Genomic DNA, 115343 nt, shown 5'->3' with positions numbered 1-115343 from the left:
AATGACAGGAGATGGCATCAATGATGCACCTGCATTGACTAAAGCAGATGTTGGAATCGCTGTGGGCGCAGGTACTGATATTGCAATAGATAGTGCAGACATCGTTCTAGTTGACAGTAACCCGAAAGATATTCTTGCAATATTCAGCCTATCTAAAAGAACATATAATAAACTAGTACAGAATCTGATTTGGGCAACCGGATATAACGTCATTGCTCTCCCATTGGCAGCAGGAGTACTGGCGCCTTGGGGAATAATACTCAGTCCGGCTGTAGGTGCGATTTTGATGAGTCTCAGTACAATTATCGTAGCAATCAATGCGCAGTTACTTCATAGATTTGAAGTAGAATAACATAAATGCCGACAAATCCTTACTTAAGGATAGTCGGTATTTTAATTCTTTACTGTATGAAATATGAAAGACATCTTAAAAATACTTGAAAAAATTAGAGGTGAAAATTTGACCAAAGCAATTGATTCAAATATCACAAATTCCGAATGGGAAGTGATGCGGGTCGTTTGGGCACAAAACAAAACTACGAGTAAAGATATTAGAGATATTATGGCGTTGAATCAGTTAAAGTTCAAATTCCTGAAGGTAAAGTAGATGTAACATTTAATGACAGTACAATTAATTTGGCAGACATCAAAGGTGCTATTCAAAATACCGGCTACGAGATTAAAGAAGATATTGATAAAGAAGATGGTTCTGCGTGTTCATGCTGCAGCTAGTTAATGACAAAAGATTTTAAGAATTTAGAGTACCATCTTTTTATGTCATATTGATTCTATATAATAATTGTAGAAAGAGACCAAGATAAAAAATCCATGTTTTTATCCTATATTACTATTCGCTAATTTATTCCACAGGTGCCAGTTCACTTTCTGTAACCCACTTATGATTCTGAACTTCTTCTTCAGTATCTGTTGTAACGAAATCCACCATATAGACAGTGGTCTCTTCAGCAGAATCAATCCGCAGAATGAAGATGAGTTAACAATCCATATTATAACTGGAAATACTTCTGTATCCAAAGATGGATCAGAATAAGAGTGGAAGAAAATTTCAGTTGTGGGCAAAGTGAATTAAGCAGAATTGTTCATAATAAAGATCTTACTTTTTATGCGATATGACTAAACTGGGTGCAGATGACTATATCACAAAACCTTTTAATGAAGAAGAATTGGTTGCAAGAATGGATGCATTACTAAGAAGAACAAGACCTGTCAACCGGATTGAAGTCGAAGGACTGTTATGGGACGAAGATCAATATGAACTATCCTATAAAAAACAATTTGTAAAATTAACACCAAAAGAATTTGCAATCATTGGATTACTCATGAAAAATCCAGGAAGGGTTTTTTCTAGAAATCAATTGATTATTTAGTGTGGAGTATGGATTCTGAAACGGAAGGACGTACTGTGGATTCTCACGTTAGAAATATGCGGAAAAAAATTCGGGAAGTCGGCTTTCCGATAGATGATTACTTTCACACTGTGTGGGGCGTTGGTTACAAATGGATTAAAAATTAAAACACATTTCAATATTAAAACGTGAGACTGATTGCTTTTGTTCGATTAATAAGAAAAGCCATGCCTGGATTATTAGATGGCATGGCATTTTGTCTATAAAGTTTTATTCTAAGCAATTTCCTTACAAGCTTCTGCACATTTGAAGCACGCTTCTGCACATTTCTGGCAGTGTTCGTGGTCGTGTTTCTGACATTCATTTCCGCAAGCTTCGCAAATCTTGGCGCATACCGCTGCTAAATCGGAAGCAAATGGTGTACCTCTCATTAGTGCTTGTTCCAGAAATGCACAGATATCTGCACATTCACGGTCCAGACGGATGCATTCCGCCATCATATTTACGTCCTCTTCTCTCAAACACGCATCGTAGCAGTGGTTACAGGCCTCCATACATTCATGTAACGTCTGAATCAGTTGTTGGTGTTGTTCATGAGCCATTGTAAATCCCTCCTATAGAATAAAATCACTTACATTGATTTAATTCCCTACTACTCCGTATTATAAACCGATATTGGTAAACTCCATAGAAAATGCACATAATTTTAATGATGATTGTCCTTCTCCACTTATTCAATAATGTAATTTGCCTAGAAAAATCAAAAAATAATTCCTTTTTTATTATTAGATTGAAGATTTGGATCTTATTCTACTTTAACCTGTCCCATCATCCCATTGTCCTCATGTTCAAGTATGTGACAGTGGAACATATATATGCCTTTATTTTTAAACTGAATGGCAATTTTCACAGTCTCATCCGGGGAAACGGAAAAACTATCTTTCCAACCTCTTTCGTTCTCAGGTGGTGCTTCTCCATTCCTGGAAAGGATTTTAAACTGAGCACCATGGATGTGGAACGGGTGAATCATGCCGCCCATCATGTCTGGTTTATTATAGATTTCCCATACTTCGGTGACACCTTGTTCCTGCGTAAAATCAATTCTTTCAGGGTCAAATTTTTTACCATTTATCGTTACCATATCCATCATGCCAAAAAGTTCAATTTCTTTTGTTACTGGTAAATTCTTTTCTTCTTCCGTAACTGAAAATTCATTCATTTCATCAGGTATATCTATGGTCTTACCTGTTTGATCTGTGATTTCAAAAGGTAAGAGCGTGGTACCTTCTTCGTTTACTAGAGCAATCTCTTCATTAGTTTTAACTTGTGAGAAGTCAATAACTATTTCGGCCCGTTCTGAAGGCGTGAGTGTTATTTCTTGCATTGAAACCTGTTCATTTAAAAATCCGCCGTCTGTTGCGACTTGTACAAAAGCATCTCCTGTATTTAGTTTAACGGTGTAGTTTCTTGCATTTGAGCCATTTAAAAGTCGAAGCCGTACTTTTTCTTTATCTACAGTTAATTTTGGATTTAATGTTCCATTAATTAATGATGTATCTCCGACAGTGCCATCTTCATTTGCTATTGCTTTATAATTCAACTGTTTTTCGTCATCAAAGACTCTGTCCTGGAAAATGAGAGGAATGTCATTTTCTCCATATTCACTTGGTAATTCTAGATTTTTTGAATTTTGGTCCTCGATATAAATTAACCCAGCAAGTCCGTTGTACACTTGTTCAGAGGTTTTTCCTTCCGGGTGGGGATGGAACCACAATGTGGCAGCTTCCTGTGTCACGTCAAATTCAATAGTACTCTCTTCGCCTGGCTCCAATACATTGTGTGGACCACCATCGTCATTCCCCGGCACTTCCAATCCATGCCAGTGAAAAGTGGTATTTTCATCGAGTTCATTGATTAAGTTTATCTTCACAGTATCTCCTTTTTCAAATTGAAGCACGGGACCTAGAAACGAGCCATTATAACCATATGTTTTTGTTTGAAAGCCATCAAATATTTCTGATTCTCCTTTTTGCGCGCGTATTGTATATTCAATACCTTTGTTGCTGTCGCTTTTGAGTAGAGGGGGGATATTCAGTTCATTCTCTCCTGTCGAATCAATTAGACTTACCACATCATCATGATCCATATGACCATTACCCATGGAACCATTATTCATTTCTCCTTCACTGGAGGAGTTATTCATATTTTCTTCCATAGAATTTTCATTGTCCTCATTCATATTCACCTCTTCATTTGAATCCTTCCCATTGTTAGTATCTTCTACAGATGCTTCTCCGTCATTGCTTGTACAAGCTGATAAAACAATGACCATCATCAGAGAAAACAAGCTTACCAATAAGTTTTTTTCATACTTTACAATCCCTTCTTTCTCCTTTTAATAAAGAACTTGTCATTCCTTTATGTATTAGACTAGATTATAATTTTCGAGAATTCGTGCATAAAATGAGTATTTAATATGACAAAAATACATGCAAGATTAAGTTCAAAAAACGACTGTTTTATGTACTATTTAGACTTAATCATAAATTCATAAGTTAGTAATAAACACTTGTTACAACCACCGAAAACTAAAGCTTCATATAGATTGCTTGACGTAGACAAAAATACAATTAGCATTCTTAAAAAATGGAAAATTGAACAAAAGAACTTAAACAAAAGAACTTATATGAAGAATTCGGTTTTAAAATCAGTAGTGATGATCAACAACCAATATTTACTACTTATCATCAAAAGCTCCATAAAATGAATTACATGAGAGTGTCTACACCAAATGATAAATTAGAGGCTTTTTTTGGCAGGCACAAAGAACTTCACAAAATTAAAATTCATGGATTTAGACACACTCATGCATCCTTACTTTTTGAAGCAGGCGCAACAATTAAAGAAGTACAATCGAGATTAGGTCATAGTGACATAAAAACGACTATGGATATATACACTCATATTACAACTACATCAAGAAAAAGATTGGCTGAGAAGTTCCAAAATCATATCAATTTTTAGAGCTTATTTCAAAAAAGGGTATTAAAGGGGTATTAATTTCTACCAACACACAAAAAAGCACCTCTCGAAATTTCTTCGAGAAGTGCTTGTAGCCCTTGATATATAAGGGGTATTAACGTTTAGAAAATTGTGGTGATTTACGTGCTTTCTTAAGACCTGGTTTTTTACGTTAAAAAGACTCTAGCAAATGTAAACAATAAACCATGTATTACAACCACCTAAAACACGTGAGTCTCAAAGATGGATAGATATTGATAATCAAACCATCAGTAAACTTTTACAGTGGAAAGAAGAACAAAAACTTCAATATGAGGAATACGGCTTTTCAGTCGCTAGCGATAAAGAGCAACCTATTTTTTCAACTTACCATACTAGACTAAATGAAATGAAGTACATGCGTGTATCGTCACCTAATGACAAATTAGAGGCATTCTTTAAACATCATTCAGATCTTCATAAGATACACGTTCATTGCTTCAGACATACCCATGCTTCGCTATTATTCGAATCAGGTGCTACACTTAAAGATGTACAAACTAGATTAGGTGATAGTGATATAAAGACGGCAATGGACATTTATATGCACATCGCAAAATAATCCAGAGAAAAATTAGCAGATAAATTTAATAGATATGTCAATTTTTAAGGGGATTATATGGACAACATACTATTTGATCAATTTATCAATATTTGTCTTGCATTAAATAATATTGATATAAAACCTACATTAATGGGGTCTTTAGGTTTAGAGTTAGTTAGTAATAGAGAATGGTCGCCAAGTGACATTGATATACACGTTCCAGGTGACCCCCGTGGATGGGAAGCTCCTGATGAAGATAGAATATATAACTTTGAGCAGATTAATGCTGTAATGAATCAATTGGGCTTCTCTCTCATTGATCGCCATGAGCATGAGTACTCAAATGGTGATATATCTATAGAATTTGGTTGCATCGATACATTACCCGAATTCGCTGATATACAACTTTCTGAACTACAAGAACTGCATATTGATGGTACAGAGTTCTTTGTTCCTACACTCAAACAGTATCTAAAAATATATAAAGCATCATCAAAGGATAGCTATAGAAATGATAATAACAACTTTAAGGATTTTGAAAAGATTGCGTACTTAGAAGAAAGAATTAGCTTGTAATTTATGATGAGGAGTATTTAAAGGGTATTATCCATGCTAAAACCATATAAAAAAGCACCTCTCGAATAAATTCGAGAAGTGCTGTAAACATTGATATAACAAGCATATTAACGTTTTGAGAATTGTGGTGATTTACGTGCTTTCTTAAGACCTGGTTTTTTACGCTCAAAAATTTTCGATTTTTCATAGTGAATGATATACTTCATTAACATTGATATATCAACGTTTCCTCCAATTATTAACATCATACTATTTCATGCAGTTTCTATAAAAGGTATTAATTAGGTATTAAAATTTATGCTGGTCGGTAGTAAAAAATAGTTGATTTTTGTCTATAAATTCATATGATAAAAAAGTTAAAAAAGTACTCTCCCACTTGAACTATAATTTAATTATAGTTCATGGATTAAATGATCAAGTAATTCCGGTTTCACAAAGCTATGATCAATTAAAATCTATTATGACAGATAAAATATTCATATATGGTAATAAAGATGATACTCATTACTATCTTACAAAAAATACTATATTCAATGCGATGAAGCATATTCTTTAATATAAGTTTGAATTATCTCCTTAATAATTGGATGATCCTTTATGTCTTTAATTTCATGATAGAGCTTATCATAAGCTCTACTCGCTTTATTTTCTTCTCCTAGCATCCAGTAAGAAAGCGGAAGAAATAACATTTTTCTAAAATAACTTGCTCTATCTACTACACAAAACATCAATTGCTTTGGTATTAAGTTATCTTCTGCATTATCGATTACAAGTCTATATTCTTGCTGAGAATAATAATATTTTAATGATAATATCTGTTTATAATTACTAGGAATATTAGAAGTCTCTATAAGATTTAATGCTTTTTTATACCTGTATACTCCATTTAAATTCAAATTAATTTCTTTATCCACATAATAGTCTAGTAGTAATTCTAATTCATATTCTATTTTTGGTATCCATTTATTAATTTCTTTTAACTCTTTAAAATAATAATAGTATGCTTTTTCATCTTTTTTCAATTTAAAATAAGACATCAACATTACTGTTGCACGCGTATAATTTTTAAAGTTTTCAGTCTGTATTGAATGAAAATATATTTTCTTATATGTACTAAAGAACTTATCTTCATAAGAAAGATTTATAAGTGCAACAAGTTTTTGTAATAAAAAAATATCTTTACATGAATCATATAATTGTATCTCTTCTGAATAATTTCGTTCTATAGATTTTAAAAATTTATAAGCTTCTAAATATTTCTTTGAAGAAAAATATATATTAGAACTTAAGATTATACTTTCTAGATTTATTTCATCATCATTTATAAAAGATAAAATCTCTTTTATTTTATCTTTTACTTTTTCTAATTTTTCATCTTCATTTAGAATCGTAAAATGGTTTGATAAAATATATAGTAATCTTATTGATGACTTTATATAGCTAAGTTTATTTATATTTTGAAATACTTCATCAAATAAATCTTCTGGTATATATAGTTTTTCTAAATTTCTATCTATTTTTTGTATTATTTCTCTAGTCCACTCATTATCAATTTCATCAAAAAACATTGATAAATTAACATTAAGTTGTTGAGATATATATATCAAAGTCTCATAAGAAGGTGTTGTTTTTCCGTTTTCAATTTTACTTAAATGAGATTTATTATATTTATCACCGCCAAGTTGTTCAAGAGTCATTTTCTTTTTAATTCTTTCTCTTTTAATAATTTTGCCTATATTCATACTCTCACCCAGTTTCTTTATAGTAAACTTATATTAATATTAATGTTGATTTAACCATTAAGTTGATTTAAAATAAACTTAATAGTTTAAGGAGGACAATTTATGAAATATGATATGACTTTAACTGAAAAACAAAATCTTACTGCTTATCTTATTAGTATTGCGACTATTACTATTGGAGGAAGCGTCTATAATTTTGCTATTTCTTATTTTTTACTTAATGAAACAGGATCAGCATTATATTTTTCAATAAATTTAGCAATTTCATCTATAACATTTCTAATTATTACTCCATTTTCTGGTGTATTAACTGATTTTTTAAATCGTAGAAATATTATTATTTACGGAGAATTCATTCTTATGCTAAGTATCCTTTTACTTTTCATAGTTACATATTTTTATGGCTTATCTTTATTTTCTATCTACATTGTAACATTCATCAGAAGTCTTTTTAATGCTATAGTGAATAACGCTTTTTCAGCTTCTGTATCAAATATGTTTCATATTGATAATTTACAAAAAGTTTTAGGTCTAAGTTCAAGTATCCAATCATCCGCAACATTTTTAGGTCCGATATTAGGCGGATTATTATTTGGAATTTCATCCTTTGAATTAGTACTTTTTATATTCTTACTACTTTCTTTAATTTCGTTTTTATTTGATTACAGTATTAATTTTGAGTTGTTTAAAAAAGAAAACATTTCAAACAACTTCATAACTGACTCTAAGATCAATTACTTTAAAAAATTTTTAGACGAAATTAAATCTGGTTTTAAGTATCTAGTGTCCGTTCCAATATTAAGCACTGTCATTTTTGTTGGTGTATTTATTAACTTCTTCAATGCTGGTGATATGGTGTTACCTGAAAAAATGATGATTAACGTTTTAGATTTTTCTCCGATACAAGTTGGGATTGTAAATGGTATTATGGCGTGCGGAACAGTTGTTGCTGGGATTTATCTTGCAAATACTAAAAAAATTGAAAATCATTTAAATGTAATGAGATGGGGATTTATTATTTGTGCGTTTATTACGATATTAATTCCAATTCCAATTTATTTAGAGAAACACTTTCAATTTAATTTCTTATATTTATCGACAATATTATTTGTAAAATTTTTTGTTTTAGCATTAATCAATGTTCCCTTTATACGAATTATTCATGAAGAAACAGAAGATTATATGAAAGGTAGAGTTTTCTCAGGATTAGGAGTAATAAGTAGTGCGATTATTCCAATTGCATTCATATTATACGGATTTATATATGATTTGGGATTCTACTTTTTACCAAATATAATTAGCGCAGTCATTATAATACTTCTCTCTATAATTTATTTTAATCCAAAAAAATTCATCTAAATTAATAACTATCTTACTTTTAAATGGTCAAGTCCATATACAAGTCATAGCCAACACGCTCTACTCTAGCTTTTACCATTTCCACATTTTGATTAACTCTTGATTTTAGTTGCATTTGAATTCCTTCTTTCTCTTTTTTTCTACTACACTCACCGTAATGAAGCAGTAGGTATTTTGTTTTGTGACACGTATTTAATCTATTTATAGTGTGATGCAAGGGCTAGTTATCCTTATGAGTGTACGAGTTAGGGTCAACTGCATGTTTACCCTTGCATTGCTAACGCAGAATAGATTAGTGTCAGAATCAAAAAAATATCTACTTAACGAAATGGAGTGTGAGAAAAGAAAACGCTTGGCGTTTAACACGACTGAATCTGATCATACTCAAGGATTCTTTGTAGCATTGAGTACAGGTGAAGACGCATATTAAAAGCACTCCGTCACAGTTTGCATAATTGGTGTTAAGGTTAGTATAGTATATTAAAATAAATATACTTTTTATTTTAAGCGTGATTGGCACAATTATAAAATAAACCGCTTTCTTTTTTATGAAATATCTGTTATTATGAAAGCGATAACAATTATTTCATATCTATTTTATATTAGGGGTGATTAAATGAGAAAGATTGCAGATAGCAACCATTTTCAATTTATCAATAATAATCATTCATATTATTATAAAAATAAAGAACATGTAGATGAAAAAAATGAATTTGATGTCTTGCTTGAGTTAAATGACACTCACAAAAAAGCTGTTAAATACAAAGGTGAATTTTGGAATTATGTCACTCTTGTCGATGATAAACATACACAAGGATGGAAAATACATATATCTTCTACTATTGAGAATTATTTACGTATATTCTATTTAGTAAGTAAATATTGTATAAGCCAAAACATTAATTTTAAGTACATCAAAAATATGAAGATGTATCGTCTAAGTCATGATAAATCATATTCTAGAGAGTCTGCCGGAAAGTTTATTGTAATATACCCTTGTGAGAAATCTTTTCAAACAGTGATTGAGAGTTTATACAAAATTTTACACAACTTTAAAGGACAGTATATCTTATCAGATAAAAGATATAAAGATTCTCAATGCATTTATTATAGATACGGAGAATTTTACCCTATTTATGTATTAAACGAATTAGGGGTAAAAGAAAGTTTTATACTAGATGATAATAACAATTATTATAAAGATGAAAGACTCCCCTACTATAAGAAACCCCATTGGGTGGATAATATCATTGATGAGTTATATTTAGAAGAAAAAGAGTCATTACTCTTAAAAGAATATAACATCACTTCTGTTATTAATTTCTCTTCTACCGGTGGTACCTATATAGGTAGTAAAAATAATAAAGAATTTATAATAAAGGAAGCTAGAGCATTTACTGGCTTAGATAGAACAAACAACTATTCTAAAGATAGATTACTTCATGAAAAAAAATATTAGAAATATTAAAAGATAATAAAAAAATTCCTAATGTAGAAGGATATATAACAGATTGGGAGAATAGCTATTTAATATTAGAAAAGATTATAGGAAACACTTTTAATGATTTTGTATTTCGTAATAATCCTTTTATTATAGGGAATACTTCTATTAAAAATAGCGAAAAATATTATAAAAATTTATTAACAATATATAAAAAAATATTAAATCTAATAGAAGAAATCCATAAAAAAGAAATATACATAAAAGATATTTCTCCTCATAACATTATTGTTAGTAACGAATCTCTTGACATTAAAATGATTGATTTTGAATGCTCAATATTAAAAAACTCGAATTTTGATAATGGAATAGAAACACCCGGATTTAGAAATTATACTAATAAGAAAAATCTATTAAAAGAAGATATTGTTAAAGTTGGTTGTTTATTATTATATGGTCTTCTTCCTATGAATACAATACTAGAATTAGACTATAAAAAATATAAAGATATACTACGGTTTCTAAATAATTTTTCATATATTCCTAAGGATTTATTGAGACTAATAGAAGGAATATTTAACTATGATTTCTTCTCAATCGAATCTGTTCTAATCTCATTTGATAAAATAAACTTTAATAATTCTAATAAAGAGTTCTCTGAAAATGTGTTTAATTTAGATAAGAATGATATACGAAATAAAATTTCTGAATCAATTAATAATATTATAGATTCCATATTAATTGAGAATAAAACAATTTTTTTACCTTCGGATCCTCATATTTATGACACAAATAAACTATCTGTAGCTCATGGATTTTCTGGTATTTTATATAATTTATATATATTAGAAAAATATACAGATAAAAGTACAGATCTTAACAATTTATATTATGAAATGATTAGTTTATTAGAAAAACCCAACGAATACTCATCCTCTTTATTTATGGGAAATAGTGGTATTGCTTGGGTACTTGAAACTCTTGGATATCATGAAATTTCTCATATATATATAGATTATGCAAATAAAAATTTACCTAAACTAAATGATTTATTCTACGGAAAAGCTGGCGTAGGATTATCTAATTTATATTTCTACAAGAAAACTAAAGAAAAAAAATATTTAAATGAAGCGAAAAAGATTGCTTCTTCAATATTAAAATCTGCTCATCAAAAGAATGGGAAATATTATTGGAAAGACTGTCATGATGACGTTTATAATGGGTACGGCAGAGGTAGTAGTGGAATTTCTCTTTTATATTTGTATCTGTTTTTAGAAACAGAAGACAAAAAGTATTTAGAAATTGGAGAAAAAGCATTAGGCTTTGATATTGATAATTTGACAACCGATGATACAGGAAAAATCGGTTTGAACAGAGAGCCTATCTCTAGCAATAAAATTGTTCTTTCACCATATTTATATGATGGTATAGCCGGTGTAGGAAGTGTTTTAATTAGATATTTTAAAGTTACTAAAAATAATAAATACCTCCATCTTGTGAATAAAATAACTAATAGTCTTAATATTCATTTTACTATGTTTCCAGGTTATATGAGAGGTTTATCTGGTATTGTAAACTTTCATTTAGATGTTTATTCATTTACTAGAAATAAATTAAACCTGGATATTGCTAGAAGATTAGCAAGTAATTTTTATCTATATGAAGATAGAGTTAAAAAAGGCCTTTATGCTGGAGAACAACTCATTAGGTTATCTAATGATTACTTTACAGGTAGTATTGGAGTAACATCTACCTTGGCAAGACTGTATGAAATAAATACTCATAATGATTGTAATCAAAACTTTTTCTTAGATCAGTACTATATGAATTTAGGTAGTGAAGTTTATGAAAAATAACATTAGAATCTTTGTCACAAATAACTTTATTACAACATTAGGTAATAGTATTTTTACTATCATTTTAATGTGGCACGTTTACGAATTAACTAGTTCTGCTGTTTATACTGCGATTATTGGAAGTATGGGACATGTGATAGGATTTTTTCTCGGTCCTTTGGCCGGTGTTATTGCAGACAGAAGTAATAAGCCTTTAAATTTACTAATAAAAACTTTATATTTTAATGCAATAATTGTAATTTTATTGGTACTAAGCATTACATTTGCTTCTGAAAATTTTGAGATAGTTTCGATTATTATCCTTGTATTAATCAGAGAAATTATTTTTAACTTTCAATACCCAAGCCAAACGAGAGTATTACCATTAATTGTATCATCAGATTTGATTACTAAATTAATTGGCTATAGAAGTGTAACGTCTAATATCGCCTCTATTATTGGTAACTCTGTTGCTGGTTTTATTATCTCTATTATTGGAGTAATCGGTGGTTTACTACTTAATTCTTTTACCTTTTTTATCAGCTCATTATTATTAAGTTTTATTAGTATAATAAATAGTAATATGATAACAAAAGAAAATACAATAATCAAACCTAGTTTAAAAGACGAATTTTTAGACGGGTTAAAATATTTATGGAATCAAAAAGACATAAGAATCATTGCAATAATTGCTAGCTTATTGAATATTACATCTATGGTTGGACCAATGTTTGTTGTTTACTTTAATGATTTCATTAATGCTGGACCAGAATTTTATGGAGTGTTCAATGCAATTATTGGGATTGGTAGTATTGTAGCAGGAATATCAATTCATAAAATAAATAAATCTTTTAAAAACTCCACAATAGTAATTGTTGGCTGGAGCATCCTATCTATTTCATTGTTACTAATGTTTTTTTCTATTAACATAACGGTTATAATTATTATCGCATTTTTATTAGGTTTCTCATTAACCTCTCCAAATATCGTTTTTAGTAGTATCCAAATCCTTGCGATACCCGATCATTATCGTGGTAGAGTTACCACAACGATAAGATCACTTAGTGTTTCACTAATACCGCTTTCTAATATATTAGGAGGTATTATTGCTGATTTAATTGGAGTCAATTTTGTATTCTTAATTGCTGGTATGTGGCAAATATTAATAGTCATTATAACAATAAAACACAAGAACATATTCAATACGAATTATAGTTAAGAAATGTTTGTTCTTTATATTAAGGAGGTGATTAAAATGAGTCAATTATTAGATTTACAAAAACTCGAAAGCAAAGTATCAGACCATGGAATTCGTTACTTTAGTGGTGGTTCTTGTGCTTTTAACTCATGTGACAAAAAACCTACAACTCCTTAGACACTGATGCTAAGACTGTCATTATATTATGGCAGTCTTTCTTTGTGTATTACATCAATCTTTAAATACGTTTTGTATTCTACACATTATTAAAACTATCCTTTCTTCTTTTTATTTAAAATATTATATATAGATTCCCTACCTACTTGTGTCATCTTACATATATCTTATAATGTATATTTTCTACTATAATATAAATTTTTTCTTTAATATTTTTTAATTTCTGGAAGTGTGAAAATCACACTTCCTTGTGAATCAAGAGTTCTGGAAGTATTTTATCTATATTATTATTCTCTATGTGATTTTTTGCATAAGTAATAAAATCTTTTGGTGTATTAATAAAAATATAATCAATTTTAACATCATTATCTTCTAAATTCTGATGTGCATTAGCTAGTTCTTGTAGCCATAATGCATCATCTACCTTCTCTACAAAAATAATATCGTATTCGTTCGCATAAATCATTTCAGTTCTAATTACTTTAAATTCTGTTTTCTTCTAGTACTTTTTTAGCTTCTGCATATGCTTTTTCTACTGAATACAAGTCATAGCCAACACGCTCCACTCTAGCTTTTACCATTTCCACATTTTGATTAACTCTTGATTTTAAGTACATTTGAATTCCTTCTTTCTCTTTTTTTCTACTATATTCACCGTAAAGAAGCAGTAGATATTTTGTTTTGTGACACGTATTTAATCTATTCATAGTGTGATGCAAGGGCTAGTTATCCTTATGAGTGTGCGAATTAAGATCAACTGCATGTTTACCCTTGCGTTGCTAACGCAAAATAGATTAGTGTCAGAATCAAAACAAATAACTACTTAGCGAAAGGGAGTGTGAGGAAACGAAACGCTTTGCGTTTCACTCGACTGAATCTGATCTTGTTCAATGCTGCTTTGTAGTCATTGATGTCAGATGAAGGAGCATAATAAAAAGTACTCCGTTAGGAGTGCTTTCGTTTAATTAATATAATAATCATCAATATATTTTTTGAAGATACTGATGATTATGGAAGTGTCATTAGGACACTTCCACTCATAATAGAAGGTTATAATGTATAAGTTATACCTTATACATTATAACCGATTAAAGAACAAATCTTAGATTTTGTTTCATAATTACAAATCCAATTACTGATTTCTTTTTCTTCAATTTCAGTAAGACTATACTCATCATCAAAAAGTAAATATTGAAAAGCTTCTTCTAGTGAATCATATTCTTCTACAAAAGCATCTGCTGTACTATTATCAATTGCTATCCACATATCATCTTCTTTACATATAAATCTATTTAAATCATTTTTATTGAACCTCGTTTCCAACTTACTAATAAGCTCTTTAACCTGTTCCTGATTTACTACAAATATATCTGTTTTTCCATAATTTTCATAAATTCTAATCATAATATCTCCCCCACTTTTTAATATAGAAGGTACATATTGTACCTTCTATATGGTTATTAATTCAGTTCATAGTCTATAAATTCTTTAACATCTTCTATCCATTCACTATATAACCCTTGAGATAATCTTTTTTTGATTGATTCTCTTTGTTCTTCTGATACTTCTGGAAATTCTGTTTCAAATACGAAATCTACATCTCCTGCTGTTATACTAAATAAAATTTCATCTACATGTTCCATTTGAATTCCTTCTTTCTTTTTTTCTACTACACTCACCGTAGTGAAGCAGTAGGTATTTTGTTTTGTGACACGTATTTAAGCTATTTTAAGTGTGATGCAAGGGCTAGTTATCCTTATGAGTGTGCGAGTTAGGATCAACTGCATGTTTAACCTTGCGTTGCTAACGCAAAATAGATTAGTGTCAGAATCAAAACAAATAACTACTTAGCGAAATGGAGTGTGAGAAAACGAAACGCTTTGCGTTTCACAAGACTGAATCTGATCTTATTCAATGCTGCTTTGTAGCCATTAATGTCAGATGAAGGAGCATAATAAAAAGCACTCCTAACGGAGTGCTACCATCGATGTATTAAGTTAAAGAACTATAATTTTTTGACATAGGTTATTTAACTTTTAAAATTATTAATAATTTCCTTATTTATCTTATTGAATCTTTTACAGGATTCTCTAAAAAATTAGAATTTTCTATATTCTTGGTATAGATACTGAGTTCTTTTTGCATTTTTATAATAAGTAATAATCGTAGAATGGTGAATTCCCAGTGAATCTTTGCATTCTCTCGTTTGAATAGTTACATACGTATTTTGCGACTTAGGAATTTTAATAAATGCACTCTGTATACTAGAAAACCCTATTGCTCTAGCTAGAGATGTTGTAATTTTATAAACACCACCAACAAATCCAGCATTTACTATCTGAGTTATAATTTTCTGCTCCCAGTTATTGTAAGTCACATTATCAGCATAAGAAGTTTTAATAATTTTACATAAATTTGTACCTCCAGGTACACTAAAAACGTTATTGTCAAAATTTTCTTCGCTTTGCACATTATAATTCGTATAATTAATTTGTGATGCGCTAGAAACCATAGGGTTAAAAACTGTCACTATTAATACAGTTGTTAAAAATACACTAATAATTTTCTTCATATTATTCATCTCCTTTTTTTATGTTTATGTTCTATTAAACCAACTATAATAACGATAATAATTGAAGTAATAATACCCCAAAATTTATTAAAATCCATTATTAGAGTGATTATAGACATTAATAAGAATAATACAGCATAAACTCTTATTTTTTTCATAATATTCCTCCTAGTAAAATACTTATACCGTTTAAATATACAGATATTTAAATATTATATTAATAATATTGTAATCGCTAACAATAAGAAAGTAAAGAAAATTTAATTTTTAATTATCTTATGAGTGGTGATTATTATGTAGTAATAAGTTTATTTTTTTATTTAAATAAAGAGTTTATTAAACGACTTTTCTTACCTAGAAAAAGATTATACAATTAGAGCTTTAGAATTACAGTTATCAAGATGAGTAAAATGAAAAAAAATAGAGATTAGAAATGTAGTATTAAAACAGATTTTAAATACTATATTATAAATTCTTAATATTTGAATTACAAAAATTTTCAATAGTTGTGACTATATAAAATAATGATTGTTAATCGATAAAGTTTTATGTACATAAAACGACCGTTTTACACACAAAATAGTACTTACGATAAAAAGGCGTGTCATTATTGACGGTAAATTGCATATATCTTAAGTGTTATTTTGCATAACTAACTTTAAAAGCCCAGCTGTCTTCGTGAAAAGATTAGCTGGGCTTCTTAACTAGAGTGCAAATTATCGCTTAAATCAGTGCAAAATAACATCGAAAGTGACACCAGTGAAATCAATATCCCTCTAATGTCTATTTAGGGTCTACCCAGAACATGCTGATAATGAACTTAAAAGTTATTGACTAAAATTATGAACTGGAACCCACAATCTAGACAATTTAAAAAGCGTTATGCTGCAAGTAGATGTCCTTGGTATTGTACCGGAGTCATTCTTTAATGTGATCAATGTAGATTAGACCATCAAACTGTTTTTGTGGCACCATTTTGGAGTCATAAAACCCTTCCCAAAAAATTGTATACCGTCTTTCTTCTACAAAATCACTCGTAGCAAAATCGATAAAGATGTCTTTTTGAACCCGATTACCGATATAGCCTTCTAATGTCTCATCTTTCTCTTTTCTTGGTGTTGCATAATCCTCAGGAAGGAGTTCATAATTGTCGGCTTCATTATGAAATAACCCTGTATTATACACACTGTAATCACTCTCTCGAAGCAATGCGCCAAGAGATTCGACACGCTCATTTCTCTTTTGCTCGACGAATACTTCATTAGTATATTCTACGGATGTCACATCATAATTAGAATGACCGTTCGCAACCCATACAATTGCTTTATCGTCTTTAGTCATTTGTTCTAACACCTTCTCTGCCATCCCAATCTCTCGATAGTCGTAGTATTCGCTAAGCCCCTCATTAAAATTTATTTTTGAATAGTACTTTTCAATATTCTCCTGTCTTGAAACGATATAATTTTGTGCTGCAGGTGTTAGCTCTTTAAAGAAAGGGCGATTTCTAATATTTTCATATACATTTTCCGGGCGTTCAAAATGCCCCACTTTTTGCCCTTGTAAAAGCCCTTTAGAAAACCAGTCACGCAAAGCGAATTCTGAACGCTTAAATGCTTCCGCAAGATCAGGATCGTATTCAGAAATTTCCTCCACAATGTTCTTCTCTAAAATTGAGACGGAACTCGCTCTATTACCCGAAAAAACTGGTGACCAATCCATCGGTAAAGTTTTAATCGGCTGTTTTGTCCCATTCAAGTATTTCTTGATGCTCTCTTGTCGATATTGAGTTGCTACACCATTTTGCATGGATAGTCCGCTCTCTTGATAGTAATTAAATTCTGAATCTCCTGTTTCTAGAAACAATAGGTTGAAGTCATGTTCCTCTGCCAAGTAATCTATGAGATCTGTTTTTTGTTTCGCGACCTCGGATGACCAATGCGTACTTTCACCCAGTATGACAATGTCGTGTTCCCCTAATATATCTCCGATAGCCTCAATGTCATTATCCAATTCATAGTAGTCAGCAGAATTTTCACTGGACTCTTTGGCATCAGTACCACATCCGACTAATATTGATGTAGTGATCAGCAAAGTACCCATTGCTTTTAAGAACCCCTTTTTCATTTAATAAAACCCCTTATGTAATTTAATATTATTAAGAAATTTATTATAAAAATCATCATTATACATAATAAAAATCCTCTCATGTAAATATTTGTATAATATAATAATATCAAATTTTAATTAAATATTCAGATATTAATGGAAAAATTGACACATTCTAGAGACGAATCATCATTCCAATAAACGACCATTATATGTACTGTTTTGGAGTTGATTATAATCCCTTTTTATTTACATAATAAGTACATTTACTCATTGCATTTATCTAAGTGCATATATTAAAAATAATATGAGTTTATTTACTTTTCAATGATGATTTAAAGGCCTTTTTAAATAAATGGATGGAGTTCCCTCTATTTATCATCTCGGAACTCTTTACAACTTAGTACATAAGCATACGGAAACAGCGATAAAATATTATAATATCGCAATTAATAAAGGCGTAAAACATCAATCACCATACCCAACTGCAAGAGCAATGATAGATTTAGGAAATATCAATTCTAATGAGGACTTAAAAACTAAAGGTAATACAATATTGTCTGTATTCCATCCTGAAATGCTAGATATGTTATAACATAAAAACAAGCACTCCTCGATTTCTCGAGAAGTGCTTGTAATTTTTATATGAACACAAATTGCTGACGCAATTTGCCTACTGGACTTGTAAGCAAACAAGTTTGCAACAATTCAAGCATATTAACGTTTAGAGAATTGTGGTGCTTTACGAGCTTTCTTAAGACCTGGTTTCATACGCTCAATAATTTTTGAGTTTCCGTATTAAATCATAGATTTCATTATCCTTGATATGACAATGTTTCTATCGATTATTAACATCATATAATTTCGTACTGTTTCAACAAAGGGTATTAATTAGGTATTAAAATTTATGCTGGTCGGCAGTTACTATTTATTACAAAACTATTTTAATAGCACTATTTAAAGCTCATTATAAGAAATAGAGTTTTAAAATCTCTACATTAGTAAAACGATTATGAATTATATTCAATACTATAATGATCTAATAAATCTAATGGATCGATAATATAGCTCAATTTATATTTTTCTGTAATGATGTTTTTTAGGTATTCTATTTCTTGTTGTGATAGTTCATTAACTTTCACAATAAGACGTTCATTACTTAATTCTTTCAGGTTAATCTTAGGATATTCTTTATGAATGTCCCTAACAATATCTTCATTTTGTCTTGAAGAAAATTTTAAATAATAATCTTCATTATTTATCTTGTTATAATCTCTTTCATAAACAAAATGTCCATTATTTAAGAAAAGAATGCGATCTGCATACTTCTCTAAATTCTCGAGTAAGTGAGAAGCAATTAAAATGACTTTGCCTTCTCTCTTTTTTTCTTCCAATAATTTCGAAATGAGTTCCACATTATCCGGATCCAAGCCATTCATCACTTCATCCATCAACATATATTTAGTGTTTGCGACCATTTGCATTGCGAAACATAGTCGCTGTTTCATTCCGAGTGAGTAAGTTCTCGTTTTATTATTAACATAATGTCCCATTTTCAGTCTTTCTACAACTTTGCTTGGATCTATAGAAGTCTCTTTCCACATATCTGCATAAATCTTTAAATGATCTATCCCACTTAAGTGTGGATACAAATCACTCTGATCTGCCATCATAGTAATATGCTTTCTTATTAAGGCTTCTCTACTTTTACTTGTATACTCTAAAGATTCCCCAATAATAACTTTTCCAGAAGTCGGAGGTAAATAATTCATCAAAACATTCAGTAACGTTGACTTTCCCGTCCCGTTTGGCGCAACTAAACCGATAATCTCTCCATCATTAAATGTAGCACTTATATTATTTAAAACTTTTCGGTCTCCAAATTGTACAATTATATCTTCTATTTGAATCATTTATATTCCTCCTTACGTCAACTTTTTCGTGAATTTAACCAATATAATATCTATTAAGATAATAACTAATAGTGTTAATCCTAGAATCAATACACCAAATTTAAACGATGGTGTATCTAAATAATAAAGATAATTTGATTTTCCTATAACGATATTGCCAATATCTGCATATGTTGTGAAAAAATAGCTAACATATTCATTAATCATCGTCCCACGCTGTAAATAAGCACTTCCTATAAATAGAACTGAGATGAATATTAAATTTACATATTCATTTTTAAATAGAATACTGGACAAGATAACTAGTCCAATAATAATTCCGACCCATATTAAAAATAATGAGAATACTTGAACTAGGTAGTGTCCCATCGAAATAGTATAAAAGTTTCCTAGATTTAGAAATTCAAAATCATATACAACTACTGGTAATTTTAAATTACCAAATCCATTCTTAATCCCAATTAAAATAAATGCCGGAACCATCAGAATAAGTAGAAATAATGTTCCTATGAATGCTACGAGGCTTTTGTACAACAACTTTTTAAATGACGATATTGGAAACCCCTCTACAATAGAAGGATAGAGTCTATCTTTTGTAACAATATCATTTGTTAATAAAAACGTTAGTACGAGTAAAATGCTAATTAGTCCTTGATTTAATAAGCGTTCTAGCGTTTGAAGTGCTGTTTGTTTATTGAATATATCAATTGAAAGTGGATAATCTGCTTTTGCATAAGCTTGATATTCTGTTGCAGACACATTATATCCGTAATGCCCATCATATTTTGCGAATCGATTTCCATATGAATAGTATTTTGGATTATATCTCAAACTATCAAATTCGTTAAAATAAATAATTTCATCCATGTAACGATACCAATTGGACGTCATTTTTGAATACTTTGTATAATCTTTATCCTTTAAAGCATCTAGTCTTCCCTTATCATATTGATTTAATTCTGGAAATACATGTGCAGCAAAGGCTGTCATAGGATGAGTTCCTTCTCCAACTTCTACATTATCTAGAAATTCTTTTTGATCTTCATAACGCGTCAAAATCTCAGACTCATTAACACGTTCGATGGGTTTGTAATCACTTGATTGAAAGAAAGCATAATAGAGACTGACTGAAAAAAATAATACGTAAATCAAAAGATTTTTCTTGTTTCTTAAAAAATCTTTTAACTCCCATTGGATGTACCCCATACTATCACACCTCTTTCTTTCTTATGTTCGTACTTGATAGATGGAAACGAATATAAATAAATACGACAAGGAATATGCATGTAATCATTAAAGACAGTCCGCCAAATAGAATATTTGCTTGTATAGGATTTGTTGTTTCAGCAACAATACCATTAAAAACGTTTGTATAATTTAGATAATGATATGGTAGCATCCACGTAAACCTCGAAAATATACTGGATAATCCCCCTAGAAAAAAGAATCCCATATGAATAAAAATAATAATGTAAATATTTTTGATGAAATAGTTTAAGAGAATTGAAACTAATACTGCTGTGATTGTTAATATAACTAAATATCCCCAACTGATTAATATAAATGTCATTACATCAACTGTTTGATACTTCGTTCCGAGTATAGCAATAGGATAACTAAAATCAGCATTATACTTGATTAGCCCTAAAATCATCGATAAGATAATGCCACCAGTTAGAAAGCTTACTAATAATAAAATATAGTTCACAGTTTTAGATAGTAATTTTTGTCCAATACTGTACGGATAATTATTAACAATAGAACTATGTCTATCGTCGTTAATTAAAATATCAGAACTTAATATCCCACAATATAAATACCAAAAATATCCAAATGTTGTAATGACGAGAAGAATATAAGAAGGTAAATTATTATTTTTTATGTAAACACTTCTATTTTCCTTCTCAAGTGTTTGATATTTCACCAGATCTAATTGGTTCTTGCGTGTTGAAGGGATATATTCTTCTATTTCTTTAAAACCCCTTAACTGATATATGTTTTGACGCTCTTTTGCGAGTGCAAGAGAGCCTTCTATTATAGTATCACTATCATTAAATTTCATTCCGAGGGTACGAGTTCCAAGATGACTTGTTTGTTGAATCAGATTGCGATAAATAGGAGATGATTGTTCCGTGTCCGTTGCATCGACTTTTCTAAATTGATCTAGTGCCGAATTCATTGCAATGACTTCGCCCGCAGCACTTTCTTCCAAATCATTAAATGAAGCTCTATCTAGATAGAAGATACATCCAACAATCGTAAATAGTAAAATAATAAAAGCCGCTTTAAACTTGATATTTTTAGCTTCAACTTTTAAAAAAGTTTTAAGCATATTTTTCATAGGCTGTTCCTCCTTACGATTATTATCAATAAAATACCCAATCTGCTTTGAATCTTTCCTTCTTTATATAACTTATTAATACAAGATATACTCCGAGATTGCCTACTAGTAATCCGTGTTTTACAATTGATTCCTCCCCTGGGATTTCAGAAGTATCTTTAAAACTGCAATATTCTATATCTTTAAGTAATTCTTCAAATAAAATTTTTGGTAACTGACCTGTTTCAAAATTAAACTCATTTATCAACAAACTGCTATAAAGTATTCCTGCTTTACCATGACAAAAAATGTCACTGTTCATATCTATCGTATTTCCAATTTCTTTAAGATTCCATGTAGCTAAGCTTTTCTTAACCCCCTCCCTTAGGGTTAAATTGTTAGAATAAATTAAACTTTTAAGAAGAGCTGGTAATATACCAGGTAACCCATAACACCACGAATTGTTAACTCCTAAATTATAATTACAATCATTATTATTCAGAATAACAAAAGCGTTATTTTTATTTAAGGTAAACGTATATTCTTTTTGTAAAAGAGTTAAGCTTTTTTTAAGCGTTTGCTCATTAATCAATTCCCTTTGGTATAGGGATATTAATACACTTATGAAACTGGCTATCCCATGCGCTGCACCTAAAATTATGCCCCCTTCTTTAAAGCTGTTTTTTAGATTCCCAATCATATTTTTGTTTGAAATAAAAAACTTTGGCTTTCCGTCTAAACATTCATCATTTATAAAATTTATAAATATATTTTTTCCTCTTTCTAAAAGTTTTATATCTTTTAATATGTTTTTTTGATTTGAATATAACAAATACTTTAAAATACCAGTTAAACCGCTAAACAAATCAAAATCTCCATAATTTATTTCTTGACAATCTTTAGATTCCAGATAATTAAAAAAATTTTCACACTCATTCTCTATTACTTGCTGCAAATCGGAAATGACATCTTCAAGATCATTAAAAGAGTTTAATAAAATCAATGATGTATTTATTCCGCATAACCCAGACCAAAGCCCTAAATCAAACGTCTCTCTTTTATTGAATTCTTTTATAATTTTCGTAATTAAAGTTTCTTCAAAATATTTAATTTCATTATTTGAGAGAAACGGTTTTATTTCGTTATATAAAATTACAGCACCTGGAATTCCTTCCGCTAAAGTTAAAACATTTTCCCTTGAAATATATTTAGAATAATTTTTCAAATAATCATCTAAAGCTTTAATTGCCTGCGATATAATAATATTTTTCATGTTAACCTCTTTACAAATTTTAAAAATATTTTTTAGATAAAATAAAGTTCGCCAATAAACAATATATCTTATTTTCCTCGTTTCTATTAATTCCCATTACTCTGTTTATGTGCATGTGAATAATTGATTTTATTAGATCCGAATCATACTTTTTAGCTATTTGAGATATAATTTTAGAAAAATCATAATCTAATAAATAAAATGGTTCATAAAATGTATAGTTTTCTTTTAAAGCTCTCTTTTTTTCTCTGTAAATCTCATAATCATATTTCCGAAATTCCTTATATAATTCTAGAATTTCGTTGTCGGAGAAATAAAAATGTTTATTTAGAATATAGTAAATTTCTAATGTCATGGCCTCTAGTGATGTATCATTGGAGCAAATTCGTTGAATAGCTAACTCTGAACTAATAGAAAAGTAATCTAAAATATTATTATAATTCTCTATGCCTCCATATCGGTTAATTTCTGGATTAAAAGCTTCAAATTGATATTTGTAAATGAAGTGTTCACCATATAGTTTTTTTATAAAGTAAATAATTTTAGACTTTATTTTTTCATTTGCTGGTAAAATCCTTATTCGTATGTGCTCACTAGGATCTCTGTAGTTTATGAAATGCCAATTTTGAATAGAGTTTTCATCAATAAAATCTTTAATTTTTTTATAAATTCTCTTTCTACTCGTTTCCTCATAGTAAATCTTAATATAAATCCATTTTTGACTATAGCATCTATCATCGTGATAATAATTTGTTAATTCCTTCACATTATCTTGACCTAGGGGAGCGTTATAATAACCTAGCACAAATTGCTCGAAAATATAATCTTCTTCATGTATTTGACTATCTACATTTATAAAAACAATTGTTGATATTCTATCAAGATTATTGCTTATTATCTTACTAATAGTACTTAAATGATATTCATTTTTTAAGTTATATACCATCGGAGATTCTCCTAAGGAAAGTCCTAAGTATTCATTTTCTATGTTCCATCTAATTAGCCAATCTTTAAAAGCTGTTTTCACATCAATTTTCTTTTGTCTAATTTGGTATTTAAAAGTACTGTCTAACTTCCATTGCTCCCTTAAAATTATATGACCTTTATATGTTAGTTCCGGAGTATGTTTTCTATTACTACTTGATGTTATAAAAGCATCTGTAACATTTCTATGCTTTTCTAAACCCATCTTTGCAAGGAAATTATATATAACAGGGAATCTATCATTTAAAGAAGCTGAATTCGACACATGAGGAATAACTTTTTTCTCATGTTTTTTTGACCATAAGTAGAGTTCACGATTTGAACATCCTACGTATAAATCATCTATATTTAGATTTTCCTCTTCATCATTCCACGTATTTAAATTAATTACTGAACCGTATAAAGAGGGGTTTTTATTAATATTATTAAAGTGAGGATTTTTTGTAAGGATATCTAGTTCTGAATGTAAGTATTCAGATTCTTGTAAGCAAGATTTTTCTTCGATTTTTGCTTTCACATCATTTCTGATATCTTCTGTTGTATTTCTTAAAAATCTTCCACTAATTTTCAGAAAACTATCACTAAATGGGTTAGTTTCCAAAATAACTTTTCCTCTATTACCTATGTAAAATACTATCTCTCCGTTTAGTCCGATTACTTCGTTTTCTTGATTTAATAAACCTTCATCAATATGTTCGCTTATTTCAATTGTTTTCTCAAAATAGTTACATTCAATTATATCTTCTAAAATGGAGAAATTTTTTGAAGGGGTATAGGTCACACTATTACTCCATATCTCTTTAAATTGTGGATTATTAATAAGTTCTTTTAAAGGTACTAGATTATATTCGTTATCTTCTAAGAACCAATTAATTATTTTGTTGTCAATATAACTAACTCGTCCTCCAAAGGTAAGATATAAATTAATTATTTCCATTAAGATATCTTCATATTCTTCAAGTGGATGGTTGTTACAAAATTCGTATGATTCAACAACTAAAGCATTATTATCTAAATTTTTAAATATTTTTTTTAGACCAGATTCTATGCGTTTAATTTCTTCGAAAGAGTTACTCAGTGATTGTTGATCTTTTAAACATTTGATTATTTTTATTATAGGTTCATTTTTATACTTTAATTTATTAGATAATTTACTAATGGTATCTACAACATTAGTATCTTTATTGGAAAAATCTAATTCAGATACTAAAATATTCTTATCTATAAGATCTAGAAGAAAGTCTAACAAATCATCCCTATTTAATTCAGCATATTTTTTTAGTATTAGATTAACTAATTTTTCAAGAGTGATTTCATTCATATAACAATGCTTTCGTACTAATTTCAAAATGTCATTATCATTAATAATGTATTTAGCATCGTCATTATTTAATAAGTAATAAAAATCTAATCTATCATTATTCACATTAAATAGTGGATTAAACTTTACTTTTAACTCATATAGTTTGTGTGAATTTTTTAGAAAGTCTTTTTTTATATTTCTTAAGCATTCTGTAGAAAATTCTATGTGATAGAACTCATCTTTTTTAATAAATTTATTATAAACTTTTATTTTACTATTTAAATCAAATGGTGTTGGTTTAGAAGCTAATTTGCTAAGATATGTAGAAATGGCTCTGTTTATTTCAAATGTTTGTTTACCTTCTTTTATTTTATTTGATAAATTTTTTGAATTCCTTAAAATTAAATTATCGAAGTTTACTAAATCCACAAATTCTTTATTATCTATAAACTCTTTGTTTAAATACTTTTTATTGAAATTTAAGCTTGGTTCTCTGCTAATATATATATAATTAAAAATAGATTTTTCCATATTGTTCCTCCTATATTTTAGAACGGTCAATGATAATTATCATTGACCGTTTTACCTTACGGACGGATTGGGCATGGCGGATTAACGCATGAACATGATGAATAAGATGTATAAGCTGAACCTTTAGTAGGTTTTTCAACTTTTACTTTCTCAACATCCAATTTGAGTTCTAACTTCATGACCTTTCCCTCCTTTCTATAGGATTAAATTCAATATTATGCCAATAATCAAAATAATGCAAGCGTTTTCTTTTTATCGCATATTATTGATGTAGTTTTCGATATACTAATTATTTTATTTTTATTGTATATGGATAATAAATTTATTAAAACTGTTTTATAAAACTTTTACAAAATCGGAGAATTTTAGTAACTAATATAGCATGTAATTAATTCTATTGGGTTCATTTAAGAGGTCTCATGAACTATATACAATTGATAATACTAATTTCTTGGAGTTTATCATAATTTTTTAACTTAAAGATCATCGGAATTATATAGAAAGTCAAGATTGACTTCTCTTTTTCTATTAGAAGTTTTCTCATTTAAATTATTCATCTTTTTCTTTTTAAAATAGTTGTCTAAAGCTTTTTGTGCTTTAAAATAAATAACAGACTCTTTATAATAATCATCCATTCCTGCCATTTCATTATTAAACATGAAACCAACTAACATTTGTAGTAATAACTCTACATTTTTATCAATATATTTTATTTTCTCCATTGATTCATTTACTAAATCTTTTTCATTTTTATCAGCTATAATTTTCTGCAACCCTGCTTTTACAAAGAAATCTGATCTAGAATTATACTCATTATTTTTACTGACATAATCATTTATTTCTTCTAAATCTTCTCTAGAAATAACAATATTTATTCTATCTTTTTCCCACATTCTTTTCATCCTTTACTCTGAAACACCAAGTAAATCCAAAATTAAATTCATTAATATTTCATTACTTTGTCCCAATTTATTTTGTTCTTGTATCAACTGATCTAGTATAGAAGCGAATTTGTTTAGTTTATGATTAAAATCTATTAAAGAGTTGTTCATAAAATATTGATTCATTCTTTCATGTAACAGTTGATTAATATTTTATATAATATACCCTTCTTCTCTCAGAGAAATCCTAGTTACGTATGAGTTACATTACTGATTGAGGATGTTGTATATTAATTTCATTACTAAGATAGTTCTGTTTTTTTAGATTTATTTTTTTGTATTGCACTTATCCTATTTTACTTCTACAACGTTTTTCTTGAATGACTATTTTTTCTTTATTTGTATAACGTTTTTATAAATAATAACTGTCGTTTTATAAACTGTTAATTTAGAAATTAGGAATCAAAAAAGACACCAGAATGATTCTCGTGTCTTAGTACTATATTCTATAAAATGATATTTTTTAAAAGGTTCTATCACTCCATATTCAACTTTAGAAACAGTCTTATTTTTAATACTAATCTAGCGTTCCTTTAACTCTTGCGATGTAAGTCATTTTGTTAAATAAATATAGTCCAACTACAAAATACAAAATCGAGTTAATTATTAACCAAATAATATTCATAACATTCGTATCTCCGTTAAAAATATCACTGATGACAATGACTCCCCAAGTGATGGGTAAAAATTTAGAAAAGATATCTAAAATTAACGGCAATGTATCCCCAGCAAGTATCACTCCAATAATGAATAAAAACATATAGTTTAGAATTACTGTAATCGCTGAGATTCTTTTAAATATAATCGAAAGTCCTGCTAAAATAAAAGAAAATCCATAAATCCCCACCATTGTTACTAAAATCACCAGTATTAATAGCGGATTTAAAATCACTATTAAATTCATGTCTGAAATGCTAAGCGCAGGTGATATAAAAACAAGTGCAAACACCGTTGAGATAGATAAGACAACACCACCAATAGAGTCAAAAATAAATGTCGAAATTGCACGTCCTAAAAGCATCTTCGTAAGACTCGTCTTCGTTAAAAATATTTGTTCCAATGTACCTAATGCCATCTCTTCTTGTAGTATAAAAGTGAATATCGCAATCGCATTTATGCCAATAAACCAAATGAAAACTCCAATTAATATTTGCGGAATAATGTTATCTGCTTCACTTGTAGAAACAATAAAATATGTAAGACTTGTGAATAGTATGATATAAGAAGTGACTTCTGCGATTGAGTCAATATAATATCTCTTAAACATTCCTTTGAATTTAAAAAATTCAGCATGTAGTATATCTTTCATTTCATCACCTCTAAGAAAATCTCTCTGATGTTTTTATCTTTCTTATTCATTGAAAGAATCTGTACATCACTCGCTTTTAAACCTTGATAAAAAGCTTCAAACTGTTCTATTGGTACTTCGTATGTATACTCATCAGCTTTTATAAATTCAGCGTTATCGAAATAGACATTCTTATCTGTTTGAATCACTACCACAGTTTTTGGGTTATATTGCTTCAATATATTCTCTTTTGTATCATGTTTTAGGACTTTACCACTCTTGAAGAGAATAATTTCCTCACCAATCATCTCTACTATTTCCATTTGATGAGTCGTTAACAGAATCGTTTTCCCTTCTTTTGCTAATTTCACTAAATGTACGAGTAAAATATTTGTGGATTCGACGTCAAGTCCTAACGTTGGTTCATCTAGGAGTAAGATTTGTGGATCACGAATTAAAAGAATACCTAGAGCTACTTTTTGTTGCATTCCTCTGGATAACTCTCCTACATATGTATGCTTTTTATCCATTAAATCGAGCATGTCTAAAACATCATCGATGCGTTCAATAAGAACTTTTCTTTTGATGTTATTTAATTTCCCAAAATAATACAAATTGTCATAGACGGTTAAGTAATAATAAATATTTCGTTCACCTTCTAAAATACAGCCAATGTTAGAAAGAGAGTTATTCTCTGAAAAAACAACGTTACCTGATGTTGGAATAACTAAATCTAAGATACATTTAATTAAGGTAGATTTACCTGCACCATTTTCACCAAGTAGGCACGTAATTGTTCCTTTTTTTAATTCTATGTCTACATTATTTAAAGCAACTACTTTTTTATTCTTCTTTATATATATCTTAGATAAGTTAGATATCTTAATCGCTAAATTATTTTCTGTTTTTTTCATATTCTTCAAAACCCCTAATATAATTAATCATCACTGGACAAATGTTTTCGGTACTTTTATCTACTTTATTTAATTCCATTTCCCATTTTTTCATGTTTATAGGAAGTTTTTTGATATGATTCTTTTTAACTATATTTTCATATGTATCCATATAAAAATTAGCTGTAGAGAATTTTTCTTCAGGTAAAAATACACAAGGTTTAATATTTCCCTTTTCTGTTACAGTCCATGATAAATTTCCTGCTCCACACGGGAATCCTTTATGATAAGGATCAATAAATCTTTCTTCTAATTCACTCTCGTTCCATTCATAAATATAGATATCATTTTTATATTTTTGAATTTGTTCATTTATTTTTTGAGTTACGATCTCATTTTCTTCTTCACTCAATTCCCAATTTCGATTTAAGTTCATACCTCTTCCTACTCGACTAAATTCTCCAAATTTAACTTCTGCAACTCCTAATGATACACAGAAATTAATATATTTTTCCAAATCATGTATATTATTTTTTGTAATTATGTTAGTAACTGTAACTGACACTCCATTTTCTACTAATATTTTGATTCCACGAACTGTTTTATTAAATGAATTTGGAATAAGGGTAACTCTTTCATGTTCTTCTTTATTGTCTGAATATAAAGAAACCTGAACACTTTTAAACTCTTTTAAGTATTTTACATTGTTATTTGTAATCAATGTTGCAGCTATTGTAATTGTTGGATATTTAAAATTTTGGGTTACAAAATTAAATATTTCTTTATATCTAGGATGCAACATTGGTTCTCCACCAGATAGTTGTATATTATTAACTTTTTTACTTAAAAAAGTTAAAAAAGAGAGTAATTTATTAATTTCTATATCATCTCTTTTCGCATATCCAGCTTCTTTATAACAATGAACACATTTTAAATTGCATCTGTTAGTAATTTCTAAAAGTATTTCTCGAGGATACTGTGAACCCATCTCACCTGTAATATTAAGATTATTCTCTAAAGGTTTATCAGAGTAGGTAATTAAATATTTAAATGAGGAAGAGGAAGAGGATAAATAATTTAGAATAATATTTTTTGATTCTTCTTCACTGATATCATTAATTTCTTTAGTCAATTTTTTTGACATTGTATCTAATGTTTGCTGATTCTTCATTAGTTTTATTATTAAGACTTCAGATGAACTAAGATAATACTTTCTTCCCCTTTTAACAATATTCCAAAATCATCAAATATATGAAGGTTTATTTTTTCTTTAAAGTTTATATACATCTAAATCACCTCTAAATTATATATATTTAAAAAGGAGAGGTAAAAAAATACCTCCCCTTTTTAAATTGGTATTGGTCCTTTTGTGTTTTTAGTTTTACTAGTACCACAACCTAACGCCTTTACACTTTGACGTTCTGCTAAACCTTTTAAAAATTCTTTTTTTGACATTTTTCTCACCTCATTCTCCTTGAATAATTGTTATATTGTAGGCCATAAAATGAAGCCATATAACTGTTTAATATTATTTAGGTGTACACCAAAATTGACCAGTCCAAGATCTATGAACATTATATCCTTTATTATTCCAATTACATAACTCTCCTAAACCATATAAAGCAAAAATTACTCCAGCCCAGATTCCGCTTATTCCGCCTAAAGCTGTAGCAAGACCAGCTACTCCTCCACCAGCTGCTAAGACTTTTTGAATTTTATTTGCTTCTGTACCTGTAATAGAAAGAACAGTTCCATACCATTTATTTGATACAGACCAATTTGCTTTAATAGAATTGTCTTCTGTTAGTTGTATATCTAATAAACTTCCATCCGTAATAATATTACCTTTATTTATTTCTTCGTTTAACACTTTCAAAATTTCATTAAATTTGTTAAAAGCTACTACTGAAACTTTTGCATCTTCATTTGATTGATAATAATTTTTAAATTCTCCATTTTCAAAAATCGCTTTTTCTTCTAAATCAGAATTAGCTATTTCCAAAGCATAATCTAAATTTTCTTCGCTTATTTCTGGTAAATCAATTTCTTCCATCGGTAAACTTCTTTCTTTGCTAAAATCTAGTTTTATAGAAGAAGCAGAGGCAGTTAAATTTGACAGTAAAAGTATCATTACAAACATTGAAGATATTATTTTAATAAATTTCATATTATTTCTCCTTTTTTATACTAATAATTATTATTATTATTGAAAAGATGATGATCAAAATTGCTATCATTTTTTTAATCATTACATTTTGTGGTAATAGAGATGTAAAATTTTCTAACAAAATATAAGTGCTAATAATAATTAAACTTAATATATAGAGTCTTTTCATTTACAAACACTCCTTTATATATTTTTTCTATAGTTCAATAGTTAAAATTAAGTTCATTAACGCCTACAGTTAATAATTGTGTTTCTAGCAACAATTGTAATTAAAACATTTGGAATCCTCCTGTTCTTTTTAGTGTTGTTTTTATATACTTTATTGTTTCTAATAATAAATTTCTTTCTTGTCTCAATAGAGTTCTTACTTGATACGTCAATAATGAATGGTATAATTGCAACATAAATAGAATTATATTGCTCTCACTCAAATTTCTCCTATAATTGGATCTACAAAAGGTCCTATAAACAATAGTATTGAGCTTAAAATATATAGTGATATAACAAATTTTTTCATATATATACCTCATTTCTGTATTCTTATTAGCTTAAATTATATAATAAATTTATAAAGTTTTATATATGCAAATTTGCTTAGAAAGTTGGTAAATATATTGTTGAATGAGATCATTAAAAATCGGCGTATCCAACTTGGTTTATCGAGGAAAAATATTTGCGAGAATTTATGTAGTGAATCCACATTATATAGATTCGAGTCAGGATTACATGATATAAACTCTCATTTATTAGTAGAAATATGCAATCGATTAAAACTTGAAACCGTTATAGTTACTGATATTAAAATTACTAAAAAAGAACATGCGTTATTCCTATTAATGCAACATTTTATTTATAAAAAAAATATTAAAGAATTAGAAAATATATTAAATTCATTTAAAAATGAAAGCTTAAGTAGAGACTGGTTCAAAATAAAAAATTGGTGTCAGGCAGTTATACATTTTTACAAAAAAGAATATATTTTATGTGAAAACATCATCAGTAACCATTTGAAAATATCTGAGCCTAAAAATTCATTAGATTTATTAATATTAAACACTTTAATCCTCAATTATATTTCACAAAATAATTACATAAAAGCATTGGAAGTAGCAACAAACTGTATACATTACATTGATACACATAAGGTAGAATCGATAGATATTAATTCTAAAGTCAAATATTCTTATGCACACGCACTATTTAAAAATAATTACAAAAAAGAATCTGAAGAGGTTATTATTGAGCTTATAGAAATGTTATTGAATGAAAAAACGTTTTTTTTATTAGGTAAATGTTATTTTTTTCTCTATGTTATATATAAAAATAAGAAACTTTCTTTAGCACATACGTATCTTAAGCTTTCTTATATGACATTTCAAATTGAAAATAGTGATATTCCCCAACAAGTTAAAGAAGAAATGAAACATTTAAAAGATAGTTCTATATACTTATAACTTTATTGATTCATGATAATTTCTATATTTCTTTGTATGAAGAAGAACACTTGAATTACACCATAAAATATTATTTATATTTCAAAGAGTATCCACATAAATAATTACTGTGAATACTCTTTTGCTGTTTAGACTCTGTGTGGTGTTCTTAATCTATTTTACTATTATGCCATTCTGCTTGAATGACTATTCTTTTAACTCTAATTTTATAGTTAGTATATGGTATTTTGTCTGCATACTAATATCTTGGTCTAATTATATTTTTTCTTGTTAAAAAATATAGATACCATAGTTTTTTTATTTGTTAAAAAATGATAATTTGTTTTTTAAAATCTTAATTTTTGATATACTCCATGGTTCTCTAATTTACCAATTAGAGGGATGTTAGAAGTGAAAAATAACCTCTTCCATACTTCTTCTACTCCATCTCATAGGCTTGTAACTTTTGTAATGTTGTCTCGATTGATGCTTTCATATTTTTCGAATGAACTGGTTTCGTTTTTTCAATATCAGATAATATTTGCCCTTCTCTTTTAATTAATACATCATTAGATTACAAACCCACAATCTCAATCTTCACAAACATACATTTTTCCATACTTTGTTGTGATTTGTTTTATATCTACATAAAAACTACAATGGATATTTACACTAATATAACTACTTCATCTAGAAAAAGATTAGCTGAAAAGTTTCAAAATCACATCGATTTTTAAATTAATTTCATAAAAGGGTATTAAAGGGGTATTATTTTCTATCACAAAACAAAAAAGCACCTCTCGAATTTTTTCGAGAAGTGCTTGCAACCCTTGATAAAAAGGGATATTAACGTTTAGAGAATTGTGGTGCTTTACGAGCTTTCTTAAGACCTGGTTTCATACGCTCTTTCATACGTGGGTCACGTGTTAAGAGACCAGCACGTTTTAATTCAGCGCGGTGTTCAGGGTTTGCTTCTAATAATGCACGCGCAATTCCGTGACGGATTGCTTGAGCTTGTCCTGTGAATCCACCACCGTGTACGTTTACTAATACATCGTAGTTACCTTCTGTTTCAGTAACAGCGAATGGTTGGTTTAAGTCTAAGATTAAGCTTTCAAATGGAAGGTATTCTCTCATGTCACGATTGTTGATCGTTACGTTACCTTCACCTGGTACAAGACGTACACGTGCGATTGACTTTTTACGACGTCCAGTTCCTCTATATTCTACTTTAGCCAATGTGTTTACCTCCTAATCCTTAACCACGTAACTCGTAGTTTTCAGGTTGTTGTGCCGCATGTGGATGCGTGTCTGCTTCATATACGAATAATTTGCTAAGTTGTTTGTCGCCTAAAGAGTTTTTAGGTAGCATACCTTTTACAGATTTTTCGATTAAACGAACTGGGTAAGTTTCTCTTAACTCTCCAGCTGTTACTTCTTTAATTCCACCTGGGTGACCAGTGTGTCTGTAGTATACTTTTTGACTTAATTTGTTTCCTGTTAATTCAACTTTACCAGCGTTGATGATGATCACGTAGTCACCAGTGTCAACGTGTGGCGTGTATGTTGGTTTATGTTTACCACGTAAGATTGATGCAACTTCTGTTGAAAGACGACCTAATGTTTGTCCTTCAGCATCAATTACGTACCATTTACGCTCAATGTTTGACTCGTTAGCCATAAATGTTTGACGCATTGTTTTGCCCTCCAAAATAAAAAAAGTTTCTAATTTTCTAATTTAATTGTTCATGTTATATCTTACAAAAGATAAGTTCCGGGGCTTATCAGTGTGTGATATAAATTTATACCGTTAGTAATTATAACGCACCTTTACGTTAAAAGTCAACGGTATCACGTGTTTTCTTTTAAATAATCGCCTTGTTCTTCTTCTGTTAAAAATATACGCTCTAAATATAACCCACCTGCTGGTGCAACTTTTGGATTTTGCGTTCGGTCTTTGTTTTCAATGTTTTCTTTTGTAGATTCCGGATTTCTATTACCTTTACCAACTTCAAGTAAATAAGATACGATAATTCGCACCATGTTATATAAAAAACCCGACCCCATAATGACGATTTCTAACCCATTTGTTGTCTCGATTATATCGAGTTTGTATATATGTCTCACTTTGTTTTCAATGACAGTTTTTGCACTCGAGAAACTTGTAAAGTCATGTGTGCCGATAAAGTACTCGGCCGCTTCACGCATTCTGTCGATGTTTAATTCATCTTTCACATGTGTTTCTAACCCGTATTTAAAAGGAGATGGTTCTCCGAAGTACATTTTGTACCGGTATACTTTTCCTTTCGAATGATACCTTACGTGATACTCCGGGTCGATCTCTTTTGACTCTATAATACGGATGTCTCCTGAAAGTTTGTTGTTTAATATAAACGACCACTTCTCAGGATCGATATCGAGTGTCGTGTCAAAGTGTGCGTATTGTTCAAGTGCATGAACGTGCTTATCTGTACGTGACGCTGGGTGAATTCTTATAAATTCACGGTGTACAGATTTTAATGCACGTTCAATTTCACCTTGAACAGTACGACGGTTTTGCTGATACTGCCACCCATCAAACTCTTTACCGTTATACGTTATTTTTAATAATATACGTGTCATGTTCTTAACACCCACAGTAGTACTCCAAATAGTACTAATATAATAAGCGCAATCGTGTCTCTTTTATGCCATATAAGGAGCCGGTAGTGCGTACGTCCTTCGTCTCCCTTATAGCCTCTTACTTCCATTGCAACTGCCATATCTTCTGCTCTTTGAAACGCAGATATAAATAGCGGTATGACGATAGGAATGAGTGCTTTTATACGGTCTTTTACTGGACCTGTCATAAATGTCGATCCTCTAGATGATTGTGCTTTTATTATTTTATCTGTCTCATCCATTAACGTCGGTATAAATCTTAAACTAATCGACGTCATCATCGCGATTTCATGGACAGGTACTTTAAACATTTTTAACGGTGATGCGAGTTTTTCTAAGCCGTCCGTTAATGAAATCGGACTTGTCGTCAGTGTCATAATCGTCGTTACGATGACGAGCATAATGAGACGCGTCGATATATATAAACCTCTTATGAGACCTTCTAACTCAATCGTAAATATTTTAGCATCGAGGAGTACCGGACCACCTTTTGTTAAGAATAGGTGCATTAAAAACGTAAATATGAGTAGTACGAGTATAATCTTAAGTCCGTTTAATACGAACATAATACCGAGTTTTGCGAGCTTTAAAACGATGAGTACAAAGGCAATTAAAAGTAAGTACGTCACTAAGTTATTCGCAAAAAAAACGATAATCATAAATAGTGCCGTCGCGATTAATTTCGCGCGTGCATCGAGTTTATGAATGACACTATCTCCAGGAATATAACGACCAAGTAGCATCGAATCAAACATCGAATACCCCCTTATACATACGTATGAATGACTGTATGTTTTGAGGCATTTCATCTAACGTATATCCTTTTTTACGTAAATCATGAACGAGGCGTACGACGTTTGGAACTTCTAGTTGATACTCTTTTAAGAGTGCTTCATCTTGTAAGAGTTCATGCGTATTCCCTTCAGCGACGAGATGTCCTTTAGAGAGTACTTTCACCTCATCAGTATAGTTAAACACGTCGTTCATATCGTGCGTGACGAGTATGACTGTAATCCCGAGCGTTTCGTGTAACGATTTAAATAACTCCATCGTTTTAATATGGCTGAGTGGGTCTAGTCCTGCCGTTGGTTCGTCTAATATAAGTACGTCTGGTTCCATCGATAGTATACCTGCGAGCGCAATTTTACGCATTTGCCCACCAGATAAATCAAATGGTGACTGATCAAATAATGATTCATCAACGTTTAGCAGTTCTAAATATTTTTTAGATATAGCTTCTGCTTGTTCTTTAGACTTTCCCATATTCATCGGTCCAAATGAGACGTCTTTAAGGACGGTTTCATCGAACAGCTGGTGTTCAGGGAACTGAAAGACGATCCCCACACGTTTTTTAACGTCGTGAATGATTTTATATTTCGCTTTTCTAGTTAATACATGGTCACCGACATTGACTTCTCCTTCTGTTGGTAAAATAAGTCCGTTTAACATTTGTACGAGCGTTGACTTTCCACTACCTGTATGTCCGATGACACCGTAAAATTTACCTTGTTCAAATTGTGTCGTGATGTTATTTAACGCTTTAAATTCAAATGGTGTTTTCCTTTGGTAGACTAATGTCACGTTCTCTAGACTTATATTCATAGACGTTCCACCAACTCTTCGTATGACATATATTCTCCGTTCATTAACGCTTCGGACAACTCAATATTAAATGGAAGCACTAAATTACTCTCTTTTAACACATCCGTGTCTTGATAGATTTCATACACTTGACCTTCGCTACGAATTTTACCATCACGCATCACATATGCGTAATCACTGTCTTCAATTTCAGTTAAGTCATGCGTAATGTAAATGATCGTCGTCTCTCTCGTTTTATGTATGTTTTTAAGTAAAGATAAAATATCCCTTCTACCAGTCGGGTCTAACATCGACGTCGATTCATCCATAATTAACACGTCTGGGTCCGTCACAAGCGCTCCAGCAATCGCAACACGTTGCTTTTGACCACCAGAAAGACGATGGGGTTCATGTGTTCTAAACTCCCACATACCGACTTCCCTTAAAGCAGATTCAACTTTATCTTTCATTGTTTCATGTGGAACACCACGATTTTCTAACCCAAACGCAACATCATCTTCGACTGTTGCTCCGACAAACTGGTTATCCGGATTTTGAAACACAATCGCAAATTTTTCGCGAATGTCTTGGAAGTTGTCTTCTGTCACTTTTTCTCCATCGATATACACATCCCCTTCAGTTGGAGTGAGTATACCCATTATGATTTTTACTAACGTACTTTTACCAGAACCGTTATGTCCGATAATCGACACAAATTCTGATTTTTTAAAGTCGATAGAAATATGATTTAATGCGTATCGACTGCTGTGGCTATATTTGTATGAAACATTTTTAAGTGAAATCATATTTCCACCTTCTTTAAAATAGTTAAATAAAAAAGCGCGTACCCTGCAAAAGAGTCGCGCAATTCATAGTTTTGCAGGATACTTAAGAGCTAGACAGAAGTAAATCTATCGTAACACTCATACTGCTTTAATAAGAGGTTTAAGCACCCTCAACAAATTCAATAATCACTTGTTCTGCACCGTCTCCACGACGCTCACCAAGTTTTTTAATGCTTGTGTATCCACCTTGACGTTCTTCAAAACGAGGTGCGATATCATCAAATAATTTTTGTAATGCAGTTGTTGTTGAACCATCTTCGTTTACTAACGTAACGTTTTGTACCGTTTCAGCAGCACGACGTCTAGATGCTACGTCTCCACGCTTACCTAAAGTTACAAGACGATCTACAACTTTACGTAGCTCTTTAGCACGCTTTTCTGTTGTAACGATGCGTTCTTCAACGATTAATGATGTCGCAAGGTTTCTAAGCATAGATTTTCTGTGTGCTGAGTCGCGACCGAGTTTTCTGTAAGCCATTCTTATACCTCCTCTTTAATTAATCTTCTTGGCGTAATTCTAATCCAAGGTCATCTAATTTATTTTTAACTTCGTCTAAAGACTTACGTCCTAGATTACGTACTTTCATCATGTCTGCTTCTGTTTTCTCTGTTAACTCTTGAACTGAGTTAATGCCTGCACGTTTTAAGCAGTTGTAAGAACGTACAGATAAGTCGAGTTCTTCGATAGACATTTCAAGTACTTTTTCTTTTTGGTCTTCTTCTTTTTCCACCATAATTTCAGCATTTTGCGCTTCGTCTGTTAAGTCGACAAAGATGTTTAAATGTTCAGTTAAGATTTTTGCACCAAGTGAAATAGATTCAAGCGGTGTAATTGATCCGTCTGTCCATACATCTAATGTTAACTTATCGAAGTTCGCATTTTGACCGACACGTGTGCTTTCTACTGTGTAGTTGACACGTTTTACTGGTGTGTAAATAGAGTCTACTGGAATTACTCCGATTGGTAGGTCGCTTTTGTTGTTCGCTTCAGATAAAGCATAACCTCGTCCGCGTCCAGCAATCATGCGTACTCTTAGGACTCCACCTTTTGCTACGGTTGCGATTTTTAACTCTGGGTTTAAAATCTCAACGTCACTGTCGTGGATAATATCTCCTGCAGTTACAACACCTTCGTCTGTAACATCAATTTCTAACGTTTTATCTTCTTCTGAATAGATTTTTAACGCTAAACTTTTAATGTTTGTGATGATCGTTGTAACATCTTCGATGACGTTCTCAATTGTTGAGAATTCATGTAGTACGTTTTCGAATTCGACTGTCTTTACTGCCGCACCAGGTAAAGATGATAAAAGAATGCGACGTAAGGAGTTCCCAAGCGTTGTTCCATATCCTCTTTCTAGAGGCTCTACAACAAACTTACCAAACTTAGAATCTTCCGTTAGTTCTACTGTTTCAATTCTAGGTTTTTCGATTTCAATCATTGTTTACTTTTTCCTCCCTATTACCGCCGTTTAATTGCGCAATGTGTTTTATCATCGTTAATTATACACGACGACGTTTTGGTGGACGACAACCGTTGTGTGGAACTGGAGTTACGTCTTTAATAGATGTAATCTCTAATCCAGCTGATTGTAATGCACGAATTGCAGATTCACGTCCTGCACCAGGTCCTTTTACTGTTACTTCTACAGTTTTAAGACCGTGTTCCATTGCCGCTTTAGAAGCAGTTTCAGAAGCCATTTGTGCTGCGAATGGAGTAGATTTCTTAGAACCTTTAAATCCTAATGCACCAGCAGATGACCATGATAGTGCGTTTCCGAAATCATCCGTGATTGTTACAATTGTATTGTTGAATGTTGAACGAATGTGTGCAATTCCTGATTCAACATTTTTCTTCACTCTACGTTTACGTGATGTACGTGATTGATTACGAGCCATTTATAATACTCCTCCCTTACTTGTTAATTACTTCTTCTTGTTCGCGATTGTTTTCTTAGGACCTTTACGCGTTCTCGCGTTGTTCTTAGTCTTTTGACCACGAACTGGTAAGCCACGACGGTGACGGATACCTCTGTATGATGCGATTTCTAAAAGACGTTTAACGTCTAAGTTTTCATCACGGCGTAAGTCACCTTCAAGTTTGTAGTTGTCTACAACTTCACGAATTTTGTTTAACTCATCTTCTGTTAAGTCTTGTACACGCGTGTCTTCGTTAACGCCTGCTTCTTTAAGAATTTCAGAAGATCTCGATTTACCGATACCGTAAATATAAGTTAATGAGATTACTACACGTTTATTACGTGGAATGTCAACTCCTGCTATACGAGCCATTATTTACACCTCCGTTATTTATTATCCTTGTCTTTGTTTATGCTTAGGATTCTCACAAATTACCATTACTTTTCCTTTACGACGAATGACTTTACATTTTTCGCAAATTGGTTTTACTGATGGTCTAACTTTCATTTTGTTACCTCCTTAATAATTGGAGTCCTTATTTAAAACGATAAGTGATTCTTCCTTTAGTTAAGTCATACGGTGACATTTCAACTGTTACTTTATCTCCAGGAAGGATTCGAATATAGTTCATACGAATTTTACCAGACACATGAGCTGTAATCTCATGGCCGTTTTCAAGTTCTACTTTGAACTGTGCGTTTGGTAATGTCTCTTTTACAAGACCTTCTAATTCAATAACGCCCTCTTTACTCACTTTATATTCCTCCTTTACAGTTTAAACTCTTTGTTTTGCTTGTCTTCAGGTGAAACCACTTATATTTAAGGACTGATGAGATATTCACCTAAAGACTCAAGGTGAATATTAAAGTGTTTCGAGTATCTTTTCGACATCAGCAAACACTTCATCGATATCTCTCGCACCATCTACTTTAGATAAAATACCTTGTTTCTCATAGAAATCAAGTAGTGGTTTCGTTTGCTTGATGTTTACACTTAATCTTTTTTGAACCGTTTCTGGGTTGTCATCTTCACGTTGGTATAATTTACCACCTTCAAGATCACATACACCGTCTTTTTTCGGCGGGTTAAACACTAAGTGATATACCGTGCCGCATACCTCACAGATACGTCGACCTGTTAGGCGGTTCATGAGTTCCTCTTCAGGAACATCGATATATAATGTGCTATCAATCTGAGTGCCAAGATCAGCCATGATTTCGTTTAAAGCTTCTGCTTGTGAGACAGTTCTTGGGAAACCATCTAATAAGAAACCTTCTTTAGCATCACTTTCAGATAATCTTTCTCTTACAATTCCAATCGTTACTTCATCTGGAACGAGTTCTCCACGATCCATGTAAGATTTTGCTTCTTTACCGAGTTCAGTTTCGTTTTTAATCGCTAAACGGAACATATCACCAGTAGAAATATGTGGAATTGGGTATTTTTTAATGATTTCAGTAGCCTGTGTACCTTTACCTGCTCCAGGCAATCCCATAATTACGATATTCATGAATATCCTCCTACTAATCTATACGTGTTTACCTATTGCGTCTAAACCCTCTGTACTCTCTTTGTCCTGCTTGAGCTTCGAGTTGTTTCATAGTTTCTAGCGCAACCCCGATAACGATGAGTAGGCTTGTACCACCGATCTGAATCGTTTGTGGTAAATCCATTAATCGAGTTAGCAGTATTGGTAACACTGCAATAAACGCTAAGAATATTGAACCTACAAATACGAGTCTATATAAAACATTTGTAATGTAAGTCTGCGTGTTTTTACCTGGACGAATACCAGGAATGTAACTGCCTTGGTTTTTTAAGTTATCTGCCATCTTCTCAGGGTTTACTTGTACAAACGCATAGAAGTACGCAAACAAGATGATGAGAATGATGTAAATCACTAATCCGATATTAGACGCTGGATTCGCAGCTTCAGCAAATTTAATTGCCCATTCTTTATCTTGGAAAAATAGTGATATAGATTGCGGTAACATTAAGAATGCCATCGCAAAGATAACTGGGATAACTCCTGCAGGGTTAACTTTTAGCGGTAAGAAAGTCGCTTGTGGTGCAAGCATTGCTTGACGACCTTTACCTCTTGCATATTGAATCGGAATTTTACGAATCGCTTGTAAAACGTAAACCGCAAATGCAGTAAGAAGTAATAAACCAACAACCATACCAACTACTGTTAACACAGCCATCGTATTGTCCTGTGCGCCAACAAATTGTTGTTCATAAAATTGAATTAATGCACTTGGTAATGATCCTAAAATACCAGCGAAGATAATGATAGAAATACCGTTACCTACACCTTTTTCAGTGATTTGTTCACCAAGCCATAATAGAAACGCAGTACCTGTTGTAAGTACGATAGCGATAATTAGGTATGAACCAACTGAGTTATCACTAATTAACGTACCACCAAACATTTGGTTGAATGCAAATGACATACCAATTGACTGAATAAATGCTAAAACGATTGTAAAGTAACGCGTAAACTGAGCGATTTTACGTCGCCCGACTTCACCTTGTCGCGCCCATTCAGCAAACTTTGGTACAACGTCCATTTGCAGTAACTGCGTAACGATTGACGCAGTGATGTAAGGCATAATCCCCATTGCAAAAATAGAGAAGTTTTTAAGTGCCCCACCACCGAATGTGTTCATGACGTCTAGTACGCCACCTTGAGCTTGTGTGTCAAACACACTCGGATCTACGCCAGGAACTGGTATATACGTACCAATTTTAAATATTACAAGCATTGCAAGTGTAAATACAATCTTCTGCCTGATTTCTTTGATCTTAAAGAAATTGACAACGTTGCTGATCATTAGATCACCTCTACAGTGCCGCCTTGAGCCTCAATCGCTTCTTTAGCCGTAGCAGAAAACTTGTGTGCTTGAACAGTTAACTTAACATTGAGTTCTCCGTTACCAAGAATTTTAATTGCTACATTCTTTTTAACTAATCCTGACTCAACGAGTAATTCAGGTGTAACTACAGTTCCAGCATCAAATTTATTTAAATCGCTAATGTTAACGACTGAATAACTTTTACGGTTAATATTTGTGAAACCACGTTTAGGAATCGCACGGAATAGTGGTAATTGACCACCTTCGAATACTAATCCTACGCCACCACCTGTACGAGCGTTTTGTCCTTTATGTCCACGGCCAGAAGTTTTACCATGACCTGATGACATACCACGTCCAACACGTTTACGTGATTTACGTGCGCCCTCAACTGGTTTAAGTTCGTGTAATTTCATTGTTGCACCTCCTATTTTATATTACTTATTAAATATTCTCTACTTTAACTAAGTGTTTAACTTTTTCTACTTGTCCTCTTAATTGAGCAGTATCTTCAAGCTCGATTGAAGAATTAATTTTCTTTAGACCGAGTGAAGCGACTGTCTTCTTTTGTGTTTCCGGTCTACCGATAACACTTCTTACGAGGGTAACTTTAACTTTAGCCATCTTGAATACTCCCCCTTAATTTAAGATTTCTTCTACAGTTTTTCCACGCAGTCTAGCTACGTCTTCAACGTTTTTAAGTTCTTCTAAACCTGTCATCGTCGCACGTACTACGTTTACTGGAGTACTTGTTCCGATTGATTTACTTAATACGTCTGTAACACCTGCTAACTCTAACACCGCACGTACCGGTCCACCTGCGATAACCCCAGTACCTGGAGCAGCTGGTTTCATGAATACGTGACCAGAGCTGAAGCGTCCGTTGATTTCGTGTGGAATAGTTCCGTCTACGATTGGTACTTCAACAAGGTTTTTCTTAGCAGCTTCAATTGCTTTTTTGATTGCTTCTGGCACCTCTTGTGCTTTACCTTGACCGAATCCTACGCGACCTTTTCTGTCCCCTACTACTACTAAAGCAGAGAAACGGAAACGTCTACCACCTTTAACTACTTTCGCGATACGGTTGATTGTTACTACGCGTTCTTCAAATTCTTGTTTTTCTTCTCTACGATTACGAGCCATTTTATTGTTTCGCCTCCTTCAATTAAAACTTAAGTCCGTTTTCACGTGCAGATTCTGCTAATGCAGCTACACGTCCGTGATATAAATAACCTCCGCGGTCGAATACAACTGTTTCGACGCCCGCTGCTTTACCACGTTCAGCAATTAATTTACCAACTTCTGCAGCTGCTTCTTTGTTAGAACCATTTTTACCGCTGAAGTCTTTATCTTGTGTTGAAGCACTCGCTAATGTTTTATAGTTCACATCATCGATAAGTTGTGCATAGATGTTTTTATTAGAACGGTATACGTTTAGACGTGGTCTTTCAGGAGTTCCTGAAATGTTTTTACGTACACGTAAATGTCTTTTACGACGTACCGCATTTTTATCGATTTTAGAAATCATTTATGTTCCTCCTCACTTGTTTAATTATTTACCAGTTTTACCTTCTTTACGACGTACGTACTCATCTTTGTAACGAATACCTTTACCTTTGTATGGCTCAGGTGGACGTACCTTACGAATGTTTGAAGCTAATGCTCCAACTTCTTCTTTGTCGATACCTTCAATTTTAAGTTTAGTGTTTCCATCAACTGCAATTGTAAGTGTATCTGATGATTCGAATTCAACTGGGTGAGAAAGTCCAACGTTTAATACAAGTTTCTTACCTTGCATTTGTGCACGGTAACCAACACCGATTAATTCTAATTCTTTAACAAAACCTTGTGATACACCTTCGACCATGTTGTTTAGTAAAGAACGTGTTGTTCCGTGAATCGAACGCATCGCGATTGAATCGTTTGGACGCTCAACGACGATTGTGTTGTCTTCCATTTTATAATTTAAGTCATCATTTAAAGTTCTTTTAAGTTCACCTTTCGGTCCTTTAACTGTAAATGTAGATCCATCAACGTCTACTGTAACGCCAGATGGAATTTCAATAATACGGTTACCAATTCGGCTCATTTTTGCACCTCCTAATTGTTATTACCAAACGTAAGCGAGTACTTCTCCACCAACGTTTTTGTTACGAGCTTCTTTATCTGTAATTACACCTTCAGATGTTGAAATTAAAGCAACACCTAAACCGTTAAGTACTTTTGGTAGTTCATCTTTTTTAGCGTATACGCGAAGACCTGGTTTAGAAATTCTCTTAAGACCAGTGATTACTCTTTCGCCATTTTCACTATATTTTAAGAACACACGGATGATATTTTGTTTGTCATCCTCCACATATTCTACGTTTTTGATGAAACCTTCATTTTTAAGGATTTCAGCGATATCTCTTTTGATGTTTGACGCTGGAATCTCTAATGATTCATGTTTAACAATGTTCGCATTTCTAATGCGTGTTAGCATATCTGCAATTGGATCTGATATAGTCATCTAAAATATGCCTCCCTTCAATTTATATAGAATTACCAGCTCGCCTTTTTGACGCCTGGAAGTTGACCTTTATATGCGAGTTCACGGAAACAGATACGGCAAAGTTTAAATTTGCGAAGTACTGAGTGTGGACGTCCACATCTTTCACAACGTGTATATTCTCTTACTTTGAATTTTTGCGGTTTTTGTTGTTTCGCAATCATTGATTTTTTAGCCATGAATATGCCTCCTTTTTACTTTTTGAATGGCATACCAAATTGTGTTAACAGTTCACGAGCCTCTTCGTCTGTGTTAGCTGTTGTCACAATAACGATATCCATACCTCTTACTTTTGTTACTTTATCGTAATCAATCTCTGGGAAGATGATTTGTTCTTTAACACCTAAAGTGTAGTTCCCACGACCATCGAATGCTTTTTTAGATACACCTCTGAAGTCTCTTACACGTGGTAATGATACTGAGATAAGTTTATCTAAGAAATCGTACATTCTGTCACCACGTAAAGTTACTTTTGCACCGATTGGCATACCTTCACGTAAACGGAATGTAGCTACTGATTTTTTAGCTTTTGTAATTTGTGGTTTTTGACCAGCAATTGCTGTTAATTCTTCTACAGCAGTGTCTAATACTTTAGCGTTTTGTACAGCTTCACCAACACCCATGTTGATTACGATTTTATCGATTTTAGGTGCTTGCATTACAGAGCTGTATTCAAACTTTTTAACGAGTTCATCTTTGATTGTCTCGTTGTATTTATCTTTTAAACGAATCACGAAATGTGTCCTCCTTCCGAGTTACCTTATTTAATTTCTTTACCTGATTTAACTGCTACTCTAATTTTCTTTCCGTCTTTTTCTTCATAACGGATTCTAGTGCGTTCACCTGAATCAGGATCAACGTGCATAACGTTAGAAACGTGAATTGCTGCTTCTGTTTCTAAAATCCCTCCGTCTGGATTTAATTGAGAAGGTTTTTGGTGTTTCTTAACCATATTTACTCCTTCAACTACCACACGTTCTTCTCTAGGGATAGCTTTTAAAACAGTTCCCTGTTTACCTTTATCTTTACCGCTAATGACAATAACTTTGTCGCCTGTTTTTACGTGCATCGTCTTATCGCACCTCCTTAGTTAATATTAAAATTATAATACTTCTGGTGCCAATGAGATAATTCTCATAAAGTTGCCGTCACGTAATTCACGTGCTACTGGACCAAATATACGAGTTCCTCTTGGACTTTTATCGTCACGAATAATGACACATGCGTTTTCATCAAATTTAATATATGAACCATCTTCACGACGGATACCTGTTTTAGTACGAACGATGACTGCTTTAACTACGTCACCTTTCTTGACAACACCACCCGGTGTTGCATGTTTTACTGTTGCAACAACAACATCACCAATGTTCGCTGTTTTACGTCCAGTACCACCTAGTACTTTGATTGTTAAAACTTCACGAGCTCCAGAGTTGTCAGCAACTTTCATACGAGATTCTTGTTGAATCATGCGTGGTTACCTCCCTTTATATATCTACACTATTAGATAATTACTGATTCCTCTACGATTTCCACTAAGCGGAAACGTTTAGTAGCTGATAATGGGCGAGTTGCTTCAATTTTTACGATATCGCCTAATTTAGCTTGGTTGTGCTCGTCATGAGCTTTGTACTTTTTAGAGTATTTTACGCGTTTACCAATAATTGGGTGTCTTTTGTGTGTTTCAATAAGAACAGTAATTGTTTTGTCCATCTTATCAGAAACGACACGGCCTTGATAAACTTTACGTTCATTTTTCTCTGCCATTATATAAACCTCCTATAAATTATTGATTCGCTTTTGCTTCTTCAATTTCTCTTTCACGGACTGTCGTTTTTAAACGCGCAATCGTTTTTCTAACTTCCTTGATACGAGCAGTGTTTTCTAGCTGACCAGTAGCTAGTTGAAAGCGTAGGTTGAAGAGTTCTTCTTTAAGTTCTTTAATGTTATTTACGATTTCTTCGTTTGTAAGTTCACGGATTTCCTTAGCCTTCATTCGTATCACCACCTAATTCTTCTCTCACAACGAATTTTGTTTTTACTGGAAGTTTGTGACTTGCAAGACGTAGTGCTTCACGAGCTACCTCTTCATCTACACCTGCAACTTCAAACATAATGCGTCCTGGTTTAACGTTTGCGATCCAGTGCTCTACTGCACCTTTACCAGAACCCATTCGAACTTCTAATGGCTTTTTAGTAATTGGCGTGTGCGGGAAAATGTTGATCCATACTTTACCGCCACGTTTCATGTAACGTGTCATAGCGATACGTGCTGCTTCGATTTGACGTGCAGTAATCCATGCAGACGTCGTAGCTTGTAAGCCGTAATCGCCGAAGTTTACTTCATTACCGCCTTTTGAACGCCCTTTAGAATTTGGACGGTGTTGACGACGGTATTTTACTCTCTTTGGTAATAACATTCTTCTTGTACTCCTCTCTTAGTTATTCTCGTTCTTTACTGCTGGTAAAACTTCACCGCGGTAAATCCACACTTTAACACCTAACTTACCGTAAGTAGTGTCTGCCTCTTCGTGTGCGTAGTCAATGTCTGCACGAAGTGTGTGTAGTGGTACTGTTCCTTCACTGTATCCTTCTGCACGTGCGATGTCCGCTCCGCCTAAACGACCTGCAACAGAAGTTTTAATACCTTTAGCTCCTGCTCTCATTGTTCTTTGAATCGCTTGTTTTTGAGCTCTACGGAATGATACACGGTTTTCAAGTTGACGTGCGATGTTTTCTGCTACTAATTTAGCATCTAAATCGATATTTTTAACTTCGATAACGTTAATGTGCACACGTTTACCTGTTAATTTCACAAGTGCTTCACGTAGTTTTTCGATTTCACTACCGCCTTTACCGATAACCATACCTGGTTTACCAGTGTGTAGTGCAATGTTTACTCTATTTGCAGCACGTTCAACGATAACTTGTGATACTGCTGCATCTTTAAGGTTTTCATCAATGTATTTACGGATTTTTAAGTCTTCGTGTAATAAGTCAGCAAAGTCGTTCTCTGCGTACCATTTTGCTTCCCAATCTTTGATTACACCAATACGTAATCCCGTTGGATTAATCTTTTGACCCAAAGTAATTCCCTCCTCTTATTAGTTCGCTTCTTCAGCCTGTTCTTCTACTGCTTCTTCTTTTTCAGTAAGTACAACAGTGATGTGGCTCGTACGTTTGTTGATTCCAGTTGCACGTCCTTGTGCGCGTGGACGGAAACGTTTAAGCGTTGGTCCTTCGTTTGCATAAATTTCAGAAACGATTAGGCTGTCAACATCCATGTCGTAGTTATGTTCAGCGTTTGCCGCTGCTGATAAAATGAGCTTCTCTACTACTTCAGCAGCTCTTTTATTAGTAAGCTTTAATAGTGCGACTGCTTCGCCAACTTCTTTACCTCTTACGAGATCAACCACTAAACGTACTTTACGTGGAGCGATACGCACTGTTCTAGCTGTTGCTTTCGCTTGCATGTATATTTCCTCCTTTAGGTGTTATCGAGTTACAGCGTCTTTACCGCCGTGTCCTTTGAAAGTTCTTGTTGGAGCAAACTCTCCGAGTTTGTGACCAACCATATCTTCAGTAATATAAACTGGTACGTGTTTACGGCCGTCATATACAGCAATCGTGTGCCCGATGAATTGTGGGAAGATTGTTGAACGACGTGACCAAGTTTTAATTACAGTCTTTTTATTTGATTCGTTAAGGTTTTCTACCTTTTTCATTAAATGATCATCTACAAAAGGTCCTTTTTTAATACTACGTGCCATTTTGGCGCCTCCCTTCAAGAAATCAGTGCGGTGAGAACCGCACACGATTTAATGATGTTGATTATTTTTTACGTTTTCTAATGATTAACTTAGTAGACTTCTTCTTGTTTCTACGAGTTTTCTTACCAAGAGTCTTTTTACCCCATGGAGAAAGTGGAGATGGCATACCGATTCCAGTTCTACCTTCACCACCACCGTGTGGGTGATCGTTAGGGTTCATCGCAGAACCACGAACTGTAGGTCTCTTACCAGCCCATCTAGAACGACCAGCTTTACCTACGTTTACAAGTTCATGTTGTTCGTTTCCTACAGAACCGACTGTTGCACGGCATGTAAGTAAGATCATGCGCATTTCGCCTGAGCTTAAACGAACGATTGCGTATTTACCTTCTTTACCAAGTAATTGTGCTGATGTACCAGCAGAACGAGCGATTTGCCCACCTTTACCTGGTTTAAGTTCGATGTTGTGGATAGTTGTACCAACAGGCATATCGCCTAACTCTAATGCGTTACCTAATTTGATATCCGCATCTTTACCACTCATGATTTCTTGTCCAACTTCAATTCCTTTAGGTGCAAGGATATATCTCTTTTCACCATCTAAGTATTGAACAAGTGCAATGTTTGCTGAACGGTTTGGATCGTATTCGATTGTTTTGATACGTCCTGGTACTCCATCTTTGTTACGTTTAAAGTCAATAACTCTGTATTGACGTTTATGTCCGCCACCTTTATGACGTACAGTAATTTTTCCTTGTGCGTTACGGCCAGCTTTTTTCGGAAGTGGCTCTAATAATGAACGTTCTGGTTTAGTTTTAGTTAAATCTTTATAATCCAGACTCGTCATATTACGACGACCATTTGTTGTTGGTTTATAATGTTTAATCGCCATTTAACTGTTTACCTCCTTATTGGTAACTTTCGAATATTTTTAGAAGAATTCAATAGAACCTTCACTTAATTTTACAATCGCTTTTCTTCTTCTGTTCGTATAGCCTTGATAACGTCCCATACGCTTTTTCTTAGGCTTTACGTTCATAATGTTAACTTTCTCAACTTTTACATCAAAGATTTCTTCAACAGCACGTTTAACTTGTGTTTTAGTTGCTCTAACATCTACGTCAAACGTGTATTTGTTCTCTGACATTAAATCTGCTGAACGCTCAGTGATTACTGGGCGTTTAATAACGTCTCTAGCTTCCATTACAGAAGTACCTCCCCTGCTTTAGTAATTGCATCTTCCGTGAAAATTACACGATCTGCAGAAAGGATATCTAATACGTTTAGGCCTGAAGCAGTGATAACTGTAACTCCAGGGACGTTACGTCCTGATTTTAGAACGTTGTCATCTTGTTCACCTAATACGATGAGTGTCTTTCTACCTGCATCTAAGTTATCTAAAGCTTTAACTAATTCTTTTGTTTTAGGTGCATCGAATGTGAATGCATCTACAACTGTTAATGCTTCTTCGTTTACTTTTACTGATAATGCAGAACGTAACGCTAAGCGTCTAACTTTTCTTGGCATTTTGAATCCGTGATTTCTAGGAGTTGGACCGAATACTACGCCCCCGCCTCTCATGTGTGGTTCACGAATCGAACCTTGACGTGCGTTACCTGTTCCTTTTTGTCTGAATGGTTTTCTACCACCACCGCGAACTTCTCCACGGTTTTTAACTTTGTGATTACCTTGTCTTAATGATGCACGTTGAAGCGTTACTGCTTCGAATAATGCATGTTGGTTTGGTTCAATTCCGAAAACTTCTTCGTTTAATTCGATTGTTTTTACTTTTGAACCATCAATAGATAATACATCTACGTTTGCCATTGTATATCCTCCTTTCTATATTAGTTGTCACCTTTAATTGCTGATGAAATTTGTACGTAACCTTTTTTAGGTCCAGGTACGTTACCTTTTACTAAAATTACGCCGCGCTCGTTGTCAACCATAACTACTTCTAAGTTTTGAAGCGTTACTCTTTCGCCACCCATTTGTCCTGGTAAGTTTTTACCTTTTAGAACGTGTGATGGGTCAACCATACCCATTGAACCTGGGCGTCTGTGGTAACGTGAACCGTGACTTGATGGTCCTTTAGCTTGGTTGTGTCGTTTAATGTTACCTTGGAAACCTTTACCTTTAGAAGTTCCTGTAACATCTACGATGTCTCCAGCTTCAAATGTATCTACGTTGACTTCTTGACCTACGTCGAATTCATCTACGTTTAGGTTGCGGAATTCGCGTACGAAGCGCTTAGGGTTTGCACCTGAAGCTTTAACGTGGCCCATTTCAGCCTTAGTTGCGTATTTGTTAGTACGTCTAGTTGGTTTGTAGTCTTGCTTGTCATCAAAACCAATTTGTACTGCATTATATCCGTCTACTTCTTCTGTTTTCTTTTGAAGGACAACGTTACCTGCCGCTTCAATAACTGTTACTGGAATTAGCTCTCCGTTCTCTCCGAAGATTTGAGTCATTCCTACTTTTTTACCTAAGATTCCTTTGGTCATCGAAAGTCGCACCTCCTGATATTAATTTATAGTTTAATTTCGATGTCCACACCAGATGGTAAGTTTAAGCTCATTAAAGCATCTACCGTTTTTGATGTAGGGTTTAAAATGTCGATAAGACGTTTGTGCGTACGTTGCTCGAACTGCTCACGTGAATCTTTGTACTTATGAACCGCACGTAAGATTGTGTAAACAGTTTTCTCTGTTGGAAGTGGGATTGGCCCAGAAACTTCCGCACCAGAGCGTTTAGCTGCTTCAACGATTTTCTCCGCTGATTGATCAAGCACTCTGTGCTCATACGCTTTTAAACGAATACGAATTTTTTGTTTTGCCATTATTTTAACCTCCTCGGTCGTCATCATTATTGATAGACTTCTCCACGAAAATTTTCTCACGCACCCGCCATGACAATGGGGCCGGGTGTGTCAGTAACCTCTCGCTTCATCGATTTAACAAGAAAACCCTTATTTATCAAGAGTTTCGCAATGTTCTTGACAGTTTTTCTGTCACTTTTTGAGTCCAACGCTATATATAATACATTAAAAGAGTGAAGAAATCAAGGGTTATCCGAGATTTTTTCACTCTTTTTTATCAAGCATATCTTATCTTAATATAAATATAAAATAGAGAATAAATATAACTGCTAATACATACATGATCGGGTGGATATCTTTCTTTCTTCCAGCAACTAACATTGTAATAGGATAAAAGATAAAACCAATCGCGATTCCTGTTGCGACACTATAAGTGAGTGGCATCATTATTACTGTTAGAAACGCTGGTACTGCCACTTCGAAACGCGTCCACTCTACTTTGCTTAAGTTCGATGCCATTAATGCGCCTACTATTATAAGTGCAGGTGCAGTCACTTCAGATGTGAACACGACAATTAATGGACTAAAGAATATCGCGAGTAAAAATAGTAGTGACGTCACGATACTTGCAAATCCCGTTCTCGCACCAGCTGCTACCCCTGCTGTCGATTCGACATAAGACGTCGTCGTTGACGTACCTAGAATCGCTCCTGAAATTGTTGCGAATGAGTCTGCAGCAAGTGCACGACTCGCACGTGGAATTTTATTATCTTTAATTAAATTCGCCTGTGACGCGATTCCAACTAATGTACCCGCCGTGTCAAAGAAATCAACAAATAAAAATGTTAATACGACAACTAAAAACTGTACATTAAAAAGCTCAGACGGATTTAAAAATCCTTCAAATGCTGCACCGAACGTTGGTGCAATGCTCGGCACTTTACTCACGACCGCTTCAGGCATCGGTAACAAGTTAAAGACAAGTCCGACGATCGCGGTAATAATCATTCCTATAAAAATCGCACCTGGGACTTTACGCGCCATTAATATGACTGAAAGCACTAATCCAAATATTGTAAGGATAACGTGTGCATCATGAATGTTACCAATATGTACGAGCGTGTTTTCATCTGCAACGATAAATCCGGCACCTTTAAATCCAACGAACGCGATGAAAAAACCAATCCCGGCACTGACGGCCATCTTCATCTCCATCGGTATCGCATTGATTACGTACTCTCTAACACCAGATGCTGTCAGTATTAAAAATAGTACACCGGATACGAGAACACCAGATAACGCTGTTTGCCACGGGATTCCCATTCCAAGTACAACAGAGAACGCGAAAAATGCGTTTAACCCCATTCCAGGAGCTAAAGCAATTGGATACCTTGCCCAAACACCCATAATAAACGTTCCGATAAATGCCGCGAGACACGTCGCAACAAATACTGCGTTAATGTCCATACGCATATCATCTGGAACACCCTCAACTCCCGCAAGACTAAGCATTGCAGGGTTAACTGCTAAAACATATGCCATTGAAAGAAATGTTGTGATTCCTCCAATAGTTTCACGACGATAATTTGTACCTAACTCATCAAATTGAAAATATCGTTTCATCTTATACTCTCTCTATTCTATTTATAGTAGAAATTAAATTATTTATAAATTTTATCGTTAAAAGACGCACAATGCAATAAGTTTAATATGAATTATGTTTATATGTTCAATACTGTGGCAATAGTTAGTCATAGGAGGAATGCCTAATGAACACTAAATTTAAAATCACATCATTATTAATCGCAGCGTCACTAACACTTGCAGCATGTGGCAACGATAATAATGAAGAAACAACTAACCAAAGCGAATCAAAACAAACTGAAACAACAGAGTCAACAAGCGATAACAAATCTGAAAACGACAACTCATCAAATGATAATACAAACACTTCTTCATCTAGCGAAAGTGATGAACTTGATATGGCAAGCTTTAGCAAGTCCATTGAAGATGCAATCGAAGAAGCAAAATCTCGTTTTGATGGACAATTAACTGACATTGGCGTATCGAAAGAAAATAACCAATATGTCTATAAAATAGAGCTCGAAAGTGATACTGAAGAATATGAAGTGAGTTTAGACGTCAATGATTTATCAGTAGTAAAAGAAGAAACTGAAGCAGAAGATGATGAAAACGACAATAAGTATTTTAATTACAGCGACTTAGTTAAAGTTGAAGATGCGATTCAAACTGCAAAAGATAATGTGAACGGTAAAGTAACAGAATGGTCTACCGACTTTGACGACGGTAATTTATATTATGAAATCGAAATCGTTCAAGACAACGGTAATAACGTCGATGTTAAAGTCGATGCTTATACAGGAGATTTCGTAGAAAGCGATGACTAATTTATAAACGTTTAACAGCAGGGAGTGATTCCCTGCTTTTTTACATAGAGCTGTAAAGCGCTTTTGTGCTATCATTAACTATAACTACATAATTAGAGGTGAGAGCATGGATTTAAAACAACATTTAGAAACTTTAAAATATGATTACATCCGAATCCAGGGTGATTTAGAAAAAATTGAATCCACTGGACAAGCTCCAGATAAGATGCTGAAGCAGTTAGAGTCTCTTGAACGTGAGATCAAAGAGATAAAAGATAAAATTAAAAAAGGCAGTTGATGTTAACGATGACAGAGAATTTAAAAGAGAAGATTTTATTTATTATGCTCATCCAGTTTTTAATTTATTTTGGGTTTAGTATGATTATTCCTGTTATGCCGGAGTTAGTCGTCGTATTTGGTGTGAGCACTCTGCACTTAGGTTTCATTATCGCAATTTATTCGATTGCAAGTTTTATATCTGCACCGTTTTTTGGAACGTTATCTGACCGTATCGGTAGAAGACCGTTATTAATCGGCGGACTATTTGTCTTTATGTTAAGTTTTTTAGTATTTGCGATTTTCTCGAATAGTCTTGCGGTTCTTTACATCAGCCGTTTCATTGCAGGTATGGCGTCAGGTGCACTATATGTCGCGACAACTTCAATGGTCGCAGATATTACATCTATTGAAACACGTACTAAATACATGGGACTTATCGGTATGGCAATGGGTATCGGATTCGTATTCGGCCCAGGTATCGGTGGTCTACTCGCATCTGTTTCTGTCTCAGCACCATTTTTTATGACTGCAATTATTATTTTTATTGCGCTTATCTTTTCGGTGTTGAAAATACAAGAAACATATCGTTCGAATACAGATATTGAGCGTGGGATCACTGTCCAAAAGGAATATTTTATTCAACCTGTTGGTATACTTCTCGTTGCGACGTTTGTCGTCATGTTTATGATGAGTGGTATGGAAAGTACGTTCCAACTACTCGGTAAAGAAAAAATCGATATTACACCAGGAGAGATGGGTGTACTGTTCTTTATCGGTGGAATTTTTAACGCGATCATTCAAGGTGGCGTGATTCGTAAGTTAAAAGATGGCCAAGAATATGGTGCGATGATCATCGGTCAAGCGATGGCATTAATTGCATTTATTATGTTGCCGTTTATGACGGGGTTATTTTACGCGGGAATTTGTATCGTCTTATTAATGTCAGGTAATGCACTCGTTCGTACGTTAATGACATCTCAAATTACGAAAGAAGCAAGACATCATGAAGTTGGTAAAATGACAGCTACAACGTATTCTCTCGATAGTCTCGGGCGTATTGTCGGACCGATATTTTTCAACATACTATTCTTAATTCACTACGGTGTACCGTTTGTGTTTGGTGCACTTCTCGTGTTATTATCGACGTTCTTCATTTACCAGTATTATAGAAAAAGAGGTCAAGTTGCATGACATTTTTAACAATAATGATGTTAATTAGTTATTTACTCGTGGCGTTTGTCACAATATATGGATTACGTGCGAAATTTTTAATTGTCATAAGACTGTTGTCTGGACTCGGATTTTTAAGTATGTTGGTTTCTAACATATTACCTGTCCAAGGCATTGATGATTATATGATGTTATTACTCGCAATCTCTATTATTTTTTCTGTAGAAATTACAGCATTTAAAGTGAGACATGATAACCGACACTTATATTTAATACACGCCTTTACAGTAGCGATGGCGATCGCTTTAGTCGTGTATTTATTCGTAGTTTAAGAGGACCTCTATTATGACTCGAGTTATATTGATGTTACTTACTATGATTCAAGCGATATTTTTTGTGAACATCATTTTAAATGAAGGTGTTATTTTCTTCACTATATATTCTTGGTCTATAGTCGCGTTACTTTCTCTCTATATAAGCGTAAAAGCATTTAATACGAGTTCAAGTAATTCTGACGACGAGTTAAATAACTATTTCTCTCTAACGTTAATGACAATTTCTCTCGTCTCTATTGGATTTATAGCATATTTAGCAATATTTAAGCCGTTCTACCTATAAAGTAGAACGGCTTATTTTTATGCTTCAATATATTCAATTTCATCGTCTAAGTTTAATCTTGCGCGGTTTTCTTTATAAAACGTGACATAACTTCCGTAAATGAGATAAGTACCAAGCAAGCCGATAACGATCGAAACTATGATGATAATCGGTACTATAAAGAACATCGCGATATCATTATTTAGTGCCATGCCAATTGCCACACCACTAATGATTATTACACCGATGACAATCGTTAGTAGCAGGCCGATTAAGAAAACTGAAAACACTAGTTTTAAAAACTGCTTAAAGTTTTTAAATACGACGTTAATTCCAGTCGCAAGCTTATCTCCTAGAGTTGACATTGGTGCTTCTAAATGTCTAAACCAGATGCTTAACGTCACACCCTCAATCATAAATCCAACAAAAATTGAAACAACCATTCCGATGATTGAAAGGATGATTAAGGTAGGTGTGAAGCTAGCCGAAACATCTCCACTAATCATTATCTCTGGATCTAATGCTAAATTTAACGGTAAAGTAACAAAACTAAGTGCAAAGTTCGTTGCGAAAGCAATGATAGAAATGATGATGACAAGTCCTAATGACTTTAAGTAACGTCCTTTTTTAAAGGCGAATAATCCATGATTAAATTTTGATTCTTTTTCTTCATATGCTAAGAAGAAGTAATTGTAATATCCGTATCCTAATAGTAATAAGACAAATATTACTAATGCAAATAAATATAGTACTGCTAATATGATTCCTATAATACCGAGTGCTCCTGGTCCACTTTGTGCACTTGTCCAGCTAAATATTGTACCCCCGATTACAGCGAATCCTAATCCAATTCCAATTATTGAAACGATACTTGAGAAAATGACGTAAAGTACGATGTTTAACACGACTTTAAGGTGTTCGCCGCGTAAATGATTCCAATATAAACGTTGATATTCAAACATAGTTGATCCCCCTTTAAGAATACTTGTATTCAATATACCACTATTTTCTAATTTTATTTAAAAACATTTTAGATTTTTGATACAGCGGTACGGCTGCATTGAGTAAGTGATACAATGGTCGGTTTAATACGTAATCAAATTCACCGATCTTATTAGATACTTCTGTCCCCCACTGACTTTTAAATTGCCATAGCCCAAAATACTCTGAGTCTTCTGGCGGTGAAACACTCGTCCCTCCAAAGTCATAACTTTTTGCGCCGTGTGCTCTTGCATATTGCATCATATGAAACTGCATATGATGATTCGGTAAAAAGTCACGGTAATCGTTAGATGACGCACCGTATAAGTAATACGATTTTTCACCACATTGCGCGTATAACGCACCAGATAATACTTCTGTCGATTTAATCTCTTTTATTTCTTCAAGTTGTGTATTTAATTTGCTTAAACGGTTGTTGAGATTGTCTAATTGGTTTTGTTTTTTCGTCTCGTCGGCGATTTTATCCGCTTTTTTAATATCTTTATTAACTTTTAAAATGTCTTTTTCAATATTTTCTTTTACGTTTTTAGGATTTAGTTCGACTAAAAACAGTTCCATATGCCCGTTGTCGTGGAGTGCATCGTACATCGATTCAAAATACGTAATGTCGCGTGTTAAAAAGCCGTCTCGTTCGCCGGTGATTTTCATCAGTTCGTGAAACGTTTTTAAATCTTCACGAGATGCACGTTTTACCACTGTCCCCATGCGTAACGCACGTCGGACTCTCGTACGGTTATTTCTATCGAAACTTTGAAGTAGTGCTTTGTCGTCGACCGAAACGTCTGTCACCATCGTTTGACGTGGTTGAATCGCGTCTTTACTCATACCATCTAAAAATCCGTGGTGTCTAAATCCGAGGGACTTTAAGAGTTTTAATGTATCCTTTTCATCTTCAGGAATGTCTGGATCGATTTTAATGACGTAACTATTTTCTTTTAATGCGACGTCTATCGTTTCGGATAATAACGTCTTTACAGCCGCTTCATCGGTATAATCGACGACAAATCCCCTCGATATGTAGCAGAGCGTAAACTTTGTTTTTGGAATTTTTTTAAATTGTAACGTCGCTGCACCTACAATTTTTTCATCGTTTCCAATAGCGATACGCTTATAGTACCAACCTGTTAACTTTTTAGATTCCGCCCAATCGGTTAACTGAAGTAAGTCGCCATTTTTATGTGTCTCAATAAACGTGTTATAGTCGTTTTCGTTCACATTTAATTTTTTATACATAATATGTGCTCCAATCATTCGTTTAAAAATTTTGCTATAATTTCTAATGAAGGTGATGAAATTATGAAACAATTACTACTTTTAATTTTTATATTATTTAATGCATGGAGTGCATTCGATATATACGCAAACTACTCAGCTGATGAATTAATCGACTGGTTAAGTATCCGAATTATTTTACTCGTCGTTTCCGGCGCGTTAAGTGTTATTTATATACTCCTCGGCAGTAAAAAACTGACGAATATACTTGCTGTAATTAACATTGTACTCGCACTGACTCACTTTTATCGAATTCTTTTAATTTACTTTACTTAAATAGTGTCTGAGTTGTTTTTTATCGACATATAGTAGCTGATAAATAACCCAAGTACAAACGCTATAAGTGAAATTACCCACTCTGTTGGACGACTCGGGAGACCATTAAATATCGGGAAGACTGAGCCAGCTAACAATCCGATTATAAGTGCGTACATTAAATACGGATAAACGCGTAGTAAATAATGTAGCACTCGGCTCGTTAGTAATACTCCCGCGATAATACCGAGCCCAACAGCCACTAATACCGGTGTTACTGTAAAGTTAAATGATAAAAATTCAGATATCGAATACATGAGTATCGGATACGCACCGAGCATAAGTAGTATCACTGACCCAGATAACCCAGGTAATATTAAAGCACTCGCTCCTAAAAAACCACATATAAACAGCCACATTAACATCGTCGTGCTCATTTCAACTGACGTTACATCTGACTTTTCTAATACAAAATAATCCATTAAAAATAGTAATGCTGTCACTACTACGATAATAGAATAATGTACTGTTTTAAACTCCACTTTATAATTACCTAATTTAAACATCATTGGTATGACACCAATTACTAGTCCTAAAAAGAAAAAGTGGGTAATTATAGGGTGCGTATTTAACATGTAGTTTATCAGTGATGACATCGTCACGATCGCAATTCCCATCCCAATGAAAAGTGGGATTAAAAACATTAATGACTTCTTATATCGTTTTGTAAATAATTCGTTTATTGCTACGAGTGTTTGATCATATATTCCGAGTAATAACATTAACGTACCACTACTAATACCTGGCAACATTTCTGTAATACCCATAAAGAACCCTCGAATAACGTTACTCCATCTCATAATTTAACCTCTTGCTTTTTATTGATAATATATTTTACCATATGTTCATAAAATTTTATTATTTTGCAATGAAAAATGGTATTATAATACTTATATACATAATTTAAGGGCTATAAATCTTAATGACTTATCGGAGGATTAATTATGGATGCTACTCCAATGCAAATTATCTTCTCGTTCCTCGGGGGACTCGGGATATTTTTATATGGGATAAAATCAATGGGAGACGGTTTACAAGCAGCCGCCGGTGACCGTTTACGTGAAATATTAAACCGTATGACCGCAACACCAATACGTGGAATTTTAGCAGGGATGCTTGTTACGATACTCATACAGAGTAGTTCGGGGACGACTGTAATTACAATCGGTCTCGTATCTGCAGGCTTTATGACATTAAAACAAGCAATTGGTGTCATAATGGGTGCAAACATCGGTACGACCGTCACAGCGTTTATTATCGGTTTAGATATTGGTGAGTACGCACTACCAGTACTTGCTGTCGGAAGCTTTCTACTATTTTTCTTTAACAAAACATCAATTAATAATCTTGGACGTATATTATTTGGTTTCGGTGCGTTATTCTTCGGACTTGAACTCATGGGAGAGGGTGTGAAACCTCTCGCAGACTTAGAGGCATTTCGTAACTTAATGTTAGAAATGAGTGATAACAGCTTCTTAGGTCTAGGTGTAGGGGTTATATTAACAGTCATCGTACAAAGTTCGAGTGCGACGATCGCGATTTTACAAAACTTTTATTTAAATGACCTCGTTGACTTAAATGCTGCTCTACCAATATTACTAGGAGATAATATTGGTACGACAATTACAGCAATACTTGCAGCACTTGTTGGATCTCTCGCAGCTAAACGTGCGGCTGCCGTACACGTTATCTTTAACGTTATCGGTGCCATAATCTTCATGATATTAATGCCTTTATTCGTCATGTATGTCGACTTTTTACAGTCTGCATTAAACTTAAATAAGCCAATGACAATCGCATTTGCACACGGTTCATACAACGTAATTAACACGTTAATTCAATTACCATTCATCGGTGTACTTGCTTGGATTGTAACTAAAATTGTACCTGGTAAAGATCTCGTAGAAGATTATAAACCAAATTTCTTAGACCCTATTTTACTTAGACAATCACCTCAACTTGCAACACAAAGTGCACAGAGTGAAGTGAAAAACCTAGGGTTAATTATTTCTGATACGTTTAAAGATTTATTTAAATACGTTGAAAACCCGACCGATAAACGATATCGAAAAATTATCGAAAAAGTTCAACTCGTAGATAATGTACAAGAGAGTATCCGAAAGTACTTAATGGATATACTTGAACTTCAAAACCAGCGTAATATCGATAGTGAAAATATCGCTGCACTACTTGAAGTTACACGTATTTACACGAATACAGCTAAGTTCATTGAAGACTTTGCTAACGAGTATAAAATAAAAGAAGAAGATCGCATCAAAATCTCAGATGCTGCATTTGAAGGTCTTGAGACAATGATGAAACACGTCAAACGTTCACTTGATATGACGGTGGATTCTATAGATATTTACAATCCTTCAGGACTTGAAAGAATCATTCAACTAAGTAATCAATCGAATAAAATCGAACATAAATTACGTCAAGACCACGTGTCACGCCTTAACGATGGTACGTGCTCACCTGAATCTGGTGCTGTCTATGCTGAACTGATCGCATTACTTGAGCGTATCGGTTATAACTCTAGAAACATCTCAGAAACAATCCTTTACTCAACAAGACATGAGTTACCAGAAGAATTTACAATTTATGACTAATTAAAATCCGAAGTACAGATTGTACTTCGGATTATTTTTTATCGTATATCTTTTAAAACTTTTCCTTCTTTCGCAACGACGAGTATGTTGTCATTGTCTTTTAGACTTCCGATATTTTCTAGTGGGTTCTCTTTTAATAATACGAAGTCTGCTAAAAATCCAGGTGCAATTTGACCGACGTTATCGAGTTCTAAGCATTCTGCAGCTGTCTTTGTAGACGCGATAATTGCTTCCATCGGTGTCATTCCATGCTCGACCATTAGTTCTAACTCTCTTAAGTTCGTCCCGTGTTTAAACACACCTGCATCTGTACCCATTGCGATTTTCACACCACTTTTATGCGCCTTCTTAAAACTCTCAACATGTGCATCTAACACTTCTTTTGATTTCTTTAATCCGACTTCGCTCACCCCAAGTTCTTCAGCAAATTCAATCACAGACACTGGTGCGAGTAATGTTGGTACTAAAAATGTCCCTTGCTCTTTCATTTGATCAATAATTTTATCCGTTAAATAAATCCCGTGCTCAATTGAGTGGATACCCGCATCTAAACATTGCTGAATACCTTCTTCACCTTGAGCATGTGCCATGACTTTAACGCCATTTCTATAGCGTGCTTCTTCGACGATGACATTCAGTTCTTCTTGAGAATATTGTGTAAATCTCGGATGATCTGTCGGCGTAGAAACACCACCTGTAGCCATAACTTTAATAACGTCTGCGCCTGCACGTAATATTTCACGTGTTTTTTTACGTACTTCTTCAACGCCATCTGCGATATTCGATGGTAGTCCTGGATGTGGTGTAATAAGTGGTACATCAATACCAGAATAGTTCGTTGAATCACCGTGACCGCCAGTAATAGATAATGCAGATACCGAAATTACCATTCTCGGACCGACGACGAGTTCGTCTTCAACCGCTTTTTTAAATCCTAAATCTGCACCATACGCATCACGTACTGTTGTAATCCCTGCGTTAATTGTATTTCGCGCGTATTCAATCGATTTAAAAAAGTTATAAGAAAATGGTTGTGCAAGTTTTTCAGCAAGTGGCTGAAATTCTGTCGCGAGATGGACGTGTGAATCAATAAAGCCTGGTACTAAATATCTTCCTTCACCATCTAGTACTTCGACAGAATCATCGACTGATTTTGGATTCACTTCTACAAACTTACCATCTTCAACTAGGACACTTGTATTTTCTAATACGTCTTCGTCCGAGCCATTGATAAGATTTACATTTTTAACTAATAATTTACTCATTCTAATCCCCCTAAATTAATCCCATCACAAAGCTTGCGATTACTGCTGATGCGATAGTTACTGTCACAAATCCACCGATTAACATCGGCGATACGAGTTCATCGAATAATGCTTCTTCATCTCTGTCATTACTCGCTTCACTTCTCGATACTTCTTCACAAAGAATGTAGTCCGCTGGGAAACCAAGTAATGCTGTTAAAGCGACTGGTATCCCTTTCGTATGATGCCATCCGACGATCTTTGAACCGATAAAACCACCGATTAAAAGACCGACGACACCAACTGCTAAAATTACAACGACTGCCGGGAAGTGATTGACGACGTCTTTTGGTGTAATACCTCCCATCGTATTAATAATGACGATCATTAACGCTGCCATTAAAAATGAGAATGAGTTCGCTTTTTCTAATGCTGCTTTTGGTAAAATACGAAGATTCACTAAAATAATCCCGAATAATAGTGAGTATAATGTATAGTGAATCGGAGTATATTTAGCCAGCACTGTTGCCACTGCACCAAATCCGAAAATGATTGTGAGTAAAACAAGATTATTTTTTAAAATATTAAACCTTGCATGCTCATAACGTTCCTTATTTTCTAAATCTTGTTGCTTTTCCGCATCTGTTTTATGTTTTAAGAAGTAACGACTGTACTTTCTCATAAAATAAGTCGTGATTGGCATACCAACTGGTGTTTGGAATGCAGCAATCATGACAGGAACGACGATTAAGCTCGTTAACCCAAGTTCTTGTAGACGCTCTGTCGTAATGAGTAGTGCAATTACTCCTCCAGAAATAGGACCGATACCACTCGCTGCTACTGAAAAATCAAACGCAAGTGTTCCGATAGTAAGTACGAGCACTACAGCACCTACTAATCCAAATAATGCAATGACGACTGCACGCCATTGTTTCTTTAATATGTCATAACTCATCAGTGTTCCCATATGTACGATAAGAGCTGGTATTAACACCATACCGAGTGATGGTATTAACGTTTGCTCTGTCATATTTTCTGGGAACAATCCAGACCATATGAGTAGTAAATATAAAATCATCGCTGTCATCAGCATTGGCACTCTCGCATGTGTCACAATCGAAATCAATTCGCCAATGGTGAGAATTAAAAGAATTAAAACTGTTGCTACAATTGGATCAAAAGTCATTTTACTCACCTAAAAATTAATTAATGATTTGATTATGCCTCATTCAAAGTTAAAAGTAAATGAATTTTCTGAATATTCAATATATAAAAATATACCTGAGGTGTAAAACCTCAGGTATTTGTAAATTAGTTCGGATTATCTTCTAAATCCGGTACTGGTTTTTCTAAATATTGTCTGTCTTTATTTGCGTTGAAGAAGTCTGCTTTTTCAACTTTAACGTTTGCGTTATAATCTGGCATTTCTACGAAACTCTCGTATACACCGATTTGAGCTAAGAAGTTTCCTTCTGGGAATAACGTACCAACGTTACCTTCACGGATGTCTGCGTATCTCGCATGACCTTGGAATACTCCATTTTTGTTGTAAAGTACAATTGCTTCTCCGTCTTCAATCGCTTGACGCTTAGCGTCTTTCGGGTTGATCAGTACATCATGACGACCCATGTGGTTAAAGTTATCTAAGTCTCCGTAAACCATTGAGTTAAACTGTGAACCACGGCGCATTAAGAGTTTATACTCTCCAGCTTTTTCATTACTCTTTGGAATCTCCATCGTAATTAAGTTCGCACGGCCGTCTGGTGTTGGACATACGCCACCTTCACATAACCAAGCGCCACCATATTGGTAAACGTCTCCTGCTTTAGTTAAGTACTGTACTCCGTCATATGCAGGGTTACCTTTTGCGATTTCGTTACGAATCTCTTGTCCTGATTTAAAGTCGATTAAATGACTATCTTCAGGTTTCACACGTTTAGCGAGATCGACATAGATCTGCCACTCACTACGTGCTTCTTCGATTCTATTACGGTTTCCTTCAATTTCAGGGGAGAAGTAAACCATACGCTCTGTAGATGTCGATAAACCACCGCCGTCTTGCTCGTAACGAGTTTTCGCTGGTAATACGATGACTGCTTCTTTTGCATCGACAAGTGTAGACGTATTTAAAATAATATCTTGGTGCACACGAATATCTAAGTTAGCTAAAGCTTGTTCTACAAAGTCAGGGTTTGGCATCGTCTCTAAGAAGTTACCACCTGACATATAGTATAGTTTTAGTTTTCTTTCGTTGTCTTCGTCTAACATTGCGTTTTCAATCGTTACACCGACTGTATCTCCAGGCCAGTTTGGTAAGTCAAAGCCCCATAACTTCTCGATTCTTTCGACGTTTTTATCGTCAAATCCTCCACCAGGAAGTGAGAATGGATCTGCACCCATTTCTCCTGAACCTTGAACACTTGAGTGTCCACGTAGTGGCATTAATCCGCAATGTTTTTTACCTAACCATCCACGTAATAACGCGATGTTCGCAACTTGTGAGATGTTATCTGTTGCGTGTGAGTGCATCGTTAAACCGAGCGCCCATACCATAACACCTGTTTTTGCTTGCGCTAGTGTTTCAGAAAGCTCGATAATATCACTCTTAGAAATACCTGAAGACTTAACAATTTCATCCCAATCTTGTGATTTTACGTTTTCTACTAAGTCTTCGTAGTTGTTTACATGGTCTTTAATAAATTCATGGTTAATGGCTGCACCTTCACGTGCTTCTTCCATATCAAACCAATGCTTCATGATACCGTGCATTAACGCGATATCTCCACCGATATTTACTTCATAGAACTCATCTGCAATTTTCGTTCCGAATAATGCAGATTCTGTTACCGATGGTACCCAATAATTTTCAAGTGCTGGTTCACGGTACGGGTTAATGACGATAATTTTCGTACCACGTTTTTTCGCTTCCATCATGTATTTCGTTGATACTGGTGATGCGTTAGATGCAACAGATCCCCAGAATACTAGTACATCTGTACCTAGCCAGTCTTGATAGTTACAAGTTGAGGCACCAACACCAATTGAGCGCATTAATGCTGATTTAGATGGTGAGTGACAAATACGTGATGCGTTATCGATATGGTTTGTACCTAAGAAACGCGCTATTTTAGCTGCTACATAGTACGATTCGTTTGTAATCCCACGACTCGTTAAGTAAAACGCGTATTGTTTCGGATCTAATTCACGCATTTTATCTGAAATTTGCTCCATTGCCTCATCCCAAGAAATACGTGTAAAACGACGCTCGCCTTTACGGCGGATCATCGGATAAGGAATTCTTCCTTTTTCACGGAGCTCACGACTTGAGTATTTGCGTAACTCATCGATATCTTGGTGTAAAAACTCTGGGTCAATTGGTGGTGCAGTATTTAAACGTAATACGTTAAAACGTGTCGTACACATATGTGGACCGTTTAACGTTTGGTCTTGAAGACCAGACACACCTAATGCACACCCGTCACATACACCTTTTAAAATGATGTTTTTGGCGTAGTTTAAGTTATCTCTATTTTTCCATACGATTTTGGCTGTATCTCTCATATGATGTGGTTTAACTTTAGTTAATCCAAATGGAATTGGACTTACCCATAATTTGGGGTCCCAGCGTTTTGTCTTATTAATTGGACCTGGATGTAATGTTTTGCCCATTATATTTCCCCCTCAAAATATTTCTACCCTATATTATACACAATATAGGGTAGGAATGATGAATGATTTAATTCGTCTAAACTGATTCGCTTGTTTAGTTGTTTAACTCTGATTCTCTTTTAATTTTAGCAATATCTGAGCGGATGAGAATCGAAATTATTAACGCTACGACAAACATCGCAACGAAAATGTATAATGTCATGTCGTAACTTTGTGTTGCTTCGTAAATTTTTGCTACGATAAATGGTCCAACTAAACCTGCAAGTGCCCAAGCTGTTAAAATATATCCGTGGATTGCACCGAGTTGTTTTGTACCGAACAAGTCAGCGATATACGCTGGAATTGCTGAGAATCCTCCACCGTAACAAGAAATCATGATGAATAACATAATCATGAATAGTACGCCGTTTGTTGTAAACGGTAGTAACGCAAATACGACGATTTGAATGATGAAGTATATAGTATACACATTTGGTCGACCAATATAATCTGAGATACTTGCCCAGAATAATCGTCCTGCACCGTTAAATACTCCCATAATTCCTACCATCAGTGCCGCACTCTTTACAGATAAACCTGCAACTTCTTGTCCCATTGGACTTGCAACTGCTAATATCGCGATTCCACACGTAATATTTATGAATAACATTAACCATAAGAAATAGAATCGACGTGTTTTAATTGCTTCGTTCGCAACAAGTTGCACGTAGTCTTTATTTTGCTCTGGTTGTTCTTCTAATGGAACACCTGATGGGTGGTAACCTTCAGGTGGTCTTTCGATATAGAGACTCGCTGAAAGCATAATTACGAAGTATGTCGCACCCATTATGTAAAACGTGTTTGCGATTCCAACTGAATCGATTAAGTACCCCATTACTGGACTTGCGATCATCGCTGCAAATCCGAATCCCATAATTGCAAGACCTGTCGCCATTCCACGTCGATCTGGGAACCATTTAACTAAAGTTGAAACTGGTGTAATGTACCCGATACCGAGTCCAATACCACCGAGGACACCGTAACCAAGATATAGTAACCAAAGACTTTCAATCTGTACGGCAAACCCAGAAACGATTAAACCAGATGCGAAGAATATCGTTGAGATTAAACCTGATGCTCTTGGTCCTCTCGCTTCAACAAAGTGACCCATAAATGCTGCAGATGTTCCTAAGAAAAATATCGCGATACTAAAAATTAGCGATACTTCACTTAACGTCCAACCAATTTTGTCTTGTAATGGTTGAGTAAATACACTCCACGCATAAACAGACCCGATAGAAATATGTAAAGCTACACCGGCCAGTGCTATGAGCAGCGATTTTTCGTTGTTGACATTGTGTTTCCCCCTTACTTCCTTTTCACAAAGTTGTCAATCAAGTATAATTAGAATTATATAACTGTAAGTAAGGGTTTACAATATATTTATTAGGGGATAATTAAATTGGATATTATTTCAAATGAAACGATTATAAAATATAAAAATAATGCATTCGAAACGTTAACTGACAAGGTCGCTACAGAGTTTCCATTAACGATTTACATCAATGACACAGAGTTTGCAACACTCGTTTGTACTCCAGACCATCTCGAAGAGTTAGTCATTGGTTTTTTAGCCTCTGAAGGAGTGATTCGTTCGTTTAACGATATTAAAACGATGAACATCGATGACCGTGGTGGTTTTTGTCACATTGAAACAACTCGAGAAATTCCGATTGATGTGTTCAGCTTTACAAAACGCGTCCTCGGGTCATGTTGTGGTAAAAGTCGACAGTTTTATTTCCAAAGTGATATGGAGATGTCAAAAGTATCGATGTCTAAAACGAAAGTGACACCAGAGCAGATTGTTGACCTTATGGAGACGATGCAAAATACGTCTGACGTCTTTAAAGAAACTGGCGGTATTCATAACGCGAGTATTGCTTCACCTGACGGAATCATCGTACAACGTGGAGATATCGGTCGACATAACGCACTCGATAAACTTTACGGCTATTGCTTAAAAAACGGTATTACCGTTCACGACAAAGTGATTATTTTTAGTGGAAGAATGTCTTCTGAAGTATTAACGAAAGTGTCTAAAATCGGAGTCGGTATCGTATTATCTAAATCTGCACCAACAGACTTGGCGCTTCGCCTTGCTGAAGATTTAAATATAACGGCAGTCGGTTTTATTAGACGTGGTGGATTCAATATTTATAGCCATCCGAATAGAGTGATCGGAGCAAAAGAGGAGTAACGCATAGCGTTACTCCTCTTTATATATGTCTTTCTCTATAAAATCCGGCTTTAATTGTACTGCTTCGTAATGTGATTCTAACACTCTAGCAATAGAATCAGACCATCTAATATCAGTCGCATATAAATGCGTTCCTGGCGAGTTTGGATTCCATCTCATATCGTAGAGCGTTACTTGATTATTATCAAAATAATGCTCTTTAATAAATTTCGCACCACCGAGAATTGCGTTCTCTTTTGAATCCCAATTCGCTTTTTTGGCATAACTGCTTCCTGTTTTTATCGCCCCGATATCAAATGCTCCGATTCCAAAGTAATTATAGTACGTCGTTCCATCAACTTTAATTCCTTTTGCGAGCTCTGACTTTCCGTTACCAGTTTCTATTTTTGCATGTGCTATTAAATATAATGCATTCACATTATATTCTTTTTCTGCCTGAACAAAAAATTCACCAGTATCTTTTAAAACACCTGAGTCTTTTAACAATTCATTAGCATCTTCAACAGAGATTTTTGACTTATTATCTAGTTGTACAAACTGAAATACGCCTTGATTTTTTGGGTCCATCGCATTTTTAATATCATCTTCTGTCGCAGGTACAAGGTAGCCCGAATCAAATTTTAAATCTTCTGTTCCATTATTTAATTGTAGTTGTAACGCTTCTTCAAATGTATACAAAGGCTCGTCCTCCGATTCCACTAAGTAACTCATCGAAACGATAAATGCGATTATAAATGTCACGATAACGATTAACATCATGATGACCATCGCGTGGCTTTGAATTGATTTATTCATAACTCTCCTTTAATTAAAACATGACTATAGCACTTATAGGCTTATAATGTCTTGCCTTCCATTTGGAGCAATAATTGTATCGTCGACATTAAATCACTAAACTCTTCAGGTGTTAACGATTGTTGACCATCACTCCATGCTTTTTCAGGATTTTGGTGCACTTCGATTTGAAGTCCGTTTGCTCCTGCCATTACCGCTGCTTTTGCCATTGACGGAATGACGTAACGAACACCTGCTGCATGAGATGGATCGACGACGATTGGTAAATGTGACTCTTTTTGTACAACAGGTACTGCTTGAATATCTAGCGTATTACGAGTTGCATCTTCAAACGTACGGATACCGCGCTCACAGAAAATAACGTTTTTATTGCCACCTGCTAATATATATTCTGCACTCATTAACCATTCTTCAATTTTTGCTGACATACCGCGCTTTAAAAGAATTGGTTTATCTGTTTGGCCGATTGCTTTTAATAGATCAAAGTTCTGCATATTACGTGCACCGATTTGAATGACGTCAACCATGTCAACAAATGTATCTAAATGTTCTGTTCCCATAAGCTCTGAAACGATTGGAAGTCCGGTTTCCTTTTTTGCTTCATTTAAAATTTTTAACCCTTCCACGCCAAGGCCTTGGAAACTATAAGGTGACGTTCTTGGTTTAAATGCTCCGCCTCTTAACGCGTTTGCACCAGATGCTTTTAGCTTTTTCGCGAGCTCGATTGTATCTGTCTCATTCTCGACAGAACAAGGCCCAGCACACATTAAAAAGTGTGGCCCTCCAATTTTAACACCGCCGATATCGATAATACTGTCTTTTTCATGGAATTGACGGTTTGCTTTTTTATAAGGCGCGGTAATACGATATACACCTTCTACGATATGATATTTTTTCAGCGTGTTCACATCTACCTTAGATACGTCTCCTGTTAAGCCTAAAATAATTCTATTTGAACCGTTGGAACGATGTGCATTTAAGCCCATCGACTCAACGAACTGTGTAATTTCATCGATTTGGTTTTCACATGCGTTTTGTGAAATGTGAATAATCACAAACAATCCTCCTATCTAACTGCAAAAAAACTGCCACTAAAAGTGGCAGTCATAATATTACGTCCACACAATAATCTCTTAAGTATTGTAACACGTTTCATGTGAAACAAATAATACTTAACCTCCGAATAATCGTGCGAGAAACCCTTTTTTCTTTTTCTCTGGAGTAAATGTCACTTGAGAAGATTCTTCGTTCTCTTCTTTGTCCGTCTCTTTCGGTTGATAATCATTCATATCGTAACTATCTCGATTATCTTCGCTTTCAGTTTTTGATTCTTCTTGAATTTCTTCTTTTATCTCTTCAGACTCATCTTTAACTTCTTCAGTTTCTTCTACTTCTGATGGCTCTTCTTTTGTTTCTTCTTTTGGAATCGATGCTTCTATTTCTTCTAGGTCTTTATTATCAGATTCTACTTTCTCAGCAGAATGTTGAAGGTCTTCTTTAATAGAAGATACTTCTGATACGAGGAGTTGTTGTTGCTCTTTCGTATCGAGTAGATTTTCGTCATAACGGTCGAGTCGTGATACGAGCGTTTTAATATTTTGATGAAGTTCTACGTTTTCCTGACGCATTTCTTCTAGCTTATCGACGACGAGTCGTAGTGCTTTAAGCACCTCTTCATTCGACGCAACGTCATTTTTCTCTTCTTTATTTTTTTCTATAATATCGTCTGCTTGTTTTAATACTTCATCTGCAGCGAGCTCTAGCGTATACCCAGGTTCTTTAGAGATTTTGATCATCTCTTGTAATATAAGTACGTCATTTTGAGAAAATAGACGTCGTTGGTATTCGTCACGTGTTACTTCATATCCACGTTCTTCTAGCATACGGAAGTATTTACGTACATTTTGATCAGACAATTCGACCATATCTGTCACTTGTGCCGTTGAATAATACACTGGTGTTTGCATTGTCGTCTCTCCTATCGTTATTTCTATCGTTATTATATTATAACCGATAGCGTTATAACTTTCTAGAGAATCCAGTAAAAAAGCCTAGCGACTTAGTATCGCTAGGCGTTATTTTAGTTAATTTTTAGTACTTCACGTACTTCTTTGTCTATGACGTTATATAAGTCTCTTTCGTCTGAAAGTTTTTTACCATAAGACGGAATCATCTTTTTAAGTTCCGCTTCCCACTTTTCAAACGAATCTTTAAATGAGTGTTTTAATACGTTGATCATCGCATCAGTTGATGTTGAAGCACCTGGTGATGCTCCGAGTAACGCTGCGACAGTTCCGTCTTCAGAAACGATTGTTTCTGTTCCGAACATTAATGTTCCTTTTCCTTTGTCTGTATCTTTAATGACTTGAACACGTTGTCCTGCTATGATTGTATCCCAATCTTCTTTTTTCGCTGTTGGAACGAACTCTCTTAACTCTTCAATTCTATCGTTGTCTGATAGTAATAATTGGCTAATTAAATATTTTGTTAATGGAATTTCTTTCGCTCCTGAAGCAAGCATTGTAAACACGTTGTTTGGTTTTACAGAAGCAATTAAATCGAAGTATGACCCTGTTTTTAAGAACTTCGGAGAAAATCCTGCGAACGGTCCGAACAGTAATGATTTCTTACCATCGATATAACGTGTGTCTAAGTGTGGTACTGACATTGGTGGGGCACCAACTTTTGCTTTACCGTATACTTTTCCTTCATGTTGGTTAACGATCTCTTCATCTTGACAGACGAGGAAAAGTCCACTCACTGGGAAACCACCGATGTTTTTAGACTCTGGTAATTTTGTCTTTTGTAACAGTGGTAAACTTCCGCCACCTGCACCAATAAATACGAAGTCCGCAATATGGAATTCTGATCTCCCAGTCGTTAAATCTTTCACTTGAACTTCCCATTTACTGTCGTCAATTCTCTTTAAATCTACGACTTCATGTTTATATTGTAATGAGGCGCCTTGTTCTTCTAGATTATCGAATAATTGCTTCGTTAACTCTCCAAAGTTAACGTCTGTACCTTTATCGATATACGTTGCAGCGATGTCATCGAATGACTCGCGTCCTCCCATCATAAGCGGCATCCACTGTTCTAACGTTTCTTTATCACTGCTAAATTCCATACCTTCAAATAATGGATGGTCTTTTAATAGTTCTTGACGTTTCTTTAAAAATGCCACGTTTTCTTTACCTTCGACGTAGCTTAAGTGCGGTACTTTTTTAATAAATTTTTCTGGGGCTTTTAACTGACCTGAATTTACTAAATGTGCCCAATATTGTAATGACGTTTGCCATTTTTCATTGACGTTTACCGCTTTAGTAATGTCAACGTTGCCGTTAGCGTCTTCTGGTGTGTAGTTTAACTCACATAGTGCTGAGTGCCCTGTACCTGCGTTGTTCCATGGACTTGAACTTTCTAGAGCAGGAGCTTCTAGCGTTTCAAACATCTTAATATTCCAGCTTGGTTCTAACTCTTTAATGAGCGCACCTAGCGTTGCACTCATAATGCCGCCCCCAATAAGGACTACATTTTTCTTCTCCTCATTTGCCATATTGAATCGATCTCCCTATTTCATATTCAATTATTATTATATATGTCTCAATATCGTTATAAAAGCCTAGAACTTATCTTTTTTAAGTTAACCTAACTTCTTTTTAACATATTCAACAAATGTCTCTTCATTGCCTGTTTTCGTCTCTACGAGTGCGATTTTCCCCATCCCTTCAGGAAATTCAATAAATAGCCCGTGCTCATTCTGATATACGTCTTTTATATCTTTATAATCAAATACTCTGCGGTATGCTTCACCATTCATATTGACATTCATTATAAGACGTTCATTCGTTGTAATGAATGCACCTTCCCACTCTGCTTGTCCTTGTACATTATAAATCAACGTACCTTCGACCGCAGGTCCGAATGACTCTGTCGGATATAGTTCTGATTCACTGATGTTGATTAATGACATAGTTATATCATCCTTTAATTTAAAATTTCCCAACCATTTTTGTTCGCGATAATTTTAAGGTTCGCATCTGGTTTCACTACGACTGGATGCCCTACGAGCTTTAACATACTTAAATCCGTCGCACTATCACTATATGCATGGCTTTTATCCCAGTCGACATTATTATGTTTTAAATGATTACGAATTAAATCGATTTTCCTCGCACCAAATACTCGTACAAATGGTATTTTAGTCGATAGGATGCCCTTCTTATTGTAATTCACTTCTGAACCGATAATGTGGCTAAATTCATCTTTAAACATCGCCTTTAACATCGGTTGAAATGCACCTGAAATTAAAATCGTATAGTAGTCGTTATCACGTAACCATTGTAGCCTTTCGACCACCGTTTGGTTTAACTGTTCTCTCATCGCTTCTCCGACTTCACTGAAAAATGTCTCCACTTCATCTTTAGAAGCACCTTTAAATGCATAAATATAGGATTCTAATGCTTTATTTTGAAATTGGAGTTCTGGAACGAGTTTTAATTTGTGCCCAAAATACGTCGGTGCAAAGCGACGAACAAAGTGTTTATAGTACTTTTTATATTTTGGATTGTCACGCATATGGTATCGAAGTGTTTGGAACGTTTCATATGGATAAAGTGTTCCGTCAAAATCAAATAGTGCGACTTTCATATAGATGTCTCCTTTATGAGTGTTAACAGTTCTAGTTTATCATATTAAAGCTACGTTATAACACATTTAACATGTTGACCAAGTATAGATATTATTAGATTATAATATTAAGTATAGGAGGGGGAACCTATGAAAAATAAAAAGTTATTTACATATGGCATTTTATTTACAATACTAATTGCTTCAATCAGTTATATACTCGCTCAACTACCGTTATTTTCGAGTATTGGTGCACTTGCAATTGCGATTATTATCTCTATGATTTACAGAAATACTCTAGGTTACCCAGAACTATTATCCGACGGCATTACGTTCGTATCTAAAAAGTTACTACGTGTCGCGATTATTTTATACGGACTAAAACTTAACTTATATACAATCGCAACTGATGGTCTATGGCTACTCGTCGGTGGTGTTTTCGTAATTCTTTTTAGTGTGTTCCTATTAATGTTCATCAATAAGCTACTTAAAGGTAATGAAGACATCGCGTTATTACTTGGATTTGGTACAGGCATATGCGGTGCCGCTGCGATCGGTGCGGTATCGTCGATTATTAAAAGTGATGAAGAAGACACAGCGATTAGCATCGGTTTAATATCGCTCGTCGGGACGTTTTTCGCACTCATTTACACATTCTTATACCCGGTCGTTTCAATGACAGACACAGTGTACGGTATGTGGGTTGGAATCAGCTTACATGAAATTGCACAAGTCGTATTAGCAGGTGGAGTAAGTGACGATAGTCTCGCGTATGCGTTACTCGCAAAATTGTCTCGTGTATTTTTACTCGTACCGGTGAGCTTTGCATTAATGTACATATGGTCAAAGCGAAATAACAGCACGAATGATAGACAAAAAGTGAATTTCCCATATTTTTTAATCGGCTTTTTATTACTTGCTGTCGTCAATACGTTTATAGATATTCCGAGCAATGTGTCGAGTATCGTTGACGAAATAGCGAAGTTCTTTATGATTATGGCAATGGTTGGCCTCGGTTTAAACGTTTCGTTTAAAACTCTCTTTAACAAAGCAAAAGCACCGATGGTATCTCTCTTAGTCACATCGAGTTTACTATCGATTATTACATATTTTGTATTAATTTTGTTTTAGAGCGTTTAACATACGTATGAATTGGATACATTGTATAATAGACAATTAGAAGGAGTGGACAATTATGTTTAGACATATTATTAACTGGTACGTTGCATCAAACATCTACCAGTCAGGTGTAAATAAAGTAAGAGCGAACGGTGAACTTGGAGAAGACTTTGAGAAAAAATTCAATGTAAACTCTAGAGAAATGTTAATTGCTGGCTACTTAGAAAGTGTCGGCGCAGTGTTAATGAGCTTATCACTAGTTAGTAAAACATTCGGACGCCTCGGTTCGTTAATGGCATCGATTGTTATGAGTGCGGCAGCTGTAAAGCACTACTTAGCTGGAGATAGCTTTGATGAGTCAAAATCATCACTTAAACTTGCATCACTTTCAATTTTAAGTTTCTTAGCATCATTAAGAAAATAATAACAAAGGCACGTTCCCTAAGTTTAGGAAACGTGCCTTTTATATTATTTTTCGTATTGATTTGGAATAAATGCCATACCAATTGCGCCATTACCACCATGTACTCCAAGTACTGATCCTAAGTAATAAACGTGGTATTTAATATCCGGAAACTTTTCTTTAAAGTTTTCCACAATTTTTAATGCGTCTTGTTCCACGTCACCGTGAACAACTACGACATCTAAATTCCCCTTAAAGTGTTCATACTTTTCAACTAATATTTCCACCCATTTTGCCATGACACGACGATCTGTTCGTACTTTTTCATATAACTTAACGCCTTCATCGTTATCAAACTTCATAATTGGACGAATGCGTAATAACGAGCCGAGAACTGCCGATGCAGAACCGAGACGACCACCTTTTACAAGGTTGTGTAAATCTTTAACGAGTAAATATACCTCTGATTCACTTGCCACCCACTTTAAGTGCTCGATAATCTTGTCAATTTCAACACCTGATTCATCAAGTTCCATCGCTTGTTCGACCATACTACCGATGACGTAAGATGTGTTTTCAGAGTTGATTGGATACACTTGAATCTTGTCTTTATATTCTTCCATAATCATCTGCATCGTTTGGAACGTTCCACTCAGTTTTGCAGATAAAGTAATACCAATCACTGCGTCATAGCCTTTTTCGACGATTTTATCTAATACGTCCATAAACGCTTGAGGCGATGGCTGTGATGACTTTGGTGGCGTCTTTTCTTTTTTTAACCTTCTGTAAAATTCTTGAATTTTAGTTTCATCTTTAGAGTCCTCAATCACGTCGCCATTTTCATATGTCACGTGAAGACTCACTCGATAAATATCTGGGTGATTTTCATAAGCTAAATCGAGATCCGCTGTACTATCGATAATGTATGCTATCTTCATAATAATCTCCTTATATTTAAATTCTTTTATGCACTTCAAAATAACTATTGCAAACGAAATTGTATATCAATTTACATTATACAGATTAATATCTCATGATTCTATTATTAAACGTATAAAGGAAAAATAAACTCCTTATGATGTGAGTAAAACTCCATAATGCGATACGGTGTTTTTACGAATGCATTGCATAAATCCAAATTGTTTAAATAAGGGACTATTATAATGCGCTTTTAAAACAACTCTTTTAGCTGCCACACGTTTTGCCTCTTCAAATACTTCTTCTGTTAAATTTGCATAGTTTGCATGTTGCTTTAATGAGTCTATACCTTCAGATTGTACCGCTTCATCGTACATCGGGTCGAAATAGACGACGTCATAACTATTTTCTGGTTGTTCTTTTAAGTATGAATATGCGTCTACATTATATGTTGTTAAACGCTTTGAAGCCTTCTCTAATTGTTGTAACGTATAGCGATATTTCATTAACCCTATTGACACAGTCAAATATATGCTACGAACGGACTCGAGAGATGTAACACTATCCGTTACATGGGCTGCGATTAAGCTGTCTGATGCGAGTCCCATTGTGCAGTCCAATATTTTATCGTTCTTTCTTAGATTTGTCGCTTCTAAAAACGGATCGTCTTCCCCTTTTAATATACGTCGCAAACGGACTTGCGCAAAATTTGGGTGATACGTAAATGTACCTTCTTTAGATATATACTGCACTTTTTCTTTTCCGATTACGAGTATATCGTTACTTCTATACTTTAGTTGTTTCACGCTTTGTTTATAACGCTCAACAAATTCTATATTGTACTTTTTTCCTAACTCAATAGTCTCATCGCGCAGTGCTGCATCGTACTTTAATGGCGTCGTAATAATCATCGTTTCACCTCTAAAAAAGAGTACTGAAAGATCAGTACTCTTTAAGATTATTCTGTGCGTTTACGTTCTAAGTCTATCTCAGACAGCTTGACCATTTTACTACCTGTTATTAACTTATGAATAACAATTGCTGCTCCAAATAATATAAACGGTAAGAAATGTCCAAAGACATTTTTAAAGTTTAAGTTTAATAAGTGTGGAATAGCCCCACCTGCGAATAGTAAGAATAACACTGAAATCACAACTATTTTACCAATCACATACCCTTTACCGACAAATGGTAAGACGTCTTCTACATTTTTTCCTTGTACTTTGATTGCTTTACGTAATCGAATTTGCGCCCAAACGTTAGAGCCCCAAACCACAATGATCAGCGATCCAACGAGTTCTAATAAGAAGAAAATCGCATTTTCTTTGAAGTTAGAAAATACAATAATTAAAAACACGGCAACGATTACTGTAATGACCGCTGAAAGCGGAGAACGTGTACGTTCGTTAACTTTTCCTAAAAATGCTGGTGCTTGCTTATTATTTGCGAGTGAATATAACATTCTACTTGCTGTGTATAACATCGAGTTCGATGCTGAAAGTAATGCTGTTAAAACAACTGCGTTTATGACAGACGCAGCAAATGCAATACCAATTCTATCGAAAACAATTGTAAACGGACTTTGGTTTACTGATCCGGATTCGTTTAATAACATCGGATCTGTGTATGGTAAAATCGCTGAAATGACTGCAATTGAACCGATATAGAATATAAGTATTCTCCAAAACACTTGCTTTACTGCTTTAGGCATCGATTTTTCTGGTTCGTCAGATTCTCCAGCAGTGACTGCAACAACTTCAGTACCTCCGACAGAGAAACCAGCTATAAGTAGTACACTAAAGAATCCAGCAAAGCCACCAACGAACGGAGCTTCTCCAATTGTGTAGTTTTTAAAGCCGTACGTTTCACCACCAAGGATTCCAAAAATCATTAACACACCGAATACGATAAATACAAAAATCGTAGTAACTTTTATAAGAGAAAGCCAATATTCCGCTTCACCATAAAGTTTTACTGTAAATATATTTAGTAATACGATGATAATGAAAAATACGATACTCCAGCCAAATGGTGAAAGAAACTGCATCGCTTCCCAAAACGTAATTACGTTTGCAGCAACGATTATGTCAACCGCAGATACTAATACGCCGATAATTAAATATAACCAACCGATTGCAAACCCAACCGATGGATCGATAAAACGCGTCGAGAACGCACTAAATGCACCTGACACTGGATAAAACGTCGCAAGCTCCCCGATAGTACTCATTAAAAAGTAAAGCATGACACCGATAATTAAATATGCAAGTAAAGCCCCTCCGGGTCCAGCTTGAGATATTACACCACCTGTCGCGACAAATAACCCTGTTCCAATCGCACCACCAATCGCAATCATAGAGACGTGACGTGCTTTTAGACCACGGTCCATTTCATTGTTGGACATATTGACTCCTCCTTTTCTTATTTTTGACATTCATTTTTATAAAATTGATATGAGTCATTTAAGTATCGTATACCTTTTTCTCTCCGTTTACAATACCTTTTCATGAAATAGTTAAAAGATTTTAATTTTTTTGAATAATTAAAATGTATATAAAAAAGAGCACCTTCTAGGCACTCCTTTATATAACTACTTCTTCATTTACTAAAAGTGATTTAAAAATTCCGTTCACTGTAATTTTCTCTACGGTATTAGCCATCTCTTTTGGCGATTCTTTACAACCACCTTCTAACCAACGATGTATAATACCGATATGTGCATTGGACATATACGTAATAAGATAATTTCTAAAATTATCTTGAGCGATTGTAATACCATACTCTTTTTGTTTCGCCTCATAAAATTTATACGTATATTTTGAGAACTCCTCTATAAATTGTAATCGACCGACTGCAATTGCCGTTGCGAATATTTTATCTTTATGGTCTTCGATATATACAAATAACCCTTCAAGTATCTCTTTCATTTCTTCTTCTTTTTGAGTTACTTCCTTACTTCTATATAGCACATCCTCCACACCAATCATTAACTCTTTTTGATATGAGTCAATGAGATCGTATTTATCTTTATAATGGCTATAAAATGTTCCACGGTTAATCATCGCATGTTCGCAAATGTCTTTTACCGTGATATCTTCAAAACTTTTCTCACGAAGTAGCTCGACGATTGATTCATCGATACGTTTTAACGTCTTGATCACTCGCAAATCCATTTTTTTCATTTCTATCGCTCCTGTTTTATTCTTTGTATAATATTATACACTATGTTGATTAAAATTCTTGTAATTCGACTCACTGCGTATTATAATGTTTTATTGTACTCATCATTTTGACGGAAATTAAAAAGTAAAGGTGATTAAATGTTAAGAGATTTTAAGTTTATACGGAAAACGCCTGTGTTATTAATTTCTCTTCTAGTCGTTTCAACACTTCCATTTATATATGCTGTTATCTTTTTAGGTGCAATGTGGAATCCATATGAAAATACTGAAGAGATGAAATTTCACATCGTAAACGAAGACAAAGGTCACGAGGAAATCCATGTCGGTGATTCTTTAATAGAAGAATTAAAAGAGGAAGATCGTTTAGATTGGCAGTTTACTGATTTAGATACTGCGAAAAAAGCGTTACAAAAAGGAGATACGTACGGATATATCTTGATTCCTGAAGACACGTCTAAAAAAGCGATGTCCTTCTTAACGGATAATCCTGAGCAAGTTGAAATGTCTCTGAACTTAAACCCTGGACATAACTTCATCGGTTCTCTCATGTCAGAGCAAGTAGGACATTTCATTATCGAAGAAGTACGTAAAGAAATTACTGATAATTATATTACAGCGATTGTCGATCAACTAAACTCTGTAGAGTCAGACAGTAAAGACGCGCAAGATGCAATTCAGCAACTGACAGATGGAGCAGATGAATTAAATGCTGGTCTTATTGAAGCACATAACGCTTCAGGACAACTATCTCAAGGAGCAAATGAATTAAACAATGGTATCGGACAACTCAATGATGGTGCAAATCAGTTAAGTGGAGGAGCTGGTCAGCTCTACCAAGGTGAGCAACAAATGACTGCACAACTAGAGCAAATTGCACCAAACTTAGGTCCTGCAGGACAACAGCTCGTCCAGGCACAAGGTCAATTAGAGCAAGGTGCTGGCGAAATAAGTGGTGGAGCAAATCAACTTGCTCAAGGAGCAAGCGAAGCAGCAAATGGCGCGAACGAATTAGCTAATGGAATGGGACAATTAAATAACGGTTTAGGTGAGTTACAACAAGGTTCACAACAGCTTTCAGACTCATTAAACGAAATTAATACGCAACTTAAAAAAGTACTCGATAAAATCGAGGAAGAAAACCTAGCGTTTACTGAAGCGGGTGCAAAAGATATCGCACAACCCGTTCATTTAGAAACGAATAACGTAGTTAAGACTCAAAACTACGGACAAAGCTTTGCACCGTTAATCGTTGCAATTAGCTTATTCATTGGATCAATTACGTTTAACGTCGTCTATCCAAACAACAAAATATTTGATGAACATACTGGTGTATTTAAAGCATGGGTCAGCCGTATGCTCCTATATATGGTACATGCATTAATCATCTCATCACTCATTACGATTGTCGTTGACTTCATTATGCAAGTCGATATCGGTAGTAACTGGAGATTCTTCCTACTCAACTATGTATGGGCATTATTATCTATTACGATGATTGGTGCGTTAGTTACATTATTCGGTAACTTCGGTAAATTCTTAAGTATCATCTTACTCATCGTTCAATTATCAGCGAGTGGGGGAACATTCCCAATCGAAACGACAAACGCGATTTACCAAAAACTATATGAATTCTTACCAATGTCTTATACAGTCATCGGTTACAGAACAGCAATATTCAACCAGGCATTCGATCACGAATTCAGTACAGTCATATACGTATTACTCGCAATGCTTGTGAGTGCGATGTTATTTATCTTATTACTATTCTGGATAAAAGAAAAATCACCAAAATACAAAGCTCTTACAAGTCGACTAAGTCGATTAGAGTCATAGAACCAATTAAGTGGCACCTTTCAGGCGCCACTTTTTTATGCCCATAAATTACTACCTTGTTCAACCTCATAAATGTGATAAAAATAAATCGGGAGTAGAGAATTATCTTTATTCACCATAATCATATTCGTTTCTTTGATAATACTTTCTACCGTACATTCAATCATCATCTCATACCCATTCGCCCAATACCGAATAATGGCTCTTTTACCGAGCAATGATTGCAGCATGCGCTCATTATGTTGAAGTGCGTCATCCGTTAACTTTGGATACTCTTTTTTTAATTGATTTTGAATCATTTGATTTACATTTTCGTATTGTTCAGGCATCGTTGCAAACGGCATCCACTTAATCATCCCTCGGCCAATAGGGATGTTTGAATCGAGTTGTTCGTATGGAATATTTCTATAATCGAGGATCATCTTTACCATCTCCTTGATTTTATTATACGAACGTATGTTCTGTTTTTCAACAAAAATAAAACGAGAAGGGTTTCCTTCTCGTTATTTTAATTTTTCTGCTCTTTTCACTTTTATATCTTCTAAAACCTCAACTACATTAATTGAAGTGTCATGAGGTAGATCAAAGTTTAAATTATCTTTGTCATCTCTTGGGATAAAGTGAAAGTGTACTTGTGAATCCGTTTGGCCAGCAGATTCACCGTTATGGCACACGATCGTATAATCTTTATCCATATCTTTCGTCGCGACTTTATGCATGAGTGCCATTAGATCTCCGCGTACGACTTTATTATCGATATCGCCAAATGTTTCAATCGGCATCTTCGGCATGACTAAAATATGGCCTTTTGTCGCAGGTCTTTTATCTAGTATCGCGATACTATAAATACTTTCTCTAATTAAATGATAATCCTTATTTTTAATAAATTCGTATAGTTCATTATTCATATAATCACTCCTATGTACCAATATACTAAATTTTGTCATTCCAATTATTAAATTTGCTTATAAATCACTCTTCAGGCTCAACTAATACATCAACTATATAGTTTTCTGATAGTAACGGCATGCGATACACACGATAGATAGAATCATGATTATCGTCTTTCTCTCGTTCAATACGCATTTCAGATGTAACATCATTATTTTCTTGACTAAGTTCGACAATGTTAGAAGTGATATGGTTCTCTTCACTCGACATTGAAGACGTTACGAATACACGATTATTTTCATCTTCAAAGTATACGTTACCTCCGTTGTTATAAAACGGCTCACGATACGAGTCAATTTCCTCAATTCTATCTTCTAATTGATATATACGATATTGAACTACTCTACTATATTGATCTATATCGCTCTCGTAATTATCAAATACTAATACATCTATTGTAGATACATTATTATCTTGATCCGGTAAAACTTCGACACTATATGGATACATTGGTAAGTCGACACCTTCAGCACTTAAAATCTTTTCACCTAACCCATCGTCTTCTTTCGGCCAATTATCGTCTCGTGTGATTATCCATTCTATTTTATTTTCTGGATAACTCATTTTTGCAATGATATTTTGATTTAAGAAAGAAATGATTAATGAATCGTCCGATACGTCGACGTTATTTACGTGTAACCAATCATCACCGACGTGATACTTATATAACGCTTCAGGGAATACTTCTTTAAAATTAACATTATTCACAATCTCACCGTTGTCCCAGTCAACTTCTATCATAGCATCATAATTATGCTCATCAACATTATTATGAGTAAGTAGCAGTACATTGCCATTTTCAAGCGTTATAACGTCGTCATGAAGCGGTCGATCTCCATCATAATTTGACTGCGAGTACGTATACGCACGATATATTTTTCCAACCGGATCAATCTCAATCAGCTCGTTGAATATCGTATTTGTATCGTCATGCGTTACATTTAATATAAAGTGCCCCGTTTCTTCAATGACTTCAAATAGTTCTGTCGAAATATTTGAAAGTACGAAACGAATATCTCCTGCATGATCTACTCCGAACAATTCTCCAGTTGTTGCTTTTACATACGTCAGTTCATCTGTTCTTTTTATTTGTTTTTCTTTAACAGTATCGACAGTGTAGAAATCCTCATCTAACTCATCTGTTTCAATTTCTATTTGGTGCTCAAGTTCTTCGCCATTTTCATTTGTTACAGTAATTAAAACATCATTCACCGTTCCTGCATACAAACCAACAATCGGTATTTGATGACTTACTTCGTAGTTTGATGACTCATAAGTAAAAGACGTGTCTTCTGTTTTCCCTGTAACGGTATACGTTACTTTCGTCGGTTCATCTGTATTAAACATTACATATGCGGATAACGGACTATTACCGTACGGATCAACTCGTATAAAAGGGTTATCGTACGTATAATTATCGCTATAATATGATTCGTTAATTTCTTTGTCGATCTCTTTTATAGATTTAAGCGTATCTTTGTTTTTCTCTAATTGATAAAAATCTTCTTCAAGATCAATAATTTCTTCAACAATTGATTCATTTTTTTCTTCAGGTGTTTCTTTTGGTTTCTCGTCCGGTTGTGCTGAACAACCAGCGATGAGTATTAAACACATTGATAATAGAATTTTTCTCATCGTTTTCTCCCGAATTTTTAATATAAAAATACTCCCCGTAAAGCAATACAGCATACTGCATGTTTTATGGGGAGTATCTTCTAACTTTAGTTAGACAGATTATTTATTTTTCTTCTTATTGTAACTATTTTCCTCAAGCACGAGTGCGACTAGGAAAAAGAGCATGAATACCGGAATTGCAATAAAGAATCCCATAACAAGCCAATCTGTTACTGCACCTAAAACGAACAATTTCATTACTCCTTTACAATATATTAATTATAAAACATACAGTCTTATCTCTATTCTAGCATTTTTTAGCGTATCTTCCTATAGTTTTTAGTAAAAACAGAATGATTACAACTATTATACATCTTATTATTAATAGATTTAACAAATCATAGTCAGTTATAATCAACTTATGACTACGAAAGGGTGAATGTAATGACATTTAATGAAACGAACCTTGATCTAGAAACGATAATTCGAGATGAGGTCAACAAATACTTAAATCGAGATGTCAGTCAGTTACCAGCGACTGTACAAGCGCCAAAAGAATTAACTCAAAAGTATGAAAAGATGGAGGTTCCAAAAGTTGGAAGGGATATTTATGAAGTACTTTCGGAGTTAAACAACGAAGTATTGACTTATTTATATCGTCCAAATCATAAACGTGCGTTTTCGTTTATCCCTGGTCCAGCATCACGATTATCATGGTTAGGTGATATTTTAACAACTGCAAATAATATCCATGCTTCGAACTTTAAAAACGCGACGTTACCAATAAGTATCGAGCGTAATTTAATTAACTATCTTGCAGAAAAAGTTGGATATGAAGTGAAGCCAAGTGGAGGAGTGTTTGTATCTGGTGGGTCAATGGCGAATCTAACGGCTGTCGTTACAGCACGTGATGCAAAAGTAACGCTAGACAAACTCACTCAAACTACCGTTTACTTAACGTCTCAAACGCATCACTCAGGTCGTAAGGCTTTACATGTAGCTGGATTCCCGGCGGATAATATACGTATCATTGATCATAACGAAGACTTTACAATGAACGTTACTCATCTAAAAAGGACAATCGAAGAAGACGTGAAAAACGGATTTATACCAGCACTCGTTATTTCAACTGCAGGTACAACGAATACCGGTGCAGTAGATGATTTCGATGCGATTGCAAATATTTGTGAAGAATATAATATTTGGCAACACGTCGATGGGGCATACGGTGCATCACATTTATTATCTACAAAAGGTAAGGCGTTATTTAAAGGGATCGAGCGTTCTGATAGCGTTACGTGGGATGCACATAAACTTCTCTTCCAAACGTATAGTTGTGCAATGATTATCGTAAAAGATAAAGACAACCTCATTAACAGTTATGGTGAAAAAGCAGAGTATCTTGACGACATCACATCAGACGATGACGTTATCGATCCAGAGATGCTCGGTATCGAACTGACACGCCCAGCACGTGCTGTAAAATTATGGCTAACGTTACAAGTTGTTGGTGAAGATGAGTTTAGAAGACGTATTGACTATGGTCAAGAACTTGCAGAATACACAAAAGATTACGTAGAATCAATCGAAAACTTTGAAATTATCTCACAGCCGAGTCTATCTATTTTAAGTTTCAGATATTATAACGACTCATTTACTGATGAAGAAAATGATCATCTAAATAACCTTGCCGCTAAAAAACTTGCAGACTCAGGATACGGTGTTGCATATACAACGACTCTAAACAACAAAAAAGTATTCCGTATGTGTACGATCCATCCGGAAACGACAGAAGATGATATAAAAGAAACGATTGACCGACTCAGACTTTATATTTTAGAAGAGATAGAAAACTTATAACGCTATGCGTTATATTAATTGACGAGGTCAAATAAATATTGATAAATAATGCTTTCCAACAGTCCTAGAGAAATATAATAACGCCCACCATTATTAATTTATAACGGTAGGCGTTGTTTTTTTATTCATTTTTGAAACTAATATAAATACAATTAGTGAAACTGGTAGTCCAATCATAATTGGGTGGAGTCCAAATGGATGACTGAGAATCTGCCAAATGACTGCTGTAATGAGTCCAACCCACATTGAATATAGTCCAGCTTCTTTTGATACACGTTTCATAAATAACCCTGCTGTAACTGGTACAAGTAATCCTGATACTGACATTGCTGTCCCTGTGACCATTAAGTTGACAAGCCCAGGTATCGTTAAAGCCATGATAAGAGATATCACAGAAACGATAACAACTGAGAATCTACTATATTTCAGCATCTTTTTATCATCTTTTGTTTTGACGTTCGGTTTAATTATATCGTTCGCAACAGATGAAGATCCTGCAATAAAGAACGAATCCGCACTTGAAATCACAGCGGCAAGTAATATTACAATCATAAATATAACAAGAGAGAACGGAAATACCGATTGTACGACATAATAGAATGTCAGCGACGTTTCTTCTACTTCTAAGTGTAAACCATATTTACTATAAATACCGATTAATATCGTAATAGCACCTAAAAGAATCGCAATAACCATTGAGATCCAATACGCATTTTTCGCTGTATTTAAACTTTTAGCTGCCCATATCCTTTGCCATACGTCTTGTCTAATAAATTGATAGCATGCAAGTGTTAATAAGTAAATGAGTATTTCTTTCGGCGTTATATTCATAACGCTAAGCATTGCTTTTTCACCCATTGAATCTGCATTTATAATCATTTGACTATAACTGCCTGATTGTTGTAGTACCCCTATAAGCAATATAAAAATACCGACTGTAAGTAGTAACCCTTGTATAACATCTTGCCATACGACTACTTTTAATCCACCAATATATGTTTTAAAACTTAAGAATAACCAACCTATAATAATCCCTAAAGTCATATTTAAACCGATGGTTAAGTTTAAAATAGATGCAATCGCAACAAACTGCATTCCTGTCATTGAACAATATGCAAACAAGAAACTAATTGCTGTTGGGATTCTTGCCGTTTCACCGTATTTCAAAGCAGTGAAATCTCCAATTGTGACCATATTGTACTCTTCTCCGATTAAACGGATCCTCTTTAAAAATAATGAAGCAAGTACAATAACCGCAAATAACATCGTTATATGTATCCACATTTGTCCCATTCCGAGTACACGTCCATTTTCTGTATACCCTAGAAGCGTCGCACCGCCAACTCCTGTTCCAACAAAGGTCAGTATAAGTGGAAACATCGATACATTTCTACTTGCGATATTATAATCTTCGTAAGTCTTCACCTTACGACCAAGAAATATCGTCATCACTAATAACAATAGAAAGTATATAGCGATTACTATTTTCAAGGTCAAAGATTCATCAACACTAAACATTCTATATCCTCCATATACTACTGTTTTGTCTCTGTTAGCTTACCATCAATCATTTCTAATACACGATCTGAATATTGAATGAGACGATTATCATGCGTCACAATAATCGTTGTTTTATCGTATTCTTTTGTAAGTTCACGTAAAATCTCCATTACTTCTAAAGCATTATTTGTATCCAGCGATGCGGTTGGCTCGTCTGCTAATATAATCGCAGGATCTGTATATAAAGCTTTAGCAATCGCAACTCTTTGTCGCTGTCCACCGGATATTTCTGATGGTAATTGATTTTTTGTTTTGTCTAAATCGAGTCGTTTAAGTAACTGGTCTAACTTTTCGTCAGATATAACATCTTTTTTATATTTCTTTAACAACTCGAATTGCTGTGACACTGTTAGAAAATCCACTAAGTTTGACGTCTGAAGTATAAACCCTATTTTCTCTAATCGCAACTTTGCGAGTTCTTTATCATTTAAATTAGTGATTTTTTCATCATCAATTGAAATTATACCTTTTGATGGCTTTTGTAGTGCGCCTGCCATCGTTAAAAATGTACTTTTTCCTGAACCAGAGGGTCCAATAATTGCGACTAATTCTCCTTTATTTAAAGTTAAGGAAACTGGTTGAACCGCTTCAATAATTTCTTTACCATCTTTAAATTCTTTTGAGACTTCTTCAAATTTTAACATAATATTCTCCTATCCGATCGCTTCTAAGGGGTCGATATTTCTTATTGTAAATATTGAAAATAGACTACCGAGTAAAGAAACGACGATTAAAATTGCTCCGTATAACGCAAGCGTTGAATATTCAAATTTAATTGGAACAATGTCAGGAAGTACTAGCGCTGTGATGAGTGTAAATATTAATCCGATAATTGTACCAATTGCTGATAGAATAAACGTTTGTGATATCATCACTTTTGCGAGGTCACCGTTAGTAAACCCTTGTGCTTTTAACACTCCAAATAAATTAATTTTTTGTAATGTAATAACATATAGAAATACACCGATAACTGTCATCGATATGACAAATAGAAAACCTATCATAAAGTTTAATGTTAAATTTTGCTCTTTATAGCCTGGGAGCTCTTCAATAAAATCTTCAATTGCTAAAACTTCTAAATCATTATCTAATTTCACATCATTAAAATCTTTATCTTTAACGACAACTGCATTGGTTTCACCTTCACTTAACATTGGGTTAATTTTTAAAAAAGTATCAAAATCTCCAAAAATTACAGGGGAGGCATTAAATTTTGCACTTTCAGTTACTCCAACGACTTTTAATACCTCATCAACTTGTGCAAGTTCTAGATTATCTCCAACTTTAAATCCTTTTTCTTTTAAAGATTTATCGATTAATACTTCGTTTTCATGCTGTGGAGTTTCTCCCTCAATTATCTTCGGTACTAAAAATGAGTTCTCTTCTGTACCAAAGAAAATAGCATTTTCTTCTTTATCGTTATTCGAAACAATGACACCTGTTTGTTTGAGTCGTGCACTTTCTTTAAACTTATCATCAACAAGCGAGACATTAAATTTTGATTGTTGAATCGTCTCGTTCGCGTTTTTATTTAATACGATAGCGTCCGCCTGCCAGTCATCTATTCCTTCAGTATTCATATTGATAAGCCCTTTTGCGAGTCCTGAAAGCAAGAATAGTAAATAACTAATTAAAACGAGTACGCCTATTATTAAACTAAATTTTAGTTTATTTCTTTTAATTTCATTCCATGCTAGAAACATAATTTTTCTCCTGTTCGATCACTTGCCATTTAGTATCGTACTATCGGTTAAATATTTAACTTTATACTTTTTTGCAAGGTCATATAGATATATTTTTATTGCTTTGTCATCTTTAGCATGTTCAAGTAATGCAAAAAACTTTTTCTTCTCTTCAGTAGTTGCGCGCTTTTTAAAATAACCCCACATATGTTCATACGCGTTTGTTTTAGAACCCGTTGTCGGCATCAGTGAATAAGCTTCTTTAATATAACTTTCAAGTTCTTCCATACTTGGATTGCCTTTTAACAACTCTCTTATTAAATTATAATGGCGCTGGCTGAAGTACATCACTTTATACTTCTCCTCGCGCCATAGCTTTTCTATCTCAAACCTACTTGCCATATAGATCACGGATTGCTTCTTCAACCGTTTCAAATTTAAATTTAAAGCCCTCTTCAATTAAACGTTTAGGTAACGCACGTTGTCCTTCAGTAATAAGTTTAGATTGCTCTCCAAGTGTCATTTCAAATAACAGCTTTGGTGCTGGTATTAAGTGTGGACGTTTAATCGTCTTCGCGATACTTTTACCTACAATTTCTTGGGTCGCTGGATATGGTGCAGTAATATTAAACACACCTGTCAATTCTTTATCTGCTATAAATTCTAAAGCACGGACGAGATCTTCAATGTGCACAAATGCATATGGCTGATGACCATCACCAATATTACCCCCGACAAACAATTTGTACGGCAAAACAATTAAAGGCAATGCGCCGCCTTCTTTTGAAAAGATAATACCAAATCGCGTGTACGCAGTCTTTACACCTGTATCTTCAATTTTCTTTGCTTCATTCTCCCATACATGTACTGTATCAGATAAAAAATCAAACGGCTCATATTTATCATCTTCCACATAGCGGTTAGTCTGAGAAGTTGGATAATATCCAACTGCACTCGCTGAGATTAAAAATGGTTTTTCATCTTGTCTATCGATAATGTTCTTTAATTTACGTGTAGATTCTACTCGCGACTTAACAATTTTTTCTTTATTTTCTTCTGTCCAAAATTGACTAATACTCGCACCCGCTAAGTTAATGACAACATCAACTTCAGGCACTTCTTTTAAATAATCATCTTCAGACCAGTTTATATAAGTGACGTTATCTGTATTATCTCTATCAGAACGTGTTAAAACGTAAAATTCAGCATTGCTAAAGTTATCTATAATCTTATTACCAACTAAACCTGTACCACCAGAAATTAGAATTTTTTTCATAGGTATTACCTCCAATTAGTTGAATATACCCTTAATGGGCGCTCAGTCAAACTGTTCAAATAGTATTAAAAGGTAACCACTATTGCAAGAAGCGTTGCATTACCGTTATTTTGTAGTGTAATTAAAATAGATATAATAACGCCCATCGTTACAATTAAAACGATGGGCGTTATTATATCTATTTATTGGTAAACAATCCGTAGCCACCCTTTAAGTTCACTGTCTTATAACCTTTAGCAGCTAATTCTTCACATGCTCTTTGACTTCTCATACCACTTGCACAATATACGTAATACGTCTTATCTTTAGGTCCATCAAAGTTAGAAACCTTCATAAGCGGTACATGCGTTGCACCCTTAACTTTCCCGAAAAAACGTTCTAAAGTAGAACGCACATCAATAACTTGACCATTCGTAGCTAGTTCTTCCAACTCAGCCTTAGTAAAATCATTAATACCTTTAGACTTAACTTTCATATTAATTCTCCTTTTAATAATAAGTAATGCCTAGCGTTACTTATTAGTTATACCATGCATCATGCTCTAAATTCTTAATGAGTCGAACCTTTAGTATTCCGTCCTTTGATTCGATTTCTTGGATGAGGTCTTTTACTTTTTCTTCATCCGCTTCAGTGATATCCACTAACGTATATGCGTAATCTCCACGTGATTTGTTTATGATACGATCAATATTGAGTCCTTCTTCAGACAATAGTTTTGTAAGTGATGCAATGATGTTTTTGATGTTCCTATTACATACCGCAATTCGTAACGGTGACGATAGTGTCATTGAGACTCTTGGATAGTTTACTGAGTTTACGATATTTCCATTTTCTAAATAGTCTTTTAACTCATTTGCTACCATTACTGCTGAGTTTTTCTCAGATTCTCCTGTTGAAGCACCGAGATGAGGGAGTAGTGTTACTTTATCTTGCCCGAGTACTGTTTCATTAGGGAAATCGCTAATGTAGTGACCGAGTCTGTTGTGGTTTAATGCTTTTACAAGTGCATCTTCGTCTACAATTTCAGCACGTGAGAAGTTTAATAATACTGCTGTTGCTTTCATTTGACGAATCGCTGTTGAGTCGATCATATGCTTTGTACTCTCTAAAAACGGTACGTGAATCGTAATGTAGTCCGCTTTTTGTAACACTTCATCGATTGATGATGCTTTTGTAACTGAGCGGTTAATGTTCCATGCAGCATCGACACTAATGTAAGGGTCGTATCCGATAACGTCCATGCCAAGGTTTTCTGCATCGTTCGCAACGAGTAAACCTACTTGACCAAGACCAATAACACCTAGCGTTTTACCTTTAATTTCATGACCTTTAAATTTCTTTTTACCATCTTCGACTTGTGTAGCAATATCATCACCCGTAAGCTCAGTTGCCCATTGCGATGCTTCAAGTGTATTTCTTGCATGTGAGATCAGTGATGTTAATACGAGTTCTTTAACGGAGTTGGCATTTGCACCTGGTGCGTTAAATGCAATAACGCCCGCTTCAGATAATTTATCTACTGGAATATTGTTAAACCCTGCTCCTGCGCGACCTACTGCTAGTAAACTATCGTTAATTGGTTCATCATGTAAATTATAACTACGTAAAATAATTGCTTCTGGATCGTCTGTTTCGTTGATTGTGTACTTGTCTTTTGTAAAACGTTGTAAACCTTCAATTGCGATACTGTTAAATGTTTTTATGTCAAATTGTGACATTGCTTAATTCTCCTCTTCGAATTTCTTCATTAGTTGTACGAGTGCTTCTACACCTTCAATAGGGAATGCGTTATAAATAGATGCACGCATACCACCGACTGAACGATGTCCTTTAATATTTTCAAAACCATTTTCTTTCGTATATGCTACAAATTCTTTATCTAACTCGTCGTTTCCTGTAGAAAACGTGACGTTCATCAGTGAACGTGAGTCTTTATCTGCAGTAGGTACGAATAATGTTGATTCGTCTAAGTAATCATATAAAATACGTGCTTTTTCTTTATTTCTCTTATAAATCTCTTCTAGACCACCAATTTCTAACAACCAATCTGTCACGAGTTTATGAATATAAATAGGGTAAGTCGATGGTGTATTATACATCGAGTTTTTATCGCTAAAGACTTTGTAGTCAAACATTTTAGGAACATCATTTAGCCCAAGTAAGTCTTCTCGAATAATAACGAGCGTTAGTCCTGCAATACCGAGGTTCTTTTGAGCACCTGCATAAATCATTCCAAAATCGTTGATATTAAATGGACGTGAAAGTATATCCGAACTCATATCACAGACTAAAGGAATGCCCTTATAAATCGGGAACTCTTTAAACTGTGTTCCTTCGATCGTGTTATTTGAGCAAATATGCAAGTAATCATAACCTTCTAACGTATCTGGATAGTTTGGTAATGACTTATAACCATCTTCTTTGGATGATGCAACGACGTCGATTTCAAGTCCATAGTCGTCTTTTAATTCTTCAGCAGCTTCTAATGCTTTTTTAGCAAAGTTACCGCTATCGATGTATGCAACTTTACCAGATTGTTTTAAGTTCATAACTAACGTATAGAATGCTTGGCTCGCTCCGCCTTGTAAAAAGAGAATTTTATAATTATCGTTAATATTAAGTAATTCTCTTAAGTTTTTTTCAGCATCTTGGATAATGTCATCAAAGTAACTACTTCTATGACTCATCTCCATTACAGACATGCCTGTCCCGTCATAATCTAACATCTCTTTTTGTGCGCGTTCTAAAACAGATGTCGGTAACATTGCTGGGCCTGCTGATAAGTTAAATGTGCGTTTCACGTGAAACACTCCTTTTATTTATAATTTTGGTTCAGTTTCTCCAAACGAAATCGATGATTGACTCGGTATAAGAACACCTGTATTTTCATCGCGTCCTTGTAATACAAAGCGTGCATCTTTTTGATTATATTGTTCAATTGCGAGATCGATTAACTGTTTAAAGTCATCTGTCATATGACGGTTAAAAATAACGCATAGTGGTGTTTCGGTAAACGTTTGCATCATATCGTAATCACCGATACTGTCACCAAACATCGCAACTGGTTGTTTACCATTATGCTTCGGCATAATCAGCTTTTGTATTGCCTCTGTTTTACCAGGGCCTTTTGTGATTGGTGAGTCAGCTTTCATAACGGGCGTTATAACGCCGTTATCTTCTTCAAATTCCATGGCGACAATATTGTCTACCTTTACTGAATGCCCAAGCATTTCAGCTGCGACTTCAACATATACTCTCGGACTTGCACTTACGATATAAGTCGTAATTCCATTATTTGTAAACGCGCGATATAAGTTTAACAATTCTTCAGGCACTGATAATCCCGATTTAAAAGTAGAAATGACTACACCTGATTTTCCAGGTATATTTTCTGAGCTTTCGTACGTCACTTTTTCAAACGGTTTTTCTAGTGATTCTTTAATACAACTTCGGCATAACTCTTTAAATGAATCAATTGTATGACCAGCAAATAAATAAGTCATCCAACCATTAGACGGTCGCCTTGATAATTTACTATTTACATGAGTATGGAATAGCCTTAACTTGGCTCTAAACGTTTTGTAGTGGTTTGTCTCTTTAATCTCTTTTAAAAGATCTTCCGAACGATTTTCTAGACTAATGTAATTATCGTATAACCACTGATATTCCTTATAAATATCTTCAGCTAAATTAAAACCTGTCGCATTTTTAAACCGACTATCAAACGTTTGAGATAACTCCTCACGATAATCTGGATTCGTTAACGTTTCATATAACACTTCAGGCGTGAGCCGATATGCTAAATGTTCCATCAAATAAACATTTAAATTGTCTTCAATATCCATAATAATACTTGTATTATCATAGTCGAAAACAACGTAACTATCAGTGTCATTTTTGTAAGTATCAATAACCTCATTCAATCGCTTGTACACAAACGGTTCAAAGTTTCCTTGCTCAAAATAGTTGTCCATTTTTTCACCCACAAATATCATATATCTCTTCATATTAAGTGTATCATAAAACAAATATCTCCTATCATAATGCTTTAGTTTTTAGAAAATTTAAAAATATGATAAAATAACTCATACATAAATGAAAGCGTTTTTAAGGAGGAGAACAAATGTCAAAAGTGGAGTTTTTATTTTTATCCGAAGAAGATTTAGTTGAAGCAGGTGTGTTAGATGCAAAAAAATGCGTCGACACAATCGAAGAAGTGTTCCGTTTACTTGGTGAAAAAGATTACATTATGGGAGGACCGAGAGAAAACAGTCACGGCAGTCAACTATGGTTTCCAAAAGAAAAGCGTACTGAGAATATGCCAGTCGCAGGGCCAGACCGTCGATTTATGTCAATGAACGCATATTTAGGTGGGAAATATAATATTACGGGACAAAAATGGTACGGATCAAACGTAGCAAACAAAGAAAAAGGATTACCACGTTCCGTTTTAATGATCACGTTAAACGATGCAGACACTGGTGCACCTTTTGCATATATGAGTGCAAATTTAATCAGTGCGACACGTACAGGTGCAGTCCCAGCAGTTGCTACAAAGTATCTTGCTTCAAAAGAAGCACATACTCTCGCAATTATCGGAGCAGGGGTCATCAGTTGGTCAAGTACACTTGCAATTTTAGAAGCAAATAAAAATATCAAACAAGTCAACATCTTCGACATTAACGAACAACAAGCAGAAAAATTCTCAAATAACCTTAAAAAAGAACACGACGTAGAAACAGTGATATCAAGCTCCTTAGAAGATGCAGTCAAAGAAGCAGACGTCATAAACGTCGCAGCATCAGGTGCTGTTCGTCCAGAAATTAAAGAAGAGTACTTAAAAGACGGATCTCTTCTTTTACTTTCCGGAGAAGCAAACCTCAGTGATGACTTCATACTAAATAACACAGTCGTTATGGATAACTGGGAAATGCACAAAGAAACAGGTGAAGAATGGGAAGAGTGGGAATACCTACAAAGCGGTACAAAAGGAGTTTCTAAAGACTTAAACTACGGTATCGGCGGACAGGTATTTAGACTCGTAAAAGAAGAAAAACTCGACGAAAAAAGCATCACAGATCTTGGTGACGTTGTCAGTGGTAAAAAAGAAGGGCGTAAAGACGACAAAGAAAAAATCGTCTTCCTCGCAGGAGGAATGGCTGTAGAAGACATATCATGGGGATATGAACTCTATAAATCAGCACAAGAGAAAAACTTAGGACAATCATTAAAAGTATGGGATCAACCTTTCTGGTCTTAAGTTAGAAAGAAGGTATAGATATGACTAAAGTTCTCGTTAAATTAAACAAAATCGCACTCGACTTTGGCAGTTACTTATTATTCGACACTGATGAGTTAGAAATTAAAGAGAGTAGTCGAATTGGTTTAATTGGTGAAAACGGTGCAGGTAAATCATCTTTAGCACAATTAATTTTAGAGGAAATTAAACCGACACAAGGTCATATCCAGTTAAACACCAATAACATAGGCTACTTAGAACAAGTATCTGATAATATTCCATATGACTTCAATTTTGATGGAAGATTACTTAGTGAATTAAACATACCTTATGGTACATCAGAGTTTAGCGGCGGAGAACTATCAAAACTACGTATATTAGAAGTATTCTCTTCGCACTATGATTTACTTATACTTGATGAACCGACATCTCATTTAGACAAAGAGGGTATCGAATTTTTAATACGTACAATTAAAAATTATGACGGTGCAACTTTAATAATTTCACACGATAGACGTCTATTAAATGAATGTGTAAATGAAGTATGGTCAATTGAAGAACAGTCAATACATGTATTTAGCGGAAATTATGATGATTATAAAAGAGAAATCGAAAAAGAGCGTGAATCACTCTATCATCAAAAAGAAATACAAGATAAAGAAATCAAAAGATTGGAAGCATCAATAAGTGACGCAAAAATACATGCTGAAAAAATATTAATCGGTAGAAAGGGAGCAAATCATCGTTCTCTATCCTCACGAATGACAAAAGAAAAAGGGACGGTACAAAAAGGAATTATGCAATCTGCGAAAAACATGCAGAACCGTATCGATAGTATGGAAGAAATAAAATTACCTGAAGAAAAAGTACTACCGATATTTGAAGAAGCTGACATCAAGACAGATCATAACCGTTTTCCAATTATATTTAACTATATTGATATTACAGCAGGAAACAAATTACTTATAGAATCTCTAAACTTACAAATCAGTCGTGGAAAAATTACGGCATTAAAAGGGAACAATGGTACCGGTAAAACGACTATTATTGAATATGTAAAAGGAGCTTTTAATAATAAACTTGATATCATCACATTTTCTAAAAATGCAGAGCTTGGCTTCTATAATCAATTAAGTTATCTAGAATTTAAGCACCGCACAGAGCCATTATTAGAATACGTATCAAAACATACGTCTGTTTCAAAGTACCTACTAAAAGAAATGCTCAATGATTTAAAATTCACAGACAACGATTTTGAAAGAAGTATTTCAACATTAAGTGGAGGAGAAGCGGTACGCGTATCGTTATTTCTAACATTAATATCTGGAGATAACTTGCTAATACTAGATGAACCAACAAATTATCTAGATATTGATACAATAAATGTTCTAGAAACATATTTAAACACATATCCAGGCACAGTACTTCTAACATCACATGATGTAGAATTTTTAGAAAATGTCGCAGACGAAGTATATAAGATAGAAAACAAAAAACTTAAAAAGATAAAATAAGAAGTAACGTATGGCGTTACTTCTTATTTTCATCCTTTAGATAATATCCTAATGCTTCAACATTATTTTACGTAACGGTAAGCATCACCTTTTTAGTTTTACTTCTAAAACACATATAATATGCTATATATTTTTAATCAATAGAATAGTTCTCTTATTAAGAGTGAGTGGAGGGATTTGGCCCTGTGAAACTCCGGCAACAGCTTTTAGCGATGTGCCAATTCCAACAGTTTATACTGAATGCAAAGAGGCCGTGATAAAAATTATCACGGCCTCTTATATATTAATATTCTATATTTGGCGTTTCATTGACCTTGTCTTGATATAACTTAAACGCTACGAGTAACGCCGAAATAACGCCTAAAATAACGATTGTTTTTTTCATGAATATAACCTCTTTTTAAAATTAATTATAATAATTTAAATTCAAGTTTTCAGATGTTTCTTTACGCGTTTCTCTCATCAGTTTTTCGTCATCAATCAGTGATTTGCCATATGATGGAACTAACTTTTTAACTGCAGGTTCCCAGAGCTCACGGTCTTCTTTAAAGTTTTTCTCTAATGCTTCAAGCACTACAGAGAATGATATTGAAGCACCTGGTGATTCTCCTAATACTGCAATAACAGAGTGATCATCAGAATTCACAACTTCTGTTCCGAATGCGACGTAGCCTTTCCCGTATTCATCATCGTCTTTAATCACTTGAACACGTTTACCAGCAGTATATAATTTCCAGTCCTCATCTTTTGCATCGGGTATGAATGTTCTTAAGTAGTTCATATAACCTTTTTTAGTCATCACCATCTGGTCAATCGAGTATTTAATGAGCGGTATATTTTTAGCTGCAGATGATAATAGCGTTGTAATATTATACGGTTTTACTGAGCCAAATAAGTCAAAGAACGAACCGTATTTTAAGAATTTAGGATTGATATTTGCATATGGTCCAAATAATAACGTACTTTCACCATCAATATAACGTGTATCGAGATGCGGTACAGTCATTGGTGGCTTACCTAGAGGCTCTTTACTGTAAACTTTCGCGTGATGTTGTTTAATAATATCTTTATTTTTACACGCTAAGAATTGACCAGTAATAGGGAAACCTCCGACATTTTGCCTTTGAGCAATGCCACTCTTTTGAAGTAGTGGAATAGAGTAACCCCCAGCACCGATAAACACTTTATCAGCTACTTTTACGAACTTCTCTTTCGTCGCTCTATTTCTTACGAGAACTTCCCATTTGCCGTCTTCTCTTTGAGTTAAGTCGATTACTTCATGGTTATATTTTAAAGAGACATTTGATTGCTTTTCTAAATATGCCGCTAATTTACGTGTTAAAGCACCATAGTTTACGTCAGTTCCTTCATCGATCTTACTCGCTGCCATTAACTGACCTGGTTTACGATTTCGCATCATCAATGGCATCCATTCTCTCATCGTTTCAATATCTTCTGTGTACTCGATATTATCAAACATAGGAATCGTTTTAAGTTTTTCATAACGTTTACGTAAAAACTCAACATTCGTTGGGCCCATTACAAAACTAATATGCGGTAGTGGCTGAATAAACTCTTCAGGGTTAGAAATATCACCATTTTTCACTAAACTGCCCCAGAACTGCTTAGACAGTTCAAATTGCTCATTGATCACTTCTGCTTTAGAAGCATCGATAGAGCCGTCCTTTTGTTCCACAGTATAGTTTAGCTCACAGAGTGCAGCGTGACCTGTACCTGCATTGTTCTTTTCGTTCGAACTCTCGATTCCCGCTTCATCTAATCTTTCATACATATCGATATTCCAGTCCGGGCTCACTTTTGAAAGCATCGTCGCTACCGAAGTACCTATAATACCCGCACCAATCACAATAATATCTTTATGCTGATTGTCTGCCTCAGTCATAATTAAAAATCCTTTCTCTTTTTATAAATTTCTTTCACAAATTCTTCCTTATAGTTAGTATATTCGATAATATCTTTCGAGGCGTTGCTTAGATATTTATTTTTAACATCTAAATATTCTTCTCTAGCTTCTCTATTACTATTTAAATAATCCCTAAAGAATATTAAATCATGCCATAAATCTCCTTTATACTCAACTAAATGGATAAAATGTGTTTTTACTTTGTAAGAATCATCTAAAAATTTTGCAAGGACAATTTCATTAGGACGGTCCACTTTTAATCTCAGAAATCCTGCTTTTTCTAATCCTTGAAACAAATCTTTCTCAACATTATCTAAATCACCTATGCCTATAACAATATCTACTATAGGCTTAGCTGACATACCGATTATTGATGTACTACCAATATGTTCGATTCTGTTTTCAGGAATATGAGTATAATTTAATATTAAATTTTTAGTAGTTTCAAACTCATCTTTCCATTTTGGTGAATACTCTACTAATCTAATTTCATTATTTTTAAGCCCTAAACTCAAAGAATCACCTCTAAATTTAATTTCCTAATTACCATAAAAAAAGCATCCTAAATATAGCGATACACTAACTCATCATTTGTTATATAAGGTTTGTATTTATCGCTATTTTCTACTCGATATCCTGACTTTATTATCATCCTTTGTGCTACAATATTCGTTTTATCAGTAATTGCAATGATATCTTTTGAAGGGTATTTTCGACTCACTTCAGCAGTTATTTTAGAGAATAATAATGAACCATACCCTTTATTTCTAAAGTTCTTATCACCAATCGCAATACCCAGTTCTATTATATTGTCGTTATGTATATATATATCATAATAGCCAATGGTAGTTTTATTTGATATCAGCATTTTTCTTTGAAAATTATCTGATTGTGATTCAATTACATAATTCCACCATTCAAAAATTGCTTCGTTTGTACGATTTAACGGCCAACCATTAGATAAACAAAAATGAATATCTTTAGACCAATTTAGAACGTAATTAATATCATCGTGTTCTATATTTCTACTGGAGAGTTTGGTCATTTTAGATTTATAAATTAAAGTTTTCATATACGCTGTAGAATCATCAATAAAAGCACCAAAAATTTCATATGCATATTTGTCGGTAGTATCAACTTCGGTAACTATACTGTGTATTCCTTTATTGTTTAAAAATATTAAACGATTGAAAAGTATTTCTAACAATTGTTGCTTAGATTTAGTATCTTTAAAATAGACGTATCCAACTTCTTTTGTATCTTTAGAATCATCATAAATCAGAGCATATGCAATTATTTCACACTGAGTATTAAAAATAACTATAGAATTCTCAAAATCTAAACCCTCAGCTAATTTCTCTTTAAACTCTTCTAAATTAAAATTCTTCACAGGATTAACTTTATGAGTTTTTTTATATATCTCGTACCATTTTTTTATCAATTGGTTCGACAACGTAAATGGAGTAGAAGCCCGTTGAACGATGTTCTCTTTGTTTTCAAAGAAACAATTTAACAATCTATTGAGTTCAATATTTAAATCATAAGTTCGACGAAACTCGATAAATCCATAATCGGAGTAGTTATTAACTTCATAATCTCCTATATTTAAAATGTAGTCATGATAAGGAAATTTTCTTTTAAGTTCTTCAAAATAGATATTAAATTTTTTATTTTCGCTTATTAAATATATAGAGTTTGGATGGAATGGATTAACTCGGTACATACTATAAAACTCCTATTTTTTGATCGTTTATAATAATTTGCTACGTATTCCTCAAATAATAATTTTTAAAATAGACGTTCCAATAATATTATTCTATCATTTCTAACAAATTTATATTCAAATTATGGAAGCGATTTATATCACTTCTCCATTATTTCCTGTATGATAAATGTAACTACATTTTACTTTGAAAGGAAGGAATTTGATGAATTACAAAGATAATTGGGATATGGAAAGTGTGTTTCCTGGTGGAAGTGAATCTTCTGCTTTCCAAAATCGTTTAGTAGAAGTGAGTGACAGTATTAGAGAGTTCTCTGAAAAACTAGAAGAGTGGAATTCTGACGAAAGTTCTAATGATTTTACACCGCTAAAGAGTTTATTAGAGCAATACGAAAAAATTTCAAACGCGCTTGGCGAGATGGGAAGTTTCTCTAACGGATTAGCATCTGCAAATATTACGGATCAAAAAGCATTAAAAAATACAAATGCTGTAGCTAATTTACGTAAAGATTTCTCATCTGAGATTATTATTTTAAATAAAAAAATCAGTGCACTTACTGAAGATCAATTTAACACGTTATTAGAAGATGACTTCTTTAACGCAATGCGTTTTCCTTTAAAAGAAATTCGTAAAAACGAAGCGGATTTACTATCGACAGAAGAAGAAACAATTATCAATAGCTTATCACTCGATGGCTTACACGGTTGGGGCAATATGTACAATCAACTCGTTGCATCAATTCAAATCCCAGTCACTGAAGACGGTGAGACTAAGTATTACTCAGCAGGGCAATTTGAAAACAAAATGGGATCAGAAGAGAATCCAGAAAAACGTGAAGAACTGTTAAAAATTTGGGAAGAAGAGTGGAATAAAAAAGCAGATTTATTTGCTACAACGTTAAACCATCTATCAGGCTTCCGTTTAAATAACTATGAACTTCATGACTATAAAGATTATATGAAAGTACCGTTAGACTACAACCGTATGGAAGAAGAAACACTCGATACAATGTGGAATACGATTGCGAAAAATAAATCACCATTAAAGAAATACTTCGAAAGAAAAGCACAGCTTCTTGGTGTCGAGCAATTAGGGTGGCTCGACGTACACGCAAGTGTAGATGTCGGAGACTATAAGAACAAAAAATATACGTACGATGAAGCGGCAGAGTTTATTATCGATAACTTTAAATCATTTAGTCCAAAGATGGCAGAGATGTCTCGTCGTGCATTTGAAGAGCAGTGGATTGAAGCGGAAGATCGTCCAGGAAAACGTCCAGGTGGATACTGTTCAAACCTTCCGGAATCAAAACAGTCACGTATTTTTATGACGTTTGCAGGTAGCACAGGTAACGTCTCAACACTCGCACACGAACTCGGACATGCGTTCCATAGTTATGTCATGCGTGATTTACCGTTACTTAACCAGCGCTATGCTATGAACGTTGCTGAAACAGCATCTACATTCGCTGAGCTCGTTGTTTCAAACGCAACGATTGAAAACGCGGCGTCAGAAGCAGAGAAAATCAATTTAATCGATGAAAAAATTTCTAGAAGTGTGGCATTTATGATGAATATCCACGCACGCTATATCTTTGAACGTAATTTATATGATGAACGTCAAAAAGGAACGTTAGACAGCAATAGACTAAAAGAACTGATGAAAGACGCACAAGAAGAAGCATACGAAGATGCGCTGAAATCTTATCATCCGATGTTCTGGGCAACAAAATTACATTTCCATATTACGGGTGTACCGTTCTATAACTTCCCGTACACATTTGGATACTTCTTCAGCTTAGGTATATACAACCGCTTCTTAGAAGATGAAAACGTAACTGAAGATGATTACATCGCACTTCTACGTGATACTGCGAGTATGACGACAGAAGAGTTAGCTGAAAAACATTTAAACGTTGATTTACGTAAACCAGACTTCTGGCAAGAAGCATTAGAATCAGTGCATAAAGATATTGAAGAATTCTTAGAACTGACAGAATCATATGTTTAAGTTATAAAACCTATATAAATATAAGTGACTTTTTTAGCTTCTGAAGTGAGTTAAATATACAATAATATTATGAACAATATTAATTTAGAGGAAGGATGTTTTACAATGGGAAAATTACAAGATAAAGTCGTCGTTATTACTGGTGGCGCACAAGGTATGGGAGAACTTCATGCCAAAAAAGCGATAGCTGAAGGCGCAAAAGTCGTGATAACTGATATTAATGATGAATTAGGCCAAAAAACAGCTAATTCTCTTGGAGACGATGTTTTATTTATCAAGCATGATGTATCTAAAGAAGCAGATTGGAATCATGTCATTCAAGAAGTAATGAACAAATGGAATCGAATTGATGTATTGGTTAATAATGCTGGAATCACATACAATAAAACAATTGACCAAATATCATTAGAAGATTATATGAAGATTGTAAATATTAATCAAGTATCTGTATTTTTAGGCATCAAAACTGTATCTGAAATTATGAAAAGTCAAAAACAAGGGTCAATTATCAATATTTCTTCAATAAATGGTCTTGTTGGTGGTGCAATTGGCTATACAGATACAAAATTTGCGGTCAGAGGTATGACAAAAGCTGCAGCTAAAGAATTGTCTCCATACAATATTAGAGTTAACTCAGTACACCCAGGTGTTATAAAAACAGCAATGTTAGAGCAAGAAGATGTTAAAGAAGCCGTTAAAGAATTCGAAAAAACAATTCCACTGCGTAGAGTGGCGCAGCCAGAAGAAGTATCTAACCTTGTATGTTTCTTAGCGTCTGACGATGCTTCTTATTCTACAGGATCAGAATTTGTTATAGATGGTGGTATTACTGCACTATAAATGATAAATCACTTAAAATATAAATGATTCTTTTGAATAAATTTTAGGCGAAGTGCTGAGGAGCACTTCGCCTTCATTTAAATCCTCTTTTACCAATACATAATTACATTTTATATTTAGTAACCAATTAGTTCTTAATATTTACCATATAATACCATAATTCTATATCTTTTCTGATATTACATATGTAAAATTGAATAAAGTAAATATTGATTTTTAGTTTTTTATACCCAAATGATTTTTTAACAGATGACTCTCATAATCTCTTCTAAACACTCCACGTTCTTGAAGAATTGGTATCACTAAATGAATAAATTTTTCAAATGATTCTGGATACGTCGGGGCCATCAACATAAAACCATCGCACGCTTCTTTTTCAAACCATTCGATCATTTCATCCGCCACTTGTTCAGGAGTTCCTACTATTGTCTTATGCCCTACCCAAGTACCAAAACGATCTAATAAATCTCTTAATGTAAGTTGCTCAGTCTTAACGGCACGTTGTATGGCTTTATACATAGATTTTACAACTTTTTTCTCTAATGCCTCATAAGGTGGTAATGATGGCACGACTTCATCTAGTGTCCACTCACTTATATCTAGACCAATGGCTTTAGATAATTGTTTCTTGCGTTTTTCAAGTGGAATCATATCATCTAATTGTTGCTTAAGTTTATAAGCATCCTCTTCATTCTCATCAACATAAACGGTGAGACCTGGTAATACAAGAGGGGGTTGACGATTTGCTTCCATAGCCCGTTGATGAATGTCTTGTCTGAACTGTTGGCCATCTTGTATATTCCATGCAATTGAAAAAATAGCATCCACGTGTCGTACTGCTAAATCACGACCTGGAATGGAAGTTCCTGCTTGAAATAAACGTGGTCGACCATATTTTGGTGTTGGAATGTTAATAGCTCCGGCAACTTGAAAATACTTTCCTTGATAATGAAGTGGATGAATATACTGATGATTTAAGCCAATCCCTGACTCTTTGTGATTAACGATAGCCTCTACAGTAAATGACTCCCATAATTTTTTCATTACATTAATAAATTCGTCTGCTCGTTCATATCGTTTTTCAAGATGTGGTAAAGCTTGCATCGAATAGTTTTGTGCTTCTAAATCAAATTGAGATGTTACAATATTTGCCCCAATACGTCCATGAGATATTTGATGTAAACTTGAAAGCATACGAGCTGCAAGATAAGGTTCATAAAAAGAAGAAGAAATGGTACCTATCAGACCAATTGAATGTGTTTCACGTGAAATTGCGGCAAGCGCCGTTAGTGGTTCAAAATAATAAGAGATATGTCCCGTTTCTTCTCCAGAAATATATTGACCATCACCTAAGAAGAATGCATCCAGTTTACCTTTTTCAGCTAATTTTGCTAACTTAATTTGAAAATCAATATCCCCAACTTCTTCAACATATGAATGCGGTAGTCTCCAAGAGGCAGGATGTAGACCTGTACTATAAGCTAAAACGGATAAATGCATGTGTTTCATTGTCATTAACCTCTCCACTATACGATAAAAATAATCTTTTAATTTATATTTATCGTAAATAACTTAATGATATTTTACAACATTTATTAGATACTTTATATTTGAAATATAAATTTATTGCATCATTAACTAATTATTTTATTGAAAAATTACATCATGATCATTAATTATTGCGGTCCAACGTGTTGATGACACGTTGGACCTTTATTTGAACTTATTCATAAATATATATTATCTTCGTGGAGGTGAATACTATGGTCAAAGCCATTGGTTATGTACGTCAAAGTACATTAAAACAACAAAGCTTAGCTACTCAGAAATCTCTCATTTTTGGAATGCCGCTTCATGATCATATTTATTATGGTTAGCAGATATTAACCAATATTGAGTCATTTACATTCACCTCATAAACTTTATTTGAATTCAATAAACTAATTGTATGATAAAGAATCTTCAAAGTAATGAATAATGTATGTTTATTTTAAGTAACCACATCACTTATGATAACTCTCATTATTCAAAATCTTATTCACCCTAAATAACTGCTCGAGTAGTATAACTTTCATCATTTGATGAGGGTAGGTCATTTTTCCGAAGCTGATTGCTTCGTTTGATCGTTTTAACACGTCTTCTCCAATTCCGTTACTTCCTCCAATGACGAATACGACATTACTTTTGCCTTGTGTTTTCCAGTTATTATATTGTTTTGCAAAACTTTCTGACGAGTGTGCTTCTCCGTTTATTTCTAACGTGACGACGTGTTGATTTGGTTTTATTTTTGATAAAATACGTTCCGCTTCTTTATGTTTAATGTTTTCTATATCTTTTTCACTCGCGTTATTTGGTTCCGGCTCGTCTTTTACTTCAATGAGTGAGACGTTCGCATATTTACTGAGTCTCTTTTCATATTCTTTAACCGCTTCACGCCAATATTTCTCTTTTAATTTTCCAACAGTGATAATCGTTATTTTCATATTTTCACCTTCTTTTAAACTTATTCACAGAAAAGGACCAAGTATTCCACACTTGGTCCCCAAGTTATCCACATTATTCAGTAGTTATACACATATCTCTGTGGATAACTTTTATAATGTATATATTCTCGTTGGTTCGTCTTTATCTGTATCGTGTAATTCCACATGTGACACTGTATCGACATCATGATGATTTAACACTTGCTCTACACTCATTCGTGCGAGTTCTTTGATGTTGTTGTCTTGACTTAAATGCGATAAATAAATTCGTTTCGTTCGATCTGTAATAACGTCTTTCATCGCATGTGCGGCGTCTTCGTTTGATACGTGTCCAACATCACTTAATATACGTTGCTTTGTTACCCATGGGTATCTACCCGCACGAAGCATATCGACGTCGTGGTTAGATTCAAATACGAATACGTCGCTATCTTTTATAATACCTTTCATCTCATCTGAGACGTACCCGGTATCTGTAATAACGGATAGTTTTTTATCATTTTGTGATAGGGTGTAAAACTGTGGATCTACCGCATCATGTGAGACGTTGAATGATTCGACATCTAAACCGATAATTTCTTTATAGTTTAATGCGTTAAATTCAAATTTTTGCTCTCTATTGACGTGAATATTTTTAGATTCAATAGCTTGCCATGTCTTTTTATTCGCGAATATCGGTATGTTATAACGCTTTGCGATGACTTTTAAACCTTTTATATGATCGCTATGCTCATGTGTGATTAAAATAGCGTCAATATCGTTTAATGATCGCTCTATTTTATTTAACGCAAGTTCTGTTCGCTTACATGTAAGACCCACATCGATTAAAAGACTACCTGATTCGGACTCAACATATATACAATTCCCTGTCGAGCCGCTCGCAAGTACGCTCATTTTCATTGTGGATGTCACTCACCTTCAATTATTTCTTCAGATGCATTGATTGCATCTACGTATATAATACGTGTTCTATCATCTTCTTCAATGACAAGTTTCCATTTCGGTCGTAACAACACTTGTTGTTCTTCATCGTTTAAAAGTATGACGTAATGACCGAGTGTACTCGATTTTAAAACCGCTTCTTTTGAAATTACCTTTTCTTTAGCAAGTTCTTCAGCAAGTTTTATCGGGTCGCTCACTTGTACTTGTTTTGAATATTCGTTTACAGAGATATTAGAGATATATCCCTGTTCAAAGCGCAATGCGCCATCACTCTCTTTAACTACTTTAATACGGCCTACGCTATTATTGAATATCGGAAGTGAGTCGTACATTTGATTATAGTAAATCGTATCTGAAATACTATTTTCTGAATCATACGTGTACTCACTTCCTCTAAATACTTCTTTATCGATATATTCTTTAATTTTTGTTGAATCTAATTCTAAATCTTTAACTTCAAAAACATTTTGTGTTATTCCACTTTGATTCATACTAGTTTCAGATTGAAACTCATGTTGCATACCGTTTAATACGGATAGTTTTATATTTTTTAGAGCATCAACGTTCGTTTTATAATCTGCACTTTTACTAATAGACTGACTTCTACTCGATTCATGTCGTTCTTGTATATTATATTGATTATATAAAACTATCAACAATACGATATTGATGATTAAAAACACTGTAATATATATAGATTTACTTAGTTTCCAATCCATTACGCTTCCTCTCCAATATCGTATTTTATCCATTCTCCATCATATAAAATATACCAACTCGGTGTATACTCAACTACGTTTAACTCACTTTGATCTGTATTATGCTTTAAATCATATGCGATGATAATTTTGCTAACCTTTGATAGCTCATAATCTTCATGTAATACAATTTGGTAACGTACTTTTTCAATATCTTCTAACGTCACACTTAAATCAGAAGGAATGTTTGCATTTAACTGAATCATCGGTCGACTATATTCTGTGATTGTCGTCTTACCGATTTTCACGTAAATTTCACTCATAATTTCATCGCTAAAAACAATATAGTTATTTATAAGTGGTCGATACACTACGAGATTATCGTCGCTATCATACTCAAGTAGAGTATATCTTGACGTTAAGCCCATATGTCCATTTAAAAAGATGAATGACTTTTCAATCGAACGATAGGGGGACAGTTCATTAACGTCTGATCCTTTTAAATTCATAAACGTATATTGATAATTACTCGATGTATACGTCGCGATTTCAGTATCTGCTTCGTACACTGTAATATCTTTTGTTTGCTTTTGTTCTATATTTGATTGAGTAAACAGTGTTTCGTTCATTGCAGAAACACTGATTGTCGATGGTATAAATTGGTGTACAGTCTTTTTACCTGGCGACTTTGGACCGTATATCGCTGTCAGTCTGTTTGATGTCGCTTCGTTTGTAATCACCATCGAATAATCTGTAAATTTGTCGCTATTTCGATTGATAATCTGTATAACTTCATCTTTACTAACATCAATTCTATACGGTATAAACATCGTACGTTCACTGTTAAAAAAGTTAAAAACGACGTAATTGTCGTGCAACTCTAAAAACACACGATCAAACTGAAAATCTACAAAATTCTCATCGATGTCACTTTTTAACATCGTAAAAAATGTACGTGCAGGTATCTCTGAGTAATAATCAATTAAAAGCATCTCGCTACCTTCAATAAGTGCATCTGCTTTTAACTGATTAATGCTTTCTGGATGATTTAAAAATTGAACCTCTTTTTCGTTAAATAACTTCCCAATTTCAGCAATTACGTCTTTATCGACTGTTCCAATTTCTTCTTGTTCTGTTGCATAGACAACTTGATACGCTCGTATCACATCTCCAAACGTCACATCCTCACCTTGAGAGGCCATCGGTGACGGTGAAAGTGTTGTATCAATAGTTTCGAATTCTGCAGTATAACTCCAGCTTTTATATGTGAGTATACAACTTATAATGACGAGTAACGTTAGCACTACTGTTTTGACGTGTTCTTTATTCATCCCACTCATCCTCTTCAATATCTAAACAAGGTAAGTTAATGAAAATTGTCGTGCCTTCACCTTCAATACTCGTCGCCCAAATTTTACCGTCGTGCGCTTCGACAATCTCCTTAGAAATTGCGAGTCCAAGTCCGGTACCACCCATTTGACGTGTACGTGATTTATCGATTCTATAAAATCGATCGAAGATTTGATTGACATTTTTACCCGGTATTCCGAGACCGTGGTCTTTAATTCGTAACGTCATGCGTTTGTATAACGTGTTCTCTTGTAAGTGGAATTCAACCTTTTTAGGTGTACGTGTTTGATATTTTATAGCGTTAGTTATAACGTTATCAAGCACTTGCATCATCTTATCTATTGCGATTTCAGAATAGATTGGTTTGTTCGGTATATTTTTAGTAAATACAACCTCATCTTTAAATGTTACTGTGAATCGCTCGATAATATTTTCTAAGAACATATTAAAGTTCACAACTTCTTTATTGATTTCTTCGACTTCACTGTCCATACGTGAAAGTTGAAGTAAGTCTTCAACGAGTCGGGACATACGCTCTGTTTCTTCACGTGTAACTTTTAAAAATCGTGGCGCGATTTCGTCATCTTGCCATGCACCGTCTTCTAAAGCTTCGATATAACTATGCATCGAAGTGAGTGGGGTACGAAGCTCGTGAGATACGTTCGCAACGAATTCTCGACGCTCTCTTTCGAATTCTTCTTGTTCTGTAACGTCATGCATTACAGCGATAAATCCACTGACAAATCCAGTATCTTTAACGATAGCACTAAAGTTCACACGGACGATGCGGTTACCTTCTTTAGATTCTAAAAATATTAAATGAGACGTATCACGATCATCTAGTATATCGGATAATTCGAGCTCGTCTTCAAGTCCGAGTTCTGTAATCATATTTTTATTTAAAATATCCTCGTACTTAACATCTAACATATATAACGCTGTGTCGTTTGCGAGACGTATTCCACCGCGTCTGTCAGATGAAATAATACCGTCTGACATATGTGTGATAACAGAGTCTAGTCGGTTCTTCTCACTTTCAGTATTCGCTTGTGCTTCTTGAACGCGTTTAGACAAGATATTGAACGATTCAGCAAGTTGACCAATTTCATCATCACTATATATTTGTACGCGAGACGTATAGTTACCCTCAGACATGAGAAGTGCTTGGTTTCTCATACTAATAATCGGTTTTGTAATCGTACGTGCAACAAATATACCGAGCACTGTCGTAATAATGAGTGATATCGCAGTTGCGATAATAAATGTATTGTTAATTTTTTCGAGTTGCGAATATACGTTCTCGATGTTTGATGCAACGTATAGACTTCCAATTACTTTATCGTGTGCAATAACAGGAGAGTTCACAATCCACATACGTTTGTTATCATCCGCTTTACTTACGAATATATCATCATTTTGAGTGCCGGTTTCTAACGCTTCGTTTAACTCTTTTATGTTCACTCGAGAGTTTAACGTCGATTCGTTAGAAATCTTGCTCGTTGCAAGAAGTATTTGATCGGAGTTTACGTATCGAATTTCATTAACATCTGAACGATTACCATAATCATCGATCACTTTTTGTACTTCTTGCTGAAATTTATTACGATTGTTTTCATGTTCGCTATCGAGCTCGACGATACGCGTTTCGATTAAGTCAATTTGTGACTCGATGTTACTTTTAAAGTTTTCTGTTAAATCTCTTTCTAATACGTTTGTAAAATATAATCCGATAATTTGCATACCGATAATGATTAATAAAACGTATATAACGACGAGTTTAACTTGAAGAGATTGAATGTTTCGACGCCAATAGTTCAGCATTTAGTCGTCACCTTTTAAAAAGTATCCGACACCACGGCGTGTTAAAATGTACTCTGGATGACTAGAATCTGTTTCAATTTTCTCTCTTAAACGACGGATTGTTACGTCTACAGTACGTACATCTCCGAAGTAGTCATAACCCCAAACTGTTTCAAGTAAATGTTCACGTGTCATCACTTGCCCTGGATACTGTGCTAAATATTTTAATAACTCAAATTCACGTTGTGTAAGTTCGACTTCAACATCATTCTTTTTAACAAGATATGCATCTAGATCAATCGTAATCTCACGATTTGTGATGATGTTTTCATCTTTTTTAGCCTCTTCAGTTGACGGTGTTTTACGGCGTAAGTTTGCCTTAACACGTGCAATTAATTCACGTGCTGAAAATGGCTTCGTAACGTAATCATCCGCACCAAGTTCTAAACCGAGTACTTTGTCGATTTCGTCATCTTTTGCTGTTAACATAATAATCGGCATATCATGATATTTACGTACTTCTTTACAAATATCCATACCATCTTTACCCGGTAACATAATATCGAGCAAAATAAGATCTGGTACTTCTTCCAATATTAGTTCAAGGGCTTCGTTACCTTCGTGCGCAATTAAAACTTCGTAACCTTCTTTTTGTAAGTTAAATTCTAAAATCTCTGCGATTGGCTTTTCATCATCAACTACAACTATTTTAGCTGGCATTGTTTTCCCCCGTTCTAGAGAAAATAATATATCTCTATTTCTAAAATATTTATGTACATATTATTATACTATAACTATAAATTATACCACGAAAAATCCCACAGTATTAAACTGTGGGATACTCTTTTGACCATGCTTCAAATTCTTTTGTTGTACAGTAAACGAAATGACCGTTACCGAGGTCTCTCAGCATCAAATCTTCTTCGTCGGATTCGCTGTATTCTGTCGGTGTATATGGAATACGTTGACGTTCTTTCTCACTTTCAGGGTCTGGCTGTGGTACAGCCGAAAGTAGGGACTTCGTGTATGGATGAACTGGATTTTGATATAAGTCATCCGCTTCACCAATTTCTAGTAGCTTACCTTTATACATCACTGCAATTCTATCTGAAATGTATTTAACCATCGATAAATCATGCGCGATAAATAGATACGCAAGTCCGCGTTCTTTTTGAATTTCTTTCATCTTAATCATTTTAACTATAAATTGTCAATAGTAATAATAATTTTTTCAGACTATTCTAATAATATAAAATTCCATAAAAAATCCTCTAGCGATATTTCACTAGAGGATACTTACGGTCCCGACGGGAATCGAACCCGCGATCTCCTGCGTGACAGGCAGGCATGTTAACCGCTACACCACGGGACCAATTCAGATAAGTAAACAAAATAAAAATGACCCCTACGGGACTCGAACCCGTGTTACCGCCGTGAAAGGGCGGTGTCTTAACCGCTTGACCAAGGGGCCAGTTATCTGAACACAAGACTTATTATAGCATGGTGGTAATTTAAAGCAAGGTTTTTTTGAATATTTTTAAAAGTTTTTTTCTAATTAATCTTTTGATTAGATTTTTTATTGAAAAATTTGGTATGAATAAGAAAAGGGCTATCTCGTTTTGAGATAGCCTTTAAATATTACTCCCATAAATCTGAGAGTAGGTTTGTCTGTTCTCTGTCTGGTCCTACTGAGAATATTGAAATTTGAACACCACATAGACGTTCGATTTCTTTTAAGTAGTTTAGTGCGTTCTCAGGTAAATCTTCTAAACGACGTACTCCTGTAATATCTTCTTTCCAACCTGGACATTCTTTATAGATTGGTTTTGCTTTTTGTAATTCTTCAAGTGTTGCAGGATACTCTGTAATTTCTTTTCCATCGATTTCATAAGCAACACAAATTTTAACAGTATCTAATCCACTTAATACGTCAATTGAGTTTAGTGATAAGTCTGTAATCCCACTTACACGGCGTGAGTGACGTACTACAACTGAGTCAAACCAACCGACACGTCTTGGGCGTCCTGTTGTCGTACCGTATTCACGACCAATTTCACGAATATGATGACCATCTTCGTCGAATAGCTCAGTAGGGAATGGACCATCTCCAACACGTGACGTATATGCTTTACATACGCCGATAATATGTTTAATGAATGTCGGTCCAACACCACAACCAACTGTTACGTTACCTGCGATTGGATTTGATGACGTGACGAATGGGTATGTACCGTGGTCGATGTCTAACATAACACCTTGAGCACCTTCAAATAATACACGTTCATTTGCTTTAAATGAATCGTCTAAAATTTTTGCTGTGTCACATACATATGGACGTAAGCGATCAGCTGCTTTTTTATATGTGTCATAAATTTCTTCAAATTCAAATCCTTCGTGATTGAAGAGTGATTTTAAATAATGGTTTTTATATTCAATATTTTCTTTGAGGCGTTTTTTAAACACTTCATCGTTCACTAAATCAGCCATACGAATTCCAATACGTTGAACTTTGTCTACGTAACATGGTCCGATTCCTCTTTTTGTCGTACCAATCTTATTGTCACCACGTGCTTCTTCTTCTAATTCATCTTGAGCGATATGGTAGGGTAGGACGACATTTGCACGGTTTGAAATTCTTAAGTTATCAACGTTAATACCACGTGCTTCTAAACCGTCGAGCTCTTTAATAAGTGATAGTGGATCAATTACAACACCGTTACCGATTAATGCGATTTTATCATCTGCAAAAATTCCAGACGGTACTAAATGTAATTTGTATGTTTCTCCACCAAATTGAATCGTGTGACCCGCGTTATTTCCTCCAGAGAAACGAGCGATGACTTTTGCTTCTTCAGCTAAAAAGTCTGTAATTTTACCTTTACCTTCGTCTCCCCATTGTGTTCCGACTACTACTGTTCCAGACATAAAAAAAGCCTCCATTAAGTCTAATTTAACCGTATTATACTTTATCACTAAATACGGCTAAAATCAATTAAAATAAGCACTTCTAAACGTTTAGAAGTGCTTTAATGTTAGCTCCCCGGTGGGATGTATCCATCTTCAAATTCTTGAACCGCAAGATCTATAAAGTTACTATGTTGTTTATTAAACATTAATTTAACTGTTCCAGTCGGTCCGTTACGATGTTTTGCAATGATGATTTCTATTTCATCTTGAGTACTTTGTGCGCCTTCATCGTCTTCACCTTCACCGCGATTGTAATAATCATCACGATATAAAAATGCAACGATGTCCGCATCTTGCTCAATCGATCCAGATTCACGTAAGTCACTCATCATCGGACGTTTATCTTGCCTAGATTCAACACTACGTGAGAGCTGAGACAATGCAATGACTGGACATTCCATTTCACGTGCCAGAGCTTTTAACATACGTGAAATTTCAGATACTTCTTGTTGTCTATTTTCACTATTTCTTCGACTAGATCCTTGAATTAGTTGTAAGTAGTCGATAATAATTAAATCGAGACCGTGTTGTGCTTTTAGCTTAATACACTTTGAACGAATCTCATTTACACGTATACCTGGTGTATCATCTATGAAAATATTTGTATCTGATAATTTACCAGTAACGTGTGCTAAGTTGTCCCATTCTTCTTGGTTGAGCTGTCTATTTCTTAAACTCGATGAATCGATATGTCCAACACTTGAAATCATACGTGTCGCGAGTTGTTCTGCACCCATTTCGAGTGAGAATATTGCGACTGTATTTTTATTAGTGCTAGACATTCCTACGTTTTCTGCAATGTTTAATGCAAAAGCTGTTTTACCCATCGACGGACGCGCTGCGAGAATGATTAGATCATTCGGTTGTAGACCACTCGTCATTTTATCGAGTTGTCGATAACCTGTTGGTATCCCTGTAATACCTTTGTTATCGAGTTTAGAGTATTCATCGATTTCTGTGAAAATATCGTAAACGACATCTCTCATCGTTTTAAATCCGTCACGTCTACGGTCTTTTTCGATATCCATCATCGATTTTTCTGCTTCAGCAATTAATTCCTCGACATTAGTCTCAGGGTTGAAACTATCTAATGATAGACGCTCTGCTTTTCGAATTAGAACACGTCTCAACGAATTTTTACGTATAATATCTGCATATTCTTCCCAATTGGATGACGTCGGTGACATTTCAAATAAATTTGTTAAATACGATAATCCACCGACATC

The 115343-nt window shown here is 34.1% G+C and carries 131 protein-coding genes, 2 tRNA genes, 2 pseudogenes and 1 riboswitch (2 of these 136 cut by a window edge); of the genes and pseudogenes, 29 read left to right on the top strand and 106 right to left on the bottom strand.

Going from position 1 to position 115343, the window contains the following annotated elements:
• From CJ229_RS06965 to CJ229_RS08800, 3 genes are all read left to right on the top strand, one after another.
• Positions 1 to 352, top strand: the 3' end of a protein-coding gene (locus tag CJ229_RS06965; RefSeq protein WP_102167125.1) for a copper-translocating P-type ATPase. The gene continues 1667 nt to the left of window position 1, outside the view; 352 of the gene's 2019 nt are visible here — the last part of the coding sequence; its start codon lies beyond the left edge, outside the window; its stop codon occupies positions 350 to 352.
• Between the two features lie 63 nt (positions 353 to 415).
• Positions 416 to 607 (top strand): BlaI/MecI/CopY family transcriptional regulator, encoded by a 192-nt coding sequence (locus CJ229_RS06960; RefSeq protein WP_102167124.1) that lies wholly within the window; start codon positions 416 to 418, stop codon positions 605 to 607.
• Complete coding sequence (locus CJ229_RS08800) at positions 589 to 732, top strand: hypothetical protein (RefSeq protein ID WP_143861272.1); 144 nt, start codon at positions 589 to 591, stop codon at positions 730 to 732. The genes CJ229_RS06960 and CJ229_RS08800 overlap by 19 nt, the downstream gene beginning before the upstream one ends.
• Before the next feature lie 127 nt (positions 733 to 859).
• On the opposite strand, the pseudogene CJ229_RS06955 reads toward CJ229_RS08800, so the two are convergent.
• Positions 860 to 976 (bottom strand): annotated as a pseudogene (locus tag CJ229_RS06955) (DUF1541 domain-containing protein); the annotation flags it as partial.
• A 160-nt stretch (positions 977 to 1136) separates the two neighbouring features.
• On the opposite strand from CJ229_RS06955, the pseudogene CJ229_RS06950 reads away from it, so the two are divergent.
• Positions 1137 to 1534, top strand: a pseudogene (locus CJ229_RS06950) (response regulator transcription factor); the annotation flags it as partial.
• 108 nt (positions 1535 to 1642) lie between these two features.
• Here CJ229_RS06950 and CJ229_RS06945 read toward each other — a convergent pair.
• Positions 1643 to 1969, bottom strand: coding sequence for a four-helix bundle copper-binding protein (locus tag CJ229_RS06945; RefSeq protein ID WP_102167123.1), 327 nt, complete (start codon positions 1967 to 1969; stop codon positions 1643 to 1645).
• A 203-nt stretch (positions 1970 to 2172) separates the two neighbouring features.
• Positions 2173 to 3702 carry a multicopper oxidase family protein gene (locus CJ229_RS06940; protein WP_419181876.1) on the bottom strand — a complete coding sequence of 510 codons (1530 nt, stop codon included), beginning with the start codon at positions 3700 to 3702 and terminating at the stop codon, positions 2173 to 2175.
• Between the two features lie 428 nt (positions 3703 to 4130).
• Between CJ229_RS06940 and CJ229_RS06935 the strand changes: the two genes are divergently transcribed.
• The 3 genes from CJ229_RS06935 to CJ229_RS06930 all read left to right on the top strand — a co-directional run bounded on the left by CJ229_RS06935 (position 4131) and on the right by CJ229_RS06930 (position 5547).
• A complete protein-coding gene (locus CJ229_RS06935; RefSeq protein WP_102167122.1) occupies positions 4131 to 4391 on the top strand; it encodes a tyrosine-type recombinase/integrase in 261 nt (86 codons plus the stop codon).
• Positions 4392 to 4776: 385 nt separating this feature from the next.
• Complete coding sequence (locus tag CJ229_RS08835) at positions 4777 to 4989, top strand: tyrosine-type recombinase/integrase (RefSeq protein WP_102167121.1); 213 nt, start codon at positions 4777 to 4779, stop codon at positions 4987 to 4989.
• Positions 4990 to 5046: 57 nt separating this feature from the next.
• Positions 5047 to 5547, top strand: a complete 501-nt coding sequence (locus tag CJ229_RS06930; RefSeq protein ID WP_102167120.1) for a phosphoribosylanthranilate isomerase — start codon at positions 5047 to 5049, stop codon at positions 5545 to 5547.
• Positions 5548 to 5654: 107 nt separating this feature from the next.
• On the opposite strand, the gene rpsI (CJ229_RS06925) is transcribed toward CJ229_RS06930, so the two are convergent.
• Positions 5655 to 5795, bottom strand: a complete 141-nt coding sequence (rpsI, locus tag CJ229_RS06925; protein ID WP_219718732.1) for a 30S ribosomal protein S9 — start codon at positions 5793 to 5795, stop codon at positions 5655 to 5657.
• A gap of 282 nt (positions 5796 to 6077) precedes the next feature.
• Entirely contained in the window at positions 6078 to 7289 is a 1212-nt protein-coding gene (locus CJ229_RS06920; protein WP_102167119.1) for a helix-turn-helix transcriptional regulator, read from the bottom strand.
• Between the two features lie 102 nt (positions 7290 to 7391).
• On the opposite strand from CJ229_RS06920, the gene CJ229_RS06915 reads away from it, so the two are divergent.
• From CJ229_RS06915 to CJ229_RS06900, 4 genes are all read left to right on the top strand, one after another.
• Positions 7392 to 8648 carry an MFS transporter gene (locus tag CJ229_RS06915; protein ID WP_102167118.1) on the top strand — a complete coding sequence of 419 codons (1257 nt, stop codon included), beginning with the start codon at positions 7392 to 7394 and terminating at the stop codon, positions 8646 to 8648.
• 616 nt (positions 8649 to 9264) lie between these two features.
• A complete protein-coding gene (locus tag CJ229_RS06910; protein WP_102167116.1) occupies positions 9265 to 10107 on the top strand; it encodes a class III lanthionine synthetase LanKC N-terminal domain-containing protein in 843 nt (280 codons plus the stop codon).
• 299 nt (positions 10108 to 10406) lie between these two features.
• Complete coding sequence (locus CJ229_RS06905; protein ID WP_102167115.1) at positions 10407 to 11945, top strand: lanthionine synthetase C family protein; 1539 nt, start codon at positions 10407 to 10409, stop codon at positions 11943 to 11945.
• Entirely contained in the window at positions 11935 to 13143 is a 1209-nt protein-coding gene (locus CJ229_RS06900) for an MFS transporter (protein WP_102167114.1), read from the top strand. The genes CJ229_RS06905 and CJ229_RS06900 overlap by 11 nt, the downstream gene beginning before the upstream one ends.
• 394 nt (positions 13144 to 13537) lie before the next feature.
• Here the strand turns inward: CJ229_RS06900 and CJ229_RS06895 are convergent, their stop codons facing one another.
• The 7 genes from CJ229_RS06895 to CJ229_RS06865 form a co-directional block, all read right to left on the bottom strand.
• Complete coding sequence (locus CJ229_RS06895; protein WP_317846541.1) at positions 13538 to 13765, bottom strand: hypothetical protein; 228 nt, start codon at positions 13763 to 13765, stop codon at positions 13538 to 13540.
• A gap of 16 nt (positions 13766 to 13781) precedes the next feature.
• The gene (locus tag CJ229_RS06890) at positions 13782 to 14018 is read right to left on the bottom strand and encodes a hypothetical protein (RefSeq protein WP_180953386.1); all 237 of its coding nucleotides are present in this window, start codon (positions 14016 to 14018) and stop codon (positions 13782 to 13784) included.
• Between the two features lie 352 nt (positions 14019 to 14370).
• Entirely contained in the window at positions 14371 to 14703 is a 333-nt protein-coding gene (locus tag CJ229_RS06885) for a hypothetical protein (protein WP_102167111.1), read from the bottom strand.
• A 56-nt stretch (positions 14704 to 14759) separates the two neighbouring features.
• Entirely contained in the window at positions 14760 to 14942 is a 183-nt protein-coding gene (locus CJ229_RS06880) for a hypothetical protein (protein WP_102167110.1), read from the bottom strand.
• Between the two features lie 455 nt (positions 14943 to 15397).
• The gene (locus CJ229_RS06875) at positions 15398 to 15871 is read right to left on the bottom strand and encodes a hypothetical protein (RefSeq protein ID WP_070457115.1); all 474 of its coding nucleotides are present in this window, start codon (positions 15869 to 15871) and stop codon (positions 15398 to 15400) included.
• Positions 15872 to 15876: 5 nt separating this feature from the next.
• Complete coding sequence (locus CJ229_RS06870; protein WP_180953385.1) at positions 15877 to 16029, bottom strand: hypothetical protein; 153 nt, start codon at positions 16027 to 16029, stop codon at positions 15877 to 15879.
• A 760-nt stretch (positions 16030 to 16789) separates the two neighbouring features.
• Positions 16790 to 17995, bottom strand: coding sequence for an erythromycin esterase family protein (locus tag CJ229_RS06865; RefSeq protein ID WP_102167109.1), 1206 nt, complete (start codon positions 17993 to 17995; stop codon positions 16790 to 16792).
• Between the two features lie 337 nt (positions 17996 to 18332).
• Here CJ229_RS06865 and CJ229_RS06860 point away from each other — a divergent pair, with 337 nt between their 5' ends.
• On the top strand, positions 18333 to 18572 hold the full coding sequence (locus CJ229_RS06860; RefSeq protein WP_145998127.1) for a hypothetical protein: 240 nt from the start codon (positions 18333 to 18335) through the stop codon (positions 18570 to 18572).
• 122 nt (positions 18573 to 18694) lie between these two features.
• Here the strand turns inward: CJ229_RS06860 and rpsI (CJ229_RS08830) are convergent, their stop codons facing one another.
• From rpsI (CJ229_RS08830) to CJ229_RS06805, 12 genes are all read right to left on the bottom strand, one after another.
• On the bottom strand, positions 18695 to 18760 hold the full coding sequence (gene rpsI, locus CJ229_RS08830; RefSeq protein WP_419181885.1) for a 30S ribosomal protein S9: 66 nt from the start codon (positions 18758 to 18760) through the stop codon (positions 18695 to 18697).
• Positions 18761 to 18987: 227 nt separating this feature from the next.
• Positions 18988 to 19890, bottom strand: a complete 903-nt coding sequence (locus CJ229_RS06855) for an ABC transporter ATP-binding protein (protein ID WP_102167108.1) — start codon at positions 19888 to 19890, stop codon at positions 18988 to 18990.
• A gap of 12 nt (positions 19891 to 19902) precedes the next feature.
• Positions 19903 to 21096, bottom strand: coding sequence for a tetratricopeptide repeat protein (locus CJ229_RS06850; RefSeq protein ID WP_070622594.1), 1194 nt, complete (start codon positions 21094 to 21096; stop codon positions 19903 to 19905).
• A 4-nt stretch (positions 21097 to 21100) separates the two neighbouring features.
• Complete coding sequence (locus tag CJ229_RS06845; protein ID WP_070622595.1) at positions 21101 to 22231, bottom strand: hypothetical protein; 1131 nt, start codon at positions 22229 to 22231, stop codon at positions 21101 to 21103.
• A gap of 25 nt (positions 22232 to 22256) precedes the next feature.
• Positions 22257 to 23483 (bottom strand): lanthionine synthetase LanC family protein, encoded by a 1227-nt coding sequence (locus CJ229_RS06840; RefSeq protein ID WP_102167107.1) that lies wholly within the window; start codon positions 23481 to 23483, stop codon positions 22257 to 22259.
• Between the two features lie 19 nt (positions 23484 to 23502).
• A complete protein-coding gene (locus tag CJ229_RS06835; protein WP_317846540.1) occupies positions 23503 to 26301 on the bottom strand; it encodes a lantibiotic dehydratase in 2799 nt (932 codons plus the stop codon).
• Between the two features lie 56 nt (positions 26302 to 26357).
• Positions 26358 to 26480 carry a hypothetical protein gene (locus CJ229_RS06830; protein ID WP_257993672.1) on the bottom strand — a complete coding sequence of 41 codons (123 nt, stop codon included), beginning with the start codon at positions 26478 to 26480 and terminating at the stop codon, positions 26358 to 26360.
• Between the two features lie 297 nt (positions 26481 to 26777).
• Positions 26778 to 27194: a hypothetical protein gene (locus tag CJ229_RS06825; RefSeq protein WP_102167105.1), complete on the bottom strand. Its 417-nt coding sequence runs from the start codon at positions 27192 to 27194 to the stop codon at positions 26778 to 26780.
• A gap of 565 nt (positions 27195 to 27759) precedes the next feature.
• Positions 27760 to 28551, bottom strand: coding sequence for an ABC transporter permease (locus CJ229_RS06820; RefSeq protein ID WP_317846539.1), 792 nt, complete (start codon positions 28549 to 28551; stop codon positions 27760 to 27762).
• Positions 28548 to 29444, bottom strand: coding sequence for an ABC transporter ATP-binding protein (locus tag CJ229_RS06815; protein WP_102167103.1), 897 nt, complete (start codon positions 29442 to 29444; stop codon positions 28548 to 28550). The genes CJ229_RS06820 and CJ229_RS06815 overlap by 4 nt, the downstream gene beginning before the upstream one ends.
• Complete coding sequence (locus CJ229_RS06810; protein ID WP_317846538.1) at positions 29425 to 30594, bottom strand: radical SAM protein; 1170 nt, start codon at positions 30592 to 30594, stop codon at positions 29425 to 29427. Before CJ229_RS06810 ends, CJ229_RS06815 begins: the two co-directional genes overlap by 20 nt.
• A 357-nt stretch (positions 30595 to 30951) precedes the next feature.
• Positions 30952 to 31590, bottom strand: coding sequence for a hypothetical protein (locus CJ229_RS06805; RefSeq protein WP_102167101.1), 639 nt, complete (start codon positions 31588 to 31590; stop codon positions 30952 to 30954).
• 614 nt (positions 31591 to 32204) lie between these two features.
• Here CJ229_RS06805 and CJ229_RS06800 point away from each other — a divergent pair.
• Complete coding sequence (locus tag CJ229_RS06800; protein ID WP_102167100.1) at positions 32205 to 33044, top strand: helix-turn-helix domain-containing protein; 840 nt, start codon at positions 32205 to 32207, stop codon at positions 33042 to 33044.
• An 825-nt stretch (positions 33045 to 33869) separates the two neighbouring features.
• Here the strand turns inward: CJ229_RS06800 and rpsI (CJ229_RS06795) are convergent.
• From rpsI (CJ229_RS06795) to CJ229_RS06620, 36 genes are all read right to left on the bottom strand, one after another.
• The gene (gene rpsI / locus CJ229_RS06795) at positions 33870 to 34262 is read right to left on the bottom strand and encodes a 30S ribosomal protein S9 (protein WP_040929559.1); all 393 of its coding nucleotides are present in this window, start codon (positions 34260 to 34262) and stop codon (positions 33870 to 33872) included.
• A gap of 19 nt (positions 34263 to 34281) precedes the next feature.
• Complete coding sequence (gene rplM / locus CJ229_RS06790) at positions 34282 to 34719, bottom strand: 50S ribosomal protein L13 (RefSeq protein WP_040929560.1); 438 nt, start codon at positions 34717 to 34719, stop codon at positions 34282 to 34284.
• Between the two features lie 155 nt (positions 34720 to 34874).
• Positions 34875 to 35645 carry a tRNA pseudouridine(38-40) synthase TruA gene (gene truA / locus CJ229_RS06785; RefSeq protein WP_070622598.1) on the bottom strand — a complete coding sequence of 257 codons (771 nt, stop codon included), beginning with the start codon at positions 35643 to 35645 and terminating at the stop codon, positions 34875 to 34877.
• The gene (locus CJ229_RS06780) at positions 35642 to 36439 is read right to left on the bottom strand and encodes an energy-coupling factor transporter transmembrane component T family protein (protein WP_070457118.1); all 798 of its coding nucleotides are present in this window, start codon (positions 36437 to 36439) and stop codon (positions 35642 to 35644) included. The genes truA and CJ229_RS06780 overlap by 4 nt, the downstream gene beginning before the upstream one ends.
• Entirely contained in the window at positions 36432 to 37286 is an 855-nt protein-coding gene (locus tag CJ229_RS06775) for an energy-coupling factor transporter ATPase (protein ID WP_068129225.1), read from the bottom strand. Before CJ229_RS06775 ends, CJ229_RS06780 begins: the two co-directional genes overlap by 8 nt.
• Positions 37283 to 38071 carry an energy-coupling factor transporter ATPase gene (locus tag CJ229_RS06770; protein WP_070457120.1) on the bottom strand — a complete coding sequence of 263 codons (789 nt, stop codon included), beginning with the start codon at positions 38069 to 38071 and terminating at the stop codon, positions 37283 to 37285. Before CJ229_RS06770 ends, CJ229_RS06775 begins: the two co-directional genes overlap by 4 nt.
• Before the next feature lie 139 nt (positions 38072 to 38210).
• Positions 38211 to 38588, bottom strand: coding sequence for a 50S ribosomal protein L17 (rplQ, locus tag CJ229_RS06765; protein ID WP_040929565.1), 378 nt, complete (start codon positions 38586 to 38588; stop codon positions 38211 to 38213).
• 19 nt (positions 38589 to 38607) lie between these two features.
• The gene (locus CJ229_RS06760; protein ID WP_068129220.1) at positions 38608 to 39552 is read right to left on the bottom strand and encodes a DNA-directed RNA polymerase subunit alpha; all 945 of its coding nucleotides are present in this window, start codon (positions 39550 to 39552) and stop codon (positions 38608 to 38610) included.
• A 61-nt stretch (positions 39553 to 39613) separates the two neighbouring features.
• Positions 39614 to 40009 carry a 30S ribosomal protein S11 gene (rpsK, locus tag CJ229_RS06755; RefSeq protein ID WP_068129219.1) on the bottom strand — a complete coding sequence of 132 codons (396 nt, stop codon included), beginning with the start codon at positions 40007 to 40009 and terminating at the stop codon, positions 39614 to 39616.
• Between the two features lie 27 nt (positions 40010 to 40036).
• Entirely contained in the window at positions 40037 to 40402 is a 366-nt protein-coding gene (gene rpsM, locus CJ229_RS06750; protein ID WP_040929568.1) for a 30S ribosomal protein S13, read from the bottom strand.
• 21 nt (positions 40403 to 40423) lie between these two features.
• The gene (rpmJ, locus tag CJ229_RS06745; RefSeq protein ID WP_029091518.1) at positions 40424 to 40537 is read right to left on the bottom strand and encodes a 50S ribosomal protein L36; all 114 of its coding nucleotides are present in this window, start codon (positions 40535 to 40537) and stop codon (positions 40424 to 40426) included.
• A gap of 28 nt (positions 40538 to 40565) precedes the next feature.
• A complete protein-coding gene (gene infA / locus CJ229_RS06740; RefSeq protein WP_040929569.1) occupies positions 40566 to 40784 on the bottom strand; it encodes a translation initiation factor IF-1 in 219 nt (72 codons plus the stop codon).
• A 108-nt stretch (positions 40785 to 40892) separates the two neighbouring features.
• On the bottom strand, positions 40893 to 41540 hold the full coding sequence (locus CJ229_RS06735; RefSeq protein ID WP_070622603.1) for an adenylate kinase: 648 nt from the start codon (positions 41538 to 41540) through the stop codon (positions 40893 to 40895).
• Between the two features lie 28 nt (positions 41541 to 41568).
• The gene (gene secY, locus CJ229_RS06730; RefSeq protein ID WP_068129215.1) at positions 41569 to 42864 is read right to left on the bottom strand and encodes a preprotein translocase subunit SecY; all 1296 of its coding nucleotides are present in this window, start codon (positions 42862 to 42864) and stop codon (positions 41569 to 41571) included.
• Positions 42864 to 43301: a 50S ribosomal protein L15 gene (rplO, locus tag CJ229_RS06725; RefSeq protein ID WP_068129213.1), complete on the bottom strand. Its 438-nt coding sequence runs from the start codon at positions 43299 to 43301 to the stop codon at positions 42864 to 42866. The genes secY and rplO overlap by 1 nt, the downstream gene beginning before the upstream one ends.
• A 28-nt stretch (positions 43302 to 43329) precedes the next feature.
• Positions 43330 to 43509, bottom strand: coding sequence for a 50S ribosomal protein L30 (gene rpmD / locus CJ229_RS06720; RefSeq protein WP_040929573.1), 180 nt, complete (start codon positions 43507 to 43509; stop codon positions 43330 to 43332).
• 15 nt (positions 43510 to 43524) lie between these two features.
• On the bottom strand, positions 43525 to 44028 hold the full coding sequence (gene rpsE, locus CJ229_RS06715; RefSeq protein ID WP_040929574.1) for a 30S ribosomal protein S5: 504 nt from the start codon (positions 44026 to 44028) through the stop codon (positions 43525 to 43527).
• 22 nt (positions 44029 to 44050) lie between these two features.
• The gene (gene rplR / locus CJ229_RS06710) at positions 44051 to 44413 is read right to left on the bottom strand and encodes a 50S ribosomal protein L18 (RefSeq protein ID WP_040929575.1); all 363 of its coding nucleotides are present in this window, start codon (positions 44411 to 44413) and stop codon (positions 44051 to 44053) included.
• 24 nt (positions 44414 to 44437) lie between these two features.
• Entirely contained in the window at positions 44438 to 44974 is a 537-nt protein-coding gene (gene rplF / locus CJ229_RS06705; RefSeq protein ID WP_070709250.1) for a 50S ribosomal protein L6, read from the bottom strand.
• 21 nt (positions 44975 to 44995) lie between these two features.
• A complete protein-coding gene (gene rpsH, locus CJ229_RS06700) occupies positions 44996 to 45394 on the bottom strand; it encodes a 30S ribosomal protein S8 (RefSeq protein WP_040929577.1) in 399 nt (132 codons plus the stop codon).
• 32 nt (positions 45395 to 45426) lie between these two features.
• Positions 45427 to 45612 (bottom strand): type Z 30S ribosomal protein S14, encoded by a 186-nt coding sequence (locus CJ229_RS06695; protein WP_040929578.1) that lies wholly within the window; start codon positions 45610 to 45612, stop codon positions 45427 to 45429.
• Between the two features lie 15 nt (positions 45613 to 45627).
• On the bottom strand, positions 45628 to 46167 hold the full coding sequence (rplE, locus tag CJ229_RS06690; protein WP_040929579.1) for a 50S ribosomal protein L5: 540 nt from the start codon (positions 46165 to 46167) through the stop codon (positions 45628 to 45630).
• 26 nt (positions 46168 to 46193) lie between these two features.
• The gene (gene rplX, locus CJ229_RS06685) at positions 46194 to 46502 is read right to left on the bottom strand and encodes a 50S ribosomal protein L24 (protein WP_068129209.1); all 309 of its coding nucleotides are present in this window, start codon (positions 46500 to 46502) and stop codon (positions 46194 to 46196) included.
• Positions 46503 to 46535: 33 nt separating this feature from the next.
• Positions 46536 to 46904: a 50S ribosomal protein L14 gene (rplN, locus tag CJ229_RS06680; protein ID WP_040929581.1), complete on the bottom strand. Its 369-nt coding sequence runs from the start codon at positions 46902 to 46904 to the stop codon at positions 46536 to 46538.
• A gap of 32 nt (positions 46905 to 46936) precedes the next feature.
• Complete coding sequence (gene rpsQ / locus CJ229_RS06675; protein WP_070457125.1) at positions 46937 to 47200, bottom strand: 30S ribosomal protein S17; 264 nt, start codon at positions 47198 to 47200, stop codon at positions 46937 to 46939.
• Positions 47201 to 47219: 19 nt separating this feature from the next.
• Complete coding sequence (rpmC, locus tag CJ229_RS06670; RefSeq protein WP_068129207.1) at positions 47220 to 47429, bottom strand: 50S ribosomal protein L29; 210 nt, start codon at positions 47427 to 47429, stop codon at positions 47220 to 47222.
• On the bottom strand, positions 47419 to 47853 hold the full coding sequence (rplP, locus tag CJ229_RS06665) for a 50S ribosomal protein L16 (RefSeq protein ID WP_040929584.1): 435 nt from the start codon (positions 47851 to 47853) through the stop codon (positions 47419 to 47421). Before rplP ends, rpmC begins: the two co-directional genes overlap by 11 nt.
• A gap of 18 nt (positions 47854 to 47871) precedes the next feature.
• A complete protein-coding gene (gene rpsC / locus CJ229_RS06660; protein WP_070709252.1) occupies positions 47872 to 48519 on the bottom strand; it encodes a 30S ribosomal protein S3 in 648 nt (215 codons plus the stop codon).
• Between the two features lie 18 nt (positions 48520 to 48537).
• On the bottom strand, positions 48538 to 48906 hold the full coding sequence (gene rplV / locus CJ229_RS06655) for a 50S ribosomal protein L22 (protein ID WP_040929586.1): 369 nt from the start codon (positions 48904 to 48906) through the stop codon (positions 48538 to 48540).
• Positions 48907 to 48927: 21 nt separating this feature from the next.
• A complete protein-coding gene (gene rpsS, locus CJ229_RS06650; RefSeq protein ID WP_040929587.1) occupies positions 48928 to 49203 on the bottom strand; it encodes a 30S ribosomal protein S19 in 276 nt (91 codons plus the stop codon).
• A 61-nt stretch (positions 49204 to 49264) separates the two neighbouring features.
• Entirely contained in the window at positions 49265 to 50095 is an 831-nt protein-coding gene (gene rplB / locus CJ229_RS06645) for a 50S ribosomal protein L2 (protein WP_068129206.1), read from the bottom strand.
• A 39-nt stretch (positions 50096 to 50134) separates the two neighbouring features.
• Positions 50135 to 50407, bottom strand: a complete 273-nt coding sequence (gene rplW / locus CJ229_RS06640; protein ID WP_040929589.1) for a 50S ribosomal protein L23 — start codon at positions 50405 to 50407, stop codon at positions 50135 to 50137.
• The gene (rplD, locus tag CJ229_RS06635; protein ID WP_068129204.1) at positions 50407 to 51030 is read right to left on the bottom strand and encodes a 50S ribosomal protein L4; all 624 of its coding nucleotides are present in this window, start codon (positions 51028 to 51030) and stop codon (positions 50407 to 50409) included. Before rplD ends, rplW begins: the two co-directional genes overlap by 1 nt.
• Positions 51031 to 51050: 20 nt before the next feature.
• Positions 51051 to 51707, bottom strand: coding sequence for a 50S ribosomal protein L3 (gene rplC / locus CJ229_RS06630; protein ID WP_040929591.1), 657 nt, complete (start codon positions 51705 to 51707; stop codon positions 51051 to 51053).
• 26 nt (positions 51708 to 51733) lie between these two features.
• Positions 51734 to 52042, bottom strand: a complete 309-nt coding sequence (rpsJ, locus tag CJ229_RS06625; protein ID WP_102167099.1) for a 30S ribosomal protein S10 — start codon at positions 52040 to 52042, stop codon at positions 51734 to 51736.
• Positions 52043 to 52309: 267 nt separating this feature from the next.
• Positions 52310 to 53644 carry an NCS2 family permease gene (locus CJ229_RS06620; RefSeq protein ID WP_102167098.1) on the bottom strand — a complete coding sequence of 445 codons (1335 nt, stop codon included), beginning with the start codon at positions 53642 to 53644 and terminating at the stop codon, positions 52310 to 52312.
• Positions 53645 to 53790: 146 nt separating this feature from the next.
• Here CJ229_RS06620 and CJ229_RS06615 point away from each other — a divergent pair, with 146 nt between their 5' ends.
• From CJ229_RS06615 to CJ229_RS06595, 5 genes are all read left to right on the top strand, one after another.
• Positions 53791 to 54429, top strand: coding sequence for a PepSY domain-containing protein (locus CJ229_RS06615; protein WP_102167097.1), 639 nt, complete (start codon positions 53791 to 53793; stop codon positions 54427 to 54429).
• Positions 54430 to 54535: 106 nt separating this feature from the next.
• Positions 54536 to 54706 carry an SE1832 family protein gene (locus tag CJ229_RS06610; protein ID WP_168162117.1) on the top strand — a complete coding sequence of 57 codons (171 nt, stop codon included), beginning with the start codon at positions 54536 to 54538 and terminating at the stop codon, positions 54704 to 54706.
• 8 nt (positions 54707 to 54714) lie between these two features.
• Positions 54715 to 55878: an MFS transporter gene (locus CJ229_RS06605; RefSeq protein WP_102167169.1), complete on the top strand. Its 1164-nt coding sequence runs from the start codon at positions 54715 to 54717 to the stop codon at positions 55876 to 55878.
• The gene (locus tag CJ229_RS06600) at positions 55875 to 56189 is read left to right on the top strand and encodes a hypothetical protein (RefSeq protein ID WP_070457129.1); all 315 of its coding nucleotides are present in this window, start codon (positions 55875 to 55877) and stop codon (positions 56187 to 56189) included. The genes CJ229_RS06605 and CJ229_RS06600 overlap by 4 nt, the downstream gene beginning before the upstream one ends.
• A 13-nt stretch (positions 56190 to 56202) precedes the next feature.
• Complete coding sequence (locus tag CJ229_RS06595; protein ID WP_068129194.1) at positions 56203 to 56475, top strand: hypothetical protein; 273 nt, start codon at positions 56203 to 56205, stop codon at positions 56473 to 56475.
• A 17-nt stretch (positions 56476 to 56492) separates the two neighbouring features.
• On the opposite strand, the gene CJ229_RS06590 is transcribed toward CJ229_RS06595, so the two are convergent.
• Together CJ229_RS06590 and CJ229_RS06585 are read right to left on the bottom strand one after the other, a co-directional pair.
• Positions 56493 to 57416, bottom strand: coding sequence for a hypothetical protein (locus CJ229_RS06590; protein WP_070622608.1), 924 nt, complete (start codon positions 57414 to 57416; stop codon positions 56493 to 56495).
• Between the two features lie 40 nt (positions 57417 to 57456).
• Entirely contained in the window at positions 57457 to 58689 is a 1233-nt protein-coding gene (locus CJ229_RS06585; RefSeq protein ID WP_102167096.1) for a lipid II:glycine glycyltransferase FemX, read from the bottom strand.
• A 63-nt stretch (positions 58690 to 58752) separates the two neighbouring features.
• Here CJ229_RS06585 and CJ229_RS06580 point away from each other — a divergent pair, with 63 nt between their 5' ends.
• Positions 58753 to 59004, top strand: a complete 252-nt coding sequence (locus CJ229_RS06580) for a hypothetical protein (RefSeq protein ID WP_040929601.1) — start codon at positions 58753 to 58755, stop codon at positions 59002 to 59004.
• Here CJ229_RS06580 and CJ229_RS06575 read toward each other — a convergent pair.
• Positions 59001 to 59843, bottom strand: a complete 843-nt coding sequence (locus tag CJ229_RS06575) for a DUF368 domain-containing protein (RefSeq protein ID WP_068129185.1) — start codon at positions 59841 to 59843, stop codon at positions 59001 to 59003. The two genes, CJ229_RS06580 and CJ229_RS06575, sit on opposite strands and share 4 nt — an antisense overlap.
• Positions 59844 to 59987: 144 nt before the next feature.
• Here CJ229_RS06575 and CJ229_RS06570 point away from each other — a divergent pair, with 144 nt between their 5' ends.
• Positions 59988 to 61655, top strand: coding sequence for a Na/Pi cotransporter family protein (locus CJ229_RS06570; RefSeq protein ID WP_070457132.1), 1668 nt, complete (start codon positions 59988 to 59990; stop codon positions 61653 to 61655).
• A 38-nt stretch (positions 61656 to 61693) separates the two neighbouring features.
• On the opposite strand, the gene CJ229_RS06565 is transcribed toward CJ229_RS06570, so the two are convergent.
• From CJ229_RS06565 to CJ229_RS06550, 4 genes are all read right to left on the bottom strand, one after another.
• Complete coding sequence (locus CJ229_RS06565) at positions 61694 to 62920, bottom strand: metal-dependent hydrolase family protein (protein ID WP_285066054.1); 1227 nt, start codon at positions 62918 to 62920, stop codon at positions 61694 to 61696.
• 10 nt (positions 62921 to 62930) lie between these two features.
• Positions 62931 to 64085: a hypothetical protein gene (locus tag CJ229_RS06560; RefSeq protein WP_102167095.1), complete on the bottom strand. Its 1155-nt coding sequence runs from the start codon at positions 64083 to 64085 to the stop codon at positions 62931 to 62933.
• A gap of 125 nt (positions 64086 to 64210) precedes the next feature.
• Positions 64211 to 66568, bottom strand: coding sequence for an FdhF/YdeP family oxidoreductase (locus CJ229_RS06555; protein ID WP_102167094.1), 2358 nt, complete (start codon positions 66566 to 66568; stop codon positions 64211 to 64213).
• Between the two features lie 94 nt (positions 66569 to 66662).
• Positions 66663 to 67844, bottom strand: a complete 1182-nt coding sequence (locus tag CJ229_RS06550; RefSeq protein WP_419181884.1) for an L-lactate MFS transporter — start codon at positions 67842 to 67844, stop codon at positions 66663 to 66665.
• 165 nt (positions 67845 to 68009) lie between these two features.
• Between CJ229_RS06550 and fdhD the strand changes: the two genes are divergently transcribed.
• A complete protein-coding gene (gene fdhD / locus CJ229_RS06545; RefSeq protein ID WP_083302039.1) occupies positions 68010 to 68804 on the top strand; it encodes a formate dehydrogenase accessory sulfurtransferase FdhD in 795 nt (264 codons plus the stop codon).
• A gap of 9 nt (positions 68805 to 68813) precedes the next feature.
• Here fdhD and CJ229_RS06540 read toward each other — a convergent pair whose 3' ends face one another.
• The 6 genes from CJ229_RS06540 to CJ229_RS06515 form a co-directional block, all read right to left on the bottom strand.
• A complete protein-coding gene (locus CJ229_RS06540) occupies positions 68814 to 69599 on the bottom strand; it encodes an N-acetylglucosaminidase (protein ID WP_102167092.1) in 786 nt (261 codons plus the stop codon).
• Positions 69600 to 69640: 41 nt separating this feature from the next.
• Entirely contained in the window at positions 69641 to 70654 is a 1014-nt protein-coding gene (gene aroF, locus CJ229_RS06535) for a 3-deoxy-7-phosphoheptulonate synthase (protein WP_102167091.1), read from the bottom strand.
• A 117-nt stretch (positions 70655 to 70771) separates the two neighbouring features.
• The gene (locus CJ229_RS06530) at positions 70772 to 71566 is read right to left on the bottom strand and encodes a hypothetical protein (RefSeq protein WP_102167090.1); all 795 of its coding nucleotides are present in this window, start codon (positions 71564 to 71566) and stop codon (positions 70772 to 70774) included.
• A gap of 113 nt (positions 71567 to 71679) precedes the next feature.
• Positions 71680 to 73155 (bottom strand): malate dehydrogenase (quinone), encoded by a 1476-nt coding sequence (gene mqo / locus CJ229_RS06525; RefSeq protein WP_102167089.1) that lies wholly within the window; start codon positions 73153 to 73155, stop codon positions 71680 to 71682.
• Between the two features lie 87 nt (positions 73156 to 73242).
• Positions 73243 to 73572 (bottom strand): hypothetical protein, encoded by a 330-nt coding sequence (locus CJ229_RS06520; protein ID WP_102167088.1) that lies wholly within the window; start codon positions 73570 to 73572, stop codon positions 73243 to 73245.
• Between the two features lie 14 nt (positions 73573 to 73586).
• Positions 73587 to 74249, bottom strand: a complete 663-nt coding sequence (locus CJ229_RS06515; protein ID WP_070709278.1) for an HAD family hydrolase — start codon at positions 74247 to 74249, stop codon at positions 73587 to 73589.
• A 129-nt stretch (positions 74250 to 74378) separates the two neighbouring features.
• Here CJ229_RS06515 and CJ229_RS06510 point away from each other — a divergent pair, with 129 nt between their 5' ends.
• Both CJ229_RS06510 and CJ229_RS06505 read left to right on the top strand, forming a co-directional pair.
• Entirely contained in the window at positions 74379 to 75359 is a 981-nt protein-coding gene (locus CJ229_RS06510) for a YeiH family protein (RefSeq protein WP_102167087.1), read from the top strand.
• A 64-nt stretch (positions 75360 to 75423) separates the two neighbouring features.
• Complete coding sequence (locus CJ229_RS06505; RefSeq protein WP_068129155.1) at positions 75424 to 75771, top strand: hypothetical protein; 348 nt, start codon at positions 75424 to 75426, stop codon at positions 75769 to 75771.
• 44 nt (positions 75772 to 75815) lie between these two features.
• Here the strand turns inward: CJ229_RS06505 and CJ229_RS06500 are convergent, their stop codons facing one another.
• The 4 genes from CJ229_RS06500 to CJ229_RS06485 form a co-directional block, all read right to left on the bottom strand.
• Positions 75816 to 76688, bottom strand: coding sequence for a DegV family protein (locus CJ229_RS06500; RefSeq protein ID WP_102167086.1), 873 nt, complete (start codon positions 76686 to 76688; stop codon positions 75816 to 75818).
• Between the two features lie 135 nt (positions 76689 to 76823).
• Positions 76824 to 77579 (bottom strand): class I SAM-dependent methyltransferase, encoded by a 756-nt coding sequence (locus CJ229_RS06495; protein ID WP_102167085.1) that lies wholly within the window; start codon positions 77577 to 77579, stop codon positions 76824 to 76826.
• Positions 77580 to 77626: 47 nt separating this feature from the next.
• Entirely contained in the window at positions 77627 to 79072 is a 1446-nt protein-coding gene (locus CJ229_RS06490; protein WP_102167084.1) for an amino acid permease, read from the bottom strand.
• A gap of 178 nt (positions 79073 to 79250) precedes the next feature.
• The gene (locus CJ229_RS06485) at positions 79251 to 79850 is read right to left on the bottom strand and encodes a TetR/AcrR family transcriptional regulator (RefSeq protein WP_102167083.1); all 600 of its coding nucleotides are present in this window, start codon (positions 79848 to 79850) and stop codon (positions 79251 to 79253) included.
• Positions 79851 to 79988: 138 nt separating this feature from the next.
• On the opposite strand from CJ229_RS06485, the gene CJ229_RS06480 reads away from it, so the two are divergent.
• Positions 79989 to 81683, top strand: coding sequence for a YhgE/Pip domain-containing protein (locus tag CJ229_RS06480; protein ID WP_102167082.1), 1695 nt, complete (start codon positions 79989 to 79991; stop codon positions 81681 to 81683).
• A gap of 35 nt (positions 81684 to 81718) precedes the next feature.
• On the opposite strand, the gene CJ229_RS06475 is transcribed toward CJ229_RS06480, so the two are convergent.
• From CJ229_RS06475 to CJ229_RS06460, 4 genes are all read right to left on the bottom strand, one after another.
• Positions 81719 to 82105 (bottom strand): YolD-like family protein, encoded by a 387-nt coding sequence (locus tag CJ229_RS06475; protein ID WP_068129141.1) that lies wholly within the window; start codon positions 82103 to 82105, stop codon positions 81719 to 81721.
• Between the two features lie 81 nt (positions 82106 to 82186).
• On the bottom strand, positions 82187 to 82591 hold the full coding sequence (locus CJ229_RS06470; RefSeq protein ID WP_180953384.1) for an HIT family protein: 405 nt from the start codon (positions 82589 to 82591) through the stop codon (positions 82187 to 82189).
• Between the two features lie 64 nt (positions 82592 to 82655).
• Positions 82656 to 84269 carry an aryl-sulfate sulfotransferase gene (locus CJ229_RS06465; RefSeq protein ID WP_180953383.1) on the bottom strand — a complete coding sequence of 538 codons (1614 nt, stop codon included), beginning with the start codon at positions 84267 to 84269 and terminating at the stop codon, positions 82656 to 82658.
• A 99-nt stretch (positions 84270 to 84368) separates the two neighbouring features.
• Complete coding sequence (locus CJ229_RS06460) at positions 84369 to 84500, bottom strand: hypothetical protein (protein ID WP_256388417.1); 132 nt, start codon at positions 84498 to 84500, stop codon at positions 84369 to 84371.
• Positions 84501 to 84692: 192 nt separating this feature from the next.
• On the opposite strand from CJ229_RS06460, the gene CJ229_RS06455 reads away from it, so the two are divergent.
• Complete coding sequence (locus tag CJ229_RS06455) at positions 84693 to 86108, top strand: pyridoxal phosphate-dependent decarboxylase family protein (protein ID WP_102167079.1); 1416 nt, start codon at positions 84693 to 84695, stop codon at positions 86106 to 86108.
• Between the two features lie 93 nt (positions 86109 to 86201).
• Here CJ229_RS06455 and CJ229_RS06450 read toward each other — a convergent pair whose 3' ends face one another.
• The 9 genes from CJ229_RS06450 to CJ229_RS06410 form a co-directional block, all read right to left on the bottom strand.
• A complete protein-coding gene (locus CJ229_RS06450; RefSeq protein ID WP_102167078.1) occupies positions 86202 to 87626 on the bottom strand; it encodes a sodium:solute symporter family protein in 1425 nt (474 codons plus the stop codon).
• Between the two features lie 17 nt (positions 87627 to 87643).
• A complete protein-coding gene (locus tag CJ229_RS06445; RefSeq protein ID WP_102167077.1) occupies positions 87644 to 88312 on the bottom strand; it encodes an ABC transporter ATP-binding protein in 669 nt (222 codons plus the stop codon).
• Between the two features lie 9 nt (positions 88313 to 88321).
• Complete coding sequence (locus tag CJ229_RS06440; protein ID WP_102167076.1) at positions 88322 to 89371, bottom strand: ABC transporter permease; 1050 nt, start codon at positions 89369 to 89371, stop codon at positions 88322 to 88324.
• An 18-nt stretch (positions 89372 to 89389) separates the two neighbouring features.
• Positions 89390 to 89752, bottom strand: coding sequence for a YbgA family protein (locus CJ229_RS06435; protein WP_070622681.1), 363 nt, complete (start codon positions 89750 to 89752; stop codon positions 89390 to 89392).
• Positions 89742 to 90626, bottom strand: coding sequence for a TIGR01777 family oxidoreductase (locus CJ229_RS06430; protein WP_102167075.1), 885 nt, complete (start codon positions 90624 to 90626; stop codon positions 89742 to 89744). The genes CJ229_RS06435 and CJ229_RS06430 overlap by 11 nt, the downstream gene beginning before the upstream one ends.
• A 178-nt stretch (positions 90627 to 90804) precedes the next feature.
• Positions 90805 to 91101, bottom strand: a complete 297-nt coding sequence (locus CJ229_RS06425; RefSeq protein WP_317846536.1) for a rhodanese-like domain-containing protein — start codon at positions 91099 to 91101, stop codon at positions 90805 to 90807.
• A gap of 43 nt (positions 91102 to 91144) precedes the next feature.
• Positions 91145 to 92344 carry a 3-phosphoglycerate dehydrogenase family protein gene (locus CJ229_RS06420; RefSeq protein WP_068129130.1) on the bottom strand — a complete coding sequence of 400 codons (1200 nt, stop codon included), beginning with the start codon at positions 92342 to 92344 and terminating at the stop codon, positions 91145 to 91147.
• Between the two features lie 3 nt (positions 92345 to 92347).
• Positions 92348 to 93427 carry a 3-phosphoserine/phosphohydroxythreonine transaminase gene (serC, locus tag CJ229_RS06415; protein ID WP_102167074.1) on the bottom strand — a complete coding sequence of 360 codons (1080 nt, stop codon included), beginning with the start codon at positions 93425 to 93427 and terminating at the stop codon, positions 92348 to 92350.
• A gap of 18 nt (positions 93428 to 93445) precedes the next feature.
• On the bottom strand, positions 93446 to 94600 hold the full coding sequence (locus tag CJ229_RS06410) for an HAD family hydrolase (protein WP_180953382.1): 1155 nt from the start codon (positions 94598 to 94600) through the stop codon (positions 93446 to 93448).
• A 149-nt stretch (positions 94601 to 94749) separates the two neighbouring features.
• Here CJ229_RS06410 and CJ229_RS06405 point away from each other — a divergent pair, with 149 nt between their 5' ends.
• Positions 94750 to 95886, top strand: coding sequence for a tyramine oxidase subunit B (locus tag CJ229_RS06405; protein WP_068129124.1), 1137 nt, complete (start codon positions 94750 to 94752; stop codon positions 95884 to 95886).
• 20 nt (positions 95887 to 95906) lie between these two features.
• Positions 95907 to 97379, top strand: a complete 1473-nt coding sequence (abc-f, locus tag CJ229_RS06400) for a ribosomal protection-like ABC-F family protein (RefSeq protein WP_102167072.1) — start codon at positions 95907 to 95909, stop codon at positions 97377 to 97379.
• Between the two features lie 151 nt (positions 97380 to 97530).
• Positions 97531 to 97629: riboswitch (SAM riboswitch) on the top strand.
• 33 nt (positions 97630 to 97662) lie between these two features.
• Here abc-f and CJ229_RS06395 read toward each other — a convergent pair.
• The 4 genes from CJ229_RS06395 to CJ229_RS06380 are packed head-to-tail and all read right to left on the bottom strand — an operon-like array spanning position 97663 to position 101026.
• Positions 97663 to 97764, bottom strand: a complete 102-nt coding sequence (locus CJ229_RS06395) for an SE2200 family small protein (protein WP_068129121.1) — start codon at positions 97762 to 97764, stop codon at positions 97663 to 97665.
• Positions 97765 to 97785: 21 nt separating this feature from the next.
• Entirely contained in the window at positions 97786 to 99282 is a 1497-nt protein-coding gene (gene lqo / locus CJ229_RS06390) for an L-lactate dehydrogenase (quinone) (protein WP_317846535.1), read from the bottom strand.
• Positions 99283 to 99284: 2 nt separating this feature from the next.
• Positions 99285 to 99818, bottom strand: a complete 534-nt coding sequence (locus tag CJ229_RS06385) for a GrpB family protein (RefSeq protein ID WP_068129117.1) — start codon at positions 99816 to 99818, stop codon at positions 99285 to 99287.
• A gap of 47 nt (positions 99819 to 99865) precedes the next feature.
• Positions 99866 to 101026, bottom strand: a complete 1161-nt coding sequence (locus CJ229_RS06380) for a GNAT family N-acetyltransferase (protein ID WP_102167070.1) — start codon at positions 101024 to 101026, stop codon at positions 99866 to 99868.
• A 205-nt stretch (positions 101027 to 101231) separates the two neighbouring features.
• On the opposite strand from CJ229_RS06380, the gene CJ229_RS06375 reads away from it, so the two are divergent.
• Both CJ229_RS06375 and CJ229_RS06370 read left to right on the top strand, forming a co-directional pair.
• Positions 101232 to 103037 carry a M3 family oligoendopeptidase gene (locus CJ229_RS06375; RefSeq protein ID WP_102167069.1) on the top strand — a complete coding sequence of 602 codons (1806 nt, stop codon included), beginning with the start codon at positions 101232 to 101234 and terminating at the stop codon, positions 103035 to 103037.
• A 105-nt stretch (positions 103038 to 103142) separates the two neighbouring features.
• On the top strand, positions 103143 to 103877 hold the full coding sequence (locus tag CJ229_RS06370) for a glucose 1-dehydrogenase (RefSeq protein WP_070622634.1): 735 nt from the start codon (positions 103143 to 103145) through the stop codon (positions 103875 to 103877).
• 216 nt (positions 103878 to 104093) lie between these two features.
• Here the strand turns inward: CJ229_RS06370 and CJ229_RS06365 are convergent, their stop codons facing one another.
• The 12 genes from CJ229_RS06365 to dnaB form a co-directional block, all read right to left on the bottom strand.
• Positions 104094 to 105392, bottom strand: coding sequence for an NtaA/DmoA family FMN-dependent monooxygenase (locus CJ229_RS06365; RefSeq protein WP_257993671.1), 1299 nt, complete (start codon positions 105390 to 105392; stop codon positions 104094 to 104096).
• Between the two features lie 488 nt (positions 105393 to 105880).
• Positions 105881 to 106360, bottom strand: coding sequence for a 23S rRNA (pseudouridine(1915)-N(3))-methyltransferase RlmH (rlmH, locus tag CJ229_RS06360; protein ID WP_068129110.1), 480 nt, complete (start codon positions 106358 to 106360; stop codon positions 105881 to 105883).
• Positions 106361 to 106471: 111 nt separating this feature from the next.
• Positions 106472 to 107272: an MBL fold metallo-hydrolase gene (locus tag CJ229_RS06355; RefSeq protein WP_371440757.1), complete on the bottom strand. Its 801-nt coding sequence runs from the start codon at positions 107270 to 107272 to the stop codon at positions 106472 to 106474.
• On the bottom strand, positions 107269 to 108021 hold the full coding sequence (gene yycI / locus CJ229_RS06350; protein ID WP_180953381.1) for a two-component system regulatory protein YycI: 753 nt from the start codon (positions 108019 to 108021) through the stop codon (positions 107269 to 107271). The genes CJ229_RS06355 and yycI overlap by 4 nt, the downstream gene beginning before the upstream one ends.
• A complete protein-coding gene (locus CJ229_RS06345; protein WP_180953380.1) occupies positions 108021 to 109331 on the bottom strand; it encodes a YycH family regulatory protein in 1311 nt (436 codons plus the stop codon). The genes yycI and CJ229_RS06345 overlap by 1 nt, the downstream gene beginning before the upstream one ends.
• The gene (walK, locus tag CJ229_RS06340) at positions 109324 to 111171 is read right to left on the bottom strand and encodes a cell wall metabolism sensor histidine kinase WalK (RefSeq protein WP_102167065.1); all 1848 of its coding nucleotides are present in this window, start codon (positions 111169 to 111171) and stop codon (positions 109324 to 109326) included. Before walK ends, CJ229_RS06345 begins: the two co-directional genes overlap by 8 nt.
• The gene (yycF, locus tag CJ229_RS06335) at positions 111172 to 111870 is read right to left on the bottom strand and encodes a response regulator YycF (protein ID WP_040928968.1); all 699 of its coding nucleotides are present in this window, start codon (positions 111868 to 111870) and stop codon (positions 111172 to 111174) included.
• Between the two features lie 106 nt (positions 111871 to 111976).
• Complete coding sequence (locus tag CJ229_RS06330; RefSeq protein WP_308409528.1) at positions 111977 to 112336, bottom strand: ABC transporter ATP-binding protein; 360 nt, start codon at positions 112334 to 112336, stop codon at positions 111977 to 111979.
• A 113-nt stretch (positions 112337 to 112449) separates the two neighbouring features.
• Positions 112450 to 112522, bottom strand: a tRNA-Asp gene (locus tag CJ229_RS06325).
• A gap of 27 nt (positions 112523 to 112549) precedes the next feature.
• Positions 112550 to 112621: transfer RNA gene (locus CJ229_RS06320), tRNA-Glu, on the bottom strand.
• A 167-nt stretch (positions 112622 to 112788) separates the two neighbouring features.
• Entirely contained in the window at positions 112789 to 114075 is a 1287-nt protein-coding gene (locus tag CJ229_RS06315; RefSeq protein WP_102167063.1) for an adenylosuccinate synthase, read from the bottom strand.
• A 107-nt stretch (positions 114076 to 114182) separates the two neighbouring features.
• Positions 114183 to 115343, bottom strand: the 3' portion of a protein-coding gene (dnaB, locus tag CJ229_RS06310) for a replicative DNA helicase (protein ID WP_317846534.1). The gene runs 246 nt beyond the window's last position; only the last 1161 of its 1407 coding nucleotides appear in the window; its start codon lies off the right edge, out of view; it ends in the stop codon at positions 114183 to 114185.

The organism is Nosocomiicoccus massiliensis, from assembly GCF_002871345.2.
Taxonomy (GTDB): domain Bacteria; phylum Bacillota; class Bacilli; order Staphylococcales; family Salinicoccaceae; genus Nosocomiicoccus; species Nosocomiicoccus ampullae_A.
Note: the sequence above shows the minus strand (reverse complement) of the source record. Positions and strands in the feature narration are given on the sequence as shown.

Bases quoted from the DNA above. Each gene is read 5' to 3' on its own strand.
- CJ229_RS06960 (WP_102167124.1), top strand. From the start codon at position 416: ATGAAAGACATCTTAAAAATACTTGAAAAAATTAGAGGTGAAAATTTG.
- CJ229_RS06945 (WP_102167123.1), bottom strand. From the start codon at position 1,969: ATGGCTCATGAACAACACCAACAACTGATTCAGACGTTACATGAATGT.
- CJ229_RS06940 (WP_419181876.1), bottom strand. From the start codon at position 3,702: ATGATGGTCATTGTTTTATCAGCTTGTACAAGCAATGACGGAGAAGCA.
- CJ229_RS06935 (WP_102167122.1), top strand. From the start codon at position 4,131: ATGAATTACATGAGAGTGTCTACACCAAATGATAAATTAGAGGCTTTT.
- CJ229_RS08835 (WP_102167121.1), top strand. From the start codon at position 4,777: ATGAAGTACATGCGTGTATCGTCACCTAATGACAAATTAGAGGCATTC.
- CJ229_RS06930 (WP_102167120.1), top strand. From the start codon at position 5,047: ATGGACAACATACTATTTGATCAATTTATCAATATTTGTCTTGCATTA.
- rpsI (WP_219718732.1), bottom strand. From the start codon at position 5,795: ATGATGTTAATAATTGGAGGAAACGTTGATATATCAATGTTAATGAAG.
- CJ229_RS06920 (WP_102167119.1), bottom strand. From the start codon at position 7,289: ATGAATATAGGCAAAATTATTAAAAGAGAAAGAATTAAAAAGAAAATG.
- CJ229_RS06915 (WP_102167118.1), top strand. From the start codon at position 7,392: ATGAAATATGATATGACTTTAACTGAAAAACAAAATCTTACTGCTTAT.
- CJ229_RS06910 (WP_102167116.1), top strand. From the start codon at position 9,265: ATGAGAAAGATTGCAGATAGCAACCATTTTCAATTTATCAATAATAAT.
- CJ229_RS06905 (WP_102167115.1), top strand. From the start codon at position 10,407: ATGATTGATTTTGAATGCTCAATATTAAAAAACTCGAATTTTGATAAT.
- CJ229_RS06900 (WP_102167114.1), top strand. From the start codon at position 11,935: ATGAAAAATAACATTAGAATCTTTGTCACAAATAACTTTATTACAACA.
- CJ229_RS06895 (WP_317846541.1), bottom strand. From the start codon at position 13,765: ATGATTTATGCGAACGAATACGATATTATTTTTGTAGAGAAGGTAGAT.
- CJ229_RS06885 (WP_102167111.1), bottom strand. From the start codon at position 14,703: ATGATTAGAATTTATGAAAATTATGGAAAAACAGATATATTTGTAGTA.
- CJ229_RS06880 (WP_102167110.1), bottom strand. From the start codon at position 14,942: ATGGAACATGTAGATGAAATTTTATTTAGTATAACAGCAGGAGATGTA.
- CJ229_RS06875 (WP_070457115.1), bottom strand. From the start codon at position 15,871: ATGAAGAAAATTATTAGTGTATTTTTAACAACTGTATTAATAGTGACA.
- CJ229_RS06870 (WP_180953385.1), bottom strand. From the start codon at position 16,029: ATGAAAAAAATAAGAGTTTATGCTGTATTATTCTTATTAATGTCTATA.
- CJ229_RS06865 (WP_102167109.1), bottom strand. From the start codon at position 17,995: ATGAAAAAGGGGTTCTTAAAAGCAATGGGTACTTTGCTGATCACTACA.
- CJ229_RS06860 (WP_145998127.1), top strand. From the start codon at position 18,333: ATGGATGGAGTTCCCTCTATTTATCATCTCGGAACTCTTTACAACTTA.
- CJ229_RS06855 (WP_102167108.1), bottom strand. From the start codon at position 19,890: ATGATTCAAATAGAAGATATAATTGTACAATTTGGAGACCGAAAAGTT.
- CJ229_RS06850 (WP_070622594.1), bottom strand. From the start codon at position 21,096: ATGGGGTACATCCAATGGGAGTTAAAAGATTTTTTAAGAAACAAGAAA.
- CJ229_RS06845 (WP_070622595.1), bottom strand. From the start codon at position 22,231: ATGAAAAATATGCTTAAAACTTTTTTAAAAGTTGAAGCTAAAAATATC.
- CJ229_RS06840 (WP_102167107.1), bottom strand. From the start codon at position 23,483: ATGAAAAATATTATTATATCGCAGGCAATTAAAGCTTTAGATGATTAT.
- CJ229_RS06835 (WP_317846540.1), bottom strand. From the start codon at position 26,301: ATGGAAAAATCTATTTTTAATTATATATATATTAGCAGAGAACCAAGC.
- CJ229_RS06830 (WP_257993672.1), bottom strand. From the start codon at position 26,480: ATGAAGTTAGAACTCAAATTGGATGTTGAGAAAGTAAAAGTTGAAAAA.
- CJ229_RS06825 (WP_102167105.1), bottom strand. From the start codon at position 27,194: ATGTGGGAAAAAGATAGAATAAATATTGTTATTTCTAGAGAAGATTTA.
- CJ229_RS06820 (WP_317846539.1), bottom strand. From the start codon at position 28,551: ATGAAAGATATACTACATGCTGAATTTTTTAAATTCAAAGGAATGTTT.
- CJ229_RS06815 (WP_102167103.1), bottom strand. From the start codon at position 29,444: ATGAAAAAAACAGAAAATAATTTAGCGATTAAGATATCTAACTTATCT.
- CJ229_RS06810 (WP_317846538.1), bottom strand. From the start codon at position 30,594: ATGAAGAATCAGCAAACATTAGATACAATGTCAAAAAAATTGACTAAA.
- CJ229_RS06805 (WP_102167101.1), bottom strand. From the start codon at position 31,590: ATGAAATTTATTAAAATAATATCTTCAATGTTTGTAATGATACTTTTA.
- rplM (WP_040929560.1), bottom strand. From the start codon at position 34,719: ATGCGTCAAACATTTATGGCTAACGAGTCAAACATTGAGCGTAAATGG.
- truA (WP_070622598.1), bottom strand. From the start codon at position 35,645: ATGACACGTATATTATTAAAAATAACGTATAACGGTAAAGAGTTTGAT.
- CJ229_RS06780 (WP_070457118.1), bottom strand. From the start codon at position 36,439: ATGTTTGATTCGATGCTACTTGGTCGTTATATTCCTGGAGATAGTGTC.
- CJ229_RS06775 (WP_068129225.1), bottom strand. From the start codon at position 37,286: ATGAATATAAGTCTAGAGAACGTGACATTAGTCTACCAAAGGAAAACA.
- CJ229_RS06770 (WP_070457120.1), bottom strand. From the start codon at position 38,071: ATGATTTCACTTAAAAATGTTTCATACAAATATAGCCACAGCAGTCGA.
- rplQ (WP_040929565.1), bottom strand. From the start codon at position 38,588: ATGGCTTACAGAAAACTCGGTCGCGACTCAGCACACAGAAAATCTATG.
- CJ229_RS06760 (WP_068129220.1), bottom strand. From the start codon at position 39,552: ATGATTGAAATCGAAAAACCTAGAATTGAAACAGTAGAACTAACGGAA.
- rpsK (WP_068129219.1), bottom strand. From the start codon at position 40,009: ATGGCTCGTAATCAATCACGTACATCACGTAAACGTAGAGTGAAGAAA.
- rpsM (WP_040929568.1), bottom strand. From the start codon at position 40,402: ATGGCTCGTATAGCAGGAGTTGACATTCCACGTAATAAACGTGTAGTA.
- rpmJ (WP_029091518.1), bottom strand. From the start codon at position 40,537: ATGAAAGTTAGACCATCAGTAAAACCAATTTGCGAAAAATGTAAAGTC.
- CJ229_RS06735 (WP_070622603.1), bottom strand. From the start codon at position 41,540: ATGAATATCGTAATTATGGGATTGCCTGGAGCAGGTAAAGGTACACAG.
- secY (WP_068129215.1), bottom strand. From the start codon at position 42,864: ATGATCAGCAACGTTGTCAATTTCTTTAAGATCAAAGAAATCAGGCAG.
- rplO (WP_068129213.1), bottom strand. From the start codon at position 43,301: ATGAAATTACACGAACTTAAACCAGTTGAGGGCGCACGTAAATCACGT.
- rpmD (WP_040929573.1), bottom strand. From the start codon at position 43,509: ATGGCTAAAGTTAAAGTTACCCTCGTAAGAAGTGTTATCGGTAGACCG.
- rpsE (WP_040929574.1), bottom strand. From the start codon at position 44,028: ATGGCTCGTAATCGTAGAGAAGAAAAACAAGAATTTGAAGAACGCGTA.
- rplR (WP_040929575.1), bottom strand. From the start codon at position 44,413: ATGATTTCTAAAATCGATAAAAATGCGGTACGTCGTAAAAGACATTTA.
- rplF (WP_070709250.1), bottom strand. From the start codon at position 44,974: ATGAGCCGAATTGGTAACCGTATTATTGAAATTCCATCTGGCGTTACA.
- rpsH (WP_040929577.1), bottom strand. From the start codon at position 45,394: ATGACTATATCAGATCCAATTGCAGATATGCTAACACGCATTAGAAAT.
- CJ229_RS06695 (WP_040929578.1), bottom strand. From the start codon at position 45,612: ATGGCTAAAAAATCAATGATTGCGAAACAACAAAAACCGCAAAAATTC.
- rplX (WP_068129209.1), bottom strand. From the start codon at position 46,502: ATGCACGTAAAAACAGGCGACAAAGTTATTGTCATTAGCGGTAAAGAT.
- rplN (WP_040929581.1), bottom strand. From the start codon at position 46,904: ATGATTCAACAAGAATCTCGTATGAAAGTTGCTGACAACTCTGGAGCT.
- rpsQ (WP_070457125.1), bottom strand. From the start codon at position 47,200: ATGGCAGAGAAAAATGAACGTAAAGTTTATCAAGGCCGTGTCGTTTCT.
- rpmC (WP_068129207.1), bottom strand. From the start codon at position 47,429: ATGAAGGCTAAGGAAATCCGTGAACTTACAAACGAAGAAATCGTAAAT.
- rplP (WP_040929584.1), bottom strand. From the start codon at position 47,853: ATGTTATTACCAAAGAGAGTAAAATACCGTCGTCAACACCGTCCAAAT.
- rplV (WP_040929586.1), bottom strand. From the start codon at position 48,906: ATGCAAGCGAAAGCAACAGCTAGAACAGTGCGTATCGCTCCACGTAAA.
- rpsS (WP_040929587.1), bottom strand. From the start codon at position 49,203: ATGGCACGTAGTATTAAAAAAGGACCTTTTGTAGATGATCATTTAATG.
- rplB (WP_068129206.1), bottom strand. From the start codon at position 50,095: ATGGCGATTAAACATTATAAACCAACAACAAATGGTCGTCGTAATATG.
- rplW (WP_040929589.1), bottom strand. From the start codon at position 50,407: ATGGAAGCTAGAGACGTTATTAAACGCCCAGTAATCACTGAGCGTTCA.
- rplD (WP_068129204.1), bottom strand. From the start codon at position 51,030: ATGGCAAACGTAGATGTATTATCTATTGATGGTTCAAAAGTAAAAACA.
- rplC (WP_040929591.1), bottom strand. From the start codon at position 51,707: ATGACCAAAGGAATCTTAGGTAAAAAAGTAGGAATGACTCAAATCTTC.
- rpsJ (WP_102167099.1), bottom strand. From the start codon at position 52,042: ATGGCAAAACAAAAAATTCGTATTCGTTTAAAAGCGTATGAGCACAGA.
- CJ229_RS06620 (WP_102167098.1), bottom strand. From the start codon at position 53,644: ATGAAACGATATTTTCAATTTGATGAGTTAGGTACAAATTATCGTCGT.
- CJ229_RS06615 (WP_102167097.1), top strand. From the start codon at position 53,791: ATGAACACTAAATTTAAAATCACATCATTATTAATCGCAGCGTCACTA.
- CJ229_RS06610 (WP_168162117.1), top strand. From the start codon at position 54,536: ATGGATTTAAAACAACATTTAGAAACTTTAAAATATGATTACATCCGA.
- CJ229_RS06605 (WP_102167169.1), top strand. From the start codon at position 54,715: ATGACAGAGAATTTAAAAGAGAAGATTTTATTTATTATGCTCATCCAG.
- CJ229_RS06600 (WP_070457129.1), top strand. From the start codon at position 55,875: ATGACATTTTTAACAATAATGATGTTAATTAGTTATTTACTCGTGGCG.
- CJ229_RS06595 (WP_068129194.1), top strand. From the start codon at position 56,203: ATGACTCGAGTTATATTGATGTTACTTACTATGATTCAAGCGATATTT.
- CJ229_RS06590 (WP_070622608.1), bottom strand. From the start codon at position 57,416: ATGTTTGAATATCAACGTTTATATTGGAATCATTTACGCGGCGAACAC.
- CJ229_RS06585 (WP_102167096.1), bottom strand. From the start codon at position 58,689: ATGTATAAAAAATTAAATGTGAACGAAAACGACTATAACACGTTTATT.
- CJ229_RS06580 (WP_040929601.1), top strand. From the start codon at position 58,753: ATGAAACAATTACTACTTTTAATTTTTATATTATTTAATGCATGGAGT.
- CJ229_RS06575 (WP_068129185.1), bottom strand. From the start codon at position 59,843: ATGAGATGGAGTAACGTTATTCGAGGGTTCTTTATGGGTATTACAGAA.
- CJ229_RS06570 (WP_070457132.1), top strand. From the start codon at position 59,988: ATGGATGCTACTCCAATGCAAATTATCTTCTCGTTCCTCGGGGGACTC.
- CJ229_RS06565 (WP_285066054.1), bottom strand. From the start codon at position 62,920: ATGAGTAAATTATTAGTTAAAAATGTAAATCTTATCAATGGCTCGGAC.
- CJ229_RS06560 (WP_102167095.1), bottom strand. From the start codon at position 64,085: ATGACTTTTGATCCAATTGTAGCAACAGTTTTAATTCTTTTAATTCTC.
- CJ229_RS06555 (WP_102167094.1), bottom strand. From the start codon at position 66,568: ATGGGCAAAACATTACATCCAGGTCCAATTAATAAGACAAAACGCTGG.
- CJ229_RS06540 (WP_102167092.1), bottom strand. From the start codon at position 69,599: ATGAATAAATCAATTCAAAGCCACGCGATGGTCATCATGATGTTAATC.
- CJ229_RS06530 (WP_102167090.1), bottom strand. From the start codon at position 71,566: ATGCAAACACCAGTGTATTATTCAACGGCACAAGTGACAGATATGGTC.
- mqo (WP_102167089.1), bottom strand. From the start codon at position 73,155: ATGGCAAATGAGGAGAAGAAAAATGTAGTCCTTATTGGGGGCGGCATT.
- CJ229_RS06520 (WP_102167088.1), bottom strand. From the start codon at position 73,572: ATGTCATTAATCAACATCAGTGAATCAGAACTATATCCGACAGAGTCA.
- CJ229_RS06515 (WP_070709278.1), bottom strand. From the start codon at position 74,249: ATGAAAGTCGCACTATTTGATTTTGACGGAACACTTTATCCATATGAA.
- CJ229_RS06510 (WP_102167087.1), top strand. From the start codon at position 74,379: ATGAAAAATAAAAAGTTATTTACATATGGCATTTTATTTACAATACTA.
- CJ229_RS06505 (WP_068129155.1), top strand. From the start codon at position 75,424: ATGTTTAGACATATTATTAACTGGTACGTTGCATCAAACATCTACCAG.
- CJ229_RS06500 (WP_102167086.1), bottom strand. From the start codon at position 76,688: ATGAAGATAGCATACATTATCGATAGTACAGCGGATCTCGATTTAGCT.
- CJ229_RS06495 (WP_102167085.1), bottom strand. From the start codon at position 77,579: ATGATTATTACGACGCCATTAAAGTACGATGCAGCACTGCGCGATGAG.
- CJ229_RS06490 (WP_102167084.1), bottom strand. From the start codon at position 79,072: ATGTCCAACAATGAAATGGACCGTGGTCTAAAAGCACGTCACGTCTCT.
- CJ229_RS06485 (WP_102167083.1), bottom strand. From the start codon at position 79,850: ATGAAAAAAATGGATTTGCGAGTGATCAAGACGTTAAAACGTATCGAT.
- CJ229_RS06480 (WP_102167082.1), top strand. From the start codon at position 79,989: ATGTTAAGAGATTTTAAGTTTATACGGAAAACGCCTGTGTTATTAATT.
- CJ229_RS06475 (WP_068129141.1), bottom strand. From the start codon at position 82,105: ATGATCCTCGATTATAGAAATATTCCATACGAACAACTCGATTCAAAC.
- CJ229_RS06470 (WP_180953384.1), bottom strand. From the start codon at position 82,591: ATGAATAATGAACTATACGAATTTATTAAAAATAAGGATTATCATTTA.
- CJ229_RS06465 (WP_180953383.1), bottom strand. From the start codon at position 84,269: ATGAGAAAAATTCTATTATCAATGTGTTTAATACTCATCGCTGGTTGT.
- CJ229_RS06455 (WP_102167079.1), top strand. From the start codon at position 84,693: ATGACATTTAATGAAACGAACCTTGATCTAGAAACGATAATTCGAGAT.
- CJ229_RS06450 (WP_102167078.1), bottom strand. From the start codon at position 87,626: ATGTTTAGTGTTGATGAATCTTTGACCTTGAAAATAGTAATCGCTATA.
- CJ229_RS06445 (WP_102167077.1), bottom strand. From the start codon at position 88,312: ATGTTAAAATTTGAAGAAGTCTCAAAAGAATTTAAAGATGGTAAAGAA.
- CJ229_RS06440 (WP_102167076.1), bottom strand. From the start codon at position 89,371: ATGTTTCTAGCATGGAATGAAATTAAAAGAAATAAACTAAAATTTAGT.
- CJ229_RS06435 (WP_070622681.1), bottom strand. From the start codon at position 89,752: ATGGCAAGTAGGTTTGAGATAGAAAAGCTATGGCGCGAGGAGAAGTAT.
- CJ229_RS06430 (WP_102167075.1), bottom strand. From the start codon at position 90,626: ATGAAAAAAATTCTAATTTCTGGTGGTACAGGTTTAGTTGGTAATAAG.
- CJ229_RS06425 (WP_317846536.1), bottom strand. From the start codon at position 91,101: ATGAAAGTTAAGTCTAAAGGTATTAATGATTTTACTAAGGCTGAGTTG.
- CJ229_RS06420 (WP_068129130.1), bottom strand. From the start codon at position 92,344: ATGTCACAATTTGACATAAAAACATTTAACAGTATCGCAATTGAAGGT.
- CJ229_RS06410 (WP_180953382.1), bottom strand. From the start codon at position 94,600: ATGGACAACTATTTTGAGCAAGGAAACTTTGAACCGTTTGTGTACAAG.
- CJ229_RS06405 (WP_068129124.1), top strand. From the start codon at position 94,750: ATGTCAAAAGTGGAGTTTTTATTTTTATCCGAAGAAGATTTAGTTGAA.
- abc-f (WP_102167072.1), top strand. From the start codon at position 95,907: ATGACTAAAGTTCTCGTTAAATTAAACAAAATCGCACTCGACTTTGGC.
- CJ229_RS06395 (WP_068129121.1), bottom strand. From the start codon at position 97,764: ATGAAAAAAACAATCGTTATTTTAGGCGTTATTTCGGCGTTACTCGTA.
- lqo (WP_317846535.1), bottom strand. From the start codon at position 99,282: ATGACTGAGGCAGACAATCAGCATAAAGATATTATTGTGATTGGTGCG.
- CJ229_RS06380 (WP_102167070.1), bottom strand. From the start codon at position 101,026: ATGTACCGAGTTAATCCATTCCATCCAAACTCTATATATTTAATAAGC.
- CJ229_RS06375 (WP_102167069.1), top strand. From the start codon at position 101,232: ATGAATTACAAAGATAATTGGGATATGGAAAGTGTGTTTCCTGGTGGA.
- CJ229_RS06370 (WP_070622634.1), top strand. From the start codon at position 103,143: ATGGGAAAATTACAAGATAAAGTCGTCGTTATTACTGGTGGCGCACAA.
- CJ229_RS06365 (WP_257993671.1), bottom strand. From the start codon at position 105,392: ATGACAATGAAACACATGCATTTATCCGTTTTAGCTTATAGTACAGGT.
- rlmH (WP_068129110.1), bottom strand. From the start codon at position 106,360: ATGAAAATAACGATTATCACTGTTGGAAAATTAAAAGAGAAATATTGG.
- yycI (WP_180953381.1), bottom strand. From the start codon at position 108,021: ATGGATTGGAAACTAAGTAAATCTATATATATTACAGTGTTTTTAATC.
- CJ229_RS06345 (WP_180953380.1), bottom strand. From the start codon at position 109,331: ATGAATAAAGAACACGTCAAAACAGTAGTGCTAACGTTACTCGTCATT.
- walK (WP_102167065.1), bottom strand. From the start codon at position 111,171: ATGCTGAACTATTGGCGTCGAAACATTCAATCTCTTCAAGTTAAACTC.
- yycF (WP_040928968.1), bottom strand. From the start codon at position 111,870: ATGCCAGCTAAAATAGTTGTAGTTGATGATGAAAAGCCAATCGCAGAG.
- CJ229_RS06330 (WP_308409528.1), bottom strand. From the start codon at position 112,336: ATGAAAGAAATTCAAAAAGAACGCGGACTTGCGTATCTATTTATCGCG.
- CJ229_RS06315 (WP_102167063.1), bottom strand. From the start codon at position 114,075: ATGTCTGGAACAGTAGTAGTCGGAACACAATGGGGAGACGAAGGTAAA.